The sequence below is a fragment of the Psychrobacter sp. UBA5136 genome (assembly GCF_002414005.1).
In the GTDB taxonomy this organism is placed as follows: domain Bacteria; phylum Pseudomonadota; class Gammaproteobacteria; order Pseudomonadales; family Moraxellaceae; genus Psychrobacter.
The window spans coordinates 1-97,702 of record NZ_DHYG01000043.1 but is presented as its reverse complement, the minus strand read 5'-3'; the positions used below and the strand labels follow the sequence as shown (position 1 = coordinate 97,702).

General features: G+C 42.5%; 84 protein-coding genes and 1 tRNA gene. 34 read left to right on the top strand and 51 right to left on the bottom strand.

Annotated elements, in window-relative coordinates; translation table 11 throughout:
- Nucleotides 1–82: 82 nt before the first annotated feature.
- Complete coding sequence (locus B4240_RS06345; RefSeq protein WP_296237577.1) at nt 83–1,855, bottom strand: 2-oxo acid dehydrogenase subunit E2; 1,773 nt, start codon at nt 1,853–1,855, stop codon at nt 83–85.
- A 38-nt stretch (nt 1,856–1,893) separates the two neighbouring features.
- Nucleotides 1,894–4,707, bottom strand: a complete 2,814-nt coding sequence (aceE, locus tag B4240_RS06340) for a pyruvate dehydrogenase (acetyl-transferring), homodimeric type (protein ID WP_296237575.1) — start codon at nt 4,705–4,707, stop codon at nt 1,894–1,896.
- 683 nt (nt 4,708–5,390) lie between these two features.
- Here aceE and B4240_RS06335 point away from each other — a divergent pair.
- Nucleotides 5,391–5,855 carry a hypothetical protein gene (locus B4240_RS06335; protein WP_296237573.1) on the top strand — a complete coding sequence of 155 codons (465 nt, stop codon included), beginning with the start codon at nt 5,391–5,393 and terminating at the stop codon, nt 5,853–5,855.
- A gap of 41 nt (nt 5,856–5,896) precedes the next feature.
- Entirely contained in the window at nt 5,897–6,679 is a 783-nt protein-coding gene (locus tag B4240_RS06330) for a hypothetical protein (RefSeq protein WP_296237571.1), read from the top strand.
- 113 nt (nt 6,680–6,792) lie between these two features.
- On the opposite strand, the gene B4240_RS06325 is transcribed toward B4240_RS06330, so the two are convergent.
- The 4 genes from B4240_RS06325 to glpK all read right to left on the bottom strand — a co-directional run bounded on the left by B4240_RS06325 (nt 6,793) and on the right by glpK (nt 11,694).
- Complete coding sequence (locus B4240_RS06325; RefSeq protein WP_296237581.1) at nt 6,793–7,485, bottom strand: TetR/AcrR family transcriptional regulator; 693 nt, start codon at nt 7,483–7,485, stop codon at nt 6,793–6,795.
- Nucleotides 7,486–7,701: 216 nt separating this feature from the next.
- Entirely contained in the window at nt 7,702–8,730 is a 1,029-nt protein-coding gene (locus B4240_RS06320) for an endonuclease/exonuclease/phosphatase family protein (protein ID WP_296237569.1), read from the bottom strand.
- A 319-nt stretch (nt 8,731–9,049) separates the two neighbouring features.
- Nucleotides 9,050–9,565, bottom strand: a complete 516-nt coding sequence (locus B4240_RS06315) for a hypothetical protein (RefSeq protein WP_296237579.1) — start codon at nt 9,563–9,565, stop codon at nt 9,050–9,052.
- Between the two features lie 518 nt (nt 9,566–10,083).
- On the bottom strand, nt 10,084–11,694 hold the full coding sequence (gene glpK / locus B4240_RS06310; protein WP_296237567.1) for a glycerol kinase GlpK: 1,611 nt from the start codon (nt 11,692–11,694) through the stop codon (nt 10,084–10,086).
- Nucleotides 11,695–12,111: 417 nt separating this feature from the next.
- Between glpK and B4240_RS06305 the strand changes: the two genes are divergently transcribed.
- From B4240_RS06305 to B4240_RS06290, 4 genes are all read left to right on the top strand, one after another.
- Nucleotides 12,112–13,788, top strand: coding sequence for a TolC family protein (locus B4240_RS06305; protein ID WP_296237565.1), 1,677 nt, complete (start codon nt 12,112–12,114; stop codon nt 13,786–13,788).
- A 106-nt stretch (nt 13,789–13,894) separates the two neighbouring features.
- Nucleotides 13,895–15,121: an HlyD family secretion protein gene (locus B4240_RS06300; RefSeq protein ID WP_296237563.1), complete on the top strand. Its 1,227-nt coding sequence runs from the start codon at nt 13,895–13,897 to the stop codon at nt 15,119–15,121.
- 3 nt (nt 15,122–15,124) lie between these two features.
- Nucleotides 15,125–16,441 carry an ABC transporter permease gene (locus tag B4240_RS06295; RefSeq protein WP_296237562.1) on the top strand — a complete coding sequence of 439 codons (1,317 nt, stop codon included), beginning with the start codon at nt 15,125–15,127 and terminating at the stop codon, nt 16,439–16,441.
- Nucleotides 16,441–17,670 (top strand): ABC transporter permease, encoded by a 1,230-nt coding sequence (locus B4240_RS06290; RefSeq protein WP_296237560.1) that lies wholly within the window; start codon nt 16,441–16,443, stop codon nt 17,668–17,670. Before B4240_RS06295 ends, B4240_RS06290 begins: the two co-directional genes overlap by 1 nt.
- Nucleotides 17,671–17,957: 287 nt before the next feature.
- Here B4240_RS06290 and sthA read toward each other — a convergent pair whose 3' ends face one another.
- Both sthA and ppsR read right to left on the bottom strand, forming a co-directional pair.
- Nucleotides 17,958–19,601: a Si-specific NAD(P)(+) transhydrogenase gene (sthA, locus tag B4240_RS06285; protein ID WP_296237559.1), complete on the bottom strand. Its 1,644-nt coding sequence runs from the start codon at nt 19,599–19,601 to the stop codon at nt 17,958–17,960.
- Nucleotides 19,602–19,814: 213 nt separating this feature from the next.
- Nucleotides 19,815–20,711, bottom strand: coding sequence for a posphoenolpyruvate synthetase regulatory kinase/phosphorylase PpsR (gene ppsR, locus B4240_RS06280; protein WP_296237557.1), 897 nt, complete (start codon nt 20,709–20,711; stop codon nt 19,815–19,817).
- A 426-nt stretch (nt 20,712–21,137) separates the two neighbouring features.
- Between ppsR and ppsA the strand changes: the two genes are divergently transcribed.
- From ppsA to B4240_RS06250, 6 genes are all read left to right on the top strand, one after another.
- The gene (ppsA, locus tag B4240_RS06275) at nt 21,138–23,522 is read left to right on the top strand and encodes a phosphoenolpyruvate synthase (protein ID WP_296237556.1); all 2,385 of its coding nucleotides are present in this window, start codon (nt 21,138–21,140) and stop codon (nt 23,520–23,522) included.
- A gap of 244 nt (nt 23,523–23,766) precedes the next feature.
- Complete coding sequence (locus tag B4240_RS06270) at nt 23,767–24,753, top strand: RDD family protein (RefSeq protein WP_296237554.1); 987 nt, start codon at nt 23,767–23,769, stop codon at nt 24,751–24,753.
- A gap of 326 nt (nt 24,754–25,079) precedes the next feature.
- Entirely contained in the window at nt 25,080–25,478 is a 399-nt protein-coding gene (rpsF, locus tag B4240_RS06265) for a 30S ribosomal protein S6 (RefSeq protein WP_296237553.1), read from the top strand.
- A gap of 16 nt (nt 25,479–25,494) precedes the next feature.
- Nucleotides 25,495–25,722 (top strand): 30S ribosomal protein S18, encoded by a 228-nt coding sequence (rpsR, locus tag B4240_RS06260; protein ID WP_296237549.1) that lies wholly within the window; start codon nt 25,495–25,497, stop codon nt 25,720–25,722.
- 25 nt (nt 25,723–25,747) lie between these two features.
- Entirely contained in the window at nt 25,748–26,257 is a 510-nt protein-coding gene (gene rplI, locus B4240_RS06255) for a 50S ribosomal protein L9 (RefSeq protein WP_296237547.1), read from the top strand.
- 249 nt (nt 26,258–26,506) lie between these two features.
- Nucleotides 26,507–26,731, top strand: coding sequence for a hypothetical protein (locus B4240_RS06250; RefSeq protein ID WP_296237545.1), 225 nt, complete (start codon nt 26,507–26,509; stop codon nt 26,729–26,731).
- Nucleotides 26,732–26,840: 109 nt separating this feature from the next.
- Here B4240_RS06250 and B4240_RS06245 read toward each other — a convergent pair whose 3' ends face one another.
- From B4240_RS06245 to cobT, 3 genes are read right to left on the bottom strand one after another with little or no spacing between them, the layout of a single operon-like run.
- A complete protein-coding gene (locus tag B4240_RS06245) occupies nt 26,841–27,443 on the bottom strand; it encodes a histidine phosphatase family protein (protein ID WP_296237543.1) in 603 nt (200 codons plus the stop codon).
- Nucleotides 27,444–27,473: 30 nt separating this feature from the next.
- On the bottom strand, nt 27,474–28,373 hold the full coding sequence (gene cobS, locus B4240_RS06240) for an adenosylcobinamide-GDP ribazoletransferase (protein WP_296237540.1): 900 nt from the start codon (nt 28,371–28,373) through the stop codon (nt 27,474–27,476).
- Nucleotides 28,373–29,470, bottom strand: coding sequence for a nicotinate-nucleotide--dimethylbenzimidazole phosphoribosyltransferase (gene cobT, locus B4240_RS06235; RefSeq protein WP_296237538.1), 1,098 nt, complete (start codon nt 29,468–29,470; stop codon nt 28,373–28,375). Before cobT ends, cobS begins: the two co-directional genes overlap by 1 nt.
- 240 nt (nt 29,471–29,710) lie before the next feature.
- On the opposite strand from cobT, the gene B4240_RS06230 reads away from it, so the two are divergent.
- The 3 genes from B4240_RS06230 to B4240_RS06220 all read left to right on the top strand — a co-directional run bounded on the left by B4240_RS06230 (nt 29,711) and on the right by B4240_RS06220 (nt 33,261).
- Nucleotides 29,711–31,063 (top strand): GntP family permease, encoded by a 1,353-nt coding sequence (locus B4240_RS06230; protein WP_296237536.1) that lies wholly within the window; start codon nt 29,711–29,713, stop codon nt 31,061–31,063.
- 98 nt (nt 31,064–31,161) lie between these two features.
- Nucleotides 31,162–32,298, top strand: a complete 1,137-nt coding sequence (locus B4240_RS06225; RefSeq protein ID WP_296237533.1) for a glycerate kinase — start codon at nt 31,162–31,164, stop codon at nt 32,296–32,298.
- A gap of 135 nt (nt 32,299–32,433) precedes the next feature.
- Nucleotides 32,434–33,261 (top strand): enoyl-CoA hydratase, encoded by an 828-nt coding sequence (locus tag B4240_RS06220; RefSeq protein ID WP_296237530.1) that lies wholly within the window; start codon nt 32,434–32,436, stop codon nt 33,259–33,261.
- A gap of 113 nt (nt 33,262–33,374) precedes the next feature.
- Here the strand turns inward: B4240_RS06220 and B4240_RS06215 are convergent, their stop codons facing one another.
- The 4 genes from B4240_RS06215 to B4240_RS06200 form a co-directional block, all read right to left on the bottom strand.
- Complete coding sequence (locus B4240_RS06215; protein WP_296237528.1) at nt 33,375–33,797, bottom strand: tetratricopeptide repeat protein; 423 nt, start codon at nt 33,795–33,797, stop codon at nt 33,375–33,377.
- A 151-nt stretch (nt 33,798–33,948) separates the two neighbouring features.
- Nucleotides 33,949–34,287, bottom strand: a complete 339-nt coding sequence (locus B4240_RS06210; protein ID WP_296237526.1) for a RidA family protein — start codon at nt 34,285–34,287, stop codon at nt 33,949–33,951.
- A gap of 44 nt (nt 34,288–34,331) precedes the next feature.
- A complete protein-coding gene (locus B4240_RS06205) occupies nt 34,332–35,579 on the bottom strand; it encodes an NAD(P)/FAD-dependent oxidoreductase (protein WP_296237525.1) in 1,248 nt (415 codons plus the stop codon).
- Nucleotides 35,580–35,811: 232 nt separating this feature from the next.
- On the bottom strand, nt 35,812–38,022 hold the full coding sequence (locus B4240_RS06200; RefSeq protein ID WP_296237523.1) for an ATP-dependent helicase: 2,211 nt from the start codon (nt 38,020–38,022) through the stop codon (nt 35,812–35,814).
- Between the two features lie 269 nt (nt 38,023–38,291).
- Here B4240_RS06200 and ychF point away from each other — a divergent pair, with 269 nt between their 5' ends.
- The 3 genes from ychF to B4240_RS06185 all read left to right on the top strand — a co-directional run bounded on the left by ychF (nt 38,292) and on the right by B4240_RS06185 (nt 41,819).
- Nucleotides 38,292–39,383 (top strand): redox-regulated ATPase YchF, encoded by a 1,092-nt coding sequence (gene ychF, locus B4240_RS06195; RefSeq protein WP_296237521.1) that lies wholly within the window; start codon nt 38,292–38,294, stop codon nt 39,381–39,383.
- A 189-nt stretch (nt 39,384–39,572) separates the two neighbouring features.
- On the top strand, nt 39,573–41,033 hold the full coding sequence (locus B4240_RS06190) for a deoxyguanosinetriphosphate triphosphohydrolase (RefSeq protein WP_296237518.1): 1,461 nt from the start codon (nt 39,573–39,575) through the stop codon (nt 41,031–41,033).
- Between the two features lie 105 nt (nt 41,034–41,138).
- Complete coding sequence (locus tag B4240_RS06185; RefSeq protein WP_296237516.1) at nt 41,139–41,819, top strand: TetR family transcriptional regulator; 681 nt, start codon at nt 41,139–41,141, stop codon at nt 41,817–41,819.
- A gap of 88 nt (nt 41,820–41,907) precedes the next feature.
- Here the strand turns inward: B4240_RS06185 and gspK are convergent, their stop codons facing one another.
- From gspK to tsaA, 8 genes are all read right to left on the bottom strand, one after another.
- Nucleotides 41,908–43,008, bottom strand: coding sequence for a type II secretion system minor pseudopilin GspK (gspK, locus tag B4240_RS06180; protein ID WP_296237514.1), 1,101 nt, complete (start codon nt 43,006–43,008; stop codon nt 41,908–41,910).
- Nucleotides 43,009–43,020: 12 nt separating this feature from the next.
- On the bottom strand, nt 43,021–43,893 hold the full coding sequence (gene gspJ, locus B4240_RS06175) for a type II secretion system minor pseudopilin GspJ (RefSeq protein WP_296237512.1): 873 nt from the start codon (nt 43,891–43,893) through the stop codon (nt 43,021–43,023).
- On the bottom strand, nt 43,890–44,396 hold the full coding sequence (gene gspI, locus B4240_RS06170) for a type II secretion system minor pseudopilin GspI (protein ID WP_296237510.1): 507 nt from the start codon (nt 44,394–44,396) through the stop codon (nt 43,890–43,892). The genes gspJ and gspI overlap by 4 nt, the downstream gene beginning before the upstream one ends.
- A 3-nt stretch (nt 44,397–44,399) precedes the next feature.
- Nucleotides 44,400–45,080: a prepilin-type N-terminal cleavage/methylation domain-containing protein gene (locus tag B4240_RS06165; protein WP_296237508.1), complete on the bottom strand. Its 681-nt coding sequence runs from the start codon at nt 45,078–45,080 to the stop codon at nt 44,400–44,402.
- 220 nt (nt 45,081–45,300) lie between these two features.
- Nucleotides 45,301–45,984: a TetR/AcrR family transcriptional regulator gene (locus B4240_RS06160; protein ID WP_296237505.1), complete on the bottom strand. Its 684-nt coding sequence runs from the start codon at nt 45,982–45,984 to the stop codon at nt 45,301–45,303.
- 230 nt (nt 45,985–46,214) lie between these two features.
- Nucleotides 46,215–47,003 (bottom strand): TatD family hydrolase, encoded by a 789-nt coding sequence (locus tag B4240_RS06155; protein ID WP_296237503.1) that lies wholly within the window; start codon nt 47,001–47,003, stop codon nt 46,215–46,217.
- Between the two features lie 120 nt (nt 47,004–47,123).
- Nucleotides 47,124–48,911: a GspE/PulE family protein gene (locus B4240_RS06150; protein ID WP_296237501.1), complete on the bottom strand. Its 1,788-nt coding sequence runs from the start codon at nt 48,909–48,911 to the stop codon at nt 47,124–47,126.
- Between the two features lie 85 nt (nt 48,912–48,996).
- On the bottom strand, nt 48,997–49,866 hold the full coding sequence (tsaA, locus tag B4240_RS06145; RefSeq protein WP_296237499.1) for a tRNA (N6-threonylcarbamoyladenosine(37)-N6)-methyltransferase TrmO: 870 nt from the start codon (nt 49,864–49,866) through the stop codon (nt 48,997–48,999).
- Between the two features lie 447 nt (nt 49,867–50,313).
- Between tsaA and B4240_RS06140 the strand changes: the two genes are divergently transcribed.
- From B4240_RS06140 to B4240_RS06125, 4 genes are all read left to right on the top strand, one after another.
- Nucleotides 50,314–51,087 carry a ferredoxin--NADP reductase gene (locus tag B4240_RS06140; RefSeq protein ID WP_296237497.1) on the top strand — a complete coding sequence of 258 codons (774 nt, stop codon included), beginning with the start codon at nt 50,314–50,316 and terminating at the stop codon, nt 51,085–51,087.
- A 137-nt stretch (nt 51,088–51,224) separates the two neighbouring features.
- Nucleotides 51,225–51,311: transfer RNA gene (locus B4240_RS06135), tRNA-Leu, on the top strand.
- 182 nt (nt 51,312–51,493) lie between these two features.
- Entirely contained in the window at nt 51,494–52,771 is a 1,278-nt protein-coding gene (locus B4240_RS06130) for a tyrosine-type recombinase/integrase (RefSeq protein WP_296237495.1), read from the top strand.
- An 80-nt stretch (nt 52,772–52,851) separates the two neighbouring features.
- On the top strand, nt 52,852–53,166 hold the full coding sequence (locus B4240_RS06125) for a hypothetical protein (protein ID WP_296237494.1): 315 nt from the start codon (nt 52,852–52,854) through the stop codon (nt 53,164–53,166).
- A 97-nt stretch (nt 53,167–53,263) separates the two neighbouring features.
- On the opposite strand, the gene B4240_RS06120 is transcribed toward B4240_RS06125, so the two are convergent.
- The 26 genes from B4240_RS06120 to B4240_RS06000 all read right to left on the bottom strand — a co-directional run bounded on the left by B4240_RS06120 (nt 53,264) and on the right by B4240_RS06000 (nt 82,440).
- On the bottom strand, nt 53,264–54,478 hold the full coding sequence (locus B4240_RS06120; protein ID WP_201582950.1) for a competence protein CoiA: 1,215 nt from the start codon (nt 54,476–54,478) through the stop codon (nt 53,264–53,266).
- A 98-nt stretch (nt 54,479–54,576) separates the two neighbouring features.
- The gene (locus B4240_RS06115; RefSeq protein ID WP_201582948.1) at nt 54,577–57,930 is read right to left on the bottom strand and encodes a type I restriction endonuclease subunit R; all 3,354 of its coding nucleotides are present in this window, start codon (nt 57,928–57,930) and stop codon (nt 54,577–54,579) included.
- 87 nt (nt 57,931–58,017) lie between these two features.
- Entirely contained in the window at nt 58,018–59,013 is a 996-nt protein-coding gene (locus B4240_RS06110; protein WP_201582947.1) for an SMEK domain-containing protein, read from the bottom strand.
- Between the two features lie 379 nt (nt 59,014–59,392).
- Nucleotides 59,393–60,328, bottom strand: coding sequence for an Abi family protein (locus B4240_RS06105; RefSeq protein WP_201582944.1), 936 nt, complete (start codon nt 60,326–60,328; stop codon nt 59,393–59,395).
- Between the two features lie 181 nt (nt 60,329–60,509).
- Nucleotides 60,510–61,268: an abortive infection family protein gene (locus B4240_RS06100; RefSeq protein ID WP_201582937.1), complete on the bottom strand. Its 759-nt coding sequence runs from the start codon at nt 61,266–61,268 to the stop codon at nt 60,510–60,512.
- 52 nt (nt 61,269–61,320) lie between these two features.
- Nucleotides 61,321–62,607, bottom strand: a complete 1,287-nt coding sequence (locus tag B4240_RS06095) for a restriction endonuclease subunit S (RefSeq protein ID WP_201582935.1) — start codon at nt 62,605–62,607, stop codon at nt 61,321–61,323.
- Complete coding sequence (locus tag B4240_RS06090; RefSeq protein ID WP_201582931.1) at nt 62,607–65,000, bottom strand: type I restriction-modification system subunit M; 2,394 nt, start codon at nt 64,998–65,000, stop codon at nt 62,607–62,609. The genes B4240_RS06095 and B4240_RS06090 overlap by 1 nt, the downstream gene beginning before the upstream one ends.
- A 446-nt stretch (nt 65,001–65,446) precedes the next feature.
- Nucleotides 65,447–66,928: a leucine-rich repeat domain-containing protein gene (locus B4240_RS06085; RefSeq protein WP_296237472.1), complete on the bottom strand. Its 1,482-nt coding sequence runs from the start codon at nt 66,926–66,928 to the stop codon at nt 65,447–65,449.
- 110 nt (nt 66,929–67,038) lie between these two features.
- On the bottom strand, nt 67,039–67,461 hold the full coding sequence (locus tag B4240_RS06080) for an ion channel (protein WP_198334098.1): 423 nt from the start codon (nt 67,459–67,461) through the stop codon (nt 67,039–67,041).
- A gap of 124 nt (nt 67,462–67,585) precedes the next feature.
- Nucleotides 67,586–67,912 (bottom strand): DUF6122 family protein, encoded by a 327-nt coding sequence (locus B4240_RS06075; RefSeq protein ID WP_025645701.1) that lies wholly within the window; start codon nt 67,910–67,912, stop codon nt 67,586–67,588.
- A gap of 104 nt (nt 67,913–68,016) precedes the next feature.
- Complete coding sequence (locus tag B4240_RS06070) at nt 68,017–69,309, bottom strand: hypothetical protein (protein WP_071001775.1); 1,293 nt, start codon at nt 69,307–69,309, stop codon at nt 68,017–68,019.
- A gap of 175 nt (nt 69,310–69,484) precedes the next feature.
- The gene (tatC, locus tag B4240_RS06065; RefSeq protein ID WP_296237464.1) at nt 69,485–70,321 is read right to left on the bottom strand and encodes a twin-arginine translocase subunit TatC; all 837 of its coding nucleotides are present in this window, start codon (nt 70,319–70,321) and stop codon (nt 69,485–69,487) included.
- Nucleotides 70,318–70,704: a Sec-independent protein translocase protein TatB gene (gene tatB, locus B4240_RS06060; RefSeq protein ID WP_036599454.1), complete on the bottom strand. Its 387-nt coding sequence runs from the start codon at nt 70,702–70,704 to the stop codon at nt 70,318–70,320. Before tatB ends, tatC begins: the two co-directional genes overlap by 4 nt.
- A 55-nt stretch (nt 70,705–70,759) precedes the next feature.
- Complete coding sequence (tatA, locus tag B4240_RS06055; protein ID WP_296237462.1) at nt 70,760–71,044, bottom strand: Sec-independent protein translocase subunit TatA; 285 nt, start codon at nt 71,042–71,044, stop codon at nt 70,760–70,762.
- A gap of 80 nt (nt 71,045–71,124) precedes the next feature.
- On the bottom strand, nt 71,125–73,743 hold the full coding sequence (locus B4240_RS06050; protein WP_193006278.1) for a copper-transporting P-type ATPase: 2,619 nt from the start codon (nt 73,741–73,743) through the stop codon (nt 71,125–71,127).
- Between the two features lie 138 nt (nt 73,744–73,881).
- Nucleotides 73,882–74,037, bottom strand: a complete 156-nt coding sequence (locus tag B4240_RS06045; protein WP_156770962.1) for a hypothetical protein — start codon at nt 74,035–74,037, stop codon at nt 73,882–73,884.
- 103 nt (nt 74,038–74,140) lie between these two features.
- On the bottom strand, nt 74,141–74,413 hold the full coding sequence (locus tag B4240_RS11560; RefSeq protein WP_349679083.1) for a DUF5676 family membrane protein: 273 nt from the start codon (nt 74,411–74,413) through the stop codon (nt 74,141–74,143).
- A gap of 112 nt (nt 74,414–74,525) precedes the next feature.
- Nucleotides 74,526–75,179: a methyltransferase family protein gene (locus B4240_RS06040; protein WP_068037334.1), complete on the bottom strand. Its 654-nt coding sequence runs from the start codon at nt 75,177–75,179 to the stop codon at nt 74,526–74,528.
- A gap of 129 nt (nt 75,180–75,308) precedes the next feature.
- Nucleotides 75,309–76,652, bottom strand: coding sequence for an APC family permease (locus tag B4240_RS06035; RefSeq protein WP_037059147.1), 1,344 nt, complete (start codon nt 76,650–76,652; stop codon nt 75,309–75,311).
- A gap of 145 nt (nt 76,653–76,797) precedes the next feature.
- A complete protein-coding gene (locus tag B4240_RS06030; RefSeq protein WP_037059145.1) occupies nt 76,798–77,274 on the bottom strand; it encodes a DUF305 domain-containing protein in 477 nt (158 codons plus the stop codon).
- 95 nt (nt 77,275–77,369) lie between these two features.
- On the bottom strand, nt 77,370–78,422 hold the full coding sequence (locus B4240_RS06025) for a copper resistance protein B (protein ID WP_296237448.1): 1,053 nt from the start codon (nt 78,420–78,422) through the stop codon (nt 77,370–77,372).
- A gap of 22 nt (nt 78,423–78,444) precedes the next feature.
- Complete coding sequence (locus tag B4240_RS06020) at nt 78,445–80,142, bottom strand: copper resistance system multicopper oxidase (RefSeq protein WP_296237446.1); 1,698 nt, start codon at nt 80,140–80,142, stop codon at nt 78,445–78,447.
- 67 nt (nt 80,143–80,209) lie between these two features.
- Complete coding sequence (locus tag B4240_RS06015; RefSeq protein WP_192992014.1) at nt 80,210–80,839, bottom strand: DUF411 domain-containing protein; 630 nt, start codon at nt 80,837–80,839, stop codon at nt 80,210–80,212.
- A 139-nt stretch (nt 80,840–80,978) separates the two neighbouring features.
- Entirely contained in the window at nt 80,979–81,575 is a 597-nt protein-coding gene (locus tag B4240_RS06010; protein ID WP_025645677.1) for a c-type cytochrome, read from the bottom strand.
- Between the two features lie 125 nt (nt 81,576–81,700).
- The gene (locus B4240_RS06005; protein WP_025645676.1) at nt 81,701–81,979 is read right to left on the bottom strand and encodes a hypothetical protein; all 279 of its coding nucleotides are present in this window, start codon (nt 81,977–81,979) and stop codon (nt 81,701–81,703) included.
- 134 nt (nt 81,980–82,113) lie between these two features.
- On the bottom strand, nt 82,114–82,440 hold the full coding sequence (locus B4240_RS06000; RefSeq protein ID WP_093068413.1) for a hypothetical protein: 327 nt from the start codon (nt 82,438–82,440) through the stop codon (nt 82,114–82,116).
- A 227-nt stretch (nt 82,441–82,667) separates the two neighbouring features.
- Between B4240_RS06000 and B4240_RS05995 the strand changes: the two genes are divergently transcribed.
- The 5 genes from B4240_RS05995 (at nt 82,668) to B4240_RS05975 (ending at nt 89,360) form a co-directional block, all read left to right on the top strand.
- The gene (locus B4240_RS05995; protein WP_025645672.1) at nt 82,668–83,402 is read left to right on the top strand and encodes a heavy metal response regulator transcription factor; all 735 of its coding nucleotides are present in this window, start codon (nt 82,668–82,670) and stop codon (nt 83,400–83,402) included.
- Nucleotides 83,392–84,945, top strand: coding sequence for an ATP-binding protein (locus B4240_RS05990; protein ID WP_296237437.1), 1,554 nt, complete (start codon nt 83,392–83,394; stop codon nt 84,943–84,945). Before B4240_RS05995 ends, B4240_RS05990 begins: the two co-directional genes overlap by 11 nt.
- A 539-nt stretch (nt 84,946–85,484) precedes the next feature.
- Nucleotides 85,485–87,185, top strand: coding sequence for a phosphoethanolamine transferase (locus B4240_RS05985; protein WP_296237435.1), 1,701 nt, complete (start codon nt 85,485–85,487; stop codon nt 87,183–87,185).
- A 44-nt stretch (nt 87,186–87,229) separates the two neighbouring features.
- Nucleotides 87,230–87,916, top strand: a complete 687-nt coding sequence (locus B4240_RS05980; protein ID WP_201611432.1) for a response regulator transcription factor — start codon at nt 87,230–87,232, stop codon at nt 87,914–87,916.
- Nucleotides 87,917–88,013: 97 nt separating this feature from the next.
- Entirely contained in the window at nt 88,014–89,360 is a 1,347-nt protein-coding gene (locus tag B4240_RS05975; RefSeq protein ID WP_201593653.1) for a sensor histidine kinase, read from the top strand.
- Nucleotides 89,361–89,416: 56 nt separating this feature from the next.
- Here B4240_RS05975 and B4240_RS05970 read toward each other — a convergent pair whose 3' ends face one another.
- Entirely contained in the window at nt 89,417–90,397 is a 981-nt protein-coding gene (locus B4240_RS05970; RefSeq protein ID WP_102077235.1) for a CorA family divalent cation transporter, read from the bottom strand.
- 271 nt (nt 90,398–90,668) lie between these two features.
- Between B4240_RS05970 and B4240_RS05965 the strand changes: the two genes are divergently transcribed.
- The 3 genes from B4240_RS05965 to B4240_RS05955 all read left to right on the top strand — a co-directional run bounded on the left by B4240_RS05965 (nt 90,669) and on the right by B4240_RS05955 (nt 92,984).
- The gene (locus B4240_RS05965) at nt 90,669–91,265 is read left to right on the top strand and encodes a PepSY domain-containing protein (RefSeq protein ID WP_025651486.1); all 597 of its coding nucleotides are present in this window, start codon (nt 90,669–90,671) and stop codon (nt 91,263–91,265) included.
- A gap of 432 nt (nt 91,266–91,697) precedes the next feature.
- Nucleotides 91,698–92,171 (top strand): diacylglycerol kinase, encoded by a 474-nt coding sequence (locus B4240_RS05960; RefSeq protein ID WP_025651484.1) that lies wholly within the window; start codon nt 91,698–91,700, stop codon nt 92,169–92,171.
- A gap of 48 nt (nt 92,172–92,219) precedes the next feature.
- Nucleotides 92,220–92,984 (top strand): PAP2 family lipid A phosphatase, encoded by a 765-nt coding sequence (locus tag B4240_RS05955; protein WP_201567584.1) that lies wholly within the window; start codon nt 92,220–92,222, stop codon nt 92,982–92,984.
- Here B4240_RS05955 and B4240_RS05950 read toward each other — a convergent pair.
- Entirely contained in the window at nt 92,946–93,491 is a 546-nt protein-coding gene (locus tag B4240_RS05950; RefSeq protein ID WP_025651482.1) for a manganese efflux pump MntP family protein, read from the bottom strand. The two genes, B4240_RS05955 and B4240_RS05950, sit on opposite strands and share 39 nt — an antisense overlap.
- Before the next feature lie 196 nt (nt 93,492–93,687).
- Between B4240_RS05950 and B4240_RS05945 the strand changes: the two genes are divergently transcribed.
- The 4 genes from B4240_RS05945 (at nt 93,688) to B4240_RS05930 (ending at nt 97,557) form a co-directional block, all read left to right on the top strand.
- Entirely contained in the window at nt 93,688–94,257 is a 570-nt protein-coding gene (locus B4240_RS05945; RefSeq protein ID WP_025651480.1) for a PepSY domain-containing protein, read from the top strand.
- Between the two features lie 207 nt (nt 94,258–94,464).
- Nucleotides 94,465–95,216 (top strand): IS5 family transposase gene (locus B4240_RS05940; protein WP_296237422.1). Its coding sequence is split into 2 segments (ribosomal slippage): nt 94,465–94,678 and nt 94,678–95,216, totalling 753 coding nucleotides; the frame shifts between segments, so codons are not numbered across the junction.
- Between the two features lie 33 nt (nt 95,217–95,249).
- Entirely contained in the window at nt 95,250–95,909 is a 660-nt protein-coding gene (locus tag B4240_RS05935; RefSeq protein WP_025651479.1) for a response regulator, read from the top strand.
- A 52-nt stretch (nt 95,910–95,961) separates the two neighbouring features.
- A complete protein-coding gene (locus tag B4240_RS05930) occupies nt 95,962–97,557 on the top strand; it encodes a sensor histidine kinase (protein ID WP_201611945.1) in 1,596 nt (531 codons plus the stop codon).
- Nucleotides 97,558–97,702 lie beyond the last annotated feature (145 nt).

Genomic DNA, 97,702 nt, shown 5'->3' with positions numbered 1-97,702 from the left:
AGGATATTTTGACTATAGATAAAAAAGACCATCCGTAGACAGTCTTTTTATAAATAAATCTAACCGTACTTAACCATAAAATCTAGAGCAAAATACGGCGTGGATCTGCTAATAAAGTTGCGATATAACGGGTAAATACGGCGGCATCAGCGCCATTAATCACGCGGTGATCATAAGACAATGATAGCGGCAACATCAAACGCGGCTCAAAGGTTTGCTTACTCGCATTCCAGCGCGGCTGCATGCTGGCTTCTGACACCCCTAAAATACCCACTTGCGGCCAATTTACCAATGGCGTAAATGCCGTACCGCCTAGATTGCCTTGGCTAGAGATGGTGAAGCTCGCGCCTTGCAACTCTTTAGCGGTCAGCTTCTTATCACGCGCTTTCACCGCAAGCTCGCCTATCTCAATGGCAATCTGTTTTAGGCCTTTATCTTGCACATTTTTGATAACAGGGACAATGAGGCCATCATCGGTTGCGACCGCAATGCCCATATTGACGCTTTTACGTAAGATAATTTGGGTATTATCGTCACTTAAATGACTGTTAAAACGCGGATGCTGCGTTAACGCATAAGCGGTTGCTTTGACAACAAAGGCTAAAATGGTGAAGCCAATACCTTCTGCTTTCATGCCACCTTTGAGCTCACCACGCAGCTTTTCAGTTTCGGTGATGTCAGACAAGTCAAACTGCGTCACTTGCGGCAGCAAGGTATTGTAATTGAGCTGCGGTATTGAGACTTTTTGTAGACGGCTTAAGTCTTGTACTTCGGTCTCACCCCATATCTCGCTATTACTCATATCGGGTAAGCTTGGCAGGCTTGAGCTTGCCATACTGCCGCTAGCAGGCGCCGCTTTTTGTTTGCTCAAGCTGTCTTTTACATGGGCAAACAAATCTTCTTTTAAGATACGGTCGTTAAGCGCTGATCCCCTCACTTGCGTGATATCAACGCCTAATTGACGCGCAAGCTTTCGCACAGCAGGACCAGCATAGATATCAACCATTTTTTCGTTGACTTGTGCTTCGGTCAGCTTATCATTTGCAGCGCTCGTATTAGGCGTAGATTTAGCGACTTGTTTAGGCTCGCCAGTCGTCTGTTTGTTGGCTTTTTGGTCTAAATCCGCTTTTTTATCTGACTCAGCTGGTTTTGACTCTTGCGCCTCAGAATCGTCAGATTCAGACTCATTAGCACTATTACTGGCGCTATCTGCACCTTCACCAATGATGACGATAAAATCTTGGCCATTAGCGACCATATCGCCCGCTTGTACTAAGATTTTTTCAATCTTGCCTGTTTCTGGCGCTGGTACTTCAACCGACGCTTTATCAGACTCAATGAGCAAAATTGATTGATCAGCAGTGACCATATCGCCGACACTAACCATAATCTCAGCCACTTGCGCTTCATCAACACCTAAGTCTGGCAAGGCGTGCGTCGTTGCTTTTCCTATTTCCGCGCCTGCTTGTTTTGCAGGTTGAGAAGTATTTGCCTCAGCTGCATTAGCATCAGTATCGTTTTGCTTCTCTGCTTGCTGACTATCCTGCGCTGCATTTTGTTTGTCAGTGCTTTCTTTCTCAGCGCTTTGTTTATCATTGCTTTGACTATCATTTTGGCTATCGGCATCTGCTTCGCTTTCAAGCTCAATAAGCACCATGCCTTCGCTGACTTGGTCACCAACTGCCACGCTAATTTTAGTCACTCTACCGGCAGCCGAGCTTGGTACTTCTACTGAGGCTTTGTCAGATTCTAATAAAATAATATTGTCATCTTTTGCAATAACGTCGCCAACTTCGACCATAATCTCACTGACTTCGGCGCTATCGACTCCCAAATCGGGGGCTTTAATGTCCATCCGTAATTCTCCTTATATTATATTGCCTTGTCTTTCGGCTATTCTTTGACGTCGTCATCATTGAGTAAGGCAGCATCGGCTGGATCTTCTGCGCGGCCTTCGCTACTTATTTCGTCATCATCTTCACTGACAAACTCTGGCACAGGGTTCGGATGTACATTGTCAGGGCCTGGCGCATCTGGGAAATGATCATAATGCGGTTGTTGTTGCCATGCAGGTGGTTGATCCGCTTCGATACCAAAGCTTGAAATCGCATCTTTGACCAGACGCATCTCAACTTCACCTTCATCGGCTAAGCGCTTAAGCGTAGCAACCACAATGTGCGCAGCATCGACGTGAAAGAAGCTACGTAATTGCTCACGAGTATCCGAGCGGCCATAACCGTCAGTACCCAAAGTCGTATAAGGACGGTTATCAGGTAACCACGCGCGGATTTGTTCTGGATAATTGCGCATATAGTCGGTCGCCGCGACGACGATACCTTCGTGCGGGGCAAGCTGTTCGGTTACCCATGGCACCACTTCTTCATCCATTGGATGCAGGCGATTATAGTCATCACAGGCCATACCGTCGCGAGTCAGCTCGTTAAAGCTCGTTACGCTCCAAACGTTGGATGAGATATTAAACTCTTCTTGTAAGATTTTTGCCGCTTTTTGCACTTCGCGTAAAATAACGCCTGAACCTAATAGCTGAACTTGGCTTGAGCCATTGTCTTCTAACAAGTACATACCGCGCTTGATGCCTTCTTCCACACCCTCTGGCATGGCAGGTTGTTCGTAATTTTCATTCATCAAGGTCAAGTAATAATAAACGCGCTCGCCCTCGCCATACATACGGCGCAGACCATCGTGCATAATCACTGCCAGCTCGTAACCAAAACATGGATCATAAGACACACAGTTTGGCACAACGTTAAATAAAATCTGCGAATGACCATCTTGATGCTGCAAGCCTTCGCCGTTTAGCGTGGTGCGGCCAGCCGTTGCGCCAAGTAAGAAACCTTGCGCCTGACAATCACCTGCTGCCCATGCCAAGTCGCCAACACGCTGGAAGCCAAACATAGAGTAATAAATATAGAGCGGAATCATCGGCAAGGCATTAACAGAGTAACTGGTTGCCAGAGCAATCCACGTACTCATCGCGCCCGCTTCGTTAATCCCTTCTTCTAACATATGACCGTCGATGGCCTCTTTATAACCCATCAAAGCTTCGCTGTCTTCAGGAGTATATTTTTGTCCAGAAGCCGAGTAAATGCCCAATTGACGGAACATACCTTCTAAACCAAAGGTACGCGCCTCATCAGGAACGATGGGCACAACGCGATCTTGAATGTCTTTATTTTTTAACATTGCTGCTAGTAGACGGACAAACACCATGGTGGTCGATTGCTCTTTACCATTACTGCCTTTTAGCACCCGATCAAAAATAGACAACTCTGGGATATTAAGCGGGATATGGCCACTACGGCGATTGGGCAGATGACCACCTAAGGCTTCGCGGCGACCTTTTAGATACTTCATCTCCAGCGAATCTTCTTTTGGACGATAAAACGGCAGCGTCTGTAACTCTTCATCGGTAAACGGCAAATCAAAGCGGTCACGGAAATACATCAAGGCTTCATGGTCAAGTTTTTTGATTTGATGCGTTTTATTGACCGCTTGCGCTTGGTTAGACAAACCATAACCTTTAACGGTTTTGACCAAAACAACGGTTGGCTGACCTTTGGTTTTCATGGCTTCACTAAAAGCAGCATAAACCTTCATAGGATCATGACCGCCGCGGTTTAAGCGTGAGATATCATGGTCGGACAGCTCATTTGCCATCTCCTCTAACTCTGGATATTTACCAAAGAACTCTTTACGAGTAAATTCAGGCGTTCGCGCTTCATATAGCTGATATTCACCGTCGACCACCTCTTCCATCCGGTATTTGAGCACGCCAGTGTCGTCTTTATCTAACAAGGTATCCCACTGGCCGCCCCAGATGACTTTAATCACGCGCCAGCCAGCACCGCGGAATACCGACTCCAGCTCTTGAATAATCTTACCGTTACCGCGCACAGGGCCATCAAGACGCTGCAAGTTACAGTTAATTACCCAAATTAAATTATCCAGTTTCTCGCGACCAGCAAGCGAGATGGCACCTAAGCTTTCTGGCTCATCGGTTTCACCATCACCCAAAAAGGTCCAAATCTTGCGATCTTCTTTTTCTAGCAAGCCGCGGTTTTCCATATAACGGTGCACGTGCGCATGGTAAATGGACATAATCGGGCCCAAGCCCATTGAAACGGTTGGGAACTGCCAATAATCTGGCATTAAGTACGGATGCGGATAGCTTGAAAGACCTTTACCCCCTACTTCACGGCGAAAGTTTTCTAGCTGCTCCTCATTTAAACGACCTTCTAAATAAGAGCGCGCATAAATACCGGGTGCTGAGTGACCTTGATAATAAATCATGTCACCACCGAAATGGTCGCTCGCCGCACGGAAAAAATGGTTAAAGCCGGTTTCATAAAGGGTCGCACTTGAGGCGAAAGTCGCTAAGTGACCGCCTAAATCATCATCGTTTTTATTGGCGCGCATGACCATTGCCAAGGCATTGTAGCGAATCAAAGCACGAATCTTACGCTCAATCGTTAAATCGCCTGGGTACATTGGCTCATCTTCGACGGCGATGGTGTTGATATAAGCGGTATCGAGACGGTTAAATGGCAGCCCTTCTTGTACCGCCATGTTGTATAACGCTTTTAATAAAAACTGCGCCCGATCCTTATCGGCATGTTTGATAACGGACTCAAAGGCTTCCAGCCATTCTTGGGTTTCGGTGCTATCAGCATCCTTATAATAGTTCATCTTAATTAATCCTTTTTATCAGTCAGTCCTGCATGATGACAGGGTGTTATTAAATCAGAATGTGGTATGGGTATTAATGAGCAATTGATTGGCTTGATGACTTCCCTATAACTTCCTTGCTGCATCTAAGCATTACAATATCGTTCGCGGCGATGATAATAAGTCTAAACAATGTGTCTCACTGTGCATTTGCATAAGGGTAAATAAGCATCGTCGTAAATTAAACGTCAGCCATTATGCGACTATCATTATCAAATGATAATGACACTCTATTATATGTATTTATTGACAGTTTGTTTATAGCTATGAAGAAATGCCGAAATGACAAGTATTTTTGAAATAAATAGTGATTAGTTATTAAAAGAATATTTGTAGACAGATTAGAGATTCCCTATTACAGTTTTAAGTGCAACTTACTTATAAAAAAGTCAAAAAGCTAGAACAGGATTACAAAAATCTACCAGTCGTTAAACGTACTTGGAATAGATAAAACTATAAATACTTTGCATTTTACAATTAAATAGCAAATTTTCTAGAATTACATCATAATCATTAAAATCTTGAGATGCTATGTCATTCATTCTTAATATAAGATTGAATGACATAGTGTTCGATGATAATAAGAGCATTTAAACTCAACAAGCGAGTAAATGGTGACATGAGAATTAAGGAAGAAACATTTTATGAAGCGCCTTAGTCTTTTAAAGATGATTTCATCAGCCGCTTTATTCTCTATAGCTTCATCCAATGTAGCTTTTGCTAATAATGGAGTAAAAATGGAGTTAATTACTAATAAAGTAGTTAAGGAAGAACGAGGCAAAACAGTTTATGTACCGGTAAGAACTGCGTCAGCTGGAACTATTATTCAGTATAAAGCGACTTATACTAATACTTTAGCGCAGGATATTAATGACCTAACTGTTACACTACCAATTCCTTCCAGCATGACATTTACTGGAGAGGCATATCCTATTAGCGCCCAGGCTAGTACAGACGGAAAAAACTATGCTGATATGCCGTTAATGCGTCAGTTAGCTGGTAAAGTCATTAAAACTCCTCTTTCTGAATACCGTTATGTTCGTTGGAATATTAAATTCTTACCGGCAAAAAAAACTGCTACCGTATCGTTAAATACAATCGTTAACTGACTTTTTCGATACACCTATTACCTTACTATAAGGTTGATCCTATGCCGCACTCTGCCATTCAAGCAGCCATTTATAAAAAGTCTTTATATACTGCGTTATCAGCTGCAATGCTATTATCAGCGGTTTCTTGTGCATCAACGCCAAGCACTGCGCCAAAAGCCGATACAATAAAAACGGCGAACTACTGCCTTAGCAGCAACGATACTGAAACACTAGCGTCTTCTAAAGCTCAAAGCGCACAGCAGCGTGCTATGAATTGCATGTTAAACGAGTTGCAAACTTATCAACAAAAAAGCATGAGCGCGCGGCAACAGTATTTTGCTTACAAAGCTCAGGCTTGGCTAAACTATGCCACTCATAAAGACAGTATGAATAGTCGCTCAGACGCTGGCGTGCAAGCTGCTCACGCTGCCGAAACTATTCTAGAAGCATTAAAAAATAACAAAATTGAAGAGCTTGAGCTTATTGAAGACATTCCGTCGACTTCTGCGCTCATGCGACCTGATTTATGGGCAACACTAAACGCTCTTAAAGAAAGCGGCGGTACCAATAGCGCGCCACGCGAAATTGCCTTTAGCGAAGTGGCATTAATATGGGCGGCTGCCGACCAATGTGAGCGCGGTGCAAAATCATCAAACAGCCATTTTCGCATGGCAGATCGCTGGCTTGAGCAAGCGCGCGAGGCTTTCGTTAACGCTCACGACTCAAAAACCAACGTCGCTTTAGAAGCACTTATCGTGCGTTATTATGAAGCATACGCGCCTTTAGATTCAAGCGATGATACTTGTAGCGGTCAAGTGCTACCGATTATTCATAAAAATTAGGCGCATCAAGCAAACAAGCCATTTCAATAAAAACACACAACAAAAAAGCCGACATCGAGTCGGCTTTTTTACAACTGTTATCTGACTTAATACTTTAAAATAACTCAATAAAATTAGTTATTTTTACGCGGTAATTTTTCTGGTAAGTAGCAACGCAGATAAGCGATAGATGCGGTATTTGCTTCTTGCAGATACTTATCAGTAATGCTTTGATGTCGGCGATAAGAAACCGTAAAGATAGCATTAATGATACTAAAAGTAATCAATAGTACATCTTGAATATCTTCAAACTTTGGCATCTCATAACGCTCTGAGAGACGTTTGTATACCAATTGCACCACTTGATTGTCCATATGCTCACCATAACTGTCCCCTTCAAAATCAGGCGTATTGGTGTCATAAATCAGTTTGGCTTTGGTTTGGTCTTCATCAAATATCTGCACGCAGCGCTCAATCAACGCGGTCAAATACGCTTGCCATCTATCATAATTAACCGTTTCAACCGTTGTTAGCACTTCTAAGATATCGATGGCATTTAAAAAACGCAGCGCTAAAAATATCGCTTCGATATTTGGGAAAAAATGATAAGCAGAAGCTCTTGGAATGCCCGCTTCTTCGCAGACAGCCGCTAAAGTAATATCGTTAATCGCTTGAGTTTCACTCAATTTTTTCGCGCCCATCAATAGTTTTTGACGGCGTGCGCGACCTTGCTGACTGGTAAATTTAAATTTATTCGGCACCAGCTTTTTTGCCAGCTCCGAATCTACCAGTACATCTTCAATTTTGTCGTCTTTGTTTTCAATCATCATAAATCTCTTAAGGTTACGCCCTATCTTTATAAATATAGTCTTCATCGGATAGTATTTGTCCTAAATCGAAGGACCATTTTCTATCAACCAGCAATTTAGGTTCATAGCACCGCTACTACACTCAACGAAGAAGCATGATAAACGCTTGTACACTATCAAGCAAGGGACATGAATAGGTTAAAAAATAACTCACTAATTACTAAGTAAACGGGGTTAATTGTGAAGTTTAATTTTCGCTCTTATGATACCATGATCGATGACTCTATCGGCATAATCCCACTTTAAATGGTCATTAAAATAGTCAACTCGTTCAACCTGACCGAGCGAAAACTTACTATCAGGTAAAAACTCTTCAGAAACAAACAACTGATCAATCACTTCAGGCATACCCTGATAAATGTGCGTATAAGCGACATCTTTCATCCAACCATAACGTGCTTGGATGCGAGCCGCGTCAAATAAAGCAACATCACGCATGCTTTTATCATAATTGACCTCGCCTGTTTCACTCATCAGTTGGGTGGTGACGCTACCTGTGACATCATTCATATCACCCAACAAAATCAACGGCTCGCGCGTATGATGCAAGCGCTCAATGATGGACATACGAATAGAAGCGGCTTCGGCAGCGCGCATACATAAGCTACGCAGTTTGGCACGGACACGTATATTTGGATCGTCCATGTCCTCTAGCAGCTGACCATTTGCATCGCGTAAGAAAAAAGCCCGTTTACTTTTTAAATGCGCGGTGACAATCGTTATCGGCTGACCAAAGGCATTCACCCGTAACACGAGCGGCGGACGATTAAAGCGCTGATAAGGACCGATATCAGGGATATCGATGACCGCTTTTGGCTCTACGTCTTGCAACACACTGCTTTCTAATTGTTCAAAGCGCGTGATAATACCAACGGCTGGCGTGTGTTGCGCGCCCCTGCCTTGAGTATAAGAGTCTGCACTATCATTGCTCGCCAGCGGAATCACCACATGCTCAGGCTTAAAGCCCAACGATACTGCCAACGCTTCGAGCGCATGACTGTCCCATACTTCTTGGACGGCGATGATATCAGCATGCGCCTTTGCCAACAAATCGGTAATACCGCGCAGCTTGTGTTCATATTCATCAGTGGTGTAAGCAGGCGCGTTTTCGTAATAAATTCGATTAGGATTGGCAAAATTAAGTAAATTGGCTGTTGCGATATAAAACTGCTTAGGGCTTTTGTCTTCAGCATTATTAACCATAAATTACCTGTTATTATAATTATTATTTTTGATAATTGTCTTCTCACTAGCGACGGCTTACACCCTATATTCATATATAAAAATATACAGTAAAAAAGCCTCCAAAGATATCTTTGGAAGCTTTAAAATAACACAAATCTGGCTATAATCGTCTATCTGTAGGGTTAGTTCTACAATCAAACTAACTCTAGTAATGAGAGAGTAAGCTTTCGTATAATTTACTTACTTAGGTTAATTAAATCATTAGTGAAACTTAATCATACCTTAGCTTTTCGCCAGAATGTTTTGTCAAACTATAATTCTTATAAATCATCATTTATTAAGATACGCGGTTCCATGCGTCACGTGATGCGCGGCGTGCTTCATTCCATTCCATACGCGATTCGCCTTTTACTTCATTCCATGAGCGCTCTAGATCTGACTCATGGTCTTCAAAACGGGCATCCGCTGGATAACGCGCGCGATTGGCATAACCGACAGCATAGGCTGGGTGTAAATCACGGTCAAAATCACGGTCTTGATTGTAGTAATCAGTATTGGCATATTCCGCGCGCCAGTAAGCTTCTTCGCGGGTCGGATCAATCGCTTCTGCTGCTGCGTGACCTGCGCCGCCACCAACGATAGCGCCAATAGCACCACCAATTAACGTTCCTAGTGGACCTGCCATTGTACCGATTGCCGCACCTGCTGCTGCGCCGCCAACACCGCCAATGCCTGTACCGAGTGGATGTGAGCCTGGCTCACCGGTGATAGCATCGGCATTTAAATCTTCTTTACTTTCTTTCGACATATGTTTTACGGAATCGCGGTCAATGGCATCGCGATCGCCTACCATATTGTCATTTTCATGACCAACAACTCTATTGCCGTTGATATCACGTTCGACTGCGGCCACACGACGTTCGTTATCGTCAACAATACGGTCTCTATTGCCTACTTCAACATAGTCATCATTGATTACACGGTTGTCAGGGTCTGTCATACGTCCATCATTATTCATAATATTATCCTTAAATTATTTGTTATATATTGGATTTATATATTGCTAACTTATTAACATCCAAACGCTACACGTTAAGTTTAAAAAATTCTTAAGTGTGAGAGTCATTTGGTAGCCAAGTACTAAAGGTAAGTACTAGAAATTAAATGTTATAAATCAGCGGCCTCACTTAATTCATCTAAAGTATAGGAATTTATCAATAATGACCGATAGACAGGTTATGTAAACTATGTCCAAATTACGATTGTCTTGCGTTACAGCCTGTATCTTTATCACAATTTTGTAGGGCGGCAGAGCATTTTAGGTAAATTTTGGCTGCGCCATTATCGGCTTTAAGCGGATCTCTCAGGTATTTATATGATTTTTAGCGCTCTATCTACGGCTTGTTGCCATTTATTAAGATGCTGCTCACGAATATCGCTAGACATTTCAGGTTCAAAGACGCGATCAATCTGCCACGATGCTTGTATCGTTGCCTCATCGTACAGTCCTGTTTTTAATCCAGCCAATAACGCTGCGCCTTTGGCAGTGATTTCTGTGTCTTTAGGACGCAGTACCGGCACCCCTAATAAGTCAGCTTGAAACTGCATCAGTAAGTCGTTATTAGCGGCCCCGCCATCTACTCTTAATTCAGTAAGGGGATGCGGGCTGTCTTTTTGCATGGCGATCAGCACATCGTAGGTTTGATAGGCAACGGCTTCCAGTGCTGCGCGCGCAATATGAGCTTTGGTGGTGCCGCGGCTCATACCTGTAATACTGGCACTGATATCGGAGCGCCAATAAGGCGCAGCAAGCCCTGTAAATGCTGGGAGTAGTACCACCTCTTCACTGCTATCCACTTGCCGTGCTAAATCTTCAATATCACTGCTTTGTTGAATCATCCCCAAATTGTCACGCAACCATTGCACGATGGCACCTGCCATAAAAACACTGCCTTCCAAAGCATAAGTGACTTCTCTTTTAGGCGGCTGCAGCATCCGTCTGCCAGATTGTACAATTTGATCAAATGACAGGTTTTCTGGCCGAGTTGGCGATGATTTTCGTTGCCAAGCGATGGTTGTCAGTAGTTTATGCTCACTGAGCTTTGGTGTTTGACCGATATTCATCAGCATAAAACAGCCGGTGCCGTAGGTATTTTTTGCCATACCCGCATCAAGGCAGCCTTGTCCAAACAGCGCCGCTTGTTGATCGCCCAGTACCGCCTGAATAGGAATTTGTTTGGCAAACAGACCTTTTTTGGTTTTACCAAAATCGCCATCCGATGCAAGCACCTTGGGCAATATGCTCATCGGTATGGCAAAACAAGCACATAATTCCTCTGACCACGCCAACTTATGAATATCGTATAACAAGGTACGACAGGCGTTGGTCACATCAATGACGTGCTCGCCGCCGGTCAATTTATAAATAAGCCAGCTGTCTACCGTGCCGACAGCGACCTCCCCTTTATTGGCGCGTACCCTTAATTTGGGATCGTTTTCTAACAACCACGCAATTTTACTGGCGCTAAAATATGGGTCTAACCGCAAGCCCGTGATACGCTGTATCTCGCTTGTCATATCATCGTGACTACTGTCAATGATACCAAGATGGTTAAACGTACTACTGGCGCTTTTTAGCGCAAGCGTTTGACAGTAGTTTGCGGTGCGGCGGTCTTGCCAAATAATAGCCGGCGCTAAAGGTTTGCCCGTTTTTTTATCCCAAATGACGATTGACTCGCGCTGATTGGTAATCGCAATGCTAGTAACGTCGGTTGCCAGCAGTCCTGCCTGATTAATCACATCATGGGCACAGCTAATCTGCGTTTGCCAAATCTGCTGCGCATCTTGCTCGACAAAACTTGCCTGCGGGGTTTTTAAAGTCGTCGGCTGCTGGGCCATTTTAAGCGGACGAGCATGGTCATCGTACAATATCGCGCGACTCGATGTGGTGCCTTGATCTAACGCTAAAATATATCCTGCCATCGCTCACATCCTATTTTATATAATGTCATTTATTTTTTACCTACCTATTTTTAGTAGGTTTTACAGTCATATATTTATAAATAAACTCTATTGCCTGCTTTAAGCCGTATCAGCACAAGCCTTTATCAATCATTCTTAAATAATGTTATTATTTACCTTAAAAGTAGACACTTAACACAAAAAAATCGCATATTCAACGCTAAAACAGCAAATAATAAGCATTGACCCGTCACTATTGTGGCACTACAGTGTACGCTTTGTTGTGAATAACCAATTTTTGCTTTTTATTAATCGTCTATAATATGGCCCTGTTTGCACAGGGGCAAATGAAAATTTATGATATCAACGCTTCTGTGTACGACACGTATTTAAACACGCTTTAAAACCTTGCATTCTAATTAATGGCTTATGTGACTTATGAAATTTGCTTTATCAACTCTGTCTACTGCTGTGATGACGGTTACACTCATGAGCGTCGCTGCGTCAAACTCTGCAAGCGCTAACGATGATAATGTGCTGTCACAACACGAGGTAACGCCAGTAGTAGTGACGCAAATTATTGACGCGGACAATCAAAGCAATCCTCAAACTCAAAAAAGCAAAGCACAAAATAAAGCGTCATCGCCAGAGGTTGAGATGAATCAAGTAGAGCCAAATGCTCGCTTAACCACCCTTGTCGACCCGATTACCCATAAAAGTATTGATAATAGCTATCCTTTAGAAGTATCTAGTTTGCTCAGCCTTGAACAAGCGCAAAATATTTTATTGCAAGTTTCTCCAAAAATTGCCGCCAATCAAGCCGCGATTGCAGCCAGTGAATACCAAACTGACGCCCTAAAAACTATAGACAATCCGCTAGTATTTGCGCGCGTTTCTGCCAACGCCTATAACTTGGACGCCGATATTGATTTATCGACGCTCAAAAACGGCATCGTTAATGATATTAATAATAATGTTGATAGTGTTATTCCGCCGATACCAGATGTACCTTTGCCAGATTTTGGTGAGTTAATCGGTGAGCGTCTCCCCGACTCTTACAACCTAAAACGCTCAGGCTCAACGACGGGCGCCGGCCTTGGTGTGGTATGGCCTATCTATACCGCTGGGCGCACCGCCGCATTAACGGGCGCTTCCACTGCTCGCACCCAAGAAGCCGTAGCAGACAGCTTACTGGATAAAAACGAGCTGTATAACACCTTAATCGAGCGTTACTTTAAGGCTCAATTAGCCATTATTGCCGCCTATTTACGTGCCGATGCTTATGACACATTGCAGCAAACCGACCACATGGCGCAGCGACTTTTTGAAGAAGGGTTTATCTCACGCGTCGATCGCTTAGAAGCACAATCAGCGCTTGCCGATGCAAAAAGTGAGTCGGTCAATGCCAATAATGATGCGCGGCTGGCAATGATGGCACTGCAGCGTCTGTTGCGTACCGATTATCGTATTAAACCAAGCACGCCTTTATTTGTCTCTAGCCGGCCTTTACCGGACGTCAGTTATTTTCAGGACTTAGCACTGAATAATCATCCCGGTCTGCAAAAAGTCGCGGCTAAACGGGCGCAGGCGCAGCAGCTGCACGCCCTATCGGATACGGGCTACAAACCTACCGTCATGCTATATGGTTATGGTCAAGTTGAAAAAGACCCAAGCTGGGTTGCTGGTATTTCAGCAAGTTGGAAGCTTTGGGGCGGGCTTGATAAAACCGCTTCCTTAGCCTCGAGCAATGCCAAAATACGCCAAGCGGATTTGTCTGAGATTGAAGTTAGTGACAATTTATTATTGCTGGTCGAAAAAAACTGGCACGATGTCAATAACGCCCAGTCACGCTATCAAGCTCTACAAAGCAATGTGGATCTGGCAGCAGAGGTGTTACGCCTGCGTCAACTTGGTCTGCAAGAAGGCCTCAACACACCGATCGAAGTCGTGCAAGCGCAAACACAATATCTAAAAGCGCGCACCGAGCAGGCGCAAGCAGCACATACTTATGTCCAGTCGCTTGCCGCGTTGATGCAAAGCTGCGGCACGCCCCTTGCTTTTAATGCTTATCTCAACGCTGCTGATATTCGCCTACCGACCTTGTATGACAAATAGCTCATTTAGTAAGACACATTAAATAATAAGATTAATTGCTAAGATTAAATAGCACCAAACTTATTCTGCTTATTACTGACTTTATTGCTTTAGGAATCTTTCTGTCATGACTGAATCTACCAACGAATCAGGCGACTCACGCAAATTAAATGATTCAGACCCATCAGCTGCATCGCATAGCAGTCATAATGAGCAAACGTCTGCTGCTGATTTTGATGCGTCTGAACCTGGCGTCGATACGGCTGATATTGAACAAGAGCAAGCAGTGCCGCCCTATAAACGCGAGCCTGCAAGAGCGGATAAATCTGCCACGATAAAAAAGGCGATTTTAGCGCTCCTCGTGATTATTATATTAGGTGCTATCGCTTATGGTTTATACAAAAGCGATGAGCACAGTGAGTCTGAAGTCATCACCTTACAAGGTCAGATGCAAATGCAGCAAACGTCCATTGCCGCAAAAGTGCCAGGACGTATTGCAAAAATTCTGGTCACAGAAGGCGATGCAGTTACCGTTGGGCAGCAGCTCATTGAGATGGACTCACCTGAGATTAACGCTAAGATTAATCAAGCGCGTGCTGGCAAGCAAATGGCCCAAAGTCAGCTCGATAAAGCAGAAAACGGCGCCCGCCCGCAAGAAATTGCACAGGCAAAAGCGGCGTGGCAAGCCAATAAGGCGGCGTCCGACTTGGCAGAAAATACCTATCAGCGCGTCAATCGTCTGTATGAAGAAGGCTTGATGGCACGGCAAAAACGTGATGAGGCCTATGCGCAGTATTTGGCTAACAAAGATAAAACGGAAGCGGCGCGCCTGCAATATGATTTGGCAATGGAAGGCGCTCGTAGCGAAGATAAATCTGCTGCAACCGCCCAAGTTGCTCAAGTCGATGCGCAGTTAGAAGAAGCGCTGGTCGCTAAAGAAGAAGCCAATCTAAAAAGTCCGATTGCCGGTATCGTAGATAATGTTATCGTCAACGCGGGCGAAGTCATTGGTCAGGGCGTTCCTATCCTAACCCTGGTAAATACCGATGATCAATGGGTGGTACTCAACGTCACGGAAAACCATTTAAACCAATTTGCCATTGGTCAGCGTTTTATGGGTACGATTCCTGCTTTGTCTTCACCTGAAAAGCCTTATACCAAACAGTTTACCGTTTATGCGACCTCAACGTTGTCTGACTTTGCTACTTGGCGCCCAACCAATAATAATGATGGTTTTGATGTGCGCACCTTTGAAGTCAAAGCGCGACCATCAGCGCCTGATCGTCGTATTCGCTCGGGCATGAGCGTGGTTGTCAGTATCAACCCAGCCCTTGTCAATCAGACCCAAGAGTAAGCCATGCACCTGTCTGAGCAAAAGGGGCAACGCGGGTTAATTGGCGCATTTGTACGCAGTGCCGCCTACGAGCGCCGTTTTTTAGCCAAAAATCCATGGGATTTAAGCATGGTGGTCTGGATACCCCTTGCGACCGTGTTATTGATTTGGTGGATTTTTTCAAACATACAAATCACCGATTTGCCCATTGGCGTCATGGATAACGACCGCGGCCCTGTTGCCAATACTGCGGTGCGTTACTTAGAAGCCAATCCAAACCTGACCGTAAAGCAGCTTTATCATTCGCCAGCAGCGGTAGAAGCGGCACTGTTGCAACGTGATGTTTATGCGGTGGTCATTATCCCTGAGGATTTCTCGCGCAATATCTCATCGAGTAAACCTGCGCCCATCGTGCTACAAGTAAACGCACAATATGGCACGCATTCTGGCATTATCCAAACCAGCGTGCAGTCCGTAATTGGGACGCTATCGGCGGGCGTTGAGATACAACGCTTGGTAAAAAAAGGCATGGCACCATCACAAGCGGCGATTGCTTACTCGCCCATTGGTATTCAGCGCATCAGTTTGTTTAATGCGGCAACCGATTACCAGCAGTTTTTAGCATCAACGGTCATCCCAGCCCTGCTGCATATTTTAGCCATGGTCATCGGTGCTACGACCATTGGGCGCGAATTACGTGATAAGCAAATGGGCCGTTGGTATGACTTTATTGATAACGGTCAACCTGATTTAACAAACATTCAAAATAATAAAGCCATAACAGCTCCAACCTCTAGCGAAGACGATAAAACCTTTGCCGCGGATAATAAACCTAGAAAAGCCAGTGTTTCGGTTTTGCTTTTTGGTTTATTGGGCAAATACTTTTGGCCGATGCTTGCTTATAGCTTATGGTCAGTTCTGGCGCTATGGCTTGCCACGCCGCAGCAAGCGGTCGCCATTAGCTCTATCATTGCAACTTATATTGGTCTTGTCATACTTATGATGCTGTCTTTTTGGCTTGGCGCGATATTTACCTTAACCTCGTTTTCATTACGCATGGGCTTATCATCGACGGGTTTTATCTCAGCGCCCTCTTATGCCTTTGCTGGGGTGACTTTTCCTTATATCGCCATCAGTGAAAACGCTCAGCATTGGTCAGACGCCCTGCCACTGACCCATTATCTTAAGCTCCACATTGCACAATTACAGATGCAAGCGCCGGTTGCCATCTCTTTATCTATTGTCTATGGACTAGCGCTTGCGACCGTTATTGCTATGTTTATAGCCACCTTATTGAGCAAACGCGCGCTCGCACATCCTGAACGCTGGGGAGCACGCTAATGTCTATGCCATCAAAAGCGTCTTTGCCACAAAAGCAATCTGAAGCAACAAAAAATCAGCCTTCTAACGCAGCATTAAAGGCAAAAAGCCATACGCCATCGCAAAGCTTTTTCGGCAGTTTTTTACAAACCATTAAAGACGTCTTTTCTGATAAAGGTGTGCTGTTATTATTAATGATTGCGCCGATTATTTATGGCTTTTTTTATCCTTGGCCGTACTCAACGGAAGTGGTCAACCATGTGCCAGTCGGTGTTGTCGACCAAGACAACAGTAATTTGTCTCAAACCATCGTCCGCTATGCCAGTGCCAGCCCGCAGCTAGATACCAAGCGCTTTTTAAATGAGCAAGAAGCTCAAGAAGCGATGTGGTCCGATGACATCGCCGGTTATATGATTATCCCAAGCGGACTTGAACAGCAAGTCATGTCGGGTAAAGCGGCAAGCGTCAGCGTACTGGGTAATGGCGGTTATTTTTTGTTAAATAAAAACGTCCAAATGGGCTTTTTGCAGGCGGTCAGCACCGTATCGGCAGGCGTTGAGATTAAAAAAAGCGTGGCGCAAGGGGCGTATGCGGCGACCGCAGCGACAAGTACCCAAGCCGTGCCGTTAAGGATTATACCTTTATACAACCAAACCGAAGGCTACGGCGCTTACGTGGTGCCAGCGGTGTCTATTCTTATTTTGCAGCAAACCCTGTTGATGTCGACAGCGATGCTGATTGGCACTTGGTATGAGCAGCGTCGTCATGCAGCCAGTATTCGCGGCTGGCTTGGCCGTATTGCAGCGCTTAGTATGTTGAGCTTTATTATCGGCTGCTTTTATTATGGCTGGGGCTTTGAGCTGCATCATTATCCACGTGGACAAAATATGCTCGGCAGCTTATTATTTTTGCTGTTATTTTGCCCGACGGTGGCAACGCTTGGCTGCGTGTTTGGCCTTTGGTTCCGCCAGCGTGAGCGCAGCATGCAAATCTTAATTTTTAGCTCGCTACCGATGTTTTTTGTCAGTGGCTATCCGTGGCCTGCCAATCAATTACCAGAATTTTTGCAAATCATCCGCTGGGTGATACCAACAACGCCTGGCATCAATACCTCGGTGCAGCTTAACCAAATGGGTGCTAGCGTGGCGCAAGTCGCGACCGGTTTTTATGCCTTGGCAGGATTGTGGCTATTTTACTTTTTGTTATTGTTACTTTTTCGCTGGCGTACCCAAAACAAAAATGCCTTTTAAAAAACTGCCTTTTAAATTTAAAAACACAAATACTCAATTAAAAAGACGGCTGCAGCCTTTGTTTTATTAAAAGTCGCTTTATTAAAAAACGCCAAAAAAAAGCGCCTACTTAATAAGCAGGCGCTTTTTTATTACTCTTGCTTTACGCAGTTCAAAACGAAAACGATGCGTTAATAATCGTGTGCTACTGGCATAAATTTTCCTTGCTTGCTGCTAGACAGAGGCTACGAAAAATTCATCCCAGTAGCACTTTATCGGTTCTACAGTGAATCGACTATATCTTATCGTTAAAACACACGATTTAAACCATTGAGGGCTGCGACGCGATAGGCCTCTGCCATCGTTGGGTAGTTAAAGGTTGTGTTAACAAAATACTCGAGCGTGTTATTGCACTTCATCACCGCCTGCCCGATATGAATAATCTCTGAGGCGTGATTGCCATAGCAGTGAATACCTAAAATCTCAAGCGTCTCACGGTGGAACAAAATCTTTAACACGCCCGAACGCTCACCAATGATTTGCGCCCGTGCCAGATGTTTAAAGAATGCCTGCCCGACTTCATAAGGGACTTTTTCATCGGTCAGCTCTTGCTCAGTCTTACCGATACATGAAATCTCAGGAATGGTATAAATACCCGTTGGCACGCTTGATACTGGCTCGGCATCACTATCGCCAACCATAAATGCCGCGGCACAGCGACCTTGGTCGTAGGCCGCTGACGCCAACGATGGCCAGCCGATAACGTCACCAGCGGCATAGATATTTTCGACGCCCGTACAATAGGTATCATCCACTTTTAGCTGACCACGGCTATTGGCTTCAAGACCGATGGCTTCTAAGTTCAGCCCTTCTGTGTTACCTGAGCGCCCATTTGACCAAAGAATGGCATCGGATTTGATGCGTTTGCCACTTTTTAGATGCAAGACCACGTAATCATCATGGGTTTCAAGATGATCAATTTCTTCATTGCTACGAATCAGTACGCCAAACTGTCTAAAGTCATGGGCGATGGCATCACTAATTTCGCTGTCTAAATAATTGAGCAATTGATTTTGGTTATTAATTAAGTCAACTTTGTAGCCAAGGCCGGTAAAGATAGAAGCGTATTCACAGCCAATGACCCCTGCGCCATAAATGATGATTTTTTTGACCACATAATCCATTTGCAGAATTTTATCAGAGTCAAACACGCGCGGATGGTTAAAATCTAAAATGTCAGGGCGATAAGGGCGACTACCGACGGTAATAATGGCTTTATTAAAGGTGACGGTTTCAAAGACACCGTCATCCTTTTCGACGCTTAAGGTGTGCGCATCAATAAAGCTTGCCCAGCCATGAATCACATCGATACGGTTGCGCTCATAAAAGCGAGTATGGGTGCTCACCTGGTTGCGTATTACGCGGCGCGCATTGGTCAGCACGCGGTTTAGCGGGACTTGCTGATACTCCATCCCTGTCGTAAACATAGGGTCACGGCGGAAACTAATCAGGTTAAACACCGATTGACGCAAGGCTTTACTTGGAATCGTACCAACATGGGTAGAGTTGCCGCCAACCTGCTCGCGTGGATCAATTACCGCTACCTTTTTGCCAGCCTTGGTCAGCTTCATCGCCGCCGCTTCACCAGCAGGCCCTGCGCCTAAGACAACGGCGTCATACTCATACTTATGCTTGTCGCCTTTGATACGCTGCGAGTCTTTGGTAAAAGGGGTTTTGATATCGATACGGATATCATCGAGTGGATTGACCAAGTCAGGGTGATGCATGATGTCTTCAGTGACTTGCTCATGGGTTTGCTCAATTTTTGCTTTTTTAGTTTTACCCACCGTATGCTCAGGGTTTGGTGCGCGGCCGCTCTCTTTGTTGGACACCTCGGTATGAGTATCTTTGCCAGTGTCATTGGTCGCGTCGCTTATCGGTTTGCTTCCCATCGTATCCTCTTTATTAATTGGTGAATCTATGTGTTTTTTAGGCTATGAATGTCTACAGTTATCTAGTACAGATATTTAGAAAGTTAGGCTCATAGCGCTAAAGCGTGCCTACCATACGTTGTGATAGGATATTTTGCAATCATCACTACAATGACACTATTGATATAGCCAACACCATAGCCGTTATCTATTATTCTGTAATGATTAATCCCTTTAACCGATACGGCGTTTAAGACCCGTCATCTGCAAGATACGGGTAGCAATCTCTTCAACAGACATCTCAGACACATCAAGGCTTGGAATGCCTTGCGAGATATAAATGCCTTGTATCGCCCGCTGCTCTTGCTGGCATTGCTGATAGCTCGAATAACGACTACCCGCTCGGCGCTCTTGGCGGATTTTTACTAAGCGATCGGTGTCGATCAATAAACCAAACAGCTTATCCTTGTGCTCGCGTAAGGCTTTTGGCAATTGATTGTCGTTTAAGTCTTCTTCGGTTAACGGATAGTTTGCTGCTCGAATACCAAATTGTAGCGCTAGATAAAGTGACGTCGGTGTTTTGCCAGAACGCGAAACGCCGATAAGAATAATATCTGCCGCATGATAATGACGGGTGCGCGCCCCATCATCGTTATCTAAGGCAAAATGCACGGCATCAATACGTTCTTTATAGGTTTCAGAATCAACGTTGTCATGAGCATGACCCGCATGCGCGTCCGGCTCAACGCCCGTTTCTTCTGCTATCCGGCCAATTAAGCCTTCATACATATCCAAATTACAGCTATGCGCCGAGTTGATTTTTTCACGAATATCAGGGCTGACAATGGTATCGAATACCAATGGCAGCAAACCATCGCGCTGATAGGCCATATTGATTTGTTCGACGGCATCTTCGGCACGCTCTAGGCTGTCAACATAAGGCAACACTCGCGTCTCAAAAGGCACAGAGGAAAATTGACTTAAAATAGCGCGTCCAAGGGTTTCTGCGGTAATCGCGGTACCATCGGAGATAAAAAATGCCGTTCTGATATTTTGGTCGTTATCAACTTGCAATGCTTGTTTGTTTTGAATAGTCGGTTTGGCTGGTTCGATCGAATGGTTTACGAACATAACGTGAACACCTTGGTTAAAACCTCAATAGTAGCCTTTGCTTAACGCGAAGAAATCTTTAATAAATTATTATTTATGCCCTATATTATACGCACAATAGCGGCCTAATAGAAATCAATGTTACAGGCGTACACTTAGCTATGTGCATATATAACTAGCCTATATTAAAAGCTTTTATACATTAAAAGGCTCTGTATAAAGGAAGGTTTGGTATACAAGCTTTTACTGCAAAAACCCGCCATGTTTCCATTTTTACTATACTCTAGCAGGCAAATATTACGACCGCCTCTAGCAAATATGTAGCAAACGCCACAATTTGTATCTTTTTGACGAATTATTTGACTCTAGGTATCGAATTTATGCAAATATAGGGGTATAATCGACCGTTATAATCTTTACTAAATAACCTTATTTTCTGGAGTTATCATGGCAGCGCAATCTACAGCACTTGTAATCAATCTTGATCAGCTAGGAAAAGACGACATTGAGATGGTTGGCGGCAAGAATGCCTCGCTTGGCGAGATGATCAGCCATTTATCTGATTTGGGTGTCAGCGTTCCAGGTGGCTTTGCGACCACTTCAAATGCGTTCAATCGCTTTTTGACAGAAACAGGTCTGCTCGACAAAATCAATAACGAGCTGAAATCACTTGACGTGAACGATGTCAACAAGCTTGCTGAGACGGGCAAAAAAATCCGTACGTGGATTATTGAGCAAGAGCTGCCAAGTGATCTTGAGCAAGAAGTGCGCCAGGCGTTTGAAACCATGAGTGGCGGCGAAGACATCGCGGTTGCGGTGCGTTCTTCTGCCACAGCTGAAGATTTGCCAGATGCCTCATTTGCCGGTCAGCAGGAAACGTTCTTGAACATTCGCGGCATTGATAACGTCCTAATTGCCATCAAAGAAGTATTTGCCTCGCTATATAATGACCGTGCGATTTCTTATCGTGTGCATAAAGGCTTTGAGCACGAAGGCGTTGCTCTATCTGCTGCCGTTCAGCGCATGGTACGCTCAGAAACGGGCGCGGCGGGCGTTATGTTTACCCTAGATACCGAAAGCGGTTATGATCAAGTGGTCTTTATCACCTCAAGCTACGGCCTTGGTGAAATGGTCGTGCAAGGCGCGGTGAACCCTGACGAATTTTACATTTCTAAAAAGTTGCTTGAAAATGGCAAGCCTGCCGTTATCCGCCGTAATCTTGGTAGCAAGCATAAGAAAATGATTTATGGTGATGAAGGTAGCACCAAGAAATCAGTCAAAACCGTCGATGTCGAAAAACAAGACCGCATGCAGTTCTCTTTAACGACAGAAGAGCTAAACTCACTCGCTAAGCAAGCCATGACCATTGAAAAGCATTACGGCCAAGCGATGGACATCGAGTGGGCAAAAGACGGCGACAGCGGTGAAATCTTTATCGTCCAAGCTCGTCCAGAAACTGTTAAGAGCCGCCAAGACAGCAATGTCATGGAGCGTTATATCATCAATACTGGCGACGCTAAAATCTTATGCGAAGGTCGTTCAATCGGTCAGCGTATCGGCGCTGGTAAAGTGCGTATCGTTAGCAACTTAAACGAGATGGACAAAGTAGAAGACGGCGACGTGTTAGTCTCTGACATGACAGATCCGGATTGGGAACCAGTGATGAAACGCGCCTCTGCTATCATCACCAACCGCGGTGGTCGTACCTGTCACGCGGCTATTATTGCCCGTGAGCTTGGCGTGCCAGCAATCGTTGGTTGTGGTAATGCCACTGAGTTATTGGTTGATGGTCAAGACGTGACGGTTTCTTGTGCTGAAGGTGATACGGGCTTTATCTACGAAGGCCAGATTGATTTTGATGTACAAACCAACTCTGTTGAATCTATGCCAGAGCTGGCGTTTAAAGTGATGATGAACGTTGGTAACCCAGATCGCGCCTTCTCATTTACCCAAATGCCAAACGAAGGTATCGGTCTTGCGCGTTTAGAGTTTATCATCAACCGTATGATTGGCGTGCATCCAAAAGCGCTACTAAACATGAACAGTTTGCCACGTGAAATTGCTCAAGCCATCAATGAGCGTATCGCCGGTTATGCTTCACCAGTTGATTTTTATGTTGATAAGTTGGTTGAAGGTATCTCAACGCTTGCTGTTGCCTTTATGGATCAGCCAGTTATCGTGCGTATGTCTGATTTTAAATCAAACGAATACGCGAACTTACTTGGTGGTAAACTGTACGAGCCATCAGAAGAAAACCCAATGCTTGGTTTCCGCGGTGCAAGTCGCTACGTTTCTGACAACTTCCGTGACTGCTTCGAGCTTGAGTGTAAAGCGCTAAAACGCGTGCGTGACGAGATGGGCTTGACCAACGTTGAGATTATGATTCCATTTGTCCGCACCGTTGCCGAAGCAGCTGAGGTCATCGAATTACTCGCGAAAAATGGTCTAAAACGTGGCGAAAATGGCCTGCGCGTCATCATGATGTGTGAGCTCCCAACCAATGCCCTATTAGCAGAAGAGTTCCTAGAGCACTTCGATGGTTTCTCAATCGGCTCAAACGATTTGACTCAGCTCACGCTTGGTCTTGATCGTGACTCAGGTATCGTCTCACATCTGTTTGATGAGCGTGATCCTGCGGTTAAGAAGCTATTATCTATGGCAATTGAAGCTTGCCGCAAAGCGGGCAAATATATCGGCATCTGTGGTCAAGGCCCATCAGACCATCCAGATCTTGCCTTCTGGCTCATGGAACAAGGTATCAGCTCAGTGTCATTAAACCCTGACTCAGTGTTAGATACTTGGTTCTTCTTAGCAGGTGAAGAAACAAAATAAGCCGTTACGTCACAGCGTTGATTCAAACAGTCATTTAAGATACAAGCATTAGGGTCTATTTGATTTTTTCAAATAGACCCTAATATAATGTATCATCAAAAGTAATTTTAAAAAATGACTTAACAAAGTAGCTTGAAAACGTGACTTAAAAACAGTTTAAAAAGTAACAGTTTAACAAGAGAAAGTTTAAAGAGAAAACGTTTAAAAACAGCGACTTAAGTTATGACTAACTATGTAGGCAATTATGCAGATTTTCCTTGCTCGAAATAACGTCCAAGCTGGTCCATACACGTTGGATCAGCTCAATATTATGCTCGCCTCTGGTGAAGTGGTATTAGATGATTTGATGTGGCATGAAGGCCTAGATCAGTGGCAGCGTGTTGGCAGCTTAACCAACAATCAAACTTACTACCGTCCTGCGCCCATATCGTCAGCGGATGTTAATGATTCTATTATTAATAATGTGACGGTATTCCCAGAAGATTCTAATAGCCACACGGGTCAAGATAACAAATCTGTATCGTTAGATAGATTGTATGGTAAGCCTGAGCGTCCGGCAGAAAATGCCAAAAACACTAAGCTGGATATGACGACCAACCGTCAATACACCCCAAGTAACAATGTGTCATTGAAAAAATCTGGCACTACCAAAAACATCTCAGTCAAAGATAAAGTCGTCGGTGATGTCGTGCTTGCGCCGGTTATGTCGCGGGTATTAGCAACCGCACTTAATGGTTTACTCTATGTATTGGCGATTTTCCCACTGGTTATGGCGTTAACCAAGATGAACGTGGATTATACCAAGTTTCAAAACATCCAAGATATGGACGCTGCGTATCAGTATTCCATGACACTGATGGAGAGCATTCCTAGTAGCACCTTGATGATGTCACAAATCATGGTGTTTGGTTTATTTGCGCTGCAGTTGCTATTTATAATGTTGCGCGGGCAATCACTTGGTAAACTGATTACCGGTATCCGCGTCGTTGATCAAACGACCCATCGCCTGCCATCTTTTACCAAGCTTATCGGTATGCGTACCTTGTTGCTGTTTATCATTTATAACTTATTATTTTCCTTTACCAGTTTTTTAGGTTTTGTGGTCATCGCGGTGCATTATTATATGGCCTCAAAAAGTCCTGAAAATATCGGTTGGCATGACAAACTGGCTAAAACCTTGGTGGTCAAAGCGGATAGCAGCCAGCTAGTAAAAGAGTCAAAAGTAAAATAATGGCTTTATAGCCTTATTATAAAATCGAGCGCTATAAAAAAGATTGTTAGAAATATCACAAGGTTATATGAAAAAGCGGCGTTTATACGCTGCTTTTTTATTGCTAAGAAAAAACTTCTTACTTTTATTATGCTTTTATCGTTTATTAACAACCACGCCGCGATTAATCTTTGTGTTAAGCGCTTACTCCTGTTATAATACGGCGCTTTATAAACTAAGCTTATTGCCTATTGTTTTTTATAGAAATCGATAAAATTTGGGCTTACCTTATAAATCTCCTTGCTATTAACATAGGGTTAATAGCTACTAATCCGTAAGGAGTCATAATGCGACATTACGAACTGGTGTTACTTGTACACCCAGACCAAAGCGACCAAGTGGTTGGCATGGTTGAACGCTATATCAAGTTGGTTCAAGACAACGGCGGTACGATCCATCGCCTTGAAGATTGGGGTCGTCGTCAATTGGCTTACCCAATTAACAAAATTCACAAAGCTCACTACGTTCTTTTCAACATCGAAACTGACGGTGACACTTTGGCTGAACTTGAAGAATTATTCCGTTATAACGACGCGATCATTCGTAGTCTAGTTATGCGCCGTGACGAAGCTGTCACTGAAGAGTCGCAGTTAGCCAAGAATGCCGATGAAAAACGCGCACGCAAAGCAACGACTCGTCGTCCAGACAATCGTGAAAACGACGACAACGACAACAGTGAAGACTAATTAAAGGAGAATACTCATGGCACGTTTCTATCGCCGTCGCAAATTCTGCCGTTTCACTGCTGAAGGCATCTCTCACATCGATTATAAAGATGTTGAATTGCTAAAACAGTACATCAGTGACAATGGTAAAATCGTACCAAGCCGCATCACCGGTACGTCTACTAAATATCAGCGTCAGCTAGCCACTGCTATCAAGCAAGCTCGCTATCTTGCGCTACTTCCGTATACTGACAACCATCAGTAATTTAACCGTTAACTAGGAATGACTCATGCAAATTATTTTGTTACAGCGTATCGTCAACCTTGGTAAACTCGGTGAAACTGTCGATGTAAAACCAGGTTACGGACGTAACTTTCTTATCCCTCAGGGCAAAGCACTACCTGCAACTAAAGCAAACATTGAAAAGTTTGAAGCACGTCGTGCTGAGCTTGAAGCTGAAGAAGCAAGAGAAGTAGCGGTTGCTCAAGAACGTGCTGACGCGTTAACTGACGTTAATGTTATCATGCGCGCCAAATCAGGTGACGAAGGCAAGCTATTTGGCTCTATCGGTACTCGCGATATCGCTGAAGCATTGACTAACTCAGGTCTAGAAGTTGACCGTGCTGAAATCAAGCTACCTGAAGGCACCTTGCGTCAAGTGGGCGAATACAATGTTGATATTCAACTACACCACGACGTTACTGCTAGCATCTTAGTGACCATTTTATCTGAAGATGGCGACATCGAAGACGCAGCTGAAGAAGTTGAAGACGACAACGAAGATTACTCAGAAGAGTAAGCTTTAGTAGCAGTCTAAAAAAGCCAGTAACGTCATGTTGCTGGCTTTTTTTATGGTTAAAATTTGCTGCGTTTGCTAAGTAGGTATTTTCTTAACAAAAATTACAATCGTATATCTCAGCAATAAATAGTAATAAATCACCTGCACAACCTATACCTAATAATAAAATACTGCTCATAAAGTCATATTCAATATTATCAATGTAGTTGCTATCCTAGCTGTATTTAGCCACAGATAAAACGGGACAATATGATAAACACTGATGATAAATTAATATGCATCCAAGGTAACCAATTTTACACAGAAGGTGAAATCTATACCGTCGGTAGAATTGTCAATAATAAATACTTCCAGATATTGACTGGCGATAATAACAACCATTGGTATGCAACCTTAGATGATAAAGGTATCTACGTCAGTTTTGATTCGATGAGCGCCAAAGACAATAAAGCGTGGTTTGATAAAATAGATTAAAAGATTTTTATTGATGAATTGATGAATTGATGACAGACAAGTTGATATAAAAGGTAGAGCAAGAAAGGAAGTTAAAATAAATCAAAAAAGGCATCATCCAAAAAACTGATCATGATAAATGGTCAGTTTTTTTTGGTTGAAAATTTAGTTGGCGACGCTCTAGATAATTGACTGGTCGTGGCCACTCAGTAGCTATTTTTGGTACTTCTTGCCCAGCGACAAACATACTAGCAGCATTTATCCAGCCCGCATGACCGATCACTAGTATTGGGCTATCTTTACTATTTTGCACATTTTGCATAGTTTTTTGCATAGCCATTTTATTTAACCACGCCTCGGTACGGTTAAATAACTGCTGTAGGCTCTCGCCATCTTCGGATGCAAAATCCGTAAAATCATCACACCAGTTATCAATTTCTTGCTTGGCAATTTGTGACCAAGGCTGACCGTCCCACACACCAAAATGAATTTCCGCCAGGTCAGGGGCGACATGGTATTGAAAGCCGCGCTGCGCTAGTATTTGCCCAACTTTTAAGGAGCGCTGTAGCGGGCTAACCCAAACTACTTTTGGTAATTGATTCAAACGCACGAAGCGCTGTATTTTATTGGCAAGGCGTTTGAGTTTACGTTTATCGACATCAATGTCAGTTTGTCCGATGCAAAAGCCATCTGCGCCGATGGGCTTTGGATGGCGCCAAACATAAAAAACCATTTGCTAACATTATCCTTTTTTAACGTTAACTTAGATAAAGGCGTTCGAGGCAGCAAGCCCGATATAAATAGCAATCTCACTTAGCTGCTGTGTGGCACCCAAACCATCGCCCGTATAGCCATTTAAGCGCCTACGTAATAAACGGCGCATATAATCTGTCGCTACGATGCCTAGCAATAAAGCCAATGACCATTGCCAAATACCAATCTGCTGCACGGTATTAGGAAATAAAAGCATGACTAACACGCCAGCCAATATAAGCCAACCACTGCTGAGCAGTCCTTGTAATGGCGTCAGCTGCTGCGCCATCGGCTTGGCTTTGGCATGCTCAATCTCGCCGCCATAAGGCAATAGCGCAAGCAAGCTAATACACAATAAGCGTGAAGCGGTATGACCAATAATTAGCGCCACGATAGCCACCGATAATGGCATAGAGGCCAATAAGCTGATTTTAAGTAGTAGCGCTGAAACCAAACCTAAAACACCATAAGTGCCCAAGCGCGAGTCTTTCATAATCTCTAAAGTACGCGCGCGGGTCAGACCACCGCCAAGCCCATCGCAACTATCGGCAAGGCCATCTTCGTGAAAAGCGCCAGTCAGCTTAATGCCAAACGCAGTACTTAGCACCGCCGCTACCAAAGGCGTAAATAAAGGGCTGCTAAGCCAAAACACGCCAGCACAAAGCAGCCCAACCAATAAACCTACCGCAGGAAAATGGCGACTACTCTCATGAAGCCATTGCGGATTGTAATTGGCAAATTGCGGTACGGGCAGACGCGTTAAAAACTGCACAGCGACTAGCAATAGACGCCATTCATACTTTATAGAGTGAACAAAGGTTAATCTAGGCGCAGATTTCTGTGGTAAATCTGGTTGATTTAACGAATGGTTTAAAGGTTGTTTTGATGGCTTTTTTGATAATTTGGACATTAGCTATTTTGTCCACTAATACCGGCATCATTAAAGCTTGCCATCTCATTGATAATGGCACAAGCCGACTGTAATAATGGGTAGGCAAGCGCTGCACCGCTACCCTCGCCTAGGCGCATACCCATATTGAGTAAGGGCTCAGCATTAAGCAGTTTTAGTAAGTGCGCGTGTCCCGGCTCGACCGAATGATGAGCAAAGATAGCATATTGTGCAACACCGGGCGCTAAGCGCTCAGCCGCCAACAACGCGCTACTGGCAATAAAGCCGTCGATTAGTAAAATACGGCGCTCACTGGCAGCTTGAATCAGCGCCCCTGCCATCATGGCAACCTCAAGCCCGCCTAATGCCGCGAGTACGTCAAATGGTGCTTGCACGTCACTATGCTGCGCTAATACTTGCGTTAAGATATTCGCCTTATGCGCTAGCCCTTTATCGTCGAGACCGGTACCGCGACCGATGCAAGCATCAATCGGTATATCGCCCAATCTTGCCAGCAAGAGGCTCGCCGCAGAGGTATTGCCAATACCCATTTCCCCCACAATTAATAGATTGCCTGCTATACCCTTGACAATATTCATGCCATTTTCTAACGCGGCTAGACATTCTGCGGCTGTCATGGCGGGCTCGGTTAGCGCGTCGCGGCTACCGTGACGAACTTTATAATCAAGCAATTGCGGATGGTCTTTAAAAGGAGAATTGGTAAAGTCGGCATCGACACCAGCATCGACCACTTTTAGCTCAATATTATGCTGACGGGCTAACACATTGATGGCGGCGCCGCCTTGCAAAAAGTTATAAACCATCTGCGCAGTGACGGCACTAGGATACGCGGATGTGCCATGCTTGGTTAAGCCATGATCGGCAGCAAACACTCGGATTTGTGGTTGCGTAATTTGCGGCGTGGCCGTACCTTGAATCATACCTAACTGCACAGCAAGCGTTTCTAAGCGTCCAAGGGCGCCAAGCGGTTTGGTCTTTTGGTCGATAATTTGTCGTAACTGCTGACGCAGCTCGCTGTTTTCTATATTTGCAATCTTAGGCGCTATAATCTTAGGCGCTATAATCTTAGGCGCTGTCAATGTGTTCAGTGTCTTCAAGGATACCATCCTAATTGTTATACGTTAAAGCAAAACCCACATACTAGCAGAGTATCTAAGCTTTACCATGAATAAAATTAAATATGAGCCGAATAGGCTCCCTAGCAGGGTGGATTTACTATAGAATATGTCCCTTTAAAAATTCGTATTACTATTGATGTTAAGCTAGCCCTCAATCAGTGCAGGCCATATGAGTTGCATGAATAGTAATAAGACATTAACCACTATATAGAGACAGTAATGATCGTATTTTGGCTGCTGCTGACCATTCTTTTTATTATTTTTGCCACTGCAAAGCTAAAGTGGCATCCTTTTTTAGTGTTGATATTATCTGCCTTTTTGGTCGCACTATTTTATCAAGTACCGCTTAATACGGTTGCAAAAACCATCTCTGATGGCTTTGGCGGTATCTTAGGATATATCGGTCTGGTGATTGTGTTTGGTACCATTATTGGCTTAATCCTTGAGAAAACAGGCGCCGCCATCGTTATGGCAGAAACGGTCATTAAAGTTTTGGGGCCACGCTTTCCTACTTTGACCATGTCTATCGTCGGTGCTGTCGTATCGGTACCCGTATTTTGCGACTCAGGCTATATCATTTTAAACTCGTTAAAAGAGTCTTTAGCTGAGCGCTTAAAAGTATCAAGCGTGGCAATGAGTATTGCCTTAGCGACCGGCTTATATGCCACCCATACCTTTGTGCCGCCAACACCCGGACCGATTGCCGCAGCAGGCAACTTGGGGCTTGAGTCAAATTTAGGCTTGGTCATCATGGTCGGTGTTGTCGTCACCGCCGTTGCGGTACTTGCAGGCTGGCTGTGGTCCAATCGCTTCCTTAACGCCACCCCTGACAATATCGATGCCCTTGATGCGGTCGCTGTGCCAGACAATATAAAAACTCGCGACGACTACAGCAAACTGCCATCAGCAGCCATGGCGTTTTTACCTATTATCGTACCAATTGTCTTGATTTGCTTATCGTCTGTTGCCAATTTACCCAGTACACCATTTGGTAGCGGCACATTAACTGATATTCTCATATTTATTGGTAATCCGTTAACCGCCCTATTGATTGGTTTGTTTTTATCATTCTTACTGATTAACACTGAGCAAAAAACGCAGCAAATCAGCGATAGTATCGCGCAAGGCTTGGTAGTTGCGGCGCCTATTCTCTTAATTACGGGTGCTGGCGGCGCGTTTGGCGCTATGCTAAAAGTCACGCCCATCGGCGATTATTTGGGTACGACGTTATCCGCGCTAGGGCTCGGTATTTTTATGCCATTTATCGTCTCTGCCGCGCTTAAAACAGCACAAGGTTCAACCACCGTTGCTTTGGTTACCACTTCAGCGATGGTCGCGCCATTATTAGGTCAAATAGGTCTTGATAGTGAGCTTGGCCGCGTATTTTGTGTGATGGCGATTGGTGCAGGCGCGATGACTATCTCGCACGCTAATGACAGCTTTTTTTGGATTGTTAGTCAGTTTAGTCGTATGAGCGTGGCGCAGGCTTACAAAGCCCATTCTATGGCAACGGGTATTCAAGGCGTGACCAGCATTGTCTTTATTTGGTTATTAACTTTGGTATTTATCTAGCGCCCTATTTAGTTTATTAAAAGCTAAATTATTAAAAGTTAAGTTATTGAAAAATAAGTTATTAAAAAAAGATGTAAGAGCCATTTAAAGAGAAAGCCATGAAAATTTTAATCGCCCCTGACTCATTTAAAGAAAGTGTAGAGGCACTAGATGTCTGTCACGCGATCCAGGCGGGATTTCGTCAAGTGTTTCCTGAGGCTGACTATAAGCTGTTGCCGATGGCAGACGGCGGCGAAGGGACTTCAGCAGTGCTTTCTTATGTGTTAGGTGGACGCTGGAAAGAAGTGCGCGTCCATGACCCCTTAATGCGTCCGATTCGCGCAAGATATTTATTACTGCCTGATGCAACGGCGGTCATCGAAGTCGCGCAAGCTTGCGGTTTACATCTATTGACGGTAGCAGAGCGCAATCCTGTCATCGCTAGCAGTTATGGTGTCGGCGAGCTGATTGCGGATGCTTTAGAGGAGGGCGTCAAGCGCATCATCATAGGCCTTGGCGGTAGTGCCACCAATGATGCCGGGCTTGGTATGCTAACGGCGCTTGGTATGACGTTTTATGATGGTGATGACAATATGTTAGCCCAAGGCGGCGGCGCGCTTGCCAACTTGCAACGACTGGATGCGACAAGCTTTCATGCCAGCGTGTTGGACACAGTATTTGAAGTGGCCTGTGATGTCACCAACCCTCTATGCGGCGCGTTGGGAGCTAGCGCGATATTTGGTCCTCAAAAAGGCGCTAGTCCGCAGCAAGTCAGTGAGTTAGATAAAGCGTTAAGTCATTTTGCCAGTGTATGCGAGCAGCACGGCTATCAACGCCATCAAGAGATAGCGGGGGCTGGCGCAGCAGGTGGACTTGGCTATGCGTTAATGAGCTTTTGCCAAGCGGAGTTAAAATCCGGTTTTGATACAGTGGCAAAAGTGGCCAATTTATCACAGCATATCGCCGCTGCAGACTTGGTCATCACTGGTGAAGGCAAGCTTGACGCTCAGTCTGCGATGGGCAAAGTGGCGGGCGGTATTAGCCAAATTGCCAAACTAAGCCATACGCCAGTCATTGCTATTTGCGGCAGTGTTGATGGGCTAAAACCGGCTCAAACCAGTCAGTTTGATGTCATCATGCCCAGTATCCAAAAGCTGGACACCCTCGATAATGTCTTTAAAAACGCTTATAACAATATTGAGACTACTGCTACTAATATTGCCACGGCGATAAAATTGGGTCAAATTATAAAATAATGGATTGCCGCTAGTTGCTAACCCATAAAACAACAATCGGGTTGCTTAACAAGCAAAGCATGCTAGTATTTAAAAGAGAGTTAAACCGATTTTCGCGCTACTTTATGTATAAACAACCATTATCAAGGATGATAAATGACTCAATTTAGCCCAACAGCGACTTCAATCAATAATATCAATGAAGCAGTTATTATCAGAGAAGTAGATGTTAATTCAAACGGTGTAGTCACCTTGACCCTAAACCTTCCCAAAGAATTTAACGCTTTATCTGTTGAGCTACTTTCCGCCATGCAATCAGAGCTAGACGATATCGCGCAAGATAGCAGCGTACAAGTAGTAGTCATCGCCGCCAATGGCAAAGCGTTTTGTGCCGGACACAATCTAAAAGAGATGCGTGCTAATCCTGATGAGACCTTCCAGCGTGATCTGTTTCAAAAATGTAGCCAAATGATGCTAACCATCAATCGTATGCCGCAAGTTGTCATTGCCAAAGTACAAGGTGTCGCAACCGCAGCAGGCTGCCAGTTAGTCGCAGCCTGTGACTTGGCAGTGGCCTCTGATAATGCTAAGTTTGCTACGTCTGGGATAAATGTAGGGTTGTTCTGCTCTACGCCAGCTGTTGCGGTCAGTCGCAACTTACCTCGCAAGCAAGCGTTTGAAATGCTCATCACTGGTGAGTTTATCGATGCCCATACTGCCTTAGATCAAGGTCTAATCAATCGTGTGACAAGCATTGAGCAGTTAGACAGTACGCTACAGTCTTTGATCAGCGCTATCATATCCAAATCTTCAGTGGCCATTAGAACTGGCAAAGCCATGTTTTATAAACAACTGAATATGGAATTGGCCGATGCGTATGAATATGCGGCTGAGGTGATGACGTGCAATATGATGGCGGCTGACGTCAGCGAAGGCATCGACGCCTTTTTCGAAAAACGTCCTGCGCTATGGAGAGGATATTAGCTGTCTTATCCCTATACTAGAGCGCAAAAACTGTCTCTAGTATGATATTTAGCTAAATAGAGAGCTGGACAACAAGTAAACTACTTAAAATAGTAGTCGCCCATTTTAGCGCTTTAGTTAGCGAGCAATTTTGCCAATAAATCGCTTATCTCGGCCTTAAATTCTTTATCTTCGATTTTATTAGCGCTAATTTTGGCACTTTGTAGACTTTTGATGGCGGCATCGGTTTGTCCCAATTCAATTTGCAGCTCAGCCATAGAAAAGGCAATCGATGCTAAATGGTCTTTTGAATTTATCACCGCGGCTTTATCTAACGCTTTTTGATAGATAACCAGCGCTTTATCCAAATCCTCGGTAAAGTCAGCCAGTGTCTCCCACTGCTCAGGATGGTCTTTATCGCTTTTCTCGTTTTCGATGCACAAATCTTTTAGTTGCCCATATAGCGCATCAAAGGTTTTTTGATCGTTTTTACTGTCCGCTTCTAGCAGCTTTTCTGCTAACACATAAATGGATTTATATATCTTGGTATTAATCATGATGGTGGCCTTATTTATTTGCACGTCAATTACGTTAAATGGGGTTGATTATAGTCTACTTTGTATAATTAGCGCATAGAAAAGGGCGTGATATCAATATCACGCCCTTTTATTTTATCTAATCTTCAATCTAAGCATGCAAAACAAGCGTTTATTCAGCAGCGATAACGGTAATTTCGACCAGTAACTCAGGACGAGCCAGCGCCGATTCGCCACATGCGCGCGCGGGTGGCTGGACACCTTCAAACCATTTATCCCACACTTCATTCATCGCCGCAAAATCCACCATGCTTTTTAGCCAGACGGTCGCTGAGAGCATTTTTGATTTATCACTGCCAACTTCTTGCAGCAGTTTTTCGACTTTCTCTAGGCACGTTAAGGTTTGCGCTTTGATGTCATCTTCACTATTACCGACTTGGCCGGACAGATAAATGGTCTGGTTATGAATCACAATTTGACTCATACGTTGGTTACTATGGAGCTTTTGCATGGTTATTGTCCTTAATTTTTATTTAAACGTTACTTGGTAAGAAGTTACTGAGAAAAACGCTCGGCGCTAAAGGGTTTAATATCAACCAATAATGGCTTGTTATGAATCATCTCTTCGACAAGGCGACCTGTCGTTGGTCCTAAAGTAAAACCTTGATGGCTATGACCAAAGGCAAACCATAATTTATCGTGCTGCGGTGCAGGGCCAATAACTGGCTTCATGTCCGGCATACAAGGACGTGAGCCTGCCCATGCTTCGCTCTCAACGGCGTCTTCGAGCGGCAGAATTTTGCGCGCAAATTTTAATACGGTATTTAATTGGCCAAAGTTCTTTGGCGCATTCATGGTGGTCATCTCAGCACCCGTGGTAATACGGATACCTTGCTGCATTGGCCCCATCACAAAGCCTTTATCCATATCAAACATACTATGGTTGATGGTGTTTTTTTCTGTCACTTTAAAATGCTGATGATAGCCGCGCATCGGGAACAACGGCAAATCATAGCCAAGCGGTTTAATTAAATCGTTCGACCAAGGTCCTGCGGCAATGACCAGCTTATCACTATAAAAAGTGTCGTTGTCGGTAATGATTTTCCAGCCATCTTGTTCTTGTACAATTTCATTTACGCTGCTTTCTTTAATGGTACCGCCCATTTCTTGAAAGTTTTTAGCGTATGATTTCACCAATAAGCTTGGGTTTGACACCTGCCAAGAGTTGAGCCAATGAATCGCACCAACGAAGTCGTCAAAATTAGCGCTCGGCTCCATCGCTTTTAACTCTTCAATCGTTAAGACAGTGTGTTCAACACCTTGCTCACGGTCTTTAATAGCGGCAGCAATGGCTTCTTTTAGCGTTTCTTCAGAGCGATGCAGCTGCAACCAACCTTTGCGGCTAATCAAGTATTCAGCCCCAGAGGCTTCAATCATGGTTTGGTGCTCGCTGGTGCAATGCTCAATCAGCGTCTGCCATTCGGCTTCTATTTTTTTGACTGATGCAGGCGTCGAGTATTTCCAGTACTGCAATAACGCCTGATGATAACGCAAAAGCGCTGGAATGCGATAGCGAATATCGGTGCCTTGATTGGGCAGTACGCGTATCATCTCAGACAGCTGACGCGGAAACGGATGGGTATGAATCGCCTCGCGTTGAATCAAGCCTGCATTGCCGTATGAAGTCTCAGAGCCCGGTAGTTTTTTGTCTAAAAGTAAAACTTCGGCGTTATTTTTTTGTAGATGCCAAGCAACTGAGGTGCCGACCATACCTGCACCGATAACGATAACTTCATAGCGCATAAAATGTCCTTTTTTTAAGGTCTTAATACAAAGTATAAAATATAAGAATTAACAGATAAGGTAGTCATAGTAACGCATTGCGCGCAAGATTAAACCCTTAACCTATAAATATTTTTACTATCCAATACTTTTGGTTATACATTAAATTAAAAGGTATTTTTGCTAGGAATAATGAAGGGCTGATTAAAAAATACGCACGTTTTGGATGGGTAAAATGTGATGAACCAATTAATCACCACCAAATCGGATCTTCACTCGCTAGCGTCTCTAACAGCTTCTTGCCTGTCTCGACCGTCAACTTATCGACAGGCAGCTCCGCGATAAACCTTGATGGCTTATCGAAATAACCTGAGTAGCTTGAGAAATAATCGGGCGCGGTTAAAAAAAGCCTGCTTTTAGCACGGCTACAAGCAACATAAAACAGCTTACGCTCTTCTTCTAACTCTTCAAAATCACTGAGCGAGCGATAGTGCGGCGTCATACCATCGACGAGAGAGTTGACAAATACCACTGGCCACTCAAGCCCTTTGGCACTATGAATGGTCGAAATGGTGACTTTATCATTACTATTTTCGTCTTTTTCAGGCTCGCCTGCGGTGGCAACAGAATCATTAGGCGGATCGAGGGCAAGATTTTCTAAGAACTTATCGAGGCTGTCATATTCTGTCGCTAGGTTTTTTAACACACGGAAATCTTCACTGCGCTCGCGCCAATTCTCTTCAATCGTTTTTAACACAGGAGTATAAAACGCTAAAATCAGCTCAATCACCATTTCAACCGATTCTGCCTGACTGGCTTTGGTCAAAGTCGCATGCAGTGATTTAAGCTGTGGGCTTTTCTTTGCAAATGATGGTGCTAATAGCGGCTCGAAAGTGTTGTTGTTAACGTTACTATTAACATCGCTATTCACATTATTATTTACATTGCTATCGGCATTAATCGCTTGGGTCAAACGCGTCGCCGTCACTGCCCCTACCCCTTTAAACAAGGTTAAGATACGGTGCCATGCAATGGTGTCATTTGGGTTATAAAGTATTTTAACAAAGGCTAAAACGTCCTTGATATGACGCCGCTCAATAAAGCGAATGCCACCTACGACGATAAAGGGAATATTGCGCTCCATAAATTCAAGCTGAACGTAGTTGGATTGAAAAGACGTGCGGCACAAAACAGCAAAATCCTGATAATCGTAATCTGGTTTTAATTCGATGATTTTATCGGCAATATATTTTGCTTCCTTTGTCTCATCACTTAAACGGCGAAAAACTGGCCTAATGCCTTCTATAGATGCGCCCGAGTACAGCTGCTTTTGATAGCCTAACGTGATTTGCGCCGATAAAGCATTGATATAATCAAGCACCGCTGGTGTGCTGCGATAATTTTGCTCTAGCTTAATCAGTTTTGCTTCAGGGTAGCTCTCGCCAAATAATAAGATGTTTTCATGATTGGCACCACGAAAGGCATAAATACTTTGGTTGTCATCACCAACCACCATGAGCGACACTGATGCTGGCGCACAAATAAGATCAATCAGCTCTTTTTGCGGAATATTGGTGTCTTGATATTCATCGACCATGACATAACGATACTGCTTTTGTAGTAGCTTTCGAAAGGTATCATTTTGCTTTAGATGCCGCACCACTTGGCTGATGATATCATCAAAATCGTATAAATGATTAGCACGCTTATATTCATGAAAGTCGACGGCCAATTGCTCGATAACTGGAATGTGCACGGCAATATCAGGATAACTGCTTTCTATTAGGTCGCGAATATGAATACGGCGATTTCTAGAGGTCGAAAAGATATTTTGCAAGGTTTTTTTGCGCGGAAAGGCTTGATTGGTTATTTTAGTTGGGTACTTTTTTTCTTTATTAATCAAATCAATCGCGTCTTCACTATCGCCCGTATCTAAAATGGTAAAGCGCGGATTGATACCAAGTAGCCCAGAATATTGGCGCAATAGCATATTGCAAAATGAGTGAAAAGTGCCGCTGGTGATGTCGTTTAACGCTTTGCTATTTATGCGGTCATTGTCAATAAGACGACTAGCCAGCAATATTTTAGCGCGGTTTTTAATCTCATTTGCCGCTTTACGGGTAAAGGTTAAGAGCAAAATCTCTTTTGGTGCAACGCCATTTTCTATCAAATAGCTGGTTCTATAAGTCAGGGTTTTGGTTTTACCAGAGCCTGCACCAGCAATGACCAACACTTTGCCTTCTGTCGTGGTAGCAGCCAATAATTGGTTGGGATTCAGCTCACTAGCATAATCCACTTGCAACCCTAAGTGGCTGGCGAGCCGTTGCTCTAATATTTCACTATCGGCATTTATCAAGTTGGCCTCGAGCTTTTTAATCGCCTGCTCGAGCCGTCTAAGCTTGGGTTTCATGTCAACGAAATTTTGCGGATAATGATAATGGTGGGTAGCAAAAATGGTGGTCATTGTGGATATTGCCTTTGATTACGTTTGACACGCAATTTATTATAAAGTGAAAGATATGGATAGATGGTAGCTTAGCATAATAACAAACTCTGAAAAGACCGCTGATAATAAGTAAAACCATGCTACTTAATCAGTATAACAACCTCACCCATTTTGACTGAAATTTGCTACAATATGCCCAATTTTGAGTTACTCTTTTACCAAGCTTTATAATGACTAAATAGCAAGTCTGTTATAGGCTGATTTTATTAATATATTGAGAGCATGTTATGGGTTTTAATTGCGGCATCGTCGGTCTACCAAACGTGGGTAAATCCACCCTGTTTAACGCCTTGACCAAAGCGGGTATCGCCGCTGAAAACTTTCCGTTTTGTACTAAAGATCCCAACACCGGCATCGTACCTGTGCCAGATCCACGCCTGAAAAAACTGGCTGATATTGTTAAACCCGAGCGCATCTTACCAACGACGATGGAGTTTGTAGATATCGCAGGTTTGGTTGCAGGCGCCTCAAAGGGCGAAGGCATGGGCAACCAGTTTTTAGCCAATATCCGCGAGACCGATGCGATTGCCCACGTGGTACGCTGTTTTGATGATGACAACGTCGTCCACGTTGACGGCCGCGTCAGCCCAATTGATGACATCGAAACCATCAATACCGAATTGGCATTGGCCGATTTAGAAGCCGTTGAACGCGCCATTACCAACCTAAGCAAAAAAGCCAAAGGCGGCGATAAAGACGCCACGGCTATGCTTGATGTGTTCAAAAAAATTGAGCCGTTATTGGCTGAAGGTAAAGCGGCGCGCGGTGCTAATTTGGACAAAGACGAGCAAAAACTAATCAGAAGTTATGGTCTGATTACCCTAAAGCCAACGATGTATATCGCTAACGTGAGCGAGGATGGTTTTGAGAATAACCCATATCTAGATGCCGTCCGCGACTACGCCACGGGCGAAGATTCTATTGTCATTGCCCTATGCAACCAGATCGAATCTGAAATTGCGCAGCTTGACGAAGAGGACAAAAAAGACTTCTTAGCTGAAATGGGTATGGAAGAGGCTGGCCTTGATCAAGTGATTCGCGGCGGATATGATTTGCTTGATATGCAAACGTATTTTACCGCAGGTGTCAAAGAAGTTCGCGCGTGGACAGTGGCTGTTGGTGCCACCGCTCCTGAAGCCGCTGGTGTGATTCATACCGATTTTGAACGTGGCTTTATCCGTGCTGAAGTGATTGCTTATGATGACTTTATCGAGTACGGCGGTGAAAAAGGCGCAGCAGCAGCAGGTAAATCACGCCTAGAAGGCAAAACCTATATCGTGCAAGATGGCGATGTGATGCATTTCCGTTTCAACGTCTGATTTTTAATGCCTAGTTTTTAGCGTTAAATAGCGAGCAGCTTGTTTACACAGTCTTAGTAGAGAACAACCAAAAGCCAGCCGCGTTGCTGGCTTTTTTTTATTATAATAAAAATAATAGTATAAGAAGCATCAGCAAATTATTTAAAAGTAACCCCTGTAAAAAACGATAAAAATAATGGATTATAAGTTATGACTCATGTTAACCAGACGCTTAACCCAAGTGCACATTGGGCAAAGCTATTTAGCGCCCAGCGTTTAGGCAGTAAACAAAAAGCGCCCGCCGAGGACAGCGCGCGCTCCTCGTTTCATAAAGATTACGACAGATTGGTATTTTCGCATTCATTTCGTCAGCTTAATCAGAAAACCCAAGTTCATCCCTTAACCAATCAGCTTGGTATTCATACGCGTTTAACTCATTCGCTAGAGGTTTCTTGTATTGGGCGCTCGTTGGGCATCATGGCGACAGAAAAGCTGCATGATAAGCTGGGCGGCGGCTTGCCAAATGGCGTCGCGCCCGCTGATGTCGGCGTCATTGTGCAAGCGGCCTGCCTTGCGCATGATATTGGTAACCCGCCGTTTGGTCATGCCGGAGAGTACGCCATTCGTGACTGGTTTATACATCCTGAGCGGCAAAAGGTTTTGCAAAATTTAAACAGCAATGAGCAGTTAGATTTGCTTGCTTATGAAGGCAACGCGCAGGGATTTCGCATCCTTACCCGCAATGAGCATCATCCTGATTTGGGCGGTATGCGTTTAACTTGCGCCACTTTGGGCGCGTTTATGAAATATCCTTGGCTTGCAGTGCATAGCAATTCTATTTATCAAGACAGCCCTATTTATCAAGACACTTCCGTTTATCAAAGCAGCCCCATCACCCACATGCAAAAATTTGGCTGCTTTTATAGTGAGGCGGCGCAGTTAGAGGAACTGGCAGCAACGTTAAGCTTGCCATATTCAAAGCAACACGATGGCTATGCTCGTCATCCACTGGCTTATTTATTGGAAGCGGCAGACGATATCTGCTATGCGCTGATAGATTTGGAGGATGGTATCAATTTGAATATGCTTACCTATGCGGAGGTGGCGGCTATCTTTTATGAATTGGCTGGTGAGCGTCCTGATAGCCTTGATTTACCAACTCAAGTGTCGGTCAGGCAGCATTTGGCATCGCTGCGGGCACGGGCAATGATGCGTTTGGTCAATGCCGTAACCGATGCTTTTGTGGCCAATAGTGATGCTATGCTGGCAGGGACGCTACAGGGCAGCCTGTTTGCGCATTGTGATGTGAGTGTGCAAAGTGGTATCAACCGAGCTAAGCAATTGGCACGCGAAAAGATATTTAATCATCCAAGCAAAGTACGGATGGAGCTGATGGCCAATCAATGTCTGCAGCGCCTGCTCGATGCTTTTATGCCACTCGCCTGGATAAGTGAGATAAATGCGCCCAGCGCGCCGATGACGCAAATGTCCTTTGAGCAGCAGCGCCTGCTAGGATTGCTCAAGCCGCATCTCGATGAAAATCGTCGCGTTTTATCCCACAATATCTATGACAATATGCTCAATGTCTTAGATTTTATCACCGGTATGAATGACCATGAAGCGTATCGATTGGCGCAAGAGTTACAAGGACACTGGGGCACCATCGTCTAAGTGCCAAGACTAGCGAATAAATTATCATGGTTAACGACGTATTTTATTCGTATTTTTACAATGAAATGAGTATGATAGACATCTATCAGGTAATTTTGAAATATTATGAGTAGTCGCGAACAAAAAAAACTTCAAACCCGGCACGCTTTTTTTAACGCAGTGCTTGATTTATGTATGACCGGACAATCTTTTAGCTCAATTAGCCTCAGGCAGGTCACGCGTGAGGTTGGCGTGGTGCCGACGGCGTTTTATCGTCATTTTGATGACATGGAATCGCTTGGCCGCGCCTTAGTCATCGAAGAGTTAGGCGATACGCTGGCAACCTTAAGTGAAAACTTGCAAATCGGGCGCAAGCGCAGTTTTGATCGCCAAATCGCTAAAAGTATCCAGATGTTTTTATATATGGTCAGCGAGCAGCCTTGCTACTGGCAGTTTCTGGTCAGCGAGCGTTATGGCGGCTCGGAAGCGGTTCGAAAAGCCATCAGTGATCTGATTAAAAAGCACGGTCAAAGTCTCGCAGAAGATTTGGCCCTGCAGCCGGCGTTCAACCACATCAACACCTATGATCGTAGGCTACTGGCAGAAGCTGGAGTCAACATGTTCTTTTCTTGGATTATTGACTGGCTCGAGCTGACCTACACCGAAGACCATGATGACGAGGTCGATTTGGCCGAGATTGAAAACAAAAAACAGCTGATGCTGCATAATTGCACGCGGCAAGCACAGATGCTGTTTTATGGTGCCTACAACTGGAAATCTACGGAAGAAACGCGCTTAGGCGACTAAGCAATTAGGTAAATCCTTGTTCATTGTTTAAAGATGGTTGTCTTATAGTTTTTAAGAATTTGATTAATTTTTAAAATTTGGTTGGTTTTTAAAAATTTGGTCGAAACGCCCAAAGTCGCTGCGTCACTACGCGGAAGTCTTTGGGCTTTTTACTATCAGCATTTTGAGCGTTTTGCGCATCATTGCTGTTTTTATTACTATTGACGCTGCTATTTCCCGTTTCACCATCCGTAGCAGTTTTACTAATAATAATGGTCGCAAAGCGTTGCCTTGCCTGACCAACAGACGCATTATCACTAGCAGTAATAAGCGCCATAAAAGCTTGGCTATCAACGGCCAATAGTGGCGTTAATGCTTCGCGCTGCTCTTCTTTTATGCTACTTAATACTGGCAACTGCCAAACATCATCAATGGAGTTAAATGCTTGTTTTGCGCGCAACTCAACGATACTTTGCATTTGCTGACTGCTCGCACCTTCTACCAAGGCAGCAAGCAAAACGGGACTGGCGGTATTAATATTAATGGGTAAATAATACGGCACCGCGGTGATATAAGGACGTAGTGCCGCTAATACTTCTGCATTAATACTCTTTACCTCTGCTAATTGATCAATACTAAGCAAAGCTTGGTTGGGTAAAGTTTTATCTGTGCCGCGACCAGTCTGTTGACTATAAATCACACTTTCATCACCGCCATCTTGATAAACTTCCCCGTCGGCATCTTGATAATCAAGGATGGCAACGGCGATTTCAGGCTCTAGATTTAACTGCGTGAGCAGCCTTTGAAAGACGGCCAATGCAGCAGTATCAACGGCGCCATTATGATATAAATTATTGATGTTAAAACGACTGGCCTCGTCGCGTAATTCGATGCCGATGCTATGTCCACCCAGCGTATAAGGCGGTATGGGCTGCGCCCAAATGTCCTGCGCGCTATCGGTATCATTTAGCTTAGCGTCAGCACGAATAAGAGTGATGGCCAATTGCTGACCGGCATTGATGTCTTGTAAGAGCTGGTTTTGGTCAAACAATAAGCCGCTACGCCTAATGGCAATCTTTTGGCTGGCAAGCATCGCCCCTGCAACCACGGTAATACTGACCACCAATAGCAAGATAGTCAGTAGCGCAACCCCGCGCTGCGAGTTGGCATTTATGGACACAACTGGCTTCATTGGTAGCTCACTTGGCATAAACAGCCTTTATCATTGACCAAATGGCGCATTTTCAATAGCGTTTCCTGAGTGATTATTTTCTACAGTGTCATTGGCTTCATTATTAGTGCCGCCGTTATCGTTGTCGTTATTATGGTTATTACTACCATTGCCATTAGGTTTGTTAGGAGTATTTTTATTGCTGGCATTTGCACTAATATTTGGTACTGGCTGCGGAGTCAGCGCCCATTGCCAAGTAATCGGCATATCCTGATAGGTAAAGTTAAGCGCAACTCCTTTTGGTAACAGTATAATCTCAGACGTTTTATTGGCTGAATTCGCCAGCTGCCCTGATGCGGCATTGTTATTGTTACTGCTGTCTTTACTTGGAAATTTAGCACTTACTTCAGGTAAATAGGCTTGCCAGCGCCCAGCCGTGACGCCTTCGAGCAATACACTATCTAAACTTATGCTATCACTGCCAAGGCTGCTATATTGACGGCGAATTAAGCGCTCATCAGCAAAAATGTATTCAATATGCTGTACGCTTGCGCTGCTTTGATAACGCGGATCAGGGTCAACAAAGCGCACAAAGCTGATACGCTCGCCGTCTAAACTCATAAAAGGTTCAAGCGCTGGTGCATTTTCTTGATGGTTATGATTAGGATTATTATTTGTAGCGTTGTTGGATAAAGAGTTGGCAGCTTGCATACCCAGTGCCTGATAAGGAAGCATTTGGCTCATATCTTGCTGTAACTGCAAATAAGCATATTGCAAAACCGCTAAATTGTCCGCATGAAACTGGGCCCGTTCACGCGCCCGGTTAACGCCATCAAACACTTGCCAACCTGCAACCGCCAGCATAGCAAATATTGCCATCGCCACCATCAGCTCAAGCAGAGTAAACCCATGATTTGATTTCACAGATTGCCTCCATTAGGGTTTAGTCGGCTCAAATCCAAACTACCAACCTCTTGCTCAGCGTTACTTAACATGACGTTGATATCCGTCACTGCGCTGCGCGGCTGCCCGTCTATAATAGGCGCAACAGCGATATTCACCTGTTTTAATGCAGGCGTGATAGCATCTGTGACGGTCATCGTCACTTGCCAATCAAGGCCTTGTGCATTGATGGTTTGGGTTTTATTGGCCGTCAACCACGTATCTTGAATACGCAGATCTGCCGCGGCGTTTTGTGCCACAAACTGCGCCAATGTGCGGGTGCGCAAGACATCGACTGAGCTTAGATAGGCACTACTCGCACGGCTCGCCGCAACCGCAACGACCGCTAAAATTGCTAAGGCAACCATCACTTCAATTAGGGTAAATCCACGCTCGTGCTTTGATAACGTTGTTGGCGTCGATAGCACTGGTTTTTGCTTTAGCTGAATTGGCTGAATAGGCACACTTTTATTGCTATTTATCATCAGCTATTGCCCTTGTCCTATCGACATACTGCCATCGGGCATAATCATAATCACCTCGCCGACCAAACGCGAGTTGTGGCGCACCTCAATTGTGACAGGCGTGGCCTGCCCTGTGCCAAACCACAAAACTTGCGGGACGTTTTGGCCAGTAAACCACGGCTGCAGCGCTTGTGCTTGTCCTGCATTCGAAATATTTCCCGCATCCAAATTTTGTACGCTTAAGCTCACGCCCGTAGGCAAGGCAGGGAGGCTAATTTCTGGTTCAATCTCCCAGCTTGGTGTGGGCGCTTTATCTGAAGCAGCTGACACACTCGTCAAATTTGCCGACAACTCCATAGCATTTTTAGGCGTGCTGTCTCCACTAGAAGAAGTGGCAGCCTGAGTTTGATAAGCAACATACGGATTAGATAGCGTGACAATAACGGGTGACACTTGCCCTTGCTTATCAGCTTGCAAACTTAAGCCCATCGGCTGCATGCGCTCAGCGGATAATAATCGCACGTAGCTTAATGAATCTGTTAAATGCTCATAAAAAGCGCGGTTTTTGCGTGACTCACTACTACCGACCGACAAGCTCATCATGCCTGCAAAGATGGATAAAATAACGACGACGACAACAATTTCGACAAGGGTAAATCCCGCTTGCCTATGTTGAATTGCTCTTGAGGAAGTCGATTTTGACATACAGAAGTCATCTAGAATGGCGTCACTTTATTAAAAATGACGATAGATTGTATTGTGTATAAAACGATGGATATGACAGATTACAGAAGAAAAAGCTGTAAACTTATACATTGTAGAAGATAAATTTAACGTGCTGCCATACAGAATATAACAACACGGATTTTTATAAAATAATGACGCGCTACATTTAAAATATAATGGCAATCTAGAAAGTAGCCATCTAGTAATTGGTATTACGATGCTCTTCTGACTCAGTATCGATTTGCTCTACCAATTCCTGCATATCCTCATCCATCACTTCATCATCGGCCGCCGGATAATGGCTTGGCAGCTCAAGCATTTGCTGCACAAAGGCATAACGCAGAGTGTCACGCCGACCTAAGTAACGCTGATAAAAACTTGAATTTAATAGTCCTGCACCGCCCTGACCCATTGCCCAAATCGAGGACAAATAATCACGCGTACTCAAGCTACTATGCTGCTCTTGTAAATACGCGCTGATAATATCAATTAAACGCTTCATCCGCTGACGGCGAATATCATAAAGCTCGCCAAACAAGCGATTTAGACCTGTTACTGATGCCGCCAGACGCTCTTCGATTTGGTTAAGGAGCATGGCTTTTTGTGGATTAAAGAGCTGCTGGAGAATCATACGCGCCACCCCTGCTGACGGACAATCGTCAATGCGATTGATCTCAAACAATTGCTCTTCGTATCGGATAATAATGCGCAAATAGAGCTCATCTTTACTGGAGAAATGCTTATATAAGGTGCCTTTAGCCAAATCGAGCTGGTCTGCCAAGCTGTCTAAAGTGATATCACCATCGCCTGACTCAAGTAGCAATTGCTCTGCCATCGCTAAGATATTCTCTTCTCGTGCCTTGAACTGGTGCTGACGACTCATAATTTCTCCTAAAACCTGACAATATCATGCATATGACCGTCCTTTACATTATTGTATCGGCAGCACACGTATGGATTGTATAACCGCTACGCCAATACCACCAAAGGAAATATGCTTATGTTTGCTGACCAGTCATTATAATCATAGGGTTAAGTTCAGTATTAAAAATACATAAAACAAGAAACCACACACTCGTTAATAAATGACTGATTGGTCATAGCATAACCATTTTAGTGGTACTGTGCCAGTAAATTTTCAAAGTTTTTTGCAGTCAGTGCGCCGACTTCATCGCTACTCCAGCCATACATCTGGGCAAGATAGCTTGCCACATACGGTACGTACGCAGGTTCATTAGGCTTGCCGCGCTTTGGCACAGGCGCTAAATATGGACTGTCGGTTTCGATAAGTATTCTATCCTTGGGCATATTTTTTGCAGCATCTTGAATGATTTGCGCGCTTTTAAAGCTCACAATGCCCGAAAATGAAATATAAAACCCTAAGTCTAACGCTCGTTTTGCCGTCTCCCAGTCCTCGGTAAAGCAATGAATGATACCGTGTTCAGCGCCTTCTGCTTTTAGGATATCAAGCGTGTCTTCTTTGGCATCACGCATATGCACGACTAGGGGTTTTTTTAAGCTTTGGCTGGCATGAATATGACGTGCAAGGCTGGCTTGTTGCTCCTTTTTATTTTCCGTCGACCAGTAATAATCCAGTCCCGTTTCCCCTATCGCCCACACGTGCTCCGCATCAGCGGTTTTGATCAAGCGCTCGACCGTCGCTGACTGTAAGACGCTGATATCTTCACAAGGATGAATGCCAACGCTCATACCAAGATTTAGCGTCTCATCATTGTAAGTACGAACAATATCAGCAATCTCATCGTATTCAGCGAAATCACACATGATCGCCATGGCACGGGTAACATTCGCCTCTTTCATCGCAGCAATAGCACCGGACAATTGACCATCATACTTGGTTAAATCCAAACGGTTTAGATGGCAATGCGTATCAGTAAACATAAACAATCTCGTTAATAAAAATCAATAGGTGGAGTATCTTAAAATCTGTATTTGGTAGTCGTAATGGTATTAATTGCTCTGATAAATGGGTTTTTCAAGTCGTGTTTAACCAAGCCATTGTTAATGTAACGGCACCACGCGCATCACTTCTTCTATGGTCGTTAACCCTTCGCTAATGCGTTTTGCTCCAGATAGGCGCAGCGGCTGTACGCCTTCGCGGTAGGCTTGCTGCTTAAGCGTGTCTAAATTGGCATCGGCGGCGACCAGTTTTTTTAGCTCATTGGATAATGGCATAATCTCGTATAGCCCAACGCGGCCTTGATAACCGGTATGGCGGCAGTGCTCACAGCCCTGCGCTTTATAAACTTGGGCGGGCACGGGCGCGCGCCAAGGCTGTACCAGCTCTTGCCATTGAATAGCTATCTCGCTATCTGCGGTGACATCAACCGTTTGCTTGCAATGCGGGCATAACGTTCGCAGCAGGCGCTGCGCCATTACGCCCAATATCGTTGCTGAGGTTAAAAAAGGCTGAATACCCAAATCGTGCAGACGGGTGATAGAGCTTGGTGCGTCATTGGTGTGCAAAGTCGAAAGTACCAAATGTCCCGTTAACGACGCTTGCACGGCCATATTAGCGGTTTCGGCATCACGAATCTCACCGACCATAATAATGTCTGGGTCTTGGCGCATCAACGAGCGAATACCGTCGGCAAAATGCAAATCTACCCCCGGATTGACCTGCATTTGATTAAAGGCGGGCTCAATCATTTCAATCGGATCTTCAATGGTACAAACATTGACTTGCTCGGTGGCAAGTTGCTTTAGCGTACTATATAAAGTGGTCGTTTTACCCGAACCTGTCGGACCAGTAACCAAAATAATGCCGTTTGGATGCGCGGTCAGCTCATGCCACGTCTCAAGCTGCTTACCTGATAGACCAAGCTGAGCAAATGAGCGCACCAGCACTTCTGGGTCAAATACCCGCATCACGAGCTTTTCGCCAAAAGCGGTCGGCATGGTAGAAAGACGCAGCTCAGTCTCTAAGCCTTTTGGTGTCCGCGTTTTTAAGCGTCCATCTTGCGGTTTGCGCTTTTCTGCGACATTGAGCCGTCCCAAAATTTTAATACGGGCGGTCACTGCCACTATAATCGCGAGCGGCATCTCATAGACACTATGCAATACCCCATCAATACGAAAACGCACTTTGCCTGTCTCGCGGCGCGGCTCTAGATGAATGTCGCTCGCGCGCTGCTCAAAGGCATATTGCAACAGCCAATCAACGACTTTTACAATATGTTGGTCGTTGGCATCGGGGTTGGCGTTATCGCCGAGCTGCAATAAGGCTTCGACATTGGTGACGTCCGCCGCCGCGCGCTTATGCAGGGAGTTTGCGCCCGCAATCGCCTGCGTGACTTGATAAAACTCTTGCCGATAGCGATTGATTTGTTCAGGATTGATAAAGACCGTACGATAGCTCTTTGATTTAATCAATTTTTCAATATTGCCATGCCAATCGGTATAAAACGGCTGATCGGTGCCAATCACCACCTCATCCAGCGTCACCTCAATCGATAAGATATACTGCGAGCGTGCATACTCAAACGACATCAGCTGCGTCACCGCCGGTACATCGACCTTTAACGGGTCAATACGCACCAGCGGCATATCTGCTTTGGCAGCAAGCCACTGATTGAGCCACGCCAGCGTTAATTTATTTTCAGGACTATTATCAGGCGCATGACCATTTGGCAAACCAAACTCGCTGATGGTCAGGAGCGGATGCTGAGCCTTGTTGCGGCGACTGGTAATAATAAGATTATAGCCGCGTTGATCAATCACCTTATCTGCCAACAATTCGTCTAGGCACCAACGTAAATCAATCACTATCGAGTACTTTTGAGCAGGCATAATTGTCTTCTTTTATAGTTTTATTCTTATAAGGTTTAAGGCATTTGGCAGCGGCGATATTTACTATAATTCTGATAATTTACTTTCATTCTACTATGGCGATATTTGTTATCTGTAATTCATCTGTTTTCAATAACTGAAAGCTGACATCAACAGACTTATAACGCATGACAAATGACGACCCTGTCTCTCTACGCCGATAAGCCGGGCGCGGGTCTTGGGCTATCAAGGCTTTAATCGTATCGAGATCAGATATCAACAACTGTTTTTGAGTGTTATAAATGACCGCTTTAACCGTCAATCTCTCATCTTTAGCGTTTTTTTCTACGCCATTGGCAAACCTTTGATTGGCGATGATTTGCTCAAACTGCGCATAAGCCAACTCAGAAACCCTCACCTCCAGCAAGTGCGGCGCAGAGGGTGCAAAACCGCTTTGCGCTTCAGGCATTGCATCACTATAAGCGACATAAGGCTTGATATCGATAATTGGCGTCCCATCTATCATATCAGCCCCGCTAACGATAAGTAATACCCGACCCTCTACAATCTCAATGCGCTCAAGCTTGACCACGGACAAGCCGAGCGCTGAGGGTCGATACATACTGCGACTGGCAAATACGCCTATTTTTTGATTACCACCCAAACGCGGCGGCCGCACTTGCGGGCGAAAATTGCTAGCGGTTTTATTGTTTTTATTGGGCTGATTGTCTTTGTATAAACTGTCTTTATATAAATAGTTATGATGAAACTGCCAGCTGACCCAAATATGGCTAAAATCTTCCAGTCCGATAAACGCGGCTGGCGTATCATACGGCGCCAGCATTTCAATGACACTGGTAAGCGCTACCAGATTTGGCTGCCTTGGCGCGCCAAACTTTTGTGACAGCGGCGCGCGGTGGTAGCCGATAATGGGTGATAGATGATGGCTGAAAGGCGCCGCAGTCTGACAAGTCATAACTTCAATCCCAAAAGTAAATAGCTGATAATAATGGCGCGCGCCAATGATAGAAAATTATTCGCTAACGATATTCCATTTTATCATGGTAGAGACGGGCGGCTAGGCGGATTTTTATTTTAAAGTTTGTTATGATGAGCGAGAAATTTATTGAGAATGGCTTGCATTCATAAAACATGCATTCATAAACTACACACTTATAGAGAGTGCGCACTTATAAAGTATGCGCGTCAAAAATTACTTTTATCGGCAGGGCTGTTATTTGATAAAACCTGATGCCTTATAAAACCTCATAATAATGTTAAAATAATGGTTTTTATTGCTTGTCTGGCTGATTCAACGCTTTATCTTAATTAACACTTTGCATCACTTTAAACCAGTTAAAAATCTTATTTAGCACATCTTTTAATTGGCGAATACACATTACCACTTACTAACGAGGGCTTTATGTCAAAACTCCGCACCGAAACGGTTACAGAGGTTCATCATTGGAATGACTCTTTATTTAGCATCAAAACCACGCGTGACGATGGCTTACGCTTCCGTAATGGCGAGTTTGCGATGATTGGCATCGTTGTCGACGGTAGACCGCTATTGCGTGCGTACTCGATTGCTAGCCCCAACTACGAAGAGCATCTGGAATTTTTCTCCATTAAAGTACAAGACGGTCCGCTAACCTCGCGCTTACAGCATATCAAAGTGGGCGATGAGTTGTTGGTCAGTAAAAAGCCAACGGGCACCCTGGTACTGGACGATTTATTACCGGGTAAGCATTTATATATGCTGTCAACGGGTACAGGGCTTGCGCCATTTTTAGCGTTGTCACGGGACCCTGAAGTCTATGAGCGTTTTGACAAAATTATCTTGGTGCACGGCGTGCGTCAGGTCAAAGATTTGGCTTATCGGGAGATGTTCGAAGAAGAGCTGCCAAACGACGAAATCTTTGGGGAAGAATTCCGTAAAAAATTCATTTACTACCCTACCGTCACGCGTGAAGAGTTTAGAAATACTGGCCGTATCACTGACCTGATGAAGTCTGGCAAGTTCTTTGAAGATATTGGCCTGCCGCCTATGAATAAAGACGATGATCGTGTACTTATCTGCGGTAGTATGCCATTTAATGCGGATATCTCGACAATTTTGGACGACTTCGGTCTTACAGTCTCACCGCGCATGGGCGTGCAAGCAGATTATGCCGTTGAGCGTGCCTTTGTTGGTTAAAAATGAATTTTTATCGCAAATATGATAAATAATTCTTGACGGCTACATCTAGGCTGCTATAATACGCAGCCTATACAGAGTTAACCCTGTAGCCCAATTTGATATCGTCTAGTAGTAAAGACTTTATCTCCTAACATGCCAGTGTGATGGAATTGGTAGACATGACGGATTCAAAATCCGTTGCCTTTAAAAGCGTGTCGGTTCGAGTCCGACCACTGGTACCACTATACGAAACCCTTACAGTCTATAGATTGTGAGGGTTTTTTATTGCGTGAATTATTTATAAATTGGTCGAGTAATAACAGCGTAAAATAAAATTTTGATACTATCTTGATACTTTAATACATCTGCATGTTCACGTATTATAGTGCTATTAATATAATAACTGCGGCGTGACGGATGAATTATGAAAGTTAAGCTTAGTAAGAAGTTTATCGATTCAGTTGCATATGCTTCAAATGGTACAGACATCTACATGGATGAAGTATTAACGGGTTTTGCACTTCGTGTGGGTAAGCAATCTAAGAGATACACGCTTCATAAACGCATCAATGGTAAGCTCTATCGTGACGAAGTTGAAGAAACACATCTAATCACTTTGACTGAAGCTCGTGAAAAAGCGAGCACGATGATGGTCAACATAAAAAAGGGACTTGATGTTTACGATGGTTATCACGCTACTCCAAAGTTAAAAGACATTCAAGATTCTGATATACCGACACTTAATGAAGCATATACCTACTTTAAATCTATGAAGCCAAATCTTGCCAGCCGTACTATTGAAACTTATGATCAGCAAATACTTGGTCGACTCGATGACTGGCTTGATATATCGTTAAACGATATAACTAAAACTATGATAAGTGAAAAACATAAGGAAATCAGCAAATCTAGTCCAGCTCAAGCGAATGCTACTATGCGAGCTCTTCGATCAGTATGGAATTATTGTCAAGATAGCTTCTTAGATGACGATGAGGAGTACATAATAAAGGATCAACCCATTCGAATACTGAATGCCAAAAATGATTGGAACAAAATTAAACCTCGTACTCGTCATGTTGAAGAAGAGTATTTAGGAGTATATTTTAGAACTTTGATTGAACACCGTGACGGTAGTTCTTTCAAACAAGCATCTTATAGCAATAATGCTCGTGATCTTTTACTGCTTTTTATGTTTGCTGGAGTTCGCTTAAATGAAGCGCAGACACTAAGATGGGAAGATGTAGATCTTGACGCTGCTCGTATCGTTTTTAAAGCCACTAAAAATGGTTCTGATTACCATATGCCTACTGGAAAAATACTTCAAGCCATACTTAGTGAACGCTATAGATTGAGCAATGGAGAGCGTTGGGTATTTCCGAGTGATTTGAAAAGAAATAGCGACCACGTTAAAGATTTGAGCGGTAGTTATCATTCAATATCAAACAAAGCTGGCTTGCACATTACGCCTCACGATTTGCGTCGTACATTTGGCACTGTCGCTAATAGTCTTAATGTAACCTATCCAGTGTTAAAGAGACTGCTCAATCATCGTGAGGCTAAATCTAGTGATGATGTGACACTACATTACATACAGGTATCACAGCGACAATTACGTGAAGCTTTAGATGAGATTGAAGCTTTTTATTGCAAGCATATAGGAATGACTCAAGATGAGGTGATTAAGAGTCTCTTACAGACATAACTTCATATAATTTTTTTAAAGTTCTGTACAACTAACTAATCGATAGAACATGTAATGACATTTTGATTAGGAGACATACTATGGGTATCAAACTTGAATTTGGTATGACACAGAATAGTAGAGATCAAAAAATCTGTGTTGATTATTGGGTATATGATCATAAGGAGGATTATCTTGAACATGTACAAATGATATGTCAGAAATATAGAATCAGCTCAAATCTATTGTTTGAGACGATTGCTCAATGTTACGCTTGTTTAGATGATGTGCTCTGTGAGTACTGTGCAAGTGCTTGCCCGGTAGAGATGCCAGCAGATATCCTATATATGCGTGCTCAAGATAGTTGGTGTTGTATGGTTTGCAAAAACGCAGTATGGCAAAAGGATTACGTTTGATTGCTTTCAAACTTATATAGTAATTATTGCAAAATCTACAGTAGTAAATTACATTATATGATTTTTTATAAACAATCATATATGCCAATTATTCTGATTAAACTGGTTCACTATCTCTAGTAACCCATTTACCAAACTCAAAACTCTCGTTATATTTGATTTTGAAACTGTTGTTTACAAGGTAAACACATTCCGTATTAAGAGTTGTATTCGAAGTATAGAATTTTTCTGTATTAAGACCTAAATGCTTTATAAAAAGCGGCTTAGTGAAAAATTTTTTTAAATAGGTACTATATTGACCATCTCTATCTATGACAAAACCACATTCAACACAAGTGTTGACTATAAAAACTTTGTTAAGTATTTCACTACGCACCTTTTTTATGGGTGAAAAAACATAATTCTTAGAAAAATGTGTATTAATAATTCTAAGCTCTTTATCGCTACAATTTTTTATTTTCTTAGAACGTACTTTATAGTCTTCTTTATATCTCACCTCAGAAATTATCGGATTGGAGTAACCACATTTAGCGCAAGAGTCTTTACTCACCCCTAAAGTCATCTCAGTGATACCGTTGGATTTAAATCTAAACTTTGTAGAGGTGAATCGCTCATAAGGTATAAAAACTAGGCCTTGTGACACCAATCTTTGTATAAAATTCTCTAATGGTAGCGTAATAGGCTTAAATGAACGGTGGTTGTACCGACTACTGTTGCTGTCTAGCTTATTCACGTTATAAATCATATAAGCTTGATTGTCCTGCGTCTTATTTCTATAAATAGAGAATACAGGTATATCTTTCGTACTATAAGCATAATCGCCTGTAATTGCGTTGGTATCTTTAATTGAGCCACTTCTAAGCAACCACGCACACCTTACATCTGATTGAGCATATTTTTCTTGTCTGCATTTTGTTTCTATAAAAGTTTGAGGGCTCCATTGCACTTCAATGGCAATCTTAGCTTTACCTTTTTCTGCGTAGATATCTGCTATCCATTCCTCACCACTAGGGGTAACCCCTCTTTTTTCGACTGCTACATTCCAACCATTTCTATCTAATTCTTTCATAACAAGATATTTGATATGCATGTGTTCGGCAGTTTCACCACCAGTCGAGCAGTTAGAGTCTTTAGGTTTTGTCTTATGGGCGAAGAACTGCGTACCTAGCTTACTTGTCTTTAGTATTGCTCGATTGCCACAGCAAGCCATATTGAAACTGGACGTTTTATCTTCTTTTAACGCTATCCAGTCTTTTAGGCTATACATAAAACTATAGATTTTTTCATCATTCTTTATACAAATAAAAGCCATATTGACCCTTAGTTATTTTGACTTTTGATCTAGCAATACATTCTTATATATATTCATGCTTTATAAGATGATCGCGCATAATTAGGGTTCACCTTCTCCTAAGCCTTTACCTTCGTATCCAGTAAAAACCGCGTGAATTGACTCAAGCGCTTAGGGTCTGATAGTAATTGTTTGGTAATATCTTGATAAGCGTCTTGGCTATCAAAGATGGCGTCTAATGTAGCGTTTGGAAAATCGCCAAGCATCGCTTTATCGGCAGTGTTATTAGCGATCTGCTTCATTACAATTTGATTTTCATTGACTTTATCCCAGATGGTTTGCGAGTAATTAATTAAATCGCTATCGGTCAAATTTTCAGTATCGAATAGCTCATTTAACCTAGCGACTATTTTCGATAGCCAGTCCTCTTGTTTGTCTTTAGCCTTACCAGTACCACCGCTCCCAGGCTTCAGTGGATTGACACTATCTTCTTGCAGTTTGAGGTCTTGCTGACGTAGCTTAGACAAGCGGTAGTGGCTCATAACGATATTACTAAGATCCACCTCTTCATCGTCATCGAGTCTCTCACGTAGCATAGGTTGCAGATGGCGAGCATAGAGACTTAGCTTCTCCAGATCCTTATTATCATAATCGACAATCTGCGACATAAATTCGTACTGACGGGTAAAAGTAGCCAGATCCTTTTTAAAGATCTCAAGCGCGTCTTGCTCTGTCTTATAGCCTTTATAATCGGTTTCGGCATTGGCAATTAGCACAGCATCTGCTGTAGCCTTGCTACGATCAAGCAGTATCTTAGCTTGCGCGGCTTGCGTGCGGGCTTCTTGATAGCGCTTTTGCCAACGCTCAACGGCAGGCTTGCAAATATTGCTAATAGCCGCGTTAGACTTACTCGAAGCATAAAAGGCAATGACCAACTGCTCAACCTCAGCCCAATGAAATATTTTGCTGGCTACTAGCTTGTCATATAGCTCGAAAACAGTATCAGGATCGGATACTTCATCTAGTGTGGCATTTTTATAATACGGCTGAAATGCCTCTAATATATCTTCTGGATCATTAAAGAAGTCGAGCACAAAGGTACCACTCTCCGACTTGCCCGCATAGGTACGGTTTAAACGTGAGAGCGTCTGTACGCAGTCTACGCCGCCTAACTTTTTGTCGACATACATAGCGCAAAGTTTGGGCTGATCAAATCCTGTCTGAAATTTGTTAGCCACTAGCATCACTTGATAGTCATCGCTATCAAAGGCTTTGCGCATGTCTCGACCTTTTAGATTGGGGTTCATAGTCTGCTCGGTAAATTTTTGCTCAAGCAAAGCACTGCTATCGGGATCATTAGCATGAAAGCTCACTTCACCTGAAAAGGCTACCATGGCATTGATACGCTGATAGCCTTGCTCACTGATATAACGATCAAAGGCGAGCTTGTAGCGTACTGCCTCTTTACGCGAGCCGGTCACCACCATCGCTTTGGCCTGCCCGCCGAGCAATCCTTTGATGTTTTCATTAAAATGCTCAATGATGACTTTGACCTTTTGCGCGATGTTATGATCATGCAAGCGTACCCAGTTATTAAGCTTAATAGTCGCGCGGCGAGTATCAACTTCTTTGTCTTCAGCGGCAAGCTTTTGGGTCAACTGATAGACCACTTTATAATTGGTGTAGTTCTTCAATACGTCTAAGATAAAGCCTTCTTCTATCGCTTGACGCATCGAGTAGACATGATAGGACTCTGGAATATTTTGCTTAGATGGCGGCAGCTCAGGATTAGGCAGACGCCCAAACAGCTCTATAGTCTTAGGTTTTGGGGTAGCGGTAAACGCGTAATAGCTCAGATTAGGGCTACTACGACGGGCAGCGATGACACTATCGAGCATATCTTCGCTCGATAAAGGCTGGTCATGAATTTCAATATTATCTGCAATAACGCCATCCGAGCTAATAGTAGCACTTTCATTCACTGTACCAGAGGCCAACACTTCTTTGAGCTTACGCGCAGTAGCACCTGTCTGCGAGGAATGGGCTTCATCAGCGATAATAGCGTAGCGCCGCTCTTTTAGTACGGCTGAGTTCTCAATTGCTCTTAATACGTAGGGAAAGGTCTGAATGGTGACAATTATGATCGGCTGCGAGTTCTCTAGTGCTGCCGCTAGCTTTTCTGACTTGGAGCCGTCGCCCTCTTTATTATTGATTCGACCGACTACACCATCGGCATGTTCAAACTGATAGATAGTATCTTGTAGCTGGTCATCGAGCACTGTACGATCGGTGATAACGATGACCGAATGAAAGTGCTTTGCGCCATCACTATTATGCAGGGTTGAGAGCTGATGGGCGGTCCAAGCGATAGAGTTGGACTTACCAGAGCCTGCACTATGCTGAATAAGGTAGCGTTGCTCAGAGCTTTGCCCTGCCCCTTCATTGATAGCCGCATTGACTAATTTTGTGACGACTTCCCACTGATGATAACGCGGAAATATGAGCGTTTCTTTTTTGGACTTACGCCCTTCCCAGTCCTCTACTGTTTCAATTTGCAAATGCACGAAGCGACCCAGAATAGCTAATAAGTGCTCAGGGGTCAGCACCTCATTCCATAGGTAGTCGGTGGCATAACGACTGCTATCGTCTGGCACATCATTACCAGCGCCGCCCTCACTAGTGCCTTTATTAAACGGTAAGAAATAGCTATTCTCGCCTGCCAGCCGTGTGGTCATATAGACTTCATATTGGCTAACGGCAAAGTGTACTAAAGCCCCACGCTTAAAGCTAAGTAGCGGCTCAGGCTTGCCCGTGTCAGTGTCTTTTGGCAGGCGGGTACGTTTATACTGACTAATGGCGCTATCTACGGATTGCTTAAACTCGGACTTGAGCTCCATGGTCACTACGGGTAAACCGTTAATAAAGAGCACCATATCGATGCGATTGCGTTTGGCAACTTTGGGGTCTGTTTTTAGGTCTGGCGAGTCGCTATTGGCATCAGCATCAACTTTGATATGTGGACTATAAACCAGCTCGGGTACCAGACGGCAGATGTTACGCTTGTAGCGTGCCGTAATATCTGGATTAAGATTGTGATCAGGCTTGAACTGGCAAAGGCTAAAGCGAGCATTACGAATCTTCAGCCCATGACGCAAGACGCCTAAGGTGCCATAAGTACGCGAAGCGCCATCGGTAGCATTGACATCAGCTTTACCCAGCTGCTTGACTAAGGCGCTAATGAAATGACGTTCACTATTGATAGGATAAACCTTACAAAATTTATCCCACTGCTCAGGCTGGGTACTACGGACGAAGTCGAGCGCGTCTTGCTCATACAGCGCGGTCTCACGTTGATAATGAGCTGAGCGACCAAGCTTCCAACCCTGCGCCTGCATTTGACTAATTATATCTGCTTGAAAGACAGATTCGTAAGTGATGTTATGCGCATTAGTAGCAGTGTTGGTTTGGGTCATGATATAACTCTTATCAAAATATTCAAATTACAATCTTAGCTATTTAAAGTATCGTTTGTTAATCGTCAATGTACACATATCATATGACTACAAGTTCGAAAAATTACAATTTATCAAAATATCACGAAGCTTTGACTCGTCAGAACCAAAAGTGTCTTTTAACATAGCAAAAATGTTTAAATCCAGCTTGCCGTGGAAGTATGGCTCAACGACAATTACAGAATTACATGAGCCGTAAGGTATATAATCATAATTAATATGCAGTAAATTTTTGCTGCTTAGTACTTGGGTGATTTCATAAACACCTGGTATAGCTTGTCTAAGCTCTTCCCAGTATATAATGATAGAGTTTTTATCTTCGAACTTATTCTCGTTAGAAAAACCACCATTTGCAATAATGTAAAACAAAACTTCTCTTTGGTTATAAGTAAGCTTGTTAAGTAAAAGTGAAATATTACCTAAATCGTATATTAAATAAGGCTTAAACTGGTTATCTCTTCCTAAATCAATATCTTTAATCAAATTTGTAACATCAATATCAGTTGCTACGGTTTCTTTTCTTTCTGGGAGAATGCTGTAATTTTCAGTTATATTCGAATACCTGACATTTCTTTTAAGATAACTTTCAATTTCATAGATCTTTTCATCATCAGTAAGATTACTAATATCTTTTGCTAATGCCTTAAAATTTTTCACCTCTATTTTAATGTCTTTATCAGACGGTTTACCAATCTTGGTATGTGAGATGATAAGGAATATTAAGTGATCATAATCATTATTCAATTGGTATTTTCTAAATTTTAATATTGTTGTTTTTAATTTATCGGTACTGGTTTCCGACGTAATTTGAAAGCACACCTTTTTATTAAAATCCCCTAGATCTATAGCTGGAAAATTTGATTTTTCTATATTTAGATTTTTCAAGGATAAATTGTAGGTTATATCCAGTATTTTAATAAAGAAATGTTCAGAAGTAGTATTAATGTCATAAAGACCTGCTCCGTTTAATAACGACAAGTCAATAACGAACCTTGTCAACATTTCAGTGATGGATTTTATAGACTCTTCACGTTTAATTATCATAGCTTCCACTTTAATATTAACTAAAAATATTTATGTAATTCAAATGTCTTATTCATATGTAACAAACTGTAATACTTACATAGATTGTTTATGTTTTAAATATGCTTAGAACATTCCTTAGCTGTATCAACATAAGGCTCAACCCAACCCCAAACATCATTCTTACCCGTAACCGCAGCAAAGATTAAAGCGATTCAACGTTCTTACATGAGTTTGATAGCTCTGCAATCTTTCATCAACTCTAAATCTAATCTACCCTAAAACATTATTCATATAATTGACAGACCTACATTATCTCTGTATAATTGCACGCAACAACTCCCCTAGTTTTACCAATCCATGTGATTGGATCATAAGACTAGGGGCTTTTTTTGTCTGTCTATTTTGTTTGATGTGTTTGCCATAGTTGCCATGACTCAGGATTCACCTTGACACCCATTTGCTCTAAACAAATGGCATCATTCTTCACTTGCGGAAACTCATCTAAAAGTGCTAAAAAGCGTTTGCCCCATGTAGAGTTAGGGCAAATCACATCTAGCATTCTCTTCATCAAGCAAAAATAAACAAATACTTTTTTAGCTGATAACACCTGCCATTGTTTATCGTTTAGGCCTTTTAAGCTTCCTTGGAAAATTATAGCTTTATTCCATAGTCGGCTATGGTGCGCTGATACATTACGAATAAAGTTAAAGGCATGCAGGTGTGATTGTAAATGACTGCCACTTTGAAGATGATAAATTTTAGCAATTTTATCTTTGTCACTCTCCCTCATACCTTTAAATAAGAATGACATGGTGCCAAAATCCCATGTTTCGCAACTTACCCAAATTGGCAATGCAGAATAGTGTCGTCTGTGGTGACTCACAAAAGTATTCTGTTTTTTCGCTTCATTATCTATTGCATTATCATGTCGAATAAGCCAGTTTTTATGATTGAATCCTTCATCGAAGTATTGACTATCCAAATAAGCTGTAGGACCGTATCGGCCTAGGGAATAACTAATATTTACCCGTAAAGCCACTTCAATTCTTTCTAAAGCATCCAAAGCCATTTGCCTAAGTTTTTTATCGAACATATATAACTCTTTCACATCATCAAATCGACTTCCTTCTAAAAAGCTATCCAGCTTATATTTAGGATTACGAGAGTCGAATTGCCTAAAAGAATATAAGTAACCACTCAAACGATAATAGCCAATAGTTTTTAAATAGCCCAAGGCTTTTTGTTCATTTTCAACAATCAGCCCGCGCTCTTTTAGCAGCTCCAACTGTTGGTTAAAGCTTGTCCATTCTTTTATGGGCCTTTTGTTGACCATATTATTCATTCCATCAGGTAAGTTTTGTCAAATTAATCTGTTATAGCTGTCAACCGTGTGTCAGCCTCAAATTGACAACTTGAGCTTGAAAGACTTTATTATAAGTGTTGCAAGACATTTGATATCCCTTGCTCATTCATCATGATTTTGAATAAGGTATATTTTAACTATTGAGATCCAGCTATCTGTTTTTAAAACTCTCGTTATAGCTAGACAACAAAAAATGTGACATTGAACCTGCTAAATTGACTGCCAGTTCAGCATGTCTCGGTTTTGGTTTAATATTAATAACCCCTTGTCCGTGAGCATCACCGACATTATTACGCAATTGACCCAAACCGTTAACAATGCCTGAACAGCCACCTAGAATCTGTTTAAAAATTAGGTTTGTCTCATATTGACTAGCAGACATCTTAAGCAACTCAGAGGTTCTTTTATATAGCTCTGATAAATCTGCATTTTTATCATAAGAAATACGTTCAAGATCTAAAATATGTTTACAAACAGACTCAATAAGACTTCTCGATAAGGTAATTGCTCCCTCTGGATCATTAACTTTACGTTCAATAGCTTTCTTCCACATATTGTCGATATACCCAGAATTAATAATTTCAATAGACTTATCAAAAGCAGGACTCATTCCCGATTTATCAAACTCTACTGCTTCCATCAAACTATGAAATTCACTATAAATAAAATCTCTACGTTCCGCATACGAATCATACCTATGCTTAATCATCTGCCAAAACTGATTTAAGTCTCTTGCATGTCTGACAAAATCAGGTACTAAAGTATTAAATTGTGACTCTAAAATTATTTTTCTCAATAGAATGTAGTCGCTATCACTACAATTGCCACCAGTAGCCCTAGAAGTTAGGATATTTTGAAGTCCTTGAGCTTTGTCATAGAGCGTTGGTAAGTCACGTAAGATATTACTCATATTATTTATTATTCCTATCTTCTTTCAATTTAAGAATTTTATAGAACTTACTCTATAAGACTCCTACATTAGGTACTTGCCAGCTGCGAACATCAATCTCACCCGTAACCGCAGCCGATATTAAAGCGGTGCGGCGTTCTTGCATAAGTTGGATTGCTTGCTCTGCTTGATTCATTAGCAATTCAAATTTTTTGAGCTTTAAATCAATATATGACGCAATATCTTCTTGTTCTCTTTTAGGTGGGTAAGCAATATTTAACTCTCGAATATCCTCTAGGCTAAGCTGTATTTTTGTCCCACCGTAACCAGACCCAACAAACTGTTCTTTGGCTGAATCAGAAAGGATAAAGTAAGCAAGCCATCGTGCAGATTTAACAGATGAATTAGGTCTGCATAGTGAGACATGCTGACTTACAAAACCGCCAGATATTGAATTATCAGCTACGCAAACAGAACCTAGATCAGCAGTAATCGAAATGAGTAAGTCATCTAGTTGAATTTTAGAACGTTCACCTTCGGCACCAAGTGGAGGCTTAACGTTTTGGATTGACTCTAATTTAGGCTCAATAGTGTCTCTAGTTAAATTAGTAATCCTAAAAAACAAGTTACCTTCATCTGCATAATAACCAGCCCAACCTCTAGAGCCACTGGTAACGAATTCAAGCAAATGCTTGTTTTTTTTGACCCCCCAATGCTCAGGCACCTCCCCTAACCACTCAACGCCAGAATCTTTCATCGGCGCATCAGGATTTAAGCCTTTTGTCACCGCATGACTGATGACGGCTTGGCGCTTTTCTTTTAACAGTTGAATAAGCGTTTGCTGTTTATCAATTAGAGTGTCAATTCGGGCCGTCTCAAAGTTAAGGAAATCAATAATTTGAATCTGCTCACTCAATGTCGGTAAAACAAAGTCCAGCTCAAGCAAATCTTCTTGAGTCATGCTCGGCAAGGCTGTGTTTGTCGTAAGTAGACTAAAAGGGAAAGAGAGAGATTGATAATAGATATACTCTGGTATTGCATTATCATAAATTTCACTATAAAACATTGTGTCAACCGTCCAAAACCTTCCTGAAACTAATAACGGTTTATCGATAGTACCTTTTCTACCGAATAAAATAGACTTGCCATCATATAAATAGCTAGAACTACGCCTGAATACCCCACCAGAACCATAGACAGGATAGCCCCCACTTTCTACTTCCACTTCTTTATAGTCACGACCGTTACGAATTTTTAAAACGTTTTTCAATCTAAAAATTTTCCAGTCAATTGGTATCTGACCTAATCTTTCAACCCCCGACTCTTTATACTCAGGATAGGCGACATATTTTTGAGCCATTACGAATGCACCTCACCCAATAACTGCATAATGTCCTGACTGACTTTATCTAAGTCCGAGTCAATCTCAGCCAGCGGTCTTGGCGGCTCATACACATAAAAATGACGGTTAAACGGTATCTCAAAGCCGACTACACCGATTTCTTTATCGATATCATCTGTCTTGTCAGCATTAATCCACGCATCAGGCACATGCGGCTGTACTTCTCTTTTGAAATAATCCTCAATCAATTCAGTAGTAGTGATATCAGGATTAAGCGGCACGTTTTCATAATCTCGTAAGTCGCTATCAGGCTGGAACTCTACTACTTTGGCTTTACTAGATGAACTATTTGATACTCGATATTCAAATGCGCCATAAAGCGGATTAGCGACTTTGACCGTCTTTTTGATTACAGGTTCGGCGTCAGGGTTTTTCCACGTAATAGCATCGATGATCTGCTTTTTCTCTTTGGTATCAAGCGTCATATCAGTGTCTTTAAGCGCTTGTTTAAACAATTTTTCAAACTCGTTATAATCATCGAACTGACTGCTACCGATCGCCGCTTGCAAGGCTTGGGCTTTATACATAATCTCAAGCTGATCCTGCCAAAGCTTAGGATCAAGTACGTCTTTGATTTGCTTTTCTTTTAACTCAGAGAAGTCGGCCTTAATCATGGCGCGTGCTTCGGTATGTATATCACAATCTTGTTTACCAAAATAACCGTAGTGTGTCTCTAGACTAGTATCATAGCTCACATCAGCCCAAGCCCATTCTTCAAAAAATTTTTCGTACAGCGCTGGCATGACCATATCAAACGGTTTGGGCGCGTAGCGTAGGCTCTCGATAGCGGTATCGGATAATTGCGCAGAGAGACGTAGCGGACGCTCTATAGTGAGACGACGATAGCCAAACTCATGCGTGGAAAATATCTTACTAGCAAAAGTTTTGGCAGGCTCGGTTTGGGGGCTTGTAGACTGCCGACCCCGATTGGACTTGACTTCATCAAGCTTATTTAGCACACGCGCATTGACCACTTCAAAGTCACCGAAGCTGCGAGTAATGATCTTGATATCATCCTCGCTCATCTCATTACGCTTCGATCCCAGCGACTTACGCATCTTACTGTATAGATTGCTACCGTCTATCAATTGCACCTTACCACGACGCTCAGGGACTTTCTTATTGCTTAATATCCAGATATAAGTAGCAATACCTGTGTTATAGAACATATCGTTTGGCAAGGCAATAATAGCTTCTAGCAGATCCGCTTCAAGAATATAGCGACGAATCTCGCTCTCACCACTACCCGCGCCGCCCGTGAATAGTGGTGAGCCATTGAGAATAATACCGATACGGCTACCCTGCGCATCTGTAAAATTGGCGTTTTTATCGCTAGAGTTATGATTGTCATGCATCTTACTAAGCAGATGCATAAGAAATAGCAAGGAGCCATCTGACACTCTTGGCAAGCCAGCACCAAAACGCCCTTCAAAGCCTTTTTGCTCATACTCATCTTTGATGTCACCTGCGATCTTTTTCCAATCGACCCCAAACGGTGGATTGGACAGCATATAGTCGAACCGCTCATTCTCTAGCTGATCATTGGATAAGGTGTTGCCAAGCTTGATACGGCTGACATCCTGTCCTTTAATAAGCATATCTGCTTTACAAATAGCATAGGACTCAGGGTTAAGCTCTTGACCAAAAGTGCGCATCACCGCGTCTGGGTTTAGCTCAAGCACGTATTCCATACCCGATGATAAGAAGCCACCTGTACCCGCTGTTGGATCGTAGATAGTACGGATGATACCGTCTTTGGTGAGCGCCTCGTCATCTTCCATAAAGACTAAGGACGTCGTCAAACGTACAATATCACGTGGCGTAAAATGCTCGCCTGCCGTCTCATTGGAGCTTTCGGCAAACTTGCGGATGAGCTCTTCAAACACTAAGCCCATGTCATGATTCGATATTGCTTCAGGACTGAGGTCAAAATTTTGAAACTTTTGTACTACTTGATACAGCAAGTTGGCATCATCTAGTTGTCCGACGAACTCTTCGAACTTAAAATACTCAAATATCTCCCGTGCGTCTTTAGAGAAGGATTGAATATAGGTGTTTAGATTGTCCTTGATATCACTTTGACCAAGCTTGCTTAGGTCCATTGGGGAAGTATTATAAAATGCGCGCTTACTCACGCGAATTAGTTGCTGCTCCTGCATATTTTGATCTTTGATAGCGGCATACTTTTCGACAACCGCATCTTTATGGTCGCTTAATACGCACTCTAAACGGCGCAGCAGTGCAAAGGGTAATAATATGCGCCCGAATTGGGATCGTTTAAAATCGCCACGCAATAGGTCAGCGACTGACCAAATGAAATCAGCAGTTTGAGAGAAGTTATTGGTTGTCATAAGCGTCGTCTTAATATTTAGAAGGGCTATTTGATATGTGTGAAGGATTATAGCGCACCCCGTTATATCTAGTAAAAATAGTTTGAGCGAATGATGTTTTCGACACTGAATGATAGGTTCAGCCTAGCGATGTGTGTGCTAAGTTATTCTCCAATAATCTTATCAGGAATCCACACTGTCATTATTAATGAGGATTTGATGAATTTCTACGAGCGAAATCATAATTTGTTAGATGTAAAAAACTCAACTATTGAGGGGCTATAAATCTTACTTCATGGTATATATGCGCTTATATTTTGTGCATTTGAGACATTAAAAAAGGCTACTAACACTATGCTATATATAGCGTTAGTAGCCTTCGTTTAAATTGATATTTTACTCAGGTGAGGTTGTTAATATTAGGGTTTGAAGTTTGCTAAGAGTATGATGTGAATATCGCACAACCGCTAAGAGTATGATTGTTTATCCCAACCGTAGACTGTATCAATAGAACGTAAATAACATTTCACCCTCGGAGAAAGCCTATCAAGAGGATTACCAGTAAGATTGATACATCTCAAACTATTCAGCTGTGTAAAATTATCTGGCAGGTTTCTAAGATTACAATAAACAAGCTCAAGCTTAACAAGATTATTAAGCTCACCAATACTATTAGGTAGCTTGCCCAATTTACAATAACTGATAAAAAACTCAGTCAGACTCTTAAGTTGCCCTATGATTTCAGGCAGCTCTTTGAGGCTACAATGGTTAATATAAAGCTTCTCTAGATTAGTAAGTTGACCTACGCTATCAGGTAGCTTGTCAAACTTGCCATGACTAATAAAAAGCTCAGTTAAGCTAATAAGCTGCCCTATGCTATCAGGTAGGACTTCAAGCTTAGAGTGATTAAAATTGAGCTTAGTTAAGTTAACGAGCTGTCCGATGCTATCAGGCAATACTTTAAGTTTACAGTTGATAATATTAAGCTCAGCAAGGTTAATGAGGTGTCCAAAGCTATCGGGTAGCTCCGTTAGTTCAAGGTGAAGCAGGTCAAGGTGAGTTAAGCTCAAAAGCTGGCCTATGCTATCAGGTAGCTCTTCAAGCTCACAATGAGTAATAAAAAGCTCTGTAAGACTGCTCAGTTGTCCAACGCTGGCGGGCAACTCTTTAATACGACAACGATTAATATAAAGCTTGTTGAGGTTGGTAAGCTGTCCAATACTACTAGGTAGGTCTTTGAGATCACAGTTAATAAGATCAAGCTCATTTAAATTTTTGAGTTGCCCTATGCTGTCAGGCAAGTGCTTGAGCGGGCAATAACTAATAAAAAGCTTAGCGAGGTTAATAAGCTGCCCTATGCTGTCAGGCAGTTCTTCAATCTCACAGTGAACTATATCAAGTACCGTAAGCTTAGTAAGCTGTCCAATGCTGTCAGGTAAACATTGAATCTGACAGCGACCAATGAACATCTTAGTAAGGTTATGAAGTTGTCCAATACTATCAGGTAGCGCTTCGAGTTCACTTTGATCAATAAAGAGTTCAGTAAGATAACTCAGTTGCCCGATGCTCTCAGGTAATGCGACAAGTTTAGAGTGACTAATAGACAGTTTGGTTAGATTAGTGAGCTTACCGATATTGGGCAGTAAATGACTTGAATATATGCCACTGATAGTTATATCTACTAGATTTGTAAGGTTGGTAAGCTCATCGGGTAGATAGGCTATTCTATAGACGTCTTTTGAGTGTTGCTCATCATGTTCAGGCTCTAAGATCTCTAGCTTTTTTAGGGCTAGCAATGATTCTTTATCACGAGGGATTTCGGACTCTTTAAGCTCAAACTCATCTGCCCACGCCCATATTTTCTCGATCCAGTTGTCATCAGAATCTAACGTTTTATTAGCAATAGCAGACTGATGAATGTCTTGGTGATCCTTATTGTTTGGAGTCATAGCTTTATTCCTTCTAACGATTTGAACTATTTTTTCTGTGTCAGAATAATATCGGTGTCCTGACGTGAGTTATGGATCTCAGCGCGACCTATAGTTGAGAGAGCTTGTAGCTAACTTGAGAGGGGTTTTTTACCACTCATGACCTGAAGAACAAAGCTTCCAGAGGCTGTGATCAGTAGGAAACCGTGAAAGGCTTCCATCGCGGCCATAAATCGTAGATGTCCAGTAGGCATGAGATCGCCTCGCCCAAGCGTTGTGAAGTTAACTAGCGAGAAGTAAAAGTAGTCCATAAAATTAAGGGAGCTACTATCGCTAGATGAGGACGATACGAGGTTACCGATTTCAAAGCCGTAAACAGCAATCCAAAAGCCAGCAGCGTAAAGCAAGGCCTCGAACGTGTGAGCAATTACAATTGAGCCGACTGCGACTCCAAGGCAATGTCCTATATGGCGAGACGGCGTCACAAACTGTGACGAGAGTTTTAATGCGCCGTAATGTATTGCTGTGCAGACAGCGATCAGAATTGCTGCCATTATAATTGCCAGAATCACTTTTTATCCTTTTTGAGGAAGGAACGACATTAAAGGAAGATTACCCTATTTATTTTAACTAATCCTGTATAATTTTTTCACTATAGCTAACGACTACGCATAAGCACTAGAGTCTATTCAGATAGGTCATTACGCAGTCATTTGAATCAGTCAGCATATGTAGTAACAATCCTAGACCAATTATTCTATAGGGCTTTGGTAGAAATAGCATAGCCGCATAAACTGCCATTGCATAGTAAGTATGTAATGGATGAAAATTAATACTACAGCGATCAGGTAAGAAAACAGGTGTTGCTAGCAAGTGATCTAAATCTACCAGCATGGTTGCTAAAAGAATCAAATATACTCGTTTGTAATCATCACGAAAAAAAGTATAGGCAATAATCAACGGCATGCCAAAATGCAGGAAGTAGTGGATAACGGTTTGGATCATCATCTTTCCAATTCAGCATGATGTTTTATTGATAAGTTGGTATGCAGAATAATTAAACTAGTAAACGTTACTTAAGAAGCCAAAGCTACATGTTCATGCTATGTTCAGACTTGAAAAACAGGCGCAAAGCCACCCCCTGGTGTGCGAAAGTTAGTCGCTTGGCCTTGATAGATACGCCCAGCAGTTAGTAGCAGCTGTCCTGCATAGGTATAAAGACGTATATCTACCTTTCTAGTCGTCACCACATCATCAATCTTTATTGATCGCTCTGTAGCAGGGATAAAGGTCTGCGCAATATAGCTTTCATCTAAAATAGTCTCGAATACGCGGCGGGTAATCTTGCTGCCACGGTAAACGCCCTTACTACCATAACCAGCTACTGGCTTAAAAAACAATTGTCTCCGAGTACGCCATAATTCTGCTGCATCCTCTTTTGTAACCATTCTGGTAGTTGGTACTGACTTTTTTAGATATTCTGCATCATCATCACCTAGTCCCCACGACTGCAAAGTTTGCGTATCGGATAGTAAAGTCAGGTTGCGCTTATTAGCGAATATAGCATGGGCATGCGGATTGGGGGTTACTACTACCGCACCCTCTAAATAGGCACTTTTAAGCACGGCGTGGTTGGGGTTTTCAAAGGCGAAATCGACTAACCGATTATAGATCATATCAATGGGCTTGCTATGAGCTGTCAGTACACCATCAGCATAGTTAAGCTCAGACGGATCGAGTATAACGGTATCAATGCCTTTAGCTTGAAGTAGTTGGCAGGCCAGCTGAAACTCCAAATACATGAACTGGCTTTTGGGCTCATTATCCACAATAGCAATGCGATTGGGCATGCTAGTTGCCGATTGTCGCTGCCATTCTTGTATGAACATATTAGCGACCGCTTCTTCAAACCCATCAAGCATTTTAGTAGTAGCAACACTTTGCTCTGAGGGGCGACAGCAGTGTTTTTGTGCGCGGGCAAGTGCTACGTTTAAAAATGCGCCTCCAGCATTGGTATTGATCTCAATAAGCTTGGGGTCATCGCTCCCTAAGTGAAAGTCATAACCCATAAAGGCCCCTATTGGCCCCGGATCGAAAGCCGCGATATTGGGTGCCCACGACAGTACTTGCTGTTGATATGACGGTAGTCTAGCAGTCGACTCAATAGCTGCGATGATTCGCACCATTGCTTCTATCTCTGTCTTAGGGACAAACACCGGTGTCGCTGAAAACAGCTTATTAAGCTCATTGGCTCCTAGTGGATTATCTCTTGTGTTTACTAATTGATCTTGCAGGCTGTTATTAAGCGCTTTACGATCTAAAGTACGGCAATAGCACTCTTGATTAAGCTGATTTGCCAGATTATCATTCGTTTTGTTTTTATTATTAATTAGGGATTCCATTTAAATCTCATTACTAAGTTGAATGTACTGATAGGGTTTAGGGGACAGCCAAAATAAAAAAAGTGTCTTAAATGTTTAAGATAAGGTTATTTTTATAGTTACTTTACGAAATAGTCATTTTGCAAGATACTTAATTTGCAATATATCTAGTTTATAAATTAGCTACTTTGCAAGGTTATACGGTTTTACGCTCTTCTTTAATGAGTACTTTCGCTAAAAACAAACCTAACTCGAACAGTAGCCACATTGGAATCGCGAGCAATAGCATTGACACCCCATCGGGCGGTGTGACTACCGCTGACACAGCAAAACAACCGACGATGATATATCGGCGCTTACTCTCTAGACTCTGAGTGGATATGATACCGACCATTATCAATAATAAAGTAACCACTGGAATCTCAAAAGTCAGTCCAAACACCATAAATAGCTTGAGGGCAAAGCTCAGATAACTGTCAATATCGGTCATTGGTATAACGTTCTGCGGAGCGAACATAATAAAAAATTTCAATACCCCTTTGAGTACGACAAAGTAGGAAAAAGCAACACCAGCATAAAATAGAAATATCGAAGATAGCAGTACAGGAATGGCAATTTTCTTCTCTTTTTTATATAAGCCGGAAGCTACAAATGACCAAATTTGATACAGGATATAAGGCATTGCTAAAAATGCGGCGACGAATATCGTTAAGCGAATGGGTGCCATAAAGTTTGACGTTATATCAGTGGCAATCATGGTCGAATTGATGGGTAACTGCGCCACTAATGGGTCTGATAAAAGATTATAAAGCTCGCGTGAAAATCCCACCAATACTAAGAATATAATTAAGACGACCACGCATATTCTTATTAAGTGCGTACGCAGCTCGATTAAATGTCCGGTAATAGGCATATCGCCAAGCGTACCTAACGTATCTCCAGACTCACTATTCTGTGTTGTATCTGTTGGCGCCTCAAACTCTATATCTGTTATTTTTTCTTGTCGACTTTTTTGCCGTTTAAATAGGCTCACTGATCCGCCTCCTGTTTAATGAACGAGGAGGTAGTATTCTGTTGATGGTCTTTATCATAAGGGGTGATTGACTGATGTGAAGCGTCTAGGCTTTGGTTCTGTGACTGCTCAAACTTTTGCATACTGCCACGCATTTCTGCTAATTCGCGCTTCATATCCGACTCGGTCTGACGGATTTTCGCAAGTTCATTTTGCATTTGTTGACGTGTTTCAGCTAGATCAAGCTCAGCTTCTATTTCAGATTGTAGAGTGGATACTGTACGGCGCAGTTTGGCATACCATTGCCCAGCGGTACGTGCAGCTTGTGGTAGTTTTTCTGGGCCCAAGACAATTAAAGCGATGACTCCAAATAACAGTAATTCGGAAAATCCAATATCAAACATAACAGTCACATATATTAATAGACTACTTAGTGCCGCTATTTATAAGCGGCGCGCTTCATACTTTAGGCTGGTCATCAGTGGAAATAGGGCCGATTTCCATATCATCAGCCTGATTACCTACACGCGTATTTAAATCATTACTTGCAGCTGGCGTACTATTTTCATGGCTAAGCACATGATTTTTGCGAGCATTCTCGGGTTCTTCATCTTTGACCGCTTCTTTAAAACCCTTCACCGCACCGCCTAAATCTTTACCTGCATTTTTAAGCTTGGCAGTACCAAATACGACCACCACTACGACCAATAAAATCAGCCAATGTGTAATAGAAAAGCTGCCCATAACGGTATCCTTATATTTTGTGATCTTGTTTAGACCAGTATGTGTCAGTGTGCTTTAGAACACTTTTTACCGTACCAGAATTATAGTTTCAAACGGCGCAATCGCAGCGCGTTAGCAATCACCGAGAATGACGACAAGCTCATCGCTGCCGCTGCTATCATCGGACTGAGCAGAAGCCCAAATATGGGATAGAGCACACCTGCGGCAATAGGAACACCAAGTGCATTGTAGATAAAGGCAAAAAACAGATTCTGTCTGATATTGCGCATGGTGGCGTGGCTAAGCTTATAAGCTTTGGCAATGCCCATTAAATCACCTTTTAGCAGGGTAATGCCCGCACTCTCCATCGCCACATCGGTACCGGTTCCCATAGCGATACCAACATTAGCTTGCGCTAGCGCTGGTGCGTCGTTGATACCATCACCCGCCATAGCGACCAATTTACCGCTGTCTTGCATTTCTTTGACGATACGGTTTTTATCCTCTGGTGAGACATCCGCATGAACTTCATCAATACCTAGTTTATTGGCGACTGCCTGCGCGGTTTTTTCGTTGTCACCGGTTAGCATCACAACTTTTAAACCTGCGTCATGAAGCAGTGAAATAGCCTCTTTAGTGCTTGGTTTAATAGGGTCAGCAACTGAAATAATACCAGCAGCTTTACCGTCTATAGCCACAAACATTACCGTTTCACCGTCTTTTCTACGGACATCAGCTTTAGTGGACAGCTCATTATCAAAACTATTTAGGCTTTCCATAAGCTTAGAGTTACCAATAGCGACTTTCTTACCATCGACCACGGCTTGTACGCCTTCGCCAGTAGTCGAATTAAAGTCAGTAGCTTTAGGAATAATGAGTGATCTTTCTTGAGCTGCTCTAACGATAGCTTCTGCTAAAGGATGCTCGCTAGCGCTTTCTACTGAGGCTACCAATGCGAGGAACTCGTCTTCATCTTGACCTACCTGCGCATCAATTGCGGTAAGCTCGGGCTTACCAGCGGTCAGTGTTCCGGTCTTGTCGACGACAATGGTATCGACTTTTTCCATACTCTCTAACGCTTCAGCATTTTTGATGAGGACGCCGTTTTGCGCGCCTTTGCCGGTACCAACCATAATGGACATCGGCGTCGCTAGACCAAGGGCACAAGGACAAGCAATAATCAGTACCGCAATCGCGTTAACCAAAGCATAGGTCATAGCGGGCTCAGGGCCGAATATCGCCCAGACAATAAAGGTAATGACGGAGCAAATAAGCACGATCGGTACGAACCACCCAGCTACCTTATCTACCAATTTCTGTATAGGTGCGCGGCTACGCTGGGCTTCAGCAACCATTTGTACAATTTTAGATAATACTGAATCTGCTCCAACATTGACCGCTTCGACTAATAGCGTTCCGGTGCCATTTACCGTACCACCAGTCACTGTATCTCCTGCTACTTTTGATACAGGGATTGGCTCACCCGTCACCATTGATTCATCAACATTACTATTACCATCGATCACTGTACCATCTACGGGTAGTTTCTCACCTGGTTTAACCCGTAGCTTATCGCCAGTGACGACCTCATCAAGCGAGACTTCGACTTCTTCACCGTTTTCATCGACACGTCTTGCGGTTGGTGGTGCGAGCTCAAGCAAAGCTCTAATCGCACCTGAAGTTTGACTTCTAGCTTTGAGCTCTAATACTTGACCCAGTAGCACCAAGGTCACAATGACCGCTGCCGCTTCATAGTAGACTCCGACTTGACCAGAGGCATCTCTGAAACTGTCTGGGAAAATATCGGGAAAAAAGGTCGCGACAATACTAAAAATATAAGCAGCGCCTACGCCTATCGCAATCAAGGTAAACATATTTAGATTGCGGCTTTTTATAGACTGCCAGCCACGGACGAAAAACGGGGCGGCGCCCCAAAGCACTACAGGGGTCGCGAGCACTAACTCAGCCCATTGTAAGATCTTTGAGGAGATACCATACTGACTAAAATTAACTACGTTTAAGTCAAACATACCGCTCATCACATATATTAATAGCGGTACAGTCAACACGGTACATATCCAAAAACGACGAGTCATGTCGTCAAGCTCTGAGGTGTCCTCTTCACCGATAGTAAGCGTTTCGGGCTCAAGCGCCATACCACATATCGGACAACCGCTATTTCTAACGTCTCTCACTTCAGGATGCATAGGACAGGTATATACCGTGCCATCGTAATCAGCAGGTACTTTATCGTATTTACCGCCTTTAACAGATTTTACTCCGCTACTATCAGTATCCTTTCCATGACAGCTAGCGTGACTATCATCTTTAGCAACTTCGTCTTCAGGTTTAAGAAACATGCCACATATTGGGCAGTCACTTTTTTCAACATCTCTTACTTCTGGATGCATAGGACAAATATAGACCGTACCGCTATAATTTTCCGGTATCTTGTCGTACTTATCGTCTTCGACAGAATTTACCTCATTACTATTATTAGCATCCGCTCCATGACAATGCGCATGACTATCTTCATGGTTGTTGGATTCAGCAACCTCGTCTTCAGGTTTAAGAAACATGCCACATATTGGGCAGTCACTTTTTTCAACATCTCTTACTTCTGGATGCATAGGACAAATATAGACCGTACCGCTATAATTTTCCGGTACTTTATCGTACTGACCACCTTTGATAGATTTTTCATCGGCAATATGTTTCATAAAACCACTCCTTGAAGACAATAAATATTGATAATAAGTACAACTCTTAAAGCACTATCATCAATCCTCGATTGCTATTCATCTAATCATTAATCTAAAAACCTCTAAAAAATAATTTCTATACTTTTCAATTGGAATTTAGTTTTTATCACGCAAATACTTGAGCAGTGCCATGATTGTTAGTACTAGTACTGCGAAAAATAGTAGGGTGAATAACAAACAGATAAGCATCATAACCCAGCCCATGCCATACATCATTGAGCCGTTCATCATGCCATGCATTGACCCATTCATTATGATTTCTCCTCAGTCTAAACTGTGATCACTCCAACTCTTCAATTAATTTTTACTCAAATTGAAAAGGTTTGCTGACTATTAATACACTAATACCTTCGACCTATTTTGCGAACCAACGATATAGTGGCACGAACAAGATGGAGAAATACCAACCGTAAAGATATGATTCTACAAGTCCAATTAGAAAACCTGTCCATGTTAACCACTCAAAGCCAGGTAGTAGAGGTGCCCAAGCTTCGTGCATCGCTATCTGTTCGGGTGCGAGTAAACCAAACCCTATGCATAATAGATAACTAATAAGTAGAAACAACGATACACTATTGCCAACAGGGGCAATCCTTAAAGTACTTGTTGTTAAGTTTGATTTGACCATCTTAGTAATCCTCACTATTGTATGATGTGGTTCAAGCTCAAGATAACCAATCGTATCTAACCATGCTAACTCTAAGGATTTGTATGAATTAAAGCTTTATCCTGTATTGATATTACTTTTTAACTCGTGCGGCGGCGGCAAGTTGACGCCATTGACCCCATTGAGGAATAAACATTGGCACTTGCTGTTTGTAAGCAAGGTAGTCTTTACCAAACTCTTCAAACATATGCCGTTCCTCACGTCGAGCTAACCATGTGTATACAAGCACAATCACTGGAAACAGACCGATTGAAAACAGAGTTGGCCAATGCACCACACCCTCACCGAACAGTGCAATAAACAACCCGGTGTACTGAGGATGACGTACGTAGGCATAGAGTCCATCAGTTACTAAACGATTTTCCCCTCGTGCTTTGTGGACTTGGCGCCAACCTTGAGCAAAAAGACCGACTCCTAAAAATGCAATAGCATAGCCGAGTAGCATTGAGATCATCATGCCTGTCTCACCTAAACCAACAAGGGTCGACCATAAGCTAGCGCTGACATATTGGCTGTCCAAACCAAAAAACCGTACTAATAAATATATAGTGAGCGGAAAGCCATACATTTCTGCGTAAAGTGCAATAATGAAAGCCTGAACTACACCAGCACCCGCCCATTCACGCCAGTTCTTTGGTGCGAAATAACGGTAAAAGAACCAAGAAATCAGAACAATAACAATTAGTGCGAGACCCCAAGTTCCAGCGTGATTAAATGACTCATTCATAGCTTACTTTCCCTGTTGTCTTTATGAATATCGTATTGCATGAAATCAATTCTTGAAGATAGTAAGCAGACGCTTAAATCTATGCAATTTTTAACCAAACAATTTTCTGTAAACTCTTTGATGTTACTGTCAATGATGGTCTGCAAGCGTATCTTTTTCGATAGCTTTTTTCCTCGCTGAAGATTTCAGGTAAACCTGCTCAGCCACAGCAATCACTACAATAGTGACGACTGCTACGCCAAGTACGAATGGATCTGAGTTTAGTTTAATCCAGACAAAACCGCCGAGAACCAACAGGTCAAGAAGTATGGCCACTATAGGCACCCACATCACCGCCTTTATATCCTGACGAAGGTATCGCAAAACACCCCAATGAATGGCGATATCCATAATTAGATAGAAAACAATGCCAAGCGCTGCAATTCGTGATAAGTCAAATAACGTCGTAAAAGCTAAACCCAACACCACAGTATAGACCAACGTATGTTTTTGAACGCTTCCCGGCATTCCCAAATGACGATGAGGCACCAGCTTCATCTCAGTCAACATAGCAAGCATACGAGAGACTGCGAAGATGCTAGCAAGGAGGCCGCCAGCGGTAGCTACCATTGCGATTGCAACTGTGAACCATAGACCATAGTCGCCAAGTGCTGGGCGTGCGGCGGCAGCCAAGGAGTAATCTTTAGTTTCGATGATTTCGGCAAGAGATAGATTACTAGACACCGCGAAACCGACTAGAGTGTAAATAACTACGCATATTGCGATTGATATTACAATGGCACGGCCGACGTTGCGATGAGGATTTTTTACTTCCGAGCCACTGTTGGTAATCGTGGTAAAGCCTTTAAATGCCAGTATGCCTAGCGCCGTTGCGCCAAGAAAGTCACCAACAGTATTAGTGTCACCTAATGTAGAAGAATCAACTGCAAAGCTATCAGCTAGCCAGATACCAACCAACCCGAATATAAGAATACCGACAATTTTTATAATACCGATAACCGATGCAACCCCCTGAATCCAACGATTACCAAGTAAATTGATAAAGAACGCAGCAAGAATAAGCGCGGCGCCAAGGATGGATACCATGCGACCGCTGTCATCGCCACCGAATAACTGCATAGTGTATGACCCGAACGTCCGGGCCAAAAAGCTCTGCGCTATAACCATGGAGAAATACATCAGCATGGCATTAAATCCAGTCGGTAAACGATCTCCGTATGCCTGATGCAGGTACATTGCAACACCGCCAGCCGACGGGTAAGCGTTAGAGATTTTGATATAAGAATAGGCACTAAAAGAAACAACGATTGCGGCGGCTAGAAAAGCAAGTGGGAAAAGCGAACCCGTCATCTGAGCCATCTGACCGGTCAGAGCGAAAATACCAGCACCGATCATGACACCGGTACCTAGCATAACTGTTCCTGATAATGTCAAACTATCCTTCTGATAGCGAGTCGTTCTATCTTGCTTCATACTTATTCGACCTTAATCTATTTCTTCGTAGAACTTCAGTTTTACAGGTTATTTTTGAAGTAAGGAGTAGGTATAGTTAGAATTAAAAGACGCGATATAGTAAATAGTTTTTAAAGAAGAGCTTACTTATTGGTATCATAATATATTATTCCAACTCATCAATAAGTGCTTGCATCTCACCGATTTCACGCTTTTGTGCTTCGATAATGTCATCAGCAAGCTGACGTACACGTGGATCTTCGATATCAGCACGCGAACTGGTCAAAATAGCAATCGAGTGATGCGGTATCATCGCCTGCATCCAATCCACTTGATCGACCGTTTGTTGTGATCTAACGCCCCATAAACCAAAGGCAAATAGCACGACACTAATCCCATAAACCATTAGATTGACCTTAGTCTTTTTATACATATTGGTCATAAAGGCGAGCATAATAATAGCCATCATAGCGCCCATATATAACGCCATATAAGCTCTGGTTTCGCTAAAATAAACGTGATCCCATTGATAAGTATTAAAATACATCATGATAAACATCACGACTGTCGATGTTAAAATCATGATTGTGAACTTTACATAAGGGTTCATTTGCTTCTGTTTATTATCCATATGGTTATTCATATTCTTGTCCTTAATTTAGTAAAAAGGCACCTAAATAAAGAGGTGCCTTTTTTTAGAGCTAGTGTTATAAACTGTTGTTACTTACATGGTTAACACTAGAACCAAAATTTCACACCAGCTGTAACGCTACTAGAATCAACAGCTTCGTCTTCTTGACGTCGCAAATCTCTTGCGTTGCCTAAAGCGGTCTCATAGCTGATACCCACATAAGGCGCTAGCTGACGACTGAATGTCTCATAAGCCAGCCTAACTTCAGCTTCAAACTCATTAAATCCTTTAGTAATACCGTTATCGGTATCATCTTTACTAAAGGCAGTCAGCTCCAGCTCTGGTCTGACTACCCAATGTTGATCTAAGCGCCACTCATACTCCGCACCTAGATCTAGACGAACTTGCCCATCAGTATATAAATAAGCTCTAGCATCGGTTTCGATGAAGTAAGGTGCAGTGCCTGCAATACCAGCCATCACGGCAGATTTATCATTTTCGGTATCATAAGCAACACCGGCTTCCCCATTCCAAAAAATACTAAGTGGCTTCCAGTAAGATAGTGAGGTTAAGCTATCAATTTCTTTATCATCTTTAGTTTGGATACTACCTTCGCTACGTAGCGTTACGCGGTTGCTGTCTGTACCGTACCACGTATCAAACTCATAATTGATTTGATCATCGTCAAATTGATAGCCCAGATCGTCTACTGATACGCCCCATAACGGTAAGCTACCCATCATCACAGGCTTACCAAAGCGACCATAGGGAACACCGTTTGAATAGTCAGGACTGCGAGCATCAGCTGGAGCTTTACCACCTTGCATACCTGACATATCCATACTGCCATGGTCCATGCCTGACATATCCATGCCACTGTGATCCATATCCGACATGTCCATACCAGACATATCCATTTTGCTGTGATCCATATCCGACATGTCCATACCAGACATATCCATTTTGCTATGATCCATATCCGACATGTCCATATCTGACATATCCATGCCACTGTGATCCATGTTCGACATGTCCATATTCGACATATCCATGTTGCCGTGATCCATATCGGGCATGTCAGCGGCATTTGCTACAGGTGACAGTAATAACAGCAAAGATGATATGCCAATAAACGGTAGACCTACTTTATACATTTTCATAATAAGGCTCATATTTAAAGGGTTAAATGACGGCAACTTCTCGAAACATGCCCGCTTCCATGTGATACAGCAGATGGCAATGCCAAGCCCAGCGCCCCGCCTCACCTGTGACATCGAAACTAATCTTTTGCGCTGGCTGCACCATTATCGTATGTTTGCGAACTTGAAAATCGCCATCAGGCGCGCGCAAATCGCTCCACATACCATGCAGATGCATAGGGTGGTTCATCATAGTGTCATTGACTAAGGTAATACGCACACGCTCGCCCGGTTTGATATTAACAGGCGGTGCGTCCTTAAACATAATACCGTCTAACGCCCAGATATAGCGCTCCATATTACCTGTCAGATGTATTTCAATCTCTCTGGTAGGTTTGCGCTGCTCTGCCATTATCTCATCGCCGACAGAGCGCAACTGACTATAATTCAAAACCTTTCTATCAATGTTACGCAAATTAATACCCGGATCATCGAGATTCATCCGTGGACTATCGACGCGCATATCGGACTTAAAGTCATATTCTGTTTTGGCATGTTTAGCGTTATAGCCATTCGATCCCATGGCGCCCATCATGTCGGCCATCGTCAGCCATTCGATTTTGTCCATAGCAGGCGTTGCCGCACGAGCGCCTTTTTTGGTAGCAAGCGTTGTCGCAACATAGCCTGACCGATCTATGTTTTGGGCAAATATGGTATGCGCGTCACGGGTTGGGGTGACGATGACGTCATAAGTCTCAGCCACACCGATGCGAAAATCATCGACATCAACGGGCGCGACATCATTACCATCGGTGCCGACCACTTTTATTTTGAGCCCTGGAATGCGCACATCAAATATGGTCTGCGCGGAGCCATTGATAAAGCGTAGTTTGACCGGCTGACCGGCTTTGACCAATTGCGACCAGTTAGCCGCTGTCGTTTTACCATTCATAAGATAAGTAAACGTGGTCTCACCAGATAAATCAGTAAAATCAGTCGGCATCATGCGCATCTGGTTCCACATTTTACGCTTATCATAAGCGGCTTCTAAATCCGTTGCTGCAATATCAGATAACAGTTTTTTAAAATCTGGCAAATGGTAATTATCAAAGTCAGCACGCTGCTTAAGCAGTTTTAGCAGATTATGCGGATCGCGATGCGTCCAATCACTAAGCAGGATAACGTGATCTTCCTCGATAGGATAGCGTTCGCGCCCTTTAGGTTCAATCACAATAGCCCCGCGCATACCGGTCTGCTCTTGGAAGCCAGTATGCGAGTGATACCAATAAGTGCCTGACTGTGTCAGTTTAAATTTGTACGTGAAGGTGCTACCCGCAGGAATACCATCAAAGCTGATACCCGGTACGCCATCCATCTCAAACGGCACTAAGAGGCCATGCCAGTGAATAGAGGTCGACTCATTCAGCTGATTATGGACTCGAATGGTGACCGTATCGCCTTCTTGCATCTTAAGCGTTGGCGCAGGCAGTGAGTCATTTATCAGCGTTGCCATGCTTGACTTGCCGTTGACCGTTATCATCTTCTCACTGACATAAAGATCAAATTCATTACCCGTTAGTATAGGTACAATGTGATCGGCTCTATCACTATTGACTACGACATTTTGGCTTTTAGTTAAAGCACTATTAGCCATCGTCGGTAGTGTGGATAGCATCGACGCGCCGAGCAAGGTGGATGACCCTGTCAAAAAACGCCTGCGGTTAAATCTGTTTTTATTCATAATATTGACCTAAGTTAATCCATGAAATGAGAGTTGAACTTATATATCTGATAACTTATTAATAGAACTACATCTGCTGCGCTGGCGACTCAATAGCCGCATACACTTGAGTGCTGCCATCCTTGTTCAATTGAATGACTTTATAGGGCATAAATTTATCTTGATATTCCATGCCCGGACTACCAACTGGCATACTCGGTACCGCAAGACCGATGGAATCAGTTGGCGGATTGGCTAGAAACTGTGCCATGTATTTGGCAGGAACGTGACCTTCAAAAACATAACCATTAGTAGTGACGGTGGTATGACAAGAGCGCATTTGCTGCGGGACACCGTAACGCTCTTTAAATAAAGATAAATCTGTAACGTCTTGCGCAGTTGCGCTTAGACCATGACCTTCGGCATAGCCTACCCATTCTTTGCAGCAGCCACAATTAGCATCTTTGTAAACTGTAGCCGAGACGTTTTGTAGAATTGTCGACCCAGTACCTGAATTAGCACTGACAGACATCATTTGCGGTTGTGGTTGCTCTATTTGAGCACTTTTGGTGGCAAGCGTTGGCTCAGTTTGAGTAGAATTTGAAACACTAGTATCGGGCTGACTACAAGCCATTACTGTTGACGTTGCTACTAGTAAAAGAGCAGAAGCTGATACCTTTTTATGTCCATTGCCCATTATATTTATATAGCGTCTCATAACTTACTCCTAAGCGTCTGCTTATCTGTTGAACCTTCTAAAGATTTATACCCTATAACTAAGTGTAGTATAGGCAAAGTTTAAATCCCAAAAGGCAGCACTATTTAGCACTGCGCTTTTATAAAGGAATATGGAAGAATTAATGCTGCATTCCAGCTCCACCTTCTGACATATCCATCATGTCGCTATTCAGTGACATATCCATCATGTCATCATCCAGTCTAGTGGTTAGCATGGTATACTGATTCTCATTTAACTCAGGTAGTGATCTAATAAAAGCGACCATTGCCCACATTCTATCGTCGTCATGAGAAGCACCCCATGCTGGCATGCCTGATGCCATAATACCGTGCTTAATCGCCCAAAAACTTTGCTGAGCTCCTGCATCCGTTTTATAACGATCAACTACTTGCGCATTAGTGAAATTAGGTGGCTTAGGGTATAGGCTCTCACTAAAATCAGTGCTCTCTACCCCAGGAGACAAATGGCAGCCTGCGCACATATCTTTGTAATCGGCACCGCCTGAGCTAATCATCTCTACTTTTTCTAAATCTGGAACAATAATGTCCTTGCTAGCGTAGGCTATTGAACGGGTGCGAGCCGTCTCCAAGAAATTATAAACCAATGGACTATGTCCTTGATCAGCGCCAATATTAATGACACCACTCATAACCACAGTAAAGACACCAACAATAGCGACCACGACAGTGAAAAGTACTCCTAGTAAAAACTTCATGGGTTTATCCTAAAATTCATTTTCTTTAATACCCTACTCTTAGCGTCTACAAATATTTCCTACAAACCCTTATTACTGATTGATGAAACTATCTAGCAGTAATAAAGGATTTATAAAATCAATGTTTAAGAGTCACTTTTATCTGTTACGCAGTGCTTTTGATACATTTGCTTCATTTTACCCATGTTAGCCATCATCGCTTTCATAGCGGGATCGCTCATGTCCATCTTGCTATGATCCATTTTTCCCATCATATCCATATGCTTTTGCATTTTTTCACAGTTCATTTGATCTTTTTCAGCATGCATTTTAGGATCATGTGCTAGAGCTGAGGTTGAAACGACTAGAGCGACGGCAGTGGCTACGATTGCTTTAGGTAAAGACTTTGATTTAAAGAGTGACATGGTTAATCCTTAATTGATTTAGTTGAGGGTACATAAAGCTTTAGGATATTAATTCAGTCTAAAGCATAACTTATTGATTCTGACAGAGAGATGACAGCAAGATGACAATATTGTCATCTTGCTACTTTTATATTTTAATGCTGCACGTATTCATTTAGTATGGCATCAGCATTTCTATCACGATCGCTACCATATTTTTTTATAAAATACTTTTCAGACTGCAGATGTTGATCTTGATGCTGAACTTGGCAAGCGACTCGTGCATCAACATAGCTTTTCATTTGAGCATCAGACATCTGCGCGTTATTGTGATCTAGATTTCTGGCAAACGTAGTTAAGTTATCGCAATTATCGATAATTGAAGTGCTTAGATTGGTAGTATGCGCATTAGCTGCTGATATACCGATAAGCATCGAAGCGGATAGCAGCACCACTTTTTTGAATGAACGATAGCTTTTCATATAACATCCTTAATAAATTATTAAATATTGAAACTAATTACCTGTAGTAATAATTCATAGTAGCTACTCGTATCAAGAATGAGCCGCTATGTACTATAGGTATAGATTAACAAACGAAGACTGACCATTTGATGACGAGCGCATGACATCTTTGTCAGATACCAGTCCGTTTTGTCATTTATATTGATTTGGGTATTATAAAATCATAATTATATTGAAGGATTACTATGAAAGTACTACTAGTAGAAGATGAATTAAAACTCGGCGAATATGTAAAAAAAGGCTTAAGTGAAGCAGGCTTCATTGTTGATCATCAGCTGACAGGTTTAGATGGCTACCATGCTATGATGACTGAAGAGTTTAGCGTGATACTCATGGATGTTATGCTGCCTGATGTTAGCGGTTTTGAGCTAGTACGTAATTACCGAGCGGCTGGCAAGCATACGCCAGTGTTATTTCTAACCGCAAAAGATGATTTAGATGACAAAATCAAGGGGATTGAGATTGGCGGTGATGATTATCTGACCAAACCTTTTGCCTTTGCAGAGTTAATAGTCAGGATAAAAAGCTTATTACGACGCGCCAATCAAGCCGACTATAAAAGTACGCTCATGCAAATAGCGGATCTCAAAATGGACATTGCCAAGCGCACTGTACATAGAGGAGACACGCCCATTAAACTAACCGCAAAAGAGTTCTCCCTATTACAGTTTCTATTAGAGCGCCGCGGTGAAGTATTACCACGCTCAATCATTGCTTCACAAGTATGGGATATGAACTTTGATAACGATACTAATGTGATTGATGTGGCAATAAGACGTCTGCGTATAAAAATAGACGATGAGTTTGATACCAAGCTAATTCATACTGTGCGTGGCATGGGCTACCGATTAGATGCTGTCGACGTTTCAGCTAGTAATAAAGCTGCCAGCGAAACGGAAGATAGCCAATATGATAAATAGATTGGACAATCGACGCTTACCCTTACTATGGCGAACTGTGTTTTTATTGACGATGTTTGTCGTTTTATCGCAGTTGATAATCTATATCTGGGTACAGCACTCTGTTAAAGGCCATTTTGAGCAAATGGATGCTGAAATCATTACCCACGCAGCCTTTAATCTACGTAAGCGCGTAACAGAGGCGGATAACCAAATAGCCTCTCAGACACTACCTAAGCCTCAAAGTCCATCAAACACTCAACAACCGCTAAGCTCGAAAGCTTCTTCAAATCTACTTCCTACAATAGCCACAGAAAATGATGATCACCTGCATTCATCAGCGCTAGATTACGATCTAAAAACTATCATTGCTGATAAAGAGGGGCGATTGCTATCTAGTACTCCCAAAAACTTTGCTAATGAATTAAGTGCCGACTTTAACCTATTATCATTACAGCAAAATCATGATGACAGACAGTTTGTAATAAATATTAAAGACAGACGTTATCGAGCTATGGTTATTGGAGACGATGACATGCTTGCCCTTATCGCCTTACCCATTGACGTGCATCATCAGTATTTATTACAGTTTAACCGTCAACTTAGTCTGATCCTATTTGCCATCACACTACTGTTGGTTTCAATAGCAACCTTAAGCGTGTATTGGGGTTTTGCCCCTTTATCCACTATCGTGCAAAGGATGAAAGGTATTCATCCTGAAAGATTGAGCGAAAGAGTAATAGTTAGTGATATGCCATTAGAGCTAAGACCTTTAGCAGAATCCTATAACTCGATGATGGCTAAGCTTGAAAGCAATTTTGAGTCGTTGTCGCGATTTTCAGACAATATCGCGCATGAGCTACGCACGCCAATAGCGACGCTGATTACGCAAACGCAAGTCATGTTAAATAAGCCTAGAGAGGAAGAGGAATATGTCGAACAATTACATCAGCAACATGACACCTTAGAGCAATTATCGGCGATGATTAACAACATGCTACTGCTAGCAAAAACCCAAAAAGGACTGAGTGATTCGCAAGTGACTACTGTAGATACTGAGGTCCTAATCAATAAGCTGTTAGATTACTTTGAAATGATTGCCGAGGATCGTAAAATAACTTTTGTAAAATTAGGAGATTTTAAGGCAGTATTAGGCGATGAAGGTTTATTGCAAAGGCTATTTGCTAATCTGCTATCAAACGCGATCTACTACGCCGCTAGTAATAGCGTCGTCACAATATCAGCCACTGTCAACACTCCAAATACTTCCGTTAATAATTATAAGATGCTTGAAGACGATCAAAGTAACACTCAAACCGCGAAGCAATCTTGGCTAGAGATAACTTTTACTAACCTTCTAGAAAAACCTCTAAACCAAAGCGAAGCAGATCGATTGTTTGAGCGCTTTTATCGTCATGATAAAACTAGCCAGCACCATTCAGGATCAGGTTTGGGTTTATCTATCGTTCAGGCTATTGCTAATGCTCATAAAGGGACGGTCAATATCACTAACAAAGATGAGTATTGTTTTGAAGTTACTGTAGGATTATTGATTGCTAAGTAGCATACACCTCAATATCCTAGTGTTCAAAATATTAATAATATGTAGACCTACTATAGGTCTATTTTATTTTGATAAGTCGAAAGGCTCTGAATGCTATTATTCATATAGTGTATAAGGCTAGATTATGAAGTCTAATTTTCTTAGGTGATGTTGTTGATATGGGGGTATGAACAAAATGCCACTTTTATCTTTTTTAGTATTGACTGCTTTGGGTTCTAGTGTTTGGACAACTGTACTGACGCTTGCAGGTTACCACTTCGGCAAAAACTACGAGGTTATAGAGACTGCGTTAGCACCCTACTCAAAGATTTTTTTATCGATTGCTATAGTAATTATAATTAGTTGGTTTATTAGGCGTCGACTAACCAGCTAAAGTAGAGGCAATATGCATCCTTAAGCTTATTATCTAACTATTTATTTTTAAGAATATATTATCTTCTTAAAGCATTACTCAACCCAAATATCTTAACGTCTTCTTAACAGGCCTCTTGTTATCGTAAGGAATCAAACTCCTTACCATCCTGTTGAGAAGCCTAGTTATGTCAACCTCTCAAGCACTTAGCACTGAAATCACCAAAGCTCCTACCCAAAAAAGCTATCTAAACAGCATTTTTAATCATGAAATTAATCTTAACTATCTGATTATTATCATTGCGCTCTATTTAGTCGCTACTGCAAATTTTGGTTTTTTCGCGCAAGTGCTTAGCATTTACCCTTTTGGTAATAACGTTGGCTTCATGGTTTCTATCACAGGCTTATTGTTCGGCTTAATGTGGCTGCTTTTCCAATTATTTTGCTATCGTCCTATTGCTAAACCAGTGCTCATCGCTATGGTAATGATAGCGGCCGTATGTGGCTATTTTACTGACGCTTATGGCACTATTTTCGATACTAATATGCTGATCAATAGTATACAAACCGATCAAGGTGAAGCGATGGGGCTGATGTCGCTAAGCTTCTTTATACGAGTGTTCCTGCTAGGCGTTATACCCGCAGTTATTATTGCTAAAATCCGCATAAAAAGAGTACCTTTACGTCGAGCGCTATGGCAAAAAGCGTTAACCTTAACCTCATCTATCGCCTTAATGGCTGTCTGCCTACTGCCCTTTGGCGATCAATACGCCACCTTTTTTCGTCAGCATAAAATGGTTCGTAGTTATGCTAATCCTATTACCCCTATTTATTCGGTTATCAAATTAGGTACCGACTATATCGATGAATTGCGTCGTCCGGATACTTTGACCCTGCATGCTACAGACGCCAAACGTATAACCCCTACTGCTGGTACTAGTGCAGCAAAACCTAAACTCATGGTATTTGTCGTTGGTGAAACGGTTCGTGCCGATCATATCGCTCTTAATGGCTACAAGCGCGACACTACGCCTTTACTTGCTAGCCAGCCAAATATCTATAGCTTTAGAAATGCGACCTCTTGTGGCACGTCCACCGCTTATTCCGTACCTTGTATGTTTAGTTATGCTAATCGAGAAAATTATGATTACAATACGGCAGACTATAATGAAAATGTACTAGATACCTTGAACAAGCAAGGCGTCAAAGTTGTTTGGCGAGACAATAATTCGAGCTCTAAAGGAGTAGCTAATAGAGTAACTTTTGAGGACTTTAAGACGCCTGATGTTAATCCAAATTGTGATGAGGAGTGTCGTGATATTGGTATGCTTGACGGTTTTGATACTTTAGTTAAGTCAGATACAGGAGTAACAGCAGACGGCTCTGCTAAAGACACCCTTATTTTATTGCATCAAATGGGTAATCATGGTCCCGCTTACTACAAACGTTATCCTAAGGAGTTTGAAGAGTACAAACCAGTATGCATGACGAACGAGCTTGCTAAATGCGATGATCAATCCGTCATCAACGCTTATGACAATGCCATTCGTTATACAGATTATTTCTTAAATAACGTGATTAATACGCTCAAAAAGTATGAGCAGGACTATGATGTGGTAATGGTATATATTAGCGATCATGGCGAAAGTTTAGGCGAGAATAATATTTACTTGCATGGCATGCCCTACGCTATCGCACCTGATGCGCAAAAGCAGGTGCCTGTCATCATTTGGTCGCCTACTAGCAATAATATTGATAAAAGTAGTCTCATTAGTACGATTAATCAGCCCGTGTCACATGACTTTATTACGCCAACTTTACTTAACTTTTTCGGTATTACTACCGATGAGGTAGCAGCAGCGCCAACCTTTTTTAAAACTATCCATTAAGACCTTCAACCTAGGCGCTACTAATATTTATACAAGAGACTATTATGTACAAGATACTTATCATCGAAGACAATCCCGATATCGTCGCCAATATTTATGCCTTTTTTGAACCAAAAGGTTTTGAGCTGGACAACGCTCATAATGGCATTAGCGGCTTAACACTCGCCGCGAATAATCGCTATGACGTTATTTTATTAGATGTCATGCTGCCGGGTATGGACGGCACCAAGCTATGTAAAAAACTGAGAGAAGAGCTACATAATAAAACCCCTGTATTGATGCTGACGGCTCGTGATACGATTTTGGATAAAGTCGCAGGCTTCGATAGTGGCGCTGACGATTATCTGGTCAAGCCTTTTTCACTTATTGAGTTGGAATCACGTATCAAAGCGCTTATCCGTCGAAATCAGGATGAGCATTTTGAGCACAGCTTAGCTGTCGGACCATTATCCTTAAATGCTAATGAGCACACGATTAGACGAGAAGGTAAATCACTAAAACTGACACCGACAGGGTTTAAAATTTTAGAAACATTAATGAATGCGTCGCCACGAGTCGTCAGTAAAAGTGAGCTTGAGGAAAAGGTATGGGGTGAGGATATTCCAAGTAGCGATGCGCTACGGACTCATATGCATAGTGTACGCGTACAAGTCGACAAGCCATTTGCCAGACCTATGATAATGACGATGCCTGGAGTGGGTTATCAGATAATTAATCCGGATAAAGTATAAAATATTCTTGTACGATTTAGCGACTCAGCCTGATTGAGAGTCGTGTTAGTGATATCTACTATTCCCTTCTTACCGCCTTCTACTAGAAGTAAATACCATGTTCAGCATCGACTCCATCGCCAATAAATTTCGACTGTCATATTTTCTATTTGCCATACTACTGTGTGCGACATTCGTCAGCATTTTTGTGTACGCTGAGACAAGGATGGAGCAAGAGTTGGTCAAAGCTCGTTTGCTACAACAGCTAGAGCTTAGTCAAGAAAAGGACGGCGATCAGCCTATTTATACGGCAAAACCTGGCATCACTATTTATCGTTATAATCATGCACCTGATAATTTAAAAGCTTTGGCAACCGAGACAGTGCAAGAGATGCCCGTAACCGTGCCCACCAAAGGTGGCGATGTTAGAACGGAACTGCATTTTTTTCACTATCAAAAAAATAAGCAAAACTATATTTTGAGCTATTTAGAAGACACTGAGATGGTAATGGGGAACTACCCTGTCCTTGCCATCTTTGAGCACCTAGAAGATATCTTTGCTAATGCCTTGAGAGTTGCCGTTATTTTAAGCTTACTAATTGCCGCAATATTTTCTCAGCTATCCTCTAGGCAAATTACTAAACCTTTATTAGACTTAAAAAAAGCAGTAGAGACCGATCATCAAAATTTAACCGAATTGACCCATTTGCCCTCCGAGGTTGGCGTATTAGCACGCGCTATTGATGAGAAGAATCATAAGCTTGAGCAGTATCTCAAACGTGAGCAGCTATTTACTGGAGATGTTAGCCACGAGTTGCGCACGCCTTTGACGATTATCATGGGTGCATCAGAAGTACTGGCTTCCCAGTTAGAAGGCGATAGCCGTTTGAGCGAGTTTACTAACCGTATTAGCAATACGGCCAAAGAAACCTCTGAGATTATCAGCGCATTATTACTACTCTCGCGTGCTCCTGAAAAACTGGACGCTCCGCAAACCTCTATCAATAACATTGCTAACAATGAGGTGGAGCGCTTGAAATACTTGCTACGGTATAAGACTGTGACTTATGCAGTAGTCGCTGAACAAGAGTATTTTGCCTACGTACGACCTGAATTACTAAAAATGGCACTAGGCAACTTAATAAAGAATGCCTTTCAATACACGGATGAGGGTGAGGTAGTTATTATTATTGACGATAAAAAAATCACCGTTACCGATACTGGCTTGGGTATTCCTGAAGCGATGATGCCTCTACTCTATGAAAGGTTTGAGCGTTTAGAGCAAAAGAAAAATGATGGGCAATTAACTGATAAGTTCTCGTCAAAAGATTATACGAGCTATAAGGTTGATGGCACAGGGTTAGGTCTAAGTATTGTTCAGCGCATCATAACGCATATGGGCTGGCAACTTACCCATCAAGCTAATGCTGCAGGCGGTAGTACGTTTAGTATTTATTATAAATAAATTCTACTAATAAACAATCTTTAAAAGCCTAAGACATTACAAGTTAGCAGTACAGTTTAAAACCATTTCTTACTTTTAAAATACACAACGATGGCCACAGTCAATGTTACCATCACACCCCACAAGGCAAAGTAACCCTCATTCCATTTTAACTCAGGCATATAGTCAAAATTCATACCGTAAACGCCTACCAAAAATGTTAATGGTATAAATACCACTGACACTAAGGTCAAGGTACGTATGATTTCATTCAAACGATGGCCCTGAATTGAGAATATCAGATTGGTTTTACTATCAAGCTCAAACAACTCAAAATCAATTTCATCAATCAAATTGTTGGCTTGCTCTTTAAGTTCGGTGAAATACTTACTATCCATAGGAATAATATTAATCGTTTCCAGCTTTACAATGGTATTGCGAAGGCTCAGCGTCGCTTTCTTAAAGTTCAACATGCGACGTTTTTGCTCCTCAACCTTTTTAGTAAAATAAGGCGTTGGATTAATATTGGTCACCTTTATCGAGTCACCGTCAGCATTCAGTAATTTCTCAAACGTCTCTTCATAGTTTGCTATCAATGACTCAATCAACAGAAAAAGCAAATAATCTACTTTTTTGCTTCGAACTTGTCCTTTGCCTTCGCTTAAGCGATCACGAATCCACTGAAAATGATTATTATGATTCTCTTGCAAACTCCATAACATATTTGACGATACAACGAAAATCAATTGTTTATTATCTAGATTTTTGTCATCAGTTTTTAATACTTTTAGAGCGATAAACAGGACATTATCGAGTTCGATAACCTTATTGGCATGCTCATCATCTTGCAATAATTTAATTAAAAAATCATCAAACTGGTTCTGGATGACAACTTGTTTCATCTCATTTAATTCACTCAATCCATAAGTATTGAGCCAAAAAACTTCGTCGCCGTGAGGCTTAAAGTTTAAAATTAAGATATCTTCACAAGGTACTATTGACACTTTTGAAGGTGAATAAGTAATAAGTGTAGTGTTTCGTAAGAACTTTTCTGACATCCCTTCCCCCTATAGAAACTCCTTTAATCAAAATTTAGTAAACTTGATATCTAGAACAAATATTAGCTATGTTAAACGTTTAATAGTCTTTTAATAGTGATTTAACTCAGAAAATTAAGCAATATTTATTATATCTACTCGCTAATCAAACTCTTATTTTCCGCTAAGTTTCCCCTATGTCGTCTCTCGTATTATAGATTCATACCCACAAGGTAGCTGGCAAAACCACTAATGGTGTGTCAGAAATTGATTAATACAAAGGATGACTCTCATGAAAAACTTATCAACGCTAACCAAATCAGCAATCATCGCCCTTACTATTGCAGGCGTAGGTGCAACCGCTATCGCCGCCCCTGCTGCTAATACCAAAGCCGTAACTGGATCAAGTGAAGCTGTCAGCGCTATGCAAAGTAAGATCAGCTTAACGCAAGCAATCGATATAGCTAAACAGAATGCTAAAGGTGATCTAATCAGCGCAGAATTCGATTATGACGACGATGATGATAATGGCAACGGTGCTGTAACGGGCGAGTATGAAGTTGAGTTTGTATCAAACGGTACGGCTTACGAGGTCAAGATCGACGCCAATACTGGCAAAGTCATCGAGACTGAAAAAGAGAAGTTAGATAAAGAAGACATGGCTGAATATAGAGCGCTGATGCAAGCCAAAGTTACGCTAACTAGTGCTATGCAAAAAGCCACTCAAAGCGTAAATGGTAAAGTCATCGGTGTTGAGTTCGAGCTTGAAAAAGGTCAAGCCTTATATGACATCGAAGTTGTCAAAGACAATCAGATATATGATGTGAGCATAGATGCCAATACTGGCAAGGTTCTAAGCAGCCAAGTTGATATGGAGGATGATGGCTAAAAAGTAAGCAAAGCTAAATACTAACTCTTCATTAATAGGATGCAGTAGCCAATACCTTGATAAACAAGGTGTCGGCTATTGCTTTTTTGTATATATTGAATTTTGATATTAATATTGCCCTTTCCAAATAATTTTATAAATATTTTTTATCTTAACGCTTCCTTAACAGCTCCAAGCACATACTGATACCCAAGTGCTAACCAGTGCCCTCCTACACTGGGATCATTACAACAATAAATATATCGGTGATTGCACTTTTTCTTATTTTCACTGTAACTTCAATAGTCAGTAGTAGCCAATACCTTAATCAAACTCGGTATTCGCTACTGCTTCTTATTATATGAAATTCATCTTAACGCGATCTTAACATGCACTGTAATATCATTAAGACCTGCCAGCTATTCTAATCTTAATAAATACTAAGCTATCGATATGAATAATTCCAAGACTACTGCTCTGAGCCACGAACATACAAATCTTGATTATAAAAATCAGCCTGTATCTGATGATACTTTTGTAGCGGATAGTTTTGCAAATGAGGTTAAAGGTAAAAAAGGGTTAGCCCGTATTGTAAAAGCTACGGGGTATTCTATAGATGGTTTTAAAGCGGCTTATAAGTTTGAAGCGGCCTTTAGGCAAGTTATCTGGCTCAATCTCTTATTGTTCACGGTCATTATATTTATGCCTTTTAACGTCAGCGCCAAAATGGTGCTTGTGATTGCTTCATTCTTATCCCTCATTGTGGAGCTTATTAATACGGGTATTGAAGCGAGCGTCGATCATACTTCAACGGATCATCATCCCCTCGCTAAAATAGCCAAGGACGTGGGTTCTGCCGCGCAATTTTTGGCATTATTACTATTGTTCGTTTTGTGGTGCATGGCGTTATCTAATCTTTTATTTTAAAAAGTGCTTAAATTTTTAGCAATTTAATACATTGAGTAAGGTATTTTCATGATTTTAGAAGATAACCCAACTAACTGGATATGGCTTAAGCTTTTTTGCTTAACAATTATTGCCGCTCTAACCTTTGAGCATAGCCAATTTGATATTCGTATTAGTGAGTTTTTCTATAATAATGGTCAGTGGCTGATAGAAAAAGGCGAACAGCCTTACGCTTTTATTTTTTATGATGGTCCTAAAGCATTATTAATCTTGTTGGCTCTCTATTTAATATCCGTATTGGTTATCAAATACAGACAATCTTCAAATATCGCCTCTATCATCGATAACAATAAAACAAGTAAATTTATTGTGCCCTTCTCAATTCGTGAAATAAGTTACTTACTTATTGTTCTTATTGTGGTGCCTTCTACTATCGCGCTATTAAAAAGCGTTACTCATGTGAGCTGTCCTAATCATCTAACGCTTTTTGGCGGGGATCTACCTTATCTTAATCTATGGCAAAATATGCTTGCTAAAACCGATACAAAATGTTTTCCAGCAGCTCATGCCAGCGCAGGATTTTCTTTGTATGGCTTAGCATTTTTACCTACTCTTTATAAGTATCGCTATCGAATATTTGAAATCGTAACCGTATTAGGCTGGACAATGGGCCTATATAAAATGATGTTTGGTGATCATTTTTTTAGTCATACCTTAGTATCGATGTTGGTGTCTTTGACTATAGCTTGTGCGCTGGCCAGCGTGTTTTTTAAGAGAACAGAGCATAATTATGCTTCAAATAACCATCTTCACACCAATCGCTATCAGCACTAAACCGCCCAAAGCTTCTGCCCAACTGCCGAGCCATGTTCCTGACTGGCGTCCTATATAAGCCCCTAAAACACTTAAAATAGCGGTCGTCAATGCGATGATTAAACAGGCAGCATAAGCATTAACTACCAACAGGTTTAACGTAAAGCCCGCTGCCATCGCATCGAGACTAGTCGCTATAGCCAATGACAGCAAGGTTTTATGACTTACATTGATCCGAGTATCGTCACTAACCGAACACGACTCATAAAGCATCTTAATCCCAAGAGCCACTAGTATGATAAAAGCAATCCAAGCAGCCCATTCCGCAAACCAACCGAGCATAGTAGAGCCAAGCGCATAACCAATTAGCGGCATCACCCCCTGAGCAACACCGAAGTATAATCCAATGAGTAACGCCATTTTTATAAACTGCGACTTACCATCGCTTCTATGTGTCGAGCCAAGACCGATTGCAGCCGCAAACGCATCCGCAGCGAGTGCTAACGCCAATAATAGTATCTCAAACATAATAAAATATTACTCTGTATAAGGATTATCGAAAGAGCAACAGCATTATAGCCCAAAAATATGAGTAGCTAACTGAACGCTTATTCTACGCTAAGCTTCTTCTATGTCTTGTTTTGTATGATGGACTCATATCGACACTTCTGACAACTTTGATAATGAGTCGTCAGACATGAACCTTAAATACGGAGTAAACACGATGAAAAAACTATCAACCCTAAGCAAATCCCTACTTATTGCTCTTAGCGTTCTAGGTATTGGTACTCTCGCTGTTGCCTCAGGTCAAATACCTGCTATTTCAGGCGCAAAGACGAGTGACGCAGTCGCGATAGCACAGAGTAAAATCAGTCTAGAGCAAGCCGTCGCTATTGCACAAAAAACAGTCAAAGGAGACTTAATTAGCGCTGAGTTTGACCAAAACGATTATATGGCAAGTGGCGAGTATGAAATCAAGCTTATCAATGATGGAGTGGAGCATGAAGTAAAAATTGACGCCAGTAGCGGCAAAGTTCTAAAATCTAAGCAGGAAAAAATAGATCAAGACGACTTAGCAGAATATAACGCTATGAGGCAAGCCCAAATAACCCTAACCCAAGCCATGCAAAAAGCAACGCAAAGTGTTGGTGGCAAAATTACTGAAGCAGAGTTTGATTTTGATAACGGTATACCCGCTTATGAGATTGAAATAGCTAAAGGGATGGACATAAATAAACTGATAATCGATAGCATGAATGGTCAGGTTGTCAGCAGTCAGTTAGATGATGATTAATATTTTAAAACTTGGTTGAATATAGCTTAACAACGGCTCTACTCTGTACACTAGTATCGATTAGAGCTTTTTAGTTTGAGGACGCTATAAAAAGTGTCACTATAGATAAATATTTTTTAATCCTACTAGGGCGTGTCTTCAATTGGATAAGGCATAAATAATAGTTACAATACCGCATCTACTGAGTCGATGCGAGAAATACAAGTTATGGCAAGAACAGTACTAACAGATACGCTTTGGGATCAATTGCAATCAACAATGACACAGCATGGCTGCTATCAAACTCAAAACAGTCGAGAGGTCATGGAAGCCATACTGTGGAAACTACGCACAGGTGCGCCTTGGCGTGACATACCTAAAGAGTTGTGTTCTTGGAAAACAGCCTATAGTCGTTTCAACCGCTGGTCGAAAACTGGTTTATGGGAGAATTTTTTTTTAGCCTACGAAAAGAAGTTGATACGGAATGGGTATTCATCGACGGAAGTCATATACGGTGTCACCAGCATGCAAGTGGAGCTCGGCGTGGTGAAGATCGAGCAATTGGACGAAGCCGTGGCGGCGCAACTACAAAGATACACCTATCCTGTGATGCCGATGGATATCCGCTCCATTTTAAAATCACTGGGGGTGACGTCCACGACAGTCAAGTTGCAGGTGAATTGATTGACATGATTGGTCAAGCTGATTACTTTATCGCTGATAAAGGCTATGACTCAGAAGCCATCAGAGACAAAGCCCGTACCCACGATATGGTGCCTGTCATCCCTAAAAGGAAAAATGCCAAACAGCCTAATCCAGAGTTTGATAGCTATTTATACAAACTGCGCCATTTAGTAGAAAATATGTTTGCGAGACTCAAGCACTTCCGTAGTATAGCCACCCGCTATGAGAAGTTGGCTCGTAATTTTAAGTCAATGCTTTATCTGGCGTGTACTATCATTCATTGCAAGATGAATTGAGGACACGCCCTAGTCACATAATAAGGATATCCCATGCGCGTATTGGTAGTCGAAGATGACTTGATGATTGGCGAGAGTCTGAGCGAAGCCTTGCAAGATGAGGCTTATACGGTTGATTGGGTCAAAGACGGTCGTCAAGCCATACTGACATTAAGGGTGCAACCTTATGACATCATCTTATTAGACTTAGGTCTTCCAGAAGTTGATGGCATGGGCGTGTTGACTGCTATTCGCGATGCCAAGATTGAAACACCAGTGTTGATACTCACCGCGCGTGATCAATTAAAAGATAGAATTGCAGGCTTAGACTCAGGGGCTGATGATTATGTCGTCAAGCCTTTTGAGTTAGGAGAAGTCTTTGCACGCATGAGAGTACTTATTCGCCGTGCCCAAGGCAAGGCTGATAATCAAGTGACGGTTGGCAATTTAAGTTTAGATACCGCGCACAAACGGGTCATGATGGATGGTAGCCCTATCGATTTAACCGCAAAGGAGTACATGCTTCTCACTACCTTTATGCTATCGCCTGAAAAAGTCATGTCCAAAAATGAGCTTGAGGATTCGTTATATGGCTGGGGCGGCGAAGTTGAAAGTAACGCCATTGAGTTTTTGATTCATAGTTTACGCAAAAAGGTCGGACAAGATAGAATCAAAAATGTTCGTGGCCTTGGATGGTATATCAGCAATGCCTAAATTTCGTAAGCCCTTTAACTCATTACAGTTCCAACTTATCTTTTGGTCTGTTGTGTCATTATTACTACTGGCAATAGTGGCTGGTGGTTATGGATTTTGGTACAGCTATAACGAGATAAATGACTTTCAGGATGATAACTTAAAAAATACTGCTGCCTTATTAGAGCAGTCGCTTAATATTAGTGGTTTAAATAATAATGCTGCTTATTCATACAGTGACGAGCATGCCCGCAGCAACATTCACTTTGATACCGATGACGATGATGGTGCGATCACCGTTGATATAGTCATACTCTCCGCCTCACTCAATAACGGGGTAGAAGATTATCAGAACGTTCAAAGCGATGATGAGCATGATTACTCAGAACCTATACCGTTGGCATTAGTAAATAGCGTTCCACAAGGGATAAGCGATCAAAACATTGACGGTCATTCTTGGCGAACCTATAGAAATGATGTCAAGATTGAGTCTTTAGATACTGATGAAGAAGTGGCTCTAATTTTGCGCCAACAGACAGATTTACAGGATGATTTAGCCAAAGCTAGTGCCTTACAGTCTTTTTTACCCCTTATTATCGGTATAGCATTATTACTGCTTTTACTGCCTTTTATCATGTGGCGCATGATGAAACCTGTGCGTCAATTGCATCATGAGATAAGCGCACGTAATGAGAATGACCTAAGTCCTTTATCGATTGGTAGACTGCCCTCTGAATTGCTGCCACTAGCCGAATCGTTAAATAGATTATTGGCTATAGTCAAAATTAGTATTGAACGTCAGCAACGCTTTATCGCTGATGCTGCCCATGAACTGCGCTCGCCGCTGACTGCCATCTCACTACAATTACAACGATTACAGCGTATTAGTAATGATAACGTTATGTCGGAAGGCCTCGATAAACTGGCTATTCGCTTGAGGCGTAATCAAAGTTTGGTTGAGCAATTATTAACGCTCGCTCGTGCTGGTAATATCAATACCGAGCTTGGTACCGAGACAACAGCAACCAATGTTAAATCTATTATCGAACAAGTCATAGGGTTACTCATTCCTATTGCTGATAATAAGAACATCGAACTAACTGTCGACTTACAGTCAAGTAGCAAAGTAAAGATAGATGAGACATCATTATTAATGCTCATAAAAAACCTGATTCAAAACGCTATTATTTATACGCTAGATAATGGTCAAGTCATGGTTAAACTCTATCAACTTGAGCAAAACTCAGGCAGTTTGGATAAATCGGCTTTAAATGCTCAATATAATTTTGGCTCACATGTGATTCAATCTGGGAAATTAAATGATATATCCAAGACGCTAGATAACAAATTAGTATTACAGATCATAGATTCAGGCGCAGGCATTGACCCTAGTGATTATGAGAAAGCTTTTGAACCCTTTATACGGCTTAATCAAGTGATTAGTGCAGCTGATCAATTTAGCGACAGTAAACTTAACAATAGTATAAGCGCTTCAAGATCAGATAGCGCAAGTAAGCAATCACAGGAAATAGAAGGTACAGGACTTGGGCTCTCTATTGTTAAATCAATCTGTGAGCAGGCAGGTATCGATGTCTTTATGAAGGACTCTAATTCTGAGATTTTAAACTTACATGATAATCGAGGACTTTGTATAACTTTGATCTTTTAAACTCATACATAGAAATTTTAATAGATCTAAATAGTTGCATCTTCACACTTTCTTAACATCTCTATTGATAATTTAGTGACATCTACAACGTAACATTAAATTTGTTTACTAATAGAGTGAATCTAACTGACCACTGCCGTCAATC

Excerpts from the sequence above, each read along its gene's own strand:
- B4240_RS06345 (WP_296237577.1), bottom strand. The coding sequence starts at position 1,855 with ATGGACATTAAAGCCCCCGATTTGGGAGTCGATAGCGCCGAAGTCAGT.
- aceE (WP_296237575.1), bottom strand. The coding sequence starts at position 4,707 with ATGAACTATTATAAGGATGCTGATAGCACCGAAACCCAAGAATGGCTG.
- B4240_RS06335 (WP_296237573.1), top strand. The coding sequence starts at position 5,391 with ATGAAGCGCCTTAGTCTTTTAAAGATGATTTCATCAGCCGCTTTATTC.
- B4240_RS06330 (WP_296237571.1), top strand. The coding sequence starts at position 5,897 with ATGCCGCACTCTGCCATTCAAGCAGCCATTTATAAAAAGTCTTTATAT.
- B4240_RS06325 (WP_296237581.1), bottom strand. The coding sequence starts at position 7,485 with ATGATTGAAAACAAAGACGACAAAATTGAAGATGTACTGGTAGATTCG.
- B4240_RS06320 (WP_296237569.1), bottom strand. The coding sequence starts at position 8,730 with ATGGTTAATAATGCTGAAGACAAAAGCCCTAAGCAGTTTTATATCGCA.
- B4240_RS06315 (WP_296237579.1), bottom strand. The coding sequence starts at position 9,565 with ATGGTAGGCGATCGCGATGCCATTGACCGCGATTCCGTAAAACATATG.
- glpK (WP_296237567.1), bottom strand. The coding sequence starts at position 11,694 with ATGGCAGGATATATTTTAGCGTTAGATCAAGGCACCACATCGAGTCGC.
- B4240_RS06305 (WP_296237565.1), top strand. The coding sequence starts at position 12,112 with ATGAAATTTGCTTTATCAACTCTGTCTACTGCTGTGATGACGGTTACA.
- B4240_RS06300 (WP_296237563.1), top strand. The coding sequence starts at position 13,895 with ATGACTGAATCTACCAACGAATCAGGCGACTCACGCAAATTAAATGAT.
- B4240_RS06295 (WP_296237562.1), top strand. The coding sequence starts at position 15,125 with ATGCACCTGTCTGAGCAAAAGGGGCAACGCGGGTTAATTGGCGCATTT.
- B4240_RS06290 (WP_296237560.1), top strand. The coding sequence starts at position 16,441 with ATGTCTATGCCATCAAAAGCGTCTTTGCCACAAAAGCAATCTGAAGCA.
- sthA (WP_296237559.1), bottom strand. The coding sequence starts at position 19,601 with ATGGGAAGCAAACCGATAAGCGACGCGACCAATGACACTGGCAAAGAT.
- ppsR (WP_296237557.1), bottom strand. The coding sequence starts at position 20,711 with ATGTTCGTAAACCATTCGATCGAACCAGCCAAACCGACTATTCAAAAC.
- ppsA (WP_296237556.1), top strand. The coding sequence starts at position 21,138 with ATGGCAGCGCAATCTACAGCACTTGTAATCAATCTTGATCAGCTAGGA.
- B4240_RS06270 (WP_296237554.1), top strand. The coding sequence starts at position 23,767 with ATGCAGATTTTCCTTGCTCGAAATAACGTCCAAGCTGGTCCATACACG.
- rpsF (WP_296237553.1), top strand. The coding sequence starts at position 25,080 with ATGCGACATTACGAACTGGTGTTACTTGTACACCCAGACCAAAGCGAC.
- rpsR (WP_296237549.1), top strand. The coding sequence starts at position 25,495 with ATGGCACGTTTCTATCGCCGTCGCAAATTCTGCCGTTTCACTGCTGAA.
- rplI (WP_296237547.1), top strand. The coding sequence starts at position 25,748 with ATGCAAATTATTTTGTTACAGCGTATCGTCAACCTTGGTAAACTCGGT.
- B4240_RS06250 (WP_296237545.1), top strand. The coding sequence starts at position 26,507 with ATGATAAACACTGATGATAAATTAATATGCATCCAAGGTAACCAATTT.
- B4240_RS06245 (WP_296237543.1), bottom strand. The coding sequence starts at position 27,443 with ATGGTTTTTTATGTTTGGCGCCATCCAAAGCCCATCGGCGCAGATGGC.
- cobS (WP_296237540.1), bottom strand. The coding sequence starts at position 28,373 with ATGTCCAAATTATCAAAAAAGCCATCAAAACAACCTTTAAACCATTCG.
- B4240_RS06230 (WP_296237536.1), top strand. The coding sequence starts at position 29,711 with ATGATCGTATTTTGGCTGCTGCTGACCATTCTTTTTATTATTTTTGCC.
- B4240_RS06225 (WP_296237533.1), top strand. The coding sequence starts at position 31,162 with ATGAAAATTTTAATCGCCCCTGACTCATTTAAAGAAAGTGTAGAGGCA.
- B4240_RS06220 (WP_296237530.1), top strand. The coding sequence starts at position 32,434 with ATGACTCAATTTAGCCCAACAGCGACTTCAATCAATAATATCAATGAA.
- B4240_RS06215 (WP_296237528.1), bottom strand. The coding sequence starts at position 33,797 with ATGATTAATACCAAGATATATAAATCCATTTATGTGTTAGCAGAAAAG.
- B4240_RS06210 (WP_296237526.1), bottom strand. The coding sequence starts at position 34,287 with ATGCAAAAGCTCCATAGTAACCAACGTATGAGTCAAATTGTGATTCAT.
- B4240_RS06205 (WP_296237525.1), bottom strand. The coding sequence starts at position 35,579 with ATGCGCTATGAAGTTATCGTTATCGGTGCAGGTATGGTCGGCACCTCA.
- B4240_RS06200 (WP_296237523.1), bottom strand. The coding sequence starts at position 38,022 with ATGACCACCATTTTTGCTACCCACCATTATCATTATCCGCAAAATTTC.
- ychF (WP_296237521.1), top strand. The coding sequence starts at position 38,292 with ATGGGTTTTAATTGCGGCATCGTCGGTCTACCAAACGTGGGTAAATCC.
- B4240_RS06190 (WP_296237518.1), top strand. The coding sequence starts at position 39,573 with ATGACTCATGTTAACCAGACGCTTAACCCAAGTGCACATTGGGCAAAG.
- B4240_RS06185 (WP_296237516.1), top strand. The coding sequence starts at position 41,139 with ATGAGTAGTCGCGAACAAAAAAAACTTCAAACCCGGCACGCTTTTTTT.
- gspK (WP_296237514.1), bottom strand. The coding sequence starts at position 43,008 with ATGCCAAGTGAGCTACCAATGAAGCCAGTTGTGTCCATAAATGCCAAC.
- gspI (WP_296237510.1), bottom strand. The coding sequence starts at position 44,396 with ATGATAAATAGCAATAAAAGTGTGCCTATTCAGCCAATTCAGCTAAAG.
- B4240_RS06165 (WP_296237508.1), bottom strand. The coding sequence starts at position 45,080 with ATGTCAAAATCGACTTCCTCAAGAGCAATTCAACATAGGCAAGCGGGA.
- B4240_RS06160 (WP_296237505.1), bottom strand. The coding sequence starts at position 45,984 with ATGAGTCGTCAGCACCAGTTCAAGGCACGAGAAGAGAATATCTTAGCG.
- B4240_RS06155 (WP_296237503.1), bottom strand. The coding sequence starts at position 47,003 with ATGTTTACTGATACGCATTGCCATCTAAACCGTTTGGATTTAACCAAG.
- B4240_RS06150 (WP_296237501.1), bottom strand. The coding sequence starts at position 48,911 with ATGCCTGCTCAAAAGTACTCGATAGTGATTGATTTACGTTGGTGCCTA.
- tsaA (WP_296237499.1), bottom strand. The coding sequence starts at position 49,866 with ATGACTTGTCAGACTGCGGCGCCTTTCAGCCATCATCTATCACCCATT.
- B4240_RS06140 (WP_296237497.1), top strand. The coding sequence starts at position 50,314 with ATGTCAAAACTCCGCACCGAAACGGTTACAGAGGTTCATCATTGGAAT.
- B4240_RS06130 (WP_296237495.1), top strand. The coding sequence starts at position 51,494 with ATGAAAGTTAAGCTTAGTAAGAAGTTTATCGATTCAGTTGCATATGCT.
- B4240_RS06125 (WP_296237494.1), top strand. The coding sequence starts at position 52,852 with ATGGGTATCAAACTTGAATTTGGTATGACACAGAATAGTAGAGATCAA.
- B4240_RS06120 (WP_201582950.1), bottom strand. The coding sequence starts at position 54,478 with ATGGCTTTTATTTGTATAAAGAATGATGAAAAAATCTATAGTTTTATG.
- B4240_RS06115 (WP_201582948.1), bottom strand. The coding sequence starts at position 57,930 with ATGACCCAAACCAACACTGCTACTAATGCGCATAACATCACTTACGAA.
- B4240_RS06110 (WP_201582947.1), bottom strand. The coding sequence starts at position 59,013 with ATGATAATTAAACGTGAAGAGTCTATAAAATCCATCACTGAAATGTTG.
- B4240_RS06105 (WP_201582944.1), bottom strand. The coding sequence starts at position 60,328 with ATGGTCAACAAAAGGCCCATAAAAGAATGGACAAGCTTTAACCAACAG.
- B4240_RS06100 (WP_201582937.1), bottom strand. The coding sequence starts at position 61,268 with ATGAGTAATATCTTACGTGACTTACCAACGCTCTATGACAAAGCTCAA.
- B4240_RS06095 (WP_201582935.1), bottom strand. The coding sequence starts at position 62,607 with ATGGCTCAAAAATATGTCGCCTATCCTGAGTATAAAGAGTCGGGGGTT.
- B4240_RS06090 (WP_201582931.1), bottom strand. The coding sequence starts at position 65,000 with ATGACAACCAATAACTTCTCTCAAACTGCTGATTTCATTTGGTCAGTC.
- B4240_RS06085 (WP_296237472.1), bottom strand. The coding sequence starts at position 66,928 with ATGACTCCAAACAATAAGGATCACCAAGACATTCATCAGTCTGCTATT.
- B4240_RS06080 (WP_198334098.1), bottom strand. The coding sequence starts at position 67,461 with ATGGCAGCAATTCTGATCGCTGTCTGCACAGCAATACATTACGGCGCA.
- B4240_RS06075 (WP_025645701.1), bottom strand. The coding sequence starts at position 67,912 with ATGATCCAAACCGTTATCCACTACTTCCTGCATTTTGGCATGCCGTTG.
- B4240_RS06070 (WP_071001775.1), bottom strand. The coding sequence starts at position 69,309 with ATGGAATCCCTAATTAATAATAAAAACAAAACGAATGATAATCTGGCA.
- tatB (WP_036599454.1), bottom strand. The coding sequence starts at position 70,704 with ATGTTTGATATTGGATTTTCCGAATTACTGTTATTTGGAGTCATCGCT.
- tatA (WP_296237462.1), bottom strand. The coding sequence starts at position 71,044 with ATGGGCAGCTTTTCTATTACACATTGGCTGATTTTATTGGTCGTAGTG.
- B4240_RS06050 (WP_193006278.1), bottom strand. The coding sequence starts at position 73,743 with ATGAAACATATTGCCGATGAAAAATCTATCAAAGGTGGTCAGTACGAT.
- B4240_RS06045 (WP_156770962.1), bottom strand. The coding sequence starts at position 74,037 with ATGAATGGGTCAATGCATGGCATGATGAACGGCTCAATGATGTATGGC.
- B4240_RS11560 (WP_349679083.1), bottom strand. The coding sequence starts at position 74,413 with ATGGTCAAATCAAACTTAACAACAAGTACTTTAAGGATTGCCCCTGTT.
- B4240_RS06040 (WP_068037334.1), bottom strand. The coding sequence starts at position 75,179 with ATGAATGAGTCATTTAATCACGCTGGAACTTGGGGTCTCGCACTAATT.
- B4240_RS06035 (WP_037059147.1), bottom strand. The coding sequence starts at position 76,652 with ATGAAGCAAGATAGAACGACTCGCTATCAGAAGGATAGTTTGACATTA.
- B4240_RS06030 (WP_037059145.1), bottom strand. The coding sequence starts at position 77,274 with ATGAATAACCATATGGATAATAAACAGAAGCAAATGAACCCTTATGTA.
- B4240_RS06025 (WP_296237448.1), bottom strand. The coding sequence starts at position 78,422 with ATGAAAATGTATAAAGTAGGTCTACCGTTTATTGGCATATCATCTTTG.
- B4240_RS06020 (WP_296237446.1), bottom strand. The coding sequence starts at position 80,142 with ATGAATAAAAACAGATTTAACCGCAGGCGTTTTTTGACAGGGTCATCC.
- B4240_RS06015 (WP_192992014.1), bottom strand. The coding sequence starts at position 80,839 with ATGAGACGCTATATAAATATAATGGGCAATGGACATAAAAAGGTATCA.
- B4240_RS06010 (WP_025645677.1), bottom strand. The coding sequence starts at position 81,575 with ATGAAGTTTTTACTAGGAGTACTTTTCACTGTCGTGGTCGCTATTGTT.
- B4240_RS06005 (WP_025645676.1), bottom strand. The coding sequence starts at position 81,979 with ATGTCACTCTTTAAATCAAAGTCTTTACCTAAAGCAATCGTAGCCACT.
- B4240_RS06000 (WP_093068413.1), bottom strand. The coding sequence starts at position 82,440 with ATGAAAAGCTATCGTTCATTCAAAAAAGTGGTGCTGCTATCCGCTTCG.
- B4240_RS05995 (WP_025645672.1), top strand. The coding sequence starts at position 82,668 with ATGAAAGTACTACTAGTAGAAGATGAATTAAAACTCGGCGAATATGTA.
- B4240_RS05990 (WP_296237437.1), top strand. The coding sequence starts at position 83,392 with ATGATAAATAGATTGGACAATCGACGCTTACCCTTACTATGGCGAACT.
- B4240_RS05985 (WP_296237435.1), top strand. The coding sequence starts at position 85,485 with ATGTCAACCTCTCAAGCACTTAGCACTGAAATCACCAAAGCTCCTACC.
- B4240_RS05980 (WP_201611432.1), top strand. The coding sequence starts at position 87,230 with ATGTACAAGATACTTATCATCGAAGACAATCCCGATATCGTCGCCAAT.
- B4240_RS05975 (WP_201593653.1), top strand. The coding sequence starts at position 88,014 with ATGTTCAGCATCGACTCCATCGCCAATAAATTTCGACTGTCATATTTT.
- B4240_RS05970 (WP_102077235.1), bottom strand. The coding sequence starts at position 90,397 with ATGTCAGAAAAGTTCTTACGAAACACTACACTTATTACTTATTCACCT.
- B4240_RS05965 (WP_025651486.1), top strand. The coding sequence starts at position 90,669 with ATGAAAAACTTATCAACGCTAACCAAATCAGCAATCATCGCCCTTACT.
- B4240_RS05960 (WP_025651484.1), top strand. The coding sequence starts at position 91,698 with ATGAATAATTCCAAGACTACTGCTCTGAGCCACGAACATACAAATCTT.
- B4240_RS05955 (WP_201567584.1), top strand. The coding sequence starts at position 92,220 with ATGATTTTAGAAGATAACCCAACTAACTGGATATGGCTTAAGCTTTTT.
- B4240_RS05950 (WP_025651482.1), bottom strand. The coding sequence starts at position 93,491 with ATGTTTGAGATACTATTATTGGCGTTAGCACTCGCTGCGGATGCGTTT.
- B4240_RS05945 (WP_025651480.1), top strand. The coding sequence starts at position 93,688 with ATGAAAAAACTATCAACCCTAAGCAAATCCCTACTTATTGCTCTTAGC.
- B4240_RS05935 (WP_025651479.1), top strand. The coding sequence starts at position 95,250 with ATGCGCGTATTGGTAGTCGAAGATGACTTGATGATTGGCGAGAGTCTG.